Consider the following 115,343-nt stretch of genomic DNA (forward strand, 5'->3'; position numbering starts at 1 on the left):
CATGAGCATAGTTGTTGGCATCTTCGATAAAATCCTCGACAGAGACCTTCTTTGCCTTGGGTTTGATCTTTTGGCGTTTGAGATCAGTTAAGCTCATAAGAGTTTTCCGGCGGAATGGCTAACAGCTCGTCGGCGATATTGCGAATTTCCTCGGCGGCTTTTCCATCGGGCTCAATTTCGATGACCGAGGAGCCTTTTTCTTCGCTGTCATCATAAATGTTACGGCTGAAGGTCACTGAATCCAGCACCCTGAGACCGAATGAGTTGACCACATCCTTGGCTTCAAGAATGCGTTTGAACTGTGAGGGCAGGGCCGGGCATTGGGTCAGTACAATTGTCGCCACCATCTTGGGATTGACCATCTTACAGGTGCTGAGCATATCTTCCATATGGGGCAAGGTCTTCAAATCGCGCCGCTTGGGCCTCAAGGGGATCACCACATAGCTGGCAACCGACATGGCGGCGCGCATTGCCAGGTTGTCCTGACCGCCACAGTCGACTATCACATAGTCGAAACGTTCATCGAGACTCAGGAGATCGTTGCGGATCTTGCCGTAGAGCTGAATACAGTTGATGGCCGGCAGGGAAGGGTCATTGTTACGGGCCTGGATCCAGTCGGATGTGGTGCGCTGTGGGTCACAGTCGACCATCAGTACATTGGCCTGATATTTCTGGGTAATGTGTACAGCCAAATTCTGGGCCAGGCAGCTCTTGCCACTACCACCTTTCTCCCCACCTACGAGCAGTATCATGAATTTTCTCCCCGTGTCCTCGGTACTTATGTTGAATTAAAGTATAGAACACCCCGGATACTGCGTCGGAGTCTAGATAAGTTGCATAGCGATGTGAAAACTCTTTGGATGACTCTCGCTGCAACGGCACACCTGTCCTTTTACAGTGTTTTGGGCATCGGTTCCGGCATGGAAGGTCACGGATACCAGTTCTCCCAAGGCAAAAGGCTGACTGTATTCAAACAAAATTCCCCGTCTGGACAGATCGATACAGACACCATCGTCAATGTGCTCATTGCCCGCTTTATCCAACCAATGAAGCCTGATCCGCTCCGCCTCCAGATCGACTCGCAGTGATCTGCGTCTTTCGATAAAGTCATCCAGATTTTCATCCATGTCGGTCCCCTTTAATTCAATGGATAGTCGGCAGTTTCCCATGCATTATCTAAGTTAGAGTCACTCGTTGCCGTGTATGCATCCAAGGCCAAGGTCGAACTACCCTGATAAACCTTTCTTGCCCTATTTGCCACCACAGCTTTTATTTTTGCTGAGTGAGTCAACTCTCATGTGCAATGGTATAAGTGTTTTAAAAATAGCATAGATTTGTCGGTAACTGCGGCCGGTTATCTCGAGCCGATAAAAAAGAACCCGGCGTTTGCCGGGCTCATTGAATTCAGTTGTCATACTCTTGATTCTTGGGGTAGGGCATCTTCAACTGCCCCCAGCGGATCACTATTACGGTTGCCGCCAGTACCAGGGTCGAGATTGAAATGGCTACTATGCGCCAATCCTCCATCGACTTCATATCCAAAATTAAGTAACGGGCCAAAGCTACAATCGCGATATAGAGTGGCATACGTACAGGCAACTTGCCGGACTCGGCATAATTGGCCACCATTGCCAACACTTCCAGATAGATAAACAGCAACAGCAGATCGGCAAGGGCCACAGCCCCCATTTTGAAGATATGCACTATCTCCTGGCCAATGGCGACGACTGTGGCAATGGCAATAACAATCAACACCAGATGTTCGACGGCTTTAAGGCTCTTAGAGCCGTATTTGCGATACAGTTCCATGAAAACTCCCTGAAATCATTTCCTAAATAGTATCAGCAAATTTTCTGCCTGCCGCGAAATCTGTGTGATAGCTTTCACAGAACCTTTAACCGGGGCGGCCATCCAGCCTCGCTCGGCAAAGGATTGGTGCGTAAAGCAAAACAAAAGTGGCAAATGCCATCAGCCAGCAGATAATCGCGCCCATCAGCAAGATTTGGCTTACCTGGGGCACAATAGCTGCCGTAACCCGCAATATTGCAGCCAGTAATATCAAGCCAAAGGCGGGTATCATGGGCCAGGCAATCTGCAGCGGTCTGCCGGAATGCCCCAAAGATACCCTCGCCATCATAGCCAGGATCATTCCACCCATACCGCCAACGGTCAGGGCATGAAACCCCAACATCATCTGACCGCTGACACCGATAATCAGCAGCCCGATCGGAATACACAGGTAACTCAAATGCAGTGACCACAGCAGTGGTACCTTGAGACTGGCGCGCCAGCCCCAACGAGCCCAGCGCAGCAGTAGCGCAGCACCTGCCAGCAAGGCCAATGCTTGTGTTAGCCAAGGGTAGGGTAAAAATAGACTGATAAGCATCAGGGGTAAGGAGGCGAAGCTGAGCGCTTCGAGTAAAGGGTTTGGCGCCTTGCGGTTAAAGTCGGTGGCGCGCTCGGTAAAGAAGGGGATCACCCTGCCACCCAGCAGGGCCACCAGGAGGACGACCAGCAGCGCTGCGGCTTGCAGTGCTTTTTGTGCCAATCCGGGCTGTTCAAGGCCGAGATAAGAGAGGAGGTTGGCACCGAAGAGCAATAGCAGCAGCGGCACAAACACCAGGTTGCGCCACTGTTTGACCCGAATAACGGCTAAACCGAGCAACAGCGCCGTGACTGGGAAGAAGGCCAGATCCAGCAGCATGACCAAAGTAAAAGGGGCTATGCCGGCATCGAGCAAGAGTAGTCTGGGAGCCAGCCATAGACACCAGAGCAGCAGCAATGGCCAGCCTCTTATACCTGGAACCCCTGTCCAGTTTTGAACTGCTGTTAACAAAAAGCCCGCGATAACAGCGCCTGTGAAGCCGAACAGCATTTCGTGACCATGCCACCACAGAGGGTTGGCGTGGGGCGTCAGTGGTACTTGACCACTGAGTAACGCTCCCCAAAGCAAGAGTGACAACAAGCCGAACAGGCTGGCGCCGAGAAAAAAAGGTCTGAAGCTCAAACGGAAGAGCGCTAGCGGAAACTGCTTGTTGGCCGGTTCATCGATGTTGAGGATGCCACCCTGAGTGTTGCGAGTGCCGGATTTGCTCATAGTCTTGCCTTAAATACCCAAACAAAATACTCAGGTATTTTAAGATGTAATATAAATGCAGGTAAATATATCCAAAGAGTTATCTGTATGAGAGACTGAGCGAAGATCCCCATCCTTGGGTATTCCGGCTTGGCTTAGCCAGAGCCTTATTGATTTAATCCTGTTTGATTCAATCTGATTTACTCGAACGGATTGAAGTCCGCTCTATCTTCTTGGCGTTCAGTCGTAAAAAAACCGCCATAAGGCGGTTTTTTTACCAACAGACTTCAGCACTTAGCAGCCTATTGCGATGTTTGCTTAAGCACTTGTCTGATAACTTACTTCAGAGCGTCGCTCAACAGGGGACGGAAGCGTTTGACCAGCAGGCTGGTGGCTTTAGGCGCACCGGCAACGATATGGCCAGAGAGCAAGTAGTTGTGACCACCACTGAAGTCGGTAACTGTACCACCGGCTTCACGAACAATCAGATCGCCGGCAGCGATATCCCAAGGCTTGAGGCCCAGTTCGAAGAAGGCGTCTACACGACCGGCAGCCACATAGGCCAGATCCAGCGCAGCTGAGCCGGCGCGGCGCAAGTCGGCACACAGAGAGAAAGTCTCGCCAAACAGCTTCATATAAGTTTCAGTATGCTGACGGGCCTTGAAAGGGAAGCCAGTGGCAACCAGACTAGCGCCCAGATCGCTGACATTGTTTACACGGATACGGAAATCATTCAGCTTGGCCCCTTTACCACGTACGGCGCTGAACAGTTCATCGCGAACAGGATCATAAACAACGGCAACTTCAGTCTTGCCTTTGTACTGCATGGCGATGGAAACGGCGAAGTGAGGTACACCATTAACAAAGTTATTGGTGCCGTCCAGAGGATCAACAATCCACAGATAATCTTGGTTGGTGCCGCGGTTTTCGCCATTTTCCTCACCCACTATGCTGTGGTCGGGATAGGACTTGCGGATCTGATAGATAATTGCTGCTTCTGCTTCCTTGTCTACACTGGTCACAAAATCGTTGACACCTTTGGCATCGACTTCAATACGGTCGAGTTCGGTGTAGGCACGCATAATAGTTTGGCCCGCAGCGCGAGCAGCGCGCACGGCAATAGTCAGCATCGGATGCATTGCAATCCCCTGGATGTTAAAGAACGGACAAAAATTCGGCGCAGATTATACCCTAGTTGTCAGTTATATCAAATGGCGATTTTTCTATAAGCAAAAAAATGTGCCTGTGGTACCATCCGCCTCCTGATTTTTTATTTTTGAAGTTGTTCCATGCTCTCCAATATTCGTGTCGTCCTGGTAGGTACCACGCATCCCGGAAATATAGGTTCTGTGGCCAGGGCCATGAAAACAATGGGATTATCCAACCTTTATCTGGCGGAGCCCAAAGTTGAGCCAGATGGCCAGTCCATTGCGCTTGCCGCCGGTGCCTCCGACATTCTCAAACATCTGGTCAAGGTCGATAGCCTGGAAGAGGCGATTAAAGACTGCAGCTTGGTGATTGCCACCAGTGCCCGCAGCCGCACTCTCGACTGGCCCGTGCTCGAACCCCGTGAAGCGGGCAGTAAATTGGCGCTTGAGAGCAGTCAGGGCCCGGTCGCCATTGTCTTTGGCCGTGAAAGCCATGGCCTGAGCAACGAAGAGTTGCAGAAATGCCACTATCATGTGTGTATCCCCGCCAACCCGGAATACAGCTCACTCAACCTGGCCCAGGCGGTGCAGCTTATCTGTTATGAAACCCGGGTGGCTTGGCTGGAGAAGCATCAACAAGCCGAGCAGGAGCTGGTTGAGTATCCCAGCAGTGAAGATCATGAGCGTTTCTTTGAACATCTGGAACGGACACTGCAAAAAACCGGCTTTATTATCAAGAATCATCCGGGACAGGTGATGATCAAGCTGCGGCGCCTGTTCACCCGTGCCAGAATCGAAACGCAGGAGATGAACATACTGCGCGGGATCCTGACATCGGTAGAGAAAAAGGTCGACAGCAAAGAAGAGTAATCCGAGGAATCAAGATGGGTGTGATAGCCAGACTGAAAGAGGACATAGGGTCCATTTACCATAGGGATCCTGCGGCGCGCGGTGCGCTGGAAATATTGCTCAATTACCCGGGTATGCAGGCCATTTGGCTGCACCGTATCAGTCATAAGCTGTGGAAGGCCAATTGGTGTTTTCTGGCGCGCTGTTTGTCCACCTTTTCCCGTTGGCTTACCGGGGTGGAAATACACCCGGGCGCAACCATAGGTCGGCGCTTCTTCATCGACCACGGCATGGGAGTTGTTATAGGGGAAACCGCCGAGATTGGCGATGATTGTACCCTTTATCACGGAGTGACCTTGGGAGGCACCACCTGGCAAGCCGGTAAACGTCATCCAACCCTTGGCAATAACGTGGTCATAGGAGCGGGGGCCAAGGTGCTGGGCCCCATTACCATGCATGATGGTGCCCGGGTTGGTTCCAACTCTGTGGTGGTCAAAGACGTGCCCAAGGACACTACTGTTGTGGGTATTCCTGGCCGGGCTGTCACAGTGGCGTCGGCTCAGTCCAAGGAAACCAGCGAGCGTCGCAGCGCCATGGCCAAGAAATATGGTTTTGACGCCTACGCCGTGTCACCCGACAACCCCGACCCTGTTGCCAATGCCATAGGCCAGATGCTGGACCATATGCATCTGATGGACTCCAAAGTACAGGAAGTCTGTCAGGCGGTTCAGAAAATGGGTGGCAGTGTTTGCACCGAGCGCCTGCCTGAGTTGGATGTGGGCGAGTTCAGCGAGGCCGAAACCGCTGCGGCGGAAAAGCGCCAGCAGGCAATGGATGAGTTTGATCCCATAATCTGATACTTAATGGCTATTTTGTGGGCTTTTGCCATTGAATAATCGCGGCGAAAAAGGTTAAATACCCCACCAAGCAGACAGGGTATTCAACCTGATTTATGAACCACTAATACCCGAGTAAACAAGTAGGATTTATACTTGACTAAATTGCTCGGGTATGTTGAAATTCCCACATACCTGTTTGGGAGCCGTGGTCGTTTTATGAAACTTACATCTAAGGGTCGCTACGCAGTGACAGCCATGCTGGACGTGGCCATACATTCGGCGCAGGGGCCGGTACCGCTGGCAGATATTTCCGAGCGCCAGGGGATTTCCCTTTCTTACCTAGAACAACTCTTTGCCAAACTGAGAAAACAAGGCTTGGTCGCCAGTGTGCGCGGTCCCGGTGGTGGTTACCGCCTCGGACTGGAAGCCAATGATATCTCGGTGGGCATGGTGGTACATGCGGTAGATGAATCTGTCGATGCCACCCGTTGTCAGGGACAGGGGAATTGCCAGAGTGGCACCCGATGTCTGACGCATTCGCTCTGGGGTGACCTGAGCAAACAGATTTCTGACTTTTTAAATGGCATCAGCCTTGCTGCACTGATGCAGAAACGGGATGTACAGTTCATCTCGGTAAAGCAAGATAAGATGCAGCAGGAGCAGAGAGTCAGCGCTTGAGCTGATCCTCTGGTGGATATAAAAACGAATAATGTACGTTGTATGTAGCCTCGGCCGAGACTGCGAAGTACGGAGTGTGTAATGAAGCTTCCTATCTATTTGGATTATGCCGCAACAACGCCTGTAGACCCCCGGGTTGCAGACAAAATGGTACAGTACATGACAATGGACGGTGTATTCGGTAACCCCGCATCCCGTTCACACCGCTACGGCTGGCAGGCCGAAGAAGCAGTGGATATTGCCCGCAACCAGGTCGCGGAGCTGATCAATGCCGATCCCCGTGAAATCGTGTTCACCTCCGGCGCCACTGAATCTGACAACCTGGCTATCAAAGGTGTTGCCCACTTCTACCAGAAGAAGGGTAAGCACATCATCACCAGCAAGACAGAACATAAGGCCGTACTGGATACCTGCCGTCAGCTGGAGCGTGAAGGTTTCGAGGTCACTTACCTGGAACCTGCGGCCAACGGTATTATTCCCATGGAGCGCCTGGAAGCGGCTATGCGCGACGACACCATTCTTGTCAGCATCATGCATGTCAACAACGAGATTGGCGTGATCCACGATATTGATGCCATCGGCGAACTGTGCCGTAGCAAAGGCATCATCTTCCATGTGGATGCTGCCCAGAGTGCCGGTAAGCTGCCTATCGATATTCAAAAGACCAAGGTCGACCTCATGTCTATCTCGGGTCACAAGATGTATGGTCCCAAAGGCATAGGTGCCCTGTATGTGCGCCGTAAGCCTCGTATTCGTCTGGAAGCCCAGATGCACGGCGGTGGTCATGAGCGTGGTATGCGCAGCGGCACCCTGGCGACTCACCAAATTGTGGGTATGGGCGAAGCGGCAGCCATTGCCAAAGCCGATATGGAAAAAGATAACGAACGTATTCGCTATCTGCGCGACAAGCTGTGGAACGGTATCAAAGATATCGAAGAAACCTATCTCAATGGCGATATGGAGCAACGTGCCTGCGGCAGCTTGAACGTCAGCTTTAACTATGTGGAAGGCGAGTCGCTGATGATGGCGCTCAAGGACTTGGCCGTATCTTCCGGCTCGGCCTGTACTTCTGCCAGTCTGGAGCCCAGCTATGTGCTGCGTGCTCTGGGGCTGAACGACGAGATGGCGCACAGCTCAATTCGTTTCTCCATCGGTCGTTTCACTTCCGAAGAAGAGATCGACTACGCAATCGAAACCATTAAAAACTCTATTGGCAAACTGAGAGAAATGTCACCACTTTGGGAAATGTTCAAAGATGGTGTGGACCTCAACCAGGTGCAGTGGGCACACCACTGATCCCCGCGGATAGATGAATTTGGAGCAGTATCATGGCTTACAGTGAAAAAGTGATAGATCATTACGAGAACCCGCGTAACGTAGGTTCTTTCGACAAGAACGACCCATCCGTAGTGACCGGCATGGTGGGTGCGCCTGCCTGTGGTGACGTGATGAAACTGCAGCTCAAGATTGACGACCAGGGCATCATTGAAGACGCTCGCTTCAAGACTTATGGCTGTGGCAGCGCCATCGCATCAAGCTCTTTGGTGACCGAATGGGTTAAAGGCAAGTCCATCGAGGAAGCGGCTGCCATCAAGAACACGGATATTGCAGAAGAGCTGGCTCTGCCACCTGTGAAGATCCACTGTTCGATTCTGGCCGAAGACGCCATCAAGGCGGCTCTGGAAGAGTACAAGTCCAAGCAAGCTAAATAACGCCAGGAGTTAAGATGGCTATTACTATGACGCCTGCCGCCGCCGAGCGTGTCCGTGCCTTTCTGAGCAACAGAGGAAAAGGCATAGGTTTGCGCTTGGGGCTTAAGACTTCAGGCTGTAGCGGGATGGCTTACGTTCTGGAATTTGTCGACGAACTCAACGAAGATGATGAGGTTTACAACATAGATGGTGTCAACATCATCATAGATGCCAAAAGCTTCATCTATCTTCAGGGGATCGAGCTGGACTTTGTCAAGGAAGGACTCAACGAAGGCTTTAAATTCAATAACCCTAACGCCAAAGGTGAGTGTGGTTGCGGTGAGAGCTTCACGGTTTGAGTTTCACCGTTGCCTGAGAGTATATGAATTATTTCGAGCTGTTTGATTTAACTCCCTCCTTTGATGTGGACACCGCCGAGCTGGCCAGTCGCTATCGCGATCTGCAGCGGGCGGTGCATCCCGACAAGTTCGCCAACGCCAGTGAACAGCAAAAACTGCTGGCCATTTCCCGCACTGCCCAGATAAACGACGCCTTTCAGACCCTGAAAGATCCTATCCGTCGGGCCGAACATATGTTGGCGCTCAAAGGTGTGGATATCAGTCACGAGACCACCACGGTTAAAGACACCGCCTTTTTGATGCAGCAGATGGAATGGCGTGAAGCGCTGGAAGAGATAGGCCAGAGCGGCGATGCCCAGAGCGATATCGATGAGCTCGATGTTTCATTTGCGGCTTACCGTAAGCAGGTGACAGAGCTGCTGCGTAACCAACTTCACAGTTCCAAAGAGGCCGACGCAATAGCCGCGGCAGATCAAGTCCGCAAGTTGAAGTTTATGGCAAAATTGCAGGATGAACTGCAGCGGGCCCAGGATGCGCTGTTCGACTGACGTCGCCTTCGGCCTTCAAGCATATTCCTACGGTTGGCTCAATTTTTGATTGGGCCAACTTTTTAAACACAAGATGGAAGACTATGGCACTTTTGCAGATTGCTGAACCCGGCCAAATGGCCGCTCCTCACCAACACAGATTGGCCGCAGGGATAGACTTGGGTACTACCAACTCCCTGGTTGCTGCGGTTCGCAGCGGCGAGGCGAGCACGCTGGCCGACGAGCAAGGCCGGCATTCATTACCATCTGTGGTGCACTATGGCGAGCAGGGTGTTCGTGTGGGTCACGATGCCCTGGCCGATTCGGCCAAGGATCCTGAAAACACCATAGTGTCGGTGAAGCGTTTCATGGGCCGCTCTTTGGCCGATGTGCAAAGCGGTGAGCAAGCTTTCCCCTATCAGTTTGAAGCCAGTGAAAACGGTCTGCCTCTGTTTGTGACCTGCGCCGGTAAGATGAATCCGGTTCAGGTGTCTGCAGAGGTATTGCGCCCCCTGATTGCCCGCGCCGAGTCTACCCTGGGCGGGCCTTTGGAAGGCGTGGTTATCACAGTGCCTGCTTATTTTGATGATGCCCAGCGTCAGGGAACCAAAGATGCGGCAGCTTTGCTCGGTATCAAGGTGTTACGCCTGCTCAACGAGCCAACTGCGGCCGCCATCGCCTATGGCCTGGACTCGGGACAGGAAGGCGTCATTGCCGTCTATGACTTGGGCGGCGGTACCTTTGATATCTCTATTTTGCGCCTCAACCGCGGCGTGTTTGAGGTACTTGCAACCGGTGGCGATTCGCGCCTGGGTGGTGACGACTTTGATGAGCTGCTGCAAGGCCTGCTGCGTGAACGCATGGCGCTGGAGTCGCTTTCAAGCCAGGAAGCGCGGCAGTTGCTGATGGAAGCCCGGCGGGTAAAAGAAGCGTTGACCGATAGCGACAGCACTATTGCTAAGCTGACACTGAAAGATGGCAGTGAGTGTGAAGCCGAGGTGAGTCGCAGTGAGTTTGACCAGTTGATCAACACGCTGGTGAAGAAAACCATTCAGGGTTGCCGCAAGGCCCTACGTGATGCCGGAGTGGATACTGACGAGGTGCTGGAAACCGTGATGGTTGGCGGCTCTACCCGGGTGCCTCTGGTGCGGGAAATGGTCGGTGACTTCTTTGGCAAGACGCCGCTGACTTCAATCGACCCTGATCGCGTGGTCGCCATAGGCGCTGCGGTACAGGCCGATATCCTGGTGGGTAACAAGCCTGACTCGGATTTGCTGCTGCTGGATGTGATCCCGTTGTCGCTCGGCATTGAAACCATGGGCGGTTTGGTGGAGAAGGTGATTCCGCGTAACACCACCATTCCGGTTGCCAGAGCCCAGGAATTTACCACCTTCAAAGACGGTCAGAGCGCCATGGCGTTTCATGTGGTGCAAGGGGAACGTGAACTGGTGGCCGATTGCCGCTCTCTGGCGCGCTTTACCCTCAAGGGCATTCCACCATTGGCCGCAGGCGCCGCGCATATTCGGGTGACCTTCCAGGTAGATGCCGATGGCTTGCTCAGTGTCACCGCCATGGAGAAGTCTACCGGAGTGCAATCCAGCATCCAGGTTAAACCTTCCTTCGGTTTGAGTGATACTGAAATTGCTGGAATGCTCAAAGATTCGATGCAGAATGCCAAAGAGGATATTGAGCTGAGAATGCTCACCGAGCAGCGAGTGGAAGCGGCCAGGGTACTGGAATCGCTGCACTCGGCGCTGGCGAAAGATGGCGAGCTGCTCAGCCAGGAGGAGCGCACTCTGGTTGACCGCGCCATGGCTGACTTGAGTGAAACCGCTGCCAATGGCGATGTTGATGCCATCAAGGCGGCGATAGAAGCGGTGGATGCGCAGACCCAGGAGTTTGCCGCCAGACGCATGGACAATTCGATTCGGGCCGCACTGAAGGGTCAGTCGGTCGATAACATATAGGTGAGACTATGCCACAGATAGTATTTTTGCCCCATGAAGAACTGTGTCCTGAAGGCGCCGTGGTGGAGGCAGAGGTGGGTGAATCCATTTTGGATGTCGCGCTGAAAAACGGCATCAACATAGAGCATGCCTGCGAGAAATCCTGTGCCTGTACCACCTGCCATGTGATAGTGCGTGAAGGTTTCGATGAGCTTGAACCCAGCGATGATCTGGAAGACGACATGCTGGACAAAGCTTGGGGCCTGGAGCCTGAAAGTCGTCTGTCCTGTCAGGCCAAGGTGGTTGAAGGTGATATGGTTGTTGAAATCCCTAAATACACAGTCAACATGGTCAGTGAAGGTTAAGTGCTGACATCTTTTGAAAACCGGCCCCAAGTGGCCGGTTTTTTATTGCTATGCTTGGCGTGCAGAGATTGATTTCCAACACGGCAGGCGTATGATGCGCTGTCTTTTTCACTCTTAGGGACACTGACCTGGATGCAGATTGCAATTTTGTCACAGAACAAAACCTTATATTCCACACGCCGTTTGGTGGAGGCCGCCCAGGAACGGGGTTATCAGGTGCAGGTGATCAATCCGCTGGAATGCTATATGAATATCAGTATGCAGCAGTCCAGTATTCATATCGGGGGCGTCGAGTTGCCGTCCTTCGATGCGGTGATCCCGAGAATAGGTGCCGGCATTACTTTCTACGGCACGGCTGTGGTGCGTCAGTTTGAGATGATGGCTACCTATACACTCAATAGCTCCATGGGGATCTCCCGCTCAAGGGATAAGCTGCGCTCCATGCAGTTACTGTCCCGCAAAGGCATAGGATTGCCAGTGACAGGTTTTGCCAATAAGCCCAGCGATATTCCGGATCTTATCGACATGGTCGGTGGCGCTCCCTTGGTGATTAAACTCTTGGAGGGCACTCAGGGGATAGGTGTGGTGCTGGCTGAAACCCGTAAGGCGGCCGAGAGTGTGATTGAGGCCTTTATGGGCCTCAAGGCCAACATCATGGTACAGGAATATATCAAGGAGGCCCAAGGGGCCGATATCCGCTGTTTTGTGCTCGGCGACAAGGTCATTGCCGCCATGAAACGCCAGGCTCTGCCGGGAGAGTTTCGCTCCAATCTGCATCGGGGCGGCACGGCAACCTTGGTGAAGTTGTCTCCGGAAGAGCGTTCAATCGCGGTGCGCGCCGCCAAAACCATGGGGTTGAATGTTGCCGGCGTGGATATTTTACGCTCCAACCATGGACCCGTGGTGATGGAGGTCAATTCATCACCCGGACTCGAAGGGATTGAAGCCGCCACCGGCAAAGATGTTGCCGGCGCCATCATAGAGTTTATTGCCAAGCAGAGGCGTAAGGGCAAGACACCAAGCGAAGCCTGATCTTGGTCTCAATCAAGGCTATTAAGGCTTCAACTGCGGCGCTATACTCAAAGTCAGTACTTATCTGAAGCAGGAGTAACCATGGGACTCAAGTGGATAGATTCATTGGACTTGGCTTTGGAGTTGCTGGAGGCACATCCTGATGTGGATCCAGAGCAACTGCATTTTCCTGAGCTTTACGAGTGGATATTGGCGTTGGAAGCCTTCGATGATGACCCTAAACGCTGCAGCGAGAAAATTCTCGAAGCCGTGCAGCAATGCTGGATCGAGGAAAAGTAACCCCCTCTGGCGGAAAACTGATCCAGGTCAAATTATCACCATCACGAGTCAACTATATTAACTTGGTTAATAAATTGTTGTGCTGGTTTCGGAGGTTTGTCATGTCACGTTTCTTCGCCTGTAGTTTTGGATTATTTGCTCCGGCCGTGCTGGCACATTCGGGGCATGGTGGTGTTGGCTTGTTTCATCATTTTCCTCAGTTTATGCCTTTGTTATTACTTTTGGTTTGTCTCTGCGGCGGTTACCTTTGGCTCAAGCGTCGGCATTGAGTCTTTGTGTACCTCCTCCCGGTAGATTTTGCCAGGCGCTTTGCGAGATAGGATTAGGATCTGGCGCATTTATTTCGTATAATCCGCGCGAAATTTAAAAACTCGCTGATTAAGGAAGCTAGTCATGGCGATCGAACGTACTTTTTCTATCATTAAGCCTGATGCGGTAGCCAAGAACCACATTGGTGCTATCTACAACCGTTTTGAAACTGCCGGCCTGAAAATTGTTGCCGCCAAAATGGTTCACTTGACCAAAGAACAAGCCGAAGGTTTCTACGCTGAGCACAGCGAGCGTCCTTTCTTTGGTGCTCTGGTTTCTTTCATGACTTCTGGTCCTATCATGGTTCAGGTTCTGGAAGGTGAAAACGCCGTTCTGGCCAACCGTGAAATCATGGGTGCGACCAATCCTGCTGAAGCTGCCCGTGGAACTCTGCGTGCTGACTTTGCTGACAGCATCGATGAGAACGCTGTTCACGGCTCTGATGCTCTGGCATCAGCCGAGCGCGAAATCGCATACTTCTTTGCTGCTGATGAGCTGTGCCCTCGCACTCGTTAATTAACAGCAAATAGACAAAAAGGAGCCGAATGGCTCCTTTTTTGTTTGATTTTTGTGTGCAGTAGAAATTCTACCTACATCACATTTTTCATCAAAAGCGTTGCATTAACAGTGGGTTGAAAAGTAAGCGTTGTAAATAAAATGTTTTGATACCTAATGATACATCTTGGCTGTAGCCGGCATTTGTTCTGTAAAAATATCATTAGTTTTTGATTGATAAGGTGCTTGAGTTTTACAAATTAAACCAGGTGTCAACAATTCGTTATCATTTAAGTGATTGATAATGTTGCTGTTATTGGTATGTTTCTCGTTTGGGGGGCTGAGTATTACATAGAATAAGAACACGGTGTTCCCTCCCTGCCACCGTGCTTGAAAAAGGAATGAGAATATGTCAACGCAGACTGCAGTCGCTAAGGCCATCCGCTTTAGTCTGTTTGCTTTTGTTTCCACATCAATCCCTACAATGGTTTATGCCGCCGATGATGCTCAGGCTACAGAACAAGTAGAACGTATTGAAGTTACTGGCTCCCGTATCAAACGCACAGATATGGAGAATGCTTCTCCTGTTGTTGTGATGAGTGCTGCCGATATTGAGAAAGGTGGCTTTAACTCGGTTCAGGATGTACTGGGTAACCTGTCGCAGAACTCAGGCGGCTCCATGACCCAACAGGAAGTACATGGTTTTACCCCTGCCGCTTCCTCTGTCAACCTTCGTGGCGTGGGCGCCGGTCGGGTACTGACCCTGATCAATGGTAAGCGGGTGCCCAAGTATCCCTTTGGTGCCGGTGGTACCGACAGCTTCGTGGATACTGCCAATATTCCTTTGGGTGCGATCGAGCGTATCGAGATCCTGACTACAGGTGCCTCGGCTATTTACGGCTCTGACGCCATGGGTGGTGTTATCAACATCATTCTCAAGAAAGATGTCGAACAGACAACTTTCAAGTACCGTTTCTCCGACACGGATGAAGGTGGTCTGCGCAACAATCAGTTCTCTTTCATGACAGGTGTCAGCAGTGATACGGCTAACCTGACTTTCTTTGCCGAATATGAAGACAGAACGGCACTGAAAGGGACAGATCGCCCAGAGTGGGGTACAGATATTGTCGACGGTCAGCCATACTCAGGTTACAGCTCTTACGGTGCCAACCTGGTACAGGACCTCGGCAACAACAAAACTTCGCTGACCAAGACCTTGTCACCGGCAGAATGTGAGGCCCGTGGCTATGTGGTGATGGAAAATGGCCGCTGTGGTTTTGACCGCTCCAAGCAGCGTGATTTCCTGCCGGAGCAGAAGCGCTACTCGACCATGATCAACCTCACCAAGGAGCTGAATGCGGATCATCAGTTGTATTCCCGCATCGATTACACTCATTCCTCGACCTTTACCGAGATTGAGTCTGCGACAGTGGGCACTGATTTCATGTTCAATGTAGCCGGCGATAAAGTCACCATTGCCAATAAGGACAAGGGGCTGTCCCAAACTTTTGACAAGGACACTGCATTCGGTGGTGACTTTGCCAATGCTGCAGACGGCGACTACTACTACACCCGCCGTATGAGTGAGCTGGGGCCACGTACCTCTGACTTTGAAACCAATAACTTCTCTTTCATCATAGGTTCCAAGGGGTTCCTGACCGACAGTATCGAGTATGATACTTCCTGGTCTATTGCGCGTCAGACAGTGGAATCCCGCAGCAACGGTTCTCCAACTTACCAGAGCACCTTCGACTACCTGACCTCTGGCGACAGCGGCAAGTCTCTGCTGGATGTGATCTCTCCTGAAGATGCGGCACTGCTGAACTACGAAGGTAACAAGAAGGGACAATCTACTCTGTCCAGCTTTAGTGCCGGTATCAATGGTGATGCGTTCGAACTTGCCGGAGGCACTGCTGCCTACGCTGTGGGTATCGAATACAGCAAGGAGTGGTTCTACGATAAGTCTGACAGCTTCACCTCCAACGGTGGCGTCATAGGCAAGGGGGGCAGCAGCGCCGAAGGTGAACGTGAGCAGTATGCTGCCTATGCCGAGTTGGCCTTGCCATTGCTGGATCAGTTGACCATGACACTGGCCGGACGTTATGACTACTATGATGATGAGTCTGATGTTGGTGGCCAGTTTACTCCGCAAGTGTCACTGGAATACCGTCCAATCGACAGCCTGATGCTGCGTGCTTTGTATGCCGAGACTTTCCGCGCACCGGATATGCAGCGTTTGTTTGGCGATCCTACCACTGGCTACAGTACAGTTATCGACACTCCGCGCTGTGAAGCCTATGGTGAATGTGACAAGATTGAGTCTTTGCCGATTGCCATCGGTGCCAACCCAGAGTTGGAAGCCGAAGAGGGTAAAAACTACAACCTGGGTCTGGTCTGGGACTATGAAGGTATCAACCTGACGGTGGACTACTGGATGGTTGAAATCGACAATCTGGTGAATGACCCGAGTGCGCAGTATATTCTGGATCACGCCGATGCCTTTGCCGACAAGATTGAACGTGACAGCAATGGCAAGTTGCTGAAAGTGAACACTCAGGCGATGAATATGTCTTCTCGTGAGACTGCCGGTATCGATTTCTCTCTGGGCTATCGCTATGAAACCGAGAGCTATGGTGAATTCAGCAGCCGCCTGGAAGGGACTTACCTGACCCGTTGGAAGGAAAAGCTGACTCCGGATTCAGAGGAGCTGGACCTTATCGATGGTGAGGGATCTGCGCCTCAGCTGCGTGCCAACTTGAACCTGGGATGGTCTTACAACGACTTCTCCACCAACATTCTGTTCAAGTATATCGACAGCATGAATGGTGAGCGGATGGATTACTTTGTCAGCGAAGGTCTGGACAGCACTTATCCGGTGAAAATCGATAGCCATGTCGAGGTTAACCTGGCTGCCAGTTACTTCATCTACGACAATCTGAAGGTTTCTGCCGGTATCAACAACCTGTTTGATTCAGGACCGGAGATCGATTACACCCAGTCCAGCTGGCCTCATTACCCACGAGCCTACTATAACGTTATTGGACGTGAATATTATGCAGGGGTAGAGTTTACTTTCTAATAGTATTCAAACCTTGAAAACCGGCTTAATAAGCCGGTTTTTTTATGCCTAAAATAAACAAAGGGAAAATGATATTGGATACATATTGATTCAGGTGTTTGCTAAATGTTTATTCTGGTTCTTTGTGACTTTTTGCTACGAGATTATTGTTTATTGAATATTAAAATACAGGTAATTTTAAACTTAATAAAAACATTGTTTTCAATATGTATCACCTATGTGTTTTTGTTTTAATAGTTTGATTTATGGGTGTTTTTAAGTTTCATTGGCAGTTTCGCTCTATTTGTTTGTATCAATTGGTTACCCATTGGTTGTTTTTGTGTTTTGTTTGTTGACCGTATTGTTTTATTTGTGGAGTATCTTTGTGAGTGTTGCAATTTATTTGCAATGTTTAAAACAAAAATAATCAGATATTTCTTGCAGAAAGAAACATCAGGGAGACAAGTATGAGTTCCATCAGTTTAACTGCAAAGGCAGTTCGTCGCGGTTTACTTGCTGCGGCAGTTACGGGAATAGCTTTCAGCGGATATGCAACCGCTGAAGAAGCAAAAGAAGGCAAAGTCGAGCGTATTGAAGTAACTGGTTCACGTATCAAACAAGTGGATATGGAAACCGCTTCACCTGTTACTGTTATCACAGCAGCCGATCTTAAGGTTACCGGGGAAACCTCGGTTGCCGATGTATTGAATAACTCCAGTATCAACAGCTTTGGTTCCTGGCGTGGCATGTCCGGCTATGGTGCCGGTGCCAGTGCCACCAGTGATGTGGATTTACGTGGTCTGGGTTCTCAGGCAACCTTGATCCTGCTCGATGGTCGCCGTATGCCGGGTACCAGCTCAAGCTCAGGAACCGTTGCCGATACTTCCAGCATCCCAATGGCGATTGTTGAGCGAATCGAAATTCTGCGTGACGGCGCCTCTGCAGTTTACGGCTCGGATGCGGTTGCCGGGGTAATTAACATCATTACCAAGAAAGACTTTGAAGGGGTTGAGCTGAACTACACCGGTGAATCACCTGATGTGGAAGGCGGCGATTCTTCACGTTTCTCTGTCGCGGCCGGTTTTAGCACAGATAAGGGCAATATCACCCTGACGTTCGAGCATTACGATACTACCTCTGTGTACGATAAAGATGTTTGGCGCTTTGATGATCCTAGCTGGAACGGCATCAGCTCCTACAGTGTGATCCCAAGAGCTACCTATATTGGCGCCGATGGTAAATCAGCCAATTATACCAATAGCGAGCTTTGCTCCCAGGCACCGAATGTTATTGATGGTACCGACGGCGCCAATGCCGGAACCTGTTACTATGACTTTGGTAAGGTGACCAAGCTGTTTGGTAATGTGAACCGCAACAGTATTCTGTCTAACTTCAATTACCAGCTGACTGACGACATACAGTTCCGTGGCCGCGCTTCTGCCAGTCTGAGTGAAACCAATACCCGTTACGCGGGCACCCCGGTATCAACCAACGCCCCAACCATGGCTGCGGACAACCCAATGAACCCATTGGGCACAGATATCACTGAAATCCGTATGCGTTCGGTACAGATTGGTGAGCGTGACACTACCACTGAAACCAACTCAATCGACTTCCTGGCCGGGTTGGTAGGTTATTGGGATGTGGGTAACGGTATCGATTGGGAAATCAATGCCCAGCATACACGTTCAACCACTGACTCATTCAACTACAACCTGATCAACGACAATATCGTTCAGGACCTGATCGACACAGGCAACTATGATGTCTTCAACACCACAGGCATGAGCTATGAAGATTGGGATGCGCAGATGGCCGATCTCTATGGTCAAGCGGCCCATACCGGTGTGTATCAGGCGCAATTTAACAGCACCCAATTTGATGGTCTGTTGTCCGGTATGCTGTATGAAGGCAACGGTATTACTTTGGCCGCTGTTGTCGGTGCCGAGTATGAGATGATTGAGTTTGTGCAGCTGAGTGACCCGCAATCTGCTGCCGGTATTATCTCCGGTGGTTCGGGTGGCGACGATGTTGATGCAACCCGGGATCGCAGTTCTGGCTATTTGGAACTGCAATCTTCGCTGCCATACAATGTGGATCTGTCCGCTGCAGTTCGTTATGAGCGCTATGAGCAGGAAGGTAACATAGCTTCCGGCTTTGCATCTTCAACCTTCGATTCAGTTGTGCCCAAGTTCTCTGCGAGCTGGCGTCCGGTTGACTCTCTGTTGCTGCGTGCCAGCTGGGGTGAGTCTTTCCGTGCCCCTAATATGGGTGAGATGTTCTCCGGTGAAGCGCTGAGTTTTGAACGTACCCTGGATACTGTCTGGTGTAGTGCCAACCCCGGGGCCGATGAAAACTACTGTAGCCCAAGTAACCAATATAAGACCTTCTATGGCGGTAACCCGGATCTGAAGGCGGAAGAGGGGGAATCCTTGACCCTGGGCTTCGTCTGGAACGTGACTGACGATTGGAGTATTGAAACCTCTTACTATGACATCAGCTACGACAGCAAGATTGAAGTGGTCGATGTTGCGGATCTGATCCGTGAAGAAGAAGCCAATGGTGGTTCGCCTTATATCATTCGTGGCAGCGATGGCAAGATTGAGACCATTCACAGCCAGTATCGTAACTTGAGCGCGCTGGAAACTTCCGGGATTGACTTTGTCACCAGCTACAACCAGGAAACTGATTTCGGTGATTTCCGTCTGAAGTTGGAAATGACTCATGTACTGGAATATAAGACCAAGGCCGATGCCGAGTCTGACTTCTTCGATGAAGCAGGTCTGCAGGACAAGCCTGAATGGCGTGGCAGTGCGTCAATCAACTGGAGTCGTGATAACTGGAGTGCAGCTTGGACTACCTACTATATAGGTGGCCAGGATTCAGGAGCTGTTGAATACAACAACGAGTACCTAATCAACGTACCAAGCTACTTCAAGCACAACGTCCAGGTAAGCTACGCCCACGACTGGAATGGTTCCATCACCTTGGGTGTGAATAACGCCTTCGATGAGGAAGCACCAACCTGGTACAACTATGCTGACTATCGTGATGTCAACACAGGTCTGTACGACGTACTGGGTCGCACCTGGTTTGTAACCATTAATCAGAAGTTCTGATAAAACGCCGATTCTCCCTTACGGCTCAGCCCCGCCATTTTGGCGGGGCTTTTTTGTATAGAGCCCCTCAACTAGGCTGGGGGTTCCGTTTATCCGAATAAAAGCTTGTCTGTCAGGAGCCGAGGACATACGCGCAAAGAAAGAGCGGAGTTTTACGATAGTCATAAAAAAAGCAACCCTTGAGGTTGCCTTCATCGCTCTTGATTGATCAATCAGTGATTCAATCGCAATTCTTGTCTGTGTTCGTGTTTATATTGCTCATGGCAACGTTCACAACGCTGCTCGGTCGGATCTCTGTCGAGCCGATATGCTTCGATTTCAGCCTCACAGTCTGCACAAAGACCATAAAGCCCTAAATCCAGTTGGCAGAGGGCGGCATCCAGTCTCAATAGTCTGTGGTAGAGAGGATGTTTGCAAAGATCGGCCTGAGTCATGGTTTCAATCAGATCACTGAGTGACATCTGGGGATCCCAGTGGGGTCCGAGCACCATTATCTCTTTCCTGAGATCGATTTCTAACGCCGACAATGCTTGTCTGATATGGGAGCTGCTCACTGATAATTGCCTGTAAAGATTGAGTCTACGGTCATTTAGTCTAAACAGCCGGGTCAATGTCACTATGATAAAGATCAAATCTGGGTGACATTTTCTGTCGTTAAGGCGCTAATTTGTCAGAATTGCTCACATCTTGTCATCTATTTCGCGATGAGCTCGGCTGAGAGTGGCCACTATGTCGTCGGTTTGCTTGTGTACCCTGAGTTCCCTGAACAGGGTATCGGCCTGTGGATACTGGCGATTGAGGTAGCTGAACCACTGTTTGATCCGTGCCGGGTAGTAGCAACTCTTGCGGCCGCTGAGCTCTTTCTGGCTGTAACTCATCAGCAGTGCCAGGGTCTGTTGCCAGCTGTATTGCATGGCGCCGTTTTTGATGTGATCCGCCAAATTGGGCAGAGAGATGGCGCCGCGACCCACCATGATACTGTCGCAACCCGTTACTTCCATGCAGCGCAGGGCATCTTCCCGGTTCCAAATCTCGCCGTTGGCGATCACGGGAATGGCCAGTTTTTCACGTATCTCAGTGATATATTCCCAATAGGCGGGTGGACGGTAACCGTCTTTTTTACTGCGGGCATGGACAGCCAACTCAGCGGCGCCGGCTTCATAAATCGCCAGCGCGTTTTCCATAAACAGGCTCTTGTCTTCGAACCCCAGGCGAATTTTGGCGGTCACCGCATGAGGTTCAGGAACCGCCTGCCGCATGGCTTTGACTATCTTATGGATCTGCTCCGGATACTGGAGTAACACGGCACCGCCTTTGCTGCGGTTGACCATCTTGGCCGGACAACCAAAGTTGGCATCTACCCCTTGGGAGCCGAGTTCTATTGCCCTCAAGGCGTTTTCAGCCATCCAACCAGGTTCCTGTCCTAAAAGTTGTACCCTGACCGGCGTACCACTGAGAGTCATGCCGCCCTGCAGCAGTTCGGGGCAGAGGCGATGGAAGACTTTTTCAGGCAAAAGTTGATCCACCACACGTACAAACTCTGTGACCATCAGATCATAAGGATTAATTGCAGAGAGCAGTTCCCGCATCAGATTGTCAACAACCCCCTCCATAGGGGCGAGAATAATACGCACGTGTTTAAGGCCTGGCTGAAATAGAAAGTGGCGCATTCTACCTTAAATCCCATCCGGCACCAATCGACAGCTTAAAAGGCACAGGCTTATTCGAGAGATCTAACTGTTAACAGCTTGATCTTATCGGCATTTGCTATTTTACTCATGTATCCCTACATGGGGTTTTAGGTAAAAACTGTGATCCGTGGTTGAAAATGTGAAATAGATTCTGCTGTCCCCGGGTCTGATATTGCAAGCCGGCAATTGAGGCCGGTCACTCGTAACAACTCTATGAGCAACAGGCAGGAAAGACAATGAAGACAGTCAAGACAACTACAGTAGCAGCCGCTTTGGGTATGGTTATCGCAGGTTCCACCGTCGCGGCAGAGGCCCAGGCCAGTGCTTTCGGTTTTCAGGCAATGGAAGCCGGTTATCAATTGGTTGGTAATGAAGGCAAATGCGGCGAAGGTAAATGTGGTGATAAGAAAGCCAAAGAAGCCGAGCACAAGGGCCGTGAGGGTAAATGCGGCGAAGGCAAGTGTGGCGAAGGGATGAAGAAAGCTGCCGAAGGCAAATGTGGTGAGGGCATGAATAAGGCCGCCGAGGGCAAGTGTGGTGAAGGCATGAAAAAAGCCGCAGAAGGAAAGTGCGGTGAAGGCAAGTGTGGCGAAGGAATGAAGCATTCCGCCGAGGGTAAAGCCAAAGCCGAAGCCAATAAGGTCAAGGAAGGCAAGTGTGGTGAAGCCAAGTGCGGTAGTAACCACTGAAGCTGAATAGTGCAGGGCGCATTGCGCCCTGTCTGAAACCACAAAGGCGGTAATTATTTATGAATAACTGTGTCGGTTTGGGGCTTAGGCGGGAGATGCTGGCCGAGTTTTGTCAGGCAGCACCCAAGGAGGCCGATTTTTTCGAGGTCGCGCCGGAAAATTGGATGCGCCTGGGGGGTAAGTTTGGAAAGCAGTTTCGACAACTGACCGAGAAGCATTCATTTTACTGTCATGGGCTCAGTCTTTCTATCGGTAGCCCAGCTCCGCTGGATCTGGCGTTTATCAAGGAGATTAAGCGCTTTCTCGATTTGCACCAGATAGATGTCTATTCAGAACACTTAAGCTATTGCTCTGCCGATGGGCATATGTACGATCTTATGCCTATCCCTTTTACTTATGAGGCTGTACGGCATGTCAGTGCCAGGGTCAAACAGGTTGAGGCGATTCTGGAGCGGCCACTTATTCTGGAAAATGTGTCCTTTTATGCTGCTCCGGGTGCCGAGATGACAGAGCAAGAGTTTGTCTGCGCCGTGCTGGAAGAGGCTGACTGTCGTCTGCTGCTGGATGTCAACAACATCTATGTCAACTCGGTTAATCATGGCTATGATCCTGCAGCTTTTCTGGCGGCCATGCCCAGTGAGCGCATCGCTTACCTGCATATTGCCGGTCACTATCAGCAGGATGAAGATCTGATTATCGATACCCATGGCGCCGATATTATCGACCCTGTCTGGCAACTGCTGGCAGAGTGCTATAGGTTGCACGGGGTGCATCCCACCTTGCTGGAGCGGGACTTTAATATTCCCGAAACCCAAGTCTTGTGTCAGGAGTTGAAGCAGATAGACACGCTGCAACACCGGGCCTTGGGTGCATTTGCACAAGAGAGGAGAGCTTGATGGCCTTGGCCCAATTACAACAGGCTTTTGTTGCCTATTTGCGGCGGGATGATATGCCTTTGCCGGCCGGCACCGATGAACGGCACATGCGGGTATATCGCGAGCTTTTTTTCAATAATGTCAATGGCTTTGTTTCCAATGCCTATCCGGTTCTTAAGTCGTTGCATACAGAGGCGCAGTGGTTGGCGTTGGTAAAGGATTTCTTTGCCCGCCATGATTGTCAAAGCCCGTTGTTTATCGATATTGCCGCCGAGTTTCTCGACTATCTGTGTCGGGAACAGGCAAGCGCTTTGGATGCCATGCCTTTTATGCTGGAGCTGGCACATTATGAACTCTTGGAACTGCAGGTATCTGTGGCAGTGGACAGTTCGGCGCCTTGGCTGGAGCCGACCGAGCTCCAGGCACTGGAGCAACTGGCTGCAAAACTGCAATTGGCCGTCACCGCCAGAGTGGCGCAATATCAGTTCGAAGTTGACCGAATTAGCCCAGATTTCCGCCCGGATTCGGTGGCGGCCACCCCAGTATTTTTCTGTGTCTATCGTGACCGGGAAGAGGAGGTGCGCTTTTTAAGGCTCAATCCCATGACGGCGCAGCTGTTGGCCAAACTGCAGCAAACGCCGCTGAGTTTTACCCGGTTACTTGCTTGGCTGGCAGAGACATTTCCCCAGTTTCCAGAGCCGCAGCTTTGTCAGGGTGCGCTCACTACTTTGGCGGAGCTGGCGGTCTTGGGCATTATTCGTAAGCAACCCACAACCGCCATCCAAGCCACAACACCTTGTCAGGCATGAGTTTATTTTAGTTGTACTTGCCTTGGGCTGACCCTTTGGCTGACATTGATGCCTGAGTACGGCCTGAATGCAAGGGAGTGGCTAATCCCATTGAAAAAACATGGTTTTTATCGGCGTGAGAAAGGGCTAGAATAGCGCGGTTTTGTGATTGAGATCACTCCCACACTGGCCCTAGAAGTAGAGGAGCTGTCATGAGTCAGCCGTTTAAAGACCCATTCAATATTTTGTATTTTCTTGGTTTTATTCTGGTAATGCTGTTACCTACACTGCCTGCCAGTCTGTCTTGGCTGAAACACGCGGGATTGATCTGAAGCAGCAAGATCCAGCTTTTGCTACAATGGCCACCCTCAGCGGTGGCTTTTGTTTAGGGGCGACCGGTTTTCCAGAGGAAATTGGATGGTTATCAAAAGAGGCTTCTTTTTAATCTCGGGTATCTTGAGCCTGGCTATGGGATTACTCGGCATCGTCTTGCCTGTGCTGCCCACGGTTCCCTTTATTTTGTTGGCCGCTTTTTGTTTTGCCCGCTCCAGCGAAAGGCTACACGATTGGCTGCACAGTCATCCTTGGTTTGCCCAGCCTCTTGCCGATTGGCATTCCCGTAAAGCGATGCGTAAAGGATTAAAGCGAAGGGCTTTTTTGGTCAGTGGCGCCAGTTTTGCCCTCAGCATTGCCTTGGTGCCACTTTGGTGGGTGAAACTCTTACTTGCCGTTTGCTGTGTCTGTCTGTTGTTGTTCCTGTGGCAGATCCCCGAGCTGGAAGATAGTGAGTGATCCTGTAGACAAAAACGTCGACTTGTCGTGATTTTGTCATTCAGTTGGGGTAGCCTTGGCGCGCCTTGAAACCACCAGGGAAATTTAATGAGTTTCAACATTTTGCTTGTTGATGATAATAACATCAGCCAACAGGCTTTGGCCGAACTGTTCCAGAGCCAAGGTTGGCACTGTACGTTGGCCACCAATGGCATGCAGGGGCTGGCGTGCGCCGAGCGGCAAAACTTCGATGCCGTGATTAGTGGCTTTTTCATGCCTTTGCTCGACGGGCCGCACTTCATCCCGCTACTCAGGCAACTCGACGGTTATGCCAACCTGCCTGTCGTGGTGCTAAGTACTCACAGCCAAGAGGAAGTGGCCGCCAGTATGGATATGTCCCAGGTTAATGGCTTTTGGAGAAAACCATTGAACTGTGACACAAAGCAACAACTCCTGGATCACTTATCGACAGAGATTGTTGCATGGCGGATTAAAGCGGCTTAAGCTTTAGCCGGATTTTTGAAATGCAGTCCACCTCAGTGTGGACTTTTTTGTTGTAAAGAGCCGGGCCCAGTGTCTGGAAATGAAGTATTGAGACTATGGCAATGAACTCCGACAGCTTAAGCCTGATTAAGCAAAGCATTAAAACCATTCCGGATTATCCTAAAGCCGGGATCCTGTTCCGCGACGTAACCAGTCTGCTTGAAGACCCGGTTGCCTACCAGTTAAGCATTCGGTTGCTGGTGGATCATTATAAAGATCATGGTTTTACCAAGGTTGTCGGTACCGAAGCCCGTGGTTTCCTCTTTGGTGCCCCTCTGGCGCTGGAGTTGGGTGTGGGCTTTATTCCCGTGCGTAAGCCCGGCAAGTTGCCAAGAGAAACCATAGCCGAAAGCTATGAGCTGGAATATGGCCACGACACCCTGGAAATGCATGTTGATGCCATAGTGCCGGGTGACAAGGTACTGGTTATCGATGACTTGCTGGCAACCGGTGGCACCATTGAAGCCACAGTTAAGCTTATCCGTCGCTTAGGCGGCGAGGTGAAGGACGCCGCATTTGTGATCTCCCTGCCGGACCTGGGCGGTGAACAGCGCCTGACCGAGCAAGGGCTCGAACTGGTTAAGCTGTGCGAGTTTGACGGCGAATAAAAGCTCAGCCCTGCTGCTTTGCGGGTCGTCTCGGTAGCGTGAAGTCATACCTCATGTTATTGTTTTACGATCCGCGGAGCTTGCTCCCGCAAAGATACTTTTATGGATTTTGGGGAGTTTCATGTCCTATCAGGTACTAGCCAGAAAATGGCGACCTGCCAGTTTTGATCAGGTAGTCGGCCAATCTCATGTCTTGCATGCATTGACCAATGCCCTGAGTCAGCAACGACTGCACCATGCCTATCTGTTTACCGGTACCCGCGGCGTCGGCAAGACCAGTTTGGCGCGCCTGTTTGCCAAAGGGCTCAACTGCGAAACAGGGATCACCGCTAAGCCATGTGGCCAATGCAGTGCCTGTCAGGAAATTGCCCAGGGGCGTTTTGTCGACCTTATCGAAGTCGATGCGGCTTCCCGTACCAAGGTAGATGATACCCGCGAACTGCTGGATAATGTTCAGTATCGCCCAACCCGGGGGCGTTTCAAGGTTTACCTGATAGACGAAGTTCATATGCTGTCCCGCAGCAGTTTCAATGCGCTGCTCAAGACACTGGAAGAACCCCCAGAGCACGTCAAATTCCTGCTGGCCACCACAGATCCGCAAAAGCTGCCGGTGACTGTACTGTCCCGCTGCCTGCAATTTAACCTAAAGAGTCTGGATCAGACGGAGATGGCCGGCCAGTTGCAGCATATTTTGCAAAGCGAAGGTCTTAAGTTTGAAACTTCTGCGCTGACGCTCCTGGCGCGAGCCGCCAACGGCAGTATGCGAGATGCCCTGAGCCTGACAGATCAGGCTATCGCCTTTGGAGCCGGGCAAGTGATGCTGGAGCAGGTACAAACCATGCTCGGCGCCATAGATGAGCGCCAGGTGCTGGCGCTGTTTGATGCGCTCCTCACAGGCGACATCGCCAAAATGATGCAGGAAGTGGCCAAGGTGCTGGCATTTGGCGCCGATGCTGCCGAAGTGCTGCGCAGCTTGCTGGAGCTCTTGCATCAGATAACCCTGAGTCAGTTTGCGCCGGCGGCGGCCAATCTGTCGCTGTTTGGTCCCAGAATTAACCACTATGGTGAAAACCTCACCCCCGAGCAGGTGCAGCTCTATTACCAGTTGCTGCTCAGCGGTCGCAAGGAGCTGCCTTATGCACCGGATCCCAAGTCAGGGCTGGAGATGGCGTTACTCAGAGCCGTTGCCTTTGTGCCGGAAACGCCGCCCAAACGTTGGCAAAGGGGGGAAGTCGCCGATCTGTCTGCCTTGGATAACAGCAGCAGTGCCGCTGCGCCTGCGGCGGTCGGGGCGCTGAATCAACCCCTGGCAAGCAATAACGCCGATGAGATAAAACCTCAAGCCGCCTCTGCTCAATCTATTACAAGCCAGGCTGTTGAAGCGCAAGCCGAAAAGACGCAAGCTGCCAAGATGCCAACACAGGTAAGCCCGGCGGCTGAGACGCAGGCGAGCAATATTGACTCACAGATGGCTGCCGATGAGGGCGAAGATGCAGACGAACAGGCCTTATTGGCCGAACAGGCGCTGCTGTTATCCCAGGCCGGTAGCATGGGGTTCCGGAATGAGGCCTCTGAGCCTGCTAAAGTGGCCGAGTCTCTGCCGGCACGGCAACCTGCTGCAGCTCAACCTCACAAGCCTGTGTCACAAGCTGAAACCTCGACTATTGGTGATGAGCAGCAATCTCAGGATGACTTCTATACTGCCATGGGCTATTCACTGCAAGGTGAAGGGCAGGATAGCAGCCTGGATTTTTATCAGCAGCAGATGTCGATGGACAGCCAAATGCCATCCGCTGCTGACAAGAGTACCTCCGAGGCATCGCTATCAAATAAGCCATCAAGCGAGCCAGTGCCTGCCGATGCCAACATAGACTCGGGCAGCGATGACATCTTGGGTGATGATCTGCTCGATCAGGTGCTTGCCACCCGGGATTTGCTGCTCAGTGATATAGAGGCCGCCAGCCCCAAGGACGGTGAAGAAAAAAAGCCCTTGCTGGAGCGCCGCAGCGCGGCTGCAGCACCTGAGTCCGATGCAGTAGCGGCCACTCAGTCAGAAGCGGCAGCAGAGCCAGGAAACAGCCCTGAGCTGAGCAAAAGCCCTGAGCGGGTAGACAGCCCTGAACCAAGCAATAGCCCCGAGCCCTCCCAAGCAGAAACACAAACTCCTGTTGCCGGGGAGGTGCCCTCCAAATCTGGCCCAAATCATGTTGCGGCGCTCAAGGAGGACAGGCCACCATGGGAAGATGCCCCAGAGGGTGCGGTTGAAGCGGGTCGCGAGGCAATGCAAGACAGTGAAACGGTTCAAAACGTGGCTTTCCTACAAGCCGAACCAGAGTCTGTGCCTGAACCACAACCACAACCACAACCACAACCACAACCACAACCACAACCACAACATACCGCGCAGCAGACGGCACAGGAAGCTGCACCACAGGCGGTAGACGAGCCGGGACATGAGCCGAAAAATGAGCTTGAGCTGGGATCTGGCCAAAGCACTACAGTAAATACTGTAAACACAGGAGCTCGGCCTGCATCCGAGCCGGGCCAAGCACCAGGCCCGGAGTCCGCCGAGGCCTTCGCCCATGCTCCACCCAGCGGTCATCCACAGGATCTCTATTGGTATAAATTGATGTCCTCGCTCGAAATAGGCGGCCGGGTAAGGCAACTGGCGGTGAACTCAGTCTGTGAGCGCATAGCTGAACCGCTGCCCTTGCTGCTCAAGCCGGATCAGAAGCACTTGGCGGCAGATTCGGCTATTAAACAGCTCGAAGAGGCGCTTTCCAAACTGTTTGGGAAACCTTGCCGCACAGAGATTGTCGTAGGAGTAGATGACCAAAGGGAAACGCCGTTGGAAATTCGTCATCGTTTTCATCAGGAGCTCCTGAGCGGGGCTCATGCTTCATTGATGAATGATGAAAACATTCAATGGCTTGTCAGTCATATGGGGGCCGAACTGGATCAGGATACTCTCGGATATCCCCCTGAGCTGCTCAGTCAACGGGCTAATTTGATTGCAGACAAGGCGCCCTAGGGCCCGGTGGATGTTACCCGCTTCATAAGATTGCCGCTCAAAGCGACTCTTGGATTGCCAAGCGGGTTTATTTCAGTAAGATTAGCCAACTTTGACCTGTTACTCACAACTTGAATTGAAGAGATAAAGCTATGTTTGGAAAAGGCGGTATGGGCAACCTGATGAAGCAAGCCCAGATGATGCAAGAAAAAATGGCCAAAATGCAGGAAGAGATTGCCCGCATGGAAGTCACTGGTGAGTCAGGCGCAGGATTGGTGAAAGTCACCATGACCGGCAGCCACAATGTTCGCAAAGTCGAGATAGATCCCAGCTTGCTGGAAGACGACAAAGAGATGCTGGAAGATCTGATCGCCGCGGCATGCAACGATGCGGCTCGCCGTGTTGAAGAGAACCAAAAGTCCAAGATGGCCGAAGTGACAGGTGGCATGCAACTGCCTCCTGGCATGAAGATGCCATTCTGAGTCGGAATAACAGATGAAATTCAGCCCACTGGTGGATGAATTGATCCAGTCGCTGCGCTGTCTGCCAGGTGTCGGCCCTAAATCGGCACAGCGGATGGCGTTTCAACTGCTTGAGCGCGAGCGTAAAGCCGGGCTCAAGTTGGCTGAAGCGTTGGAGCGAGCCATGAAGGAGGTGGGGCATTGTCAGTCCTGCCGCACCTTCACCGAGGAAACGCTGTGTCCCATCTGCGCCAGTCCTCGGCGCGGCAACGCCGATACCATCTGCGTGGTTGAAACGCCGGCCGATGTGTTGGCTATCGAAGCCGGTGGGCATTTCAGTGGCCGTTATTTTGTGTTGCTGGGGCATCTGTCGCCGCTCGATGGTGTCGGACCCGAAGAGTTGGGGCTGGCGCTGCTGGAAGAGCATCTGGCCAAAGGCGAGATTGCCGAGCTGATCCTGGCCACGAACCCGACGGTTGAAGGTGATGCCACGGCGCATTTTATTGCCGATATCGCCCATCGCTACCAAGTCAAGGTGAGCCGAATCGCTCACGGAGTTCCGGTAGGCGGTGAGCTGGAATATGTCGACAGCACAACCTTGGCATTGTCGTTTAATGGGCGAATGCCGCTCTGAAACTTGGGTTAATGTGCCTTCTGTGAATACCGGCCCCGCTTATGCGGGGCTATTTTTTAACTGTTCCAGGTGTGCCTGCCTTTGGGAGAATAGTTTGCCGTCCATGGGTAATCCGAGTCATTTAGGGCTGGTAGTTGCCAACCTCGGGTTTAAACACTTTCACTATACGGTTCCAACTATTGATGGCATTGATAGCTATGGTCAAATCTGTCATCGCCTGAGGGCCGAAACAATCCAGCACCTGTTGGTACTCTTCATCGCTGATGCTTAAACCGGCGGTCAGTTTCTCGGCCCAACCGAGGGCGACACCTTCTTCGTAGCTATAGATGGGCATGTCCCGCCAGGCATTGAGGCCAAAAATTCGTTCGGCCTTTTCGCCGTACTTCAGTGCGTCTTTACTGTGCATATCAATACAAAAGGCGCACTGATTGATCTGTGAAACTCTGAGTTTGACCAGCTCCCAGATAGTCACTGACATGGTTTCCGATGCATTGAATTGTTGGTGGAAGTAGCTTTCCTGTTGGTAAAGAATCTTCATTGCCTGTGGTGCGGCGTTCGCGTAATCGAGTCGTTTCATCATGATATCTCCTGAGATAGGGTCTCAGACGATAACCAGGCAAAGAGCGCAAAGATTGGATATTTCCGACATGGATGGAAATCGTCAATCGGCATCCAGGCGATATTTTGGGCCATGTGAGGGCTATTTTTTCGACGGCTGTTATCGGTCTGTGTCCTTCCGCCCTTGAATTTAAAAATCGCATCCCCATTTAGTTAAGCAACTCAAGTTGGTTTAACCTATTGCGATAAACAAGGGAAGCTATTCATGTCACATCAAGAAACTCATGGTTTTCAAACTGAAGTCAAACAACTTTTGCATTTGATGATCCACTCTTTGTACTCCAACAAAGAGATTTTCTTGCGTGAATTGGTATCCAATGCTGCCGATGCCGCCGACAAACTGCGTTATCTGGCGCTTACCAACGATGCGCTTTATGAAGGTGATGGCGAGCTCAGGGTACGTATCAGTACCGATAAGGAAAAGGGCACTATTACCATTGAAGACAATGGTATTGGTATGACCCGTGACGGCGTTATCGAGCATCTGGGTACCATTGCCAAGTCAGGCACTTCAGAATTCTTCAAAAACCTCTCCGGCGATGCCGCTAAAGACTCGCAGCTGATTGGTCAGTTCGGTGTGGGTTTCTACTCGGCCTTTATTGTGGCCGACAAGGTAACGGTGAGAACCCGCGCTGCCGGCCACAAGGCCGATGAAGGCGTGCAATGGCAGTCTGCAGGTGAAGGCGACTTTACCGTTGAGAACATAGTCAAAGAGAGCCGCGGTACCGAGATTACTCTGCATCTGCGCGAAGAGGAAAAAGAGTTTGCCGACGACTGGCGTTTGCGCTCTATCATCACCAAGTACTCAGATCATATCTCCATTCCGGTAGAGATGTGGCAGGAAGGTTCGCCCGAGTCTGAAGGCCCGGATGGTGAAAAAGTACCTGCGACCGAAGGTCAATGGCAAGTGATGAACAAGGCCACCGCGCTTTGGACCCGCAACAAGTCTGAGATTTCCGATGAGGAATATCAGGAGTTTTACAAGCATATCTCCCATGATTTCAGCGATCCTCTGCTGTGGAGTCACAACCGGGTCGAAGGTAAGCAGGAATACACCAGCTTGCTTTACATTCCTTCCAAGGCGCCTTGGGACCTTTGGAACCGGGATCGCAAGCAGGGTCTGCAACTCTTTGTTCAGCGTGTATTTATCATGGATGACGCCGAGCAGTTTATGCCCTCTTACCTGCGTTTCGTCAAAGGCCTTATCGACTCAAACGACCTGCCGTTGAACGTCTCCCGTGAGATACTGCAGGACAACAAGGTGACCCAAACCATGCGCACGGCCATCACCAAGCGGGTGCTGGGCATGCTGGAGAAACTGGCAAAAGACGATAGTGACAAGTACCAGCAGTTCTGGGCCGAGTTCGGCCAGGTACTGAAAGAGGGCCCGGCAGAGGATTGGAGCAACCGCGAGCGTGTGGCCGGCTTGCTGCGTTTTGCCTCGACCCACAATGACACTGCGGCACAAACGGTATCGCTGGACGACTATATTGGCCGGATGAAAGAAGGTCAGAGCAAGATTTACTATATTGTTGCCGACAGCTATGAGGCGGCGGCCCACAGTCCGCACCTGGAACTGCTGCGTAAGAAGGGCATCGAAGTGCTGTTGATGTCTGATCGCATTGACGAGTGGCTCATCAACCATCTGACCGAGTACAAGGAAAAGGCGTTGCACTCTGTGACCCGCGGCGAGTTGGATCTCGGTGAGCTGGAAGATGAAAATGAAAAGGCCGAACAGGAAAAACTGGCGGCTGAGTCCGAGTCTTTGCTCAAGCGTATCAAAGAAGCACTGGGTGATAAGGTGAAGGATGTGCGGGTGACCACGCGTTTGACCGATACCCCAGCCTGTGTGGTGGCCGGTGAAGGTGAGATGTCGAGCCAGATGATCAAGCTGATGCAGGCCGCCGGCCAACAGGTGCCGGAAGTCAAACCGACATTTGAGCTGAACCCGACGCACCCGCTGGTGGCCAGGCTCAATGAAGAGGCAGACGAAAGCCGCTTTAATGACTGGAGTAACCTGTTGTTGCAACAGGCAATGTTGTCAGAAAAGGGCAGCCTGGCCGACCCATCTGAGTTTATCCGCTTGATGAACCAGATGCTGCTTGCCAATCTTAAGTAAGCCAATCAAAAAAGGGCCTTTATGGCCCTTTTTTACTCGGGAATAGCCCGACCATCCAACAAGGATTGCTATGGAAACACGTATCGAACTGACCCGCGACAATATTCAACAGGTGGTGGAAGCCTCGAAACAACAGTTGGTCGCGTTGGTCTTCTGGGCACAGCAGAGCCCGGAGAGTCTGGGGCTGCTCGGCACCATGGAAGCATTGGCAAGCCGTTATCAGGGGCAACTGCTGCTGGCGGCCGTTAACTGTGAAACCGAGATGGAAATTGCCTCCTATTTCCAAATCCAGAGCCTGCCGACCACTTTGTTCCTCAGTCAGGGCCAGCCGGTTGACGGATTTGCCGGGGTGCAGGACGAGTCGCAAATTCAGGCCATGCTGGATAAACATCTGCCCGCCGCCTGGGAGTTGCAACTTGCTGACGCCAGAGAATTACTCGCAGGAGGCGATGCCGCTGCAGCCCTGGTGCTGCTGAAGGAGGCCTATGGCGAGCACAACGGCGCCGAGGTGGCCTTGCCCTATGCCGATGCATGCCTGTTAAGCGGTGATATTGCCGGTGCCAAGAGCTTGCTTGCCGGCATCAAGCTTGAAGATCAGGATGCATACTACGCCAGTTTACAAGCCAAACTCAAATTGGCGGAAGAGGCTGCTGATACGCCGGAAATCCGCTCTTTGCAACAAGCGCTTGAAGCGGCTCCGGGTGACCTGAGTTTACTTGGCAAGCTGGCAACGGCACTGCATCAGGCGCACCGGGATGAAGAGGCTCTTGAGCTGCTTTTTGCGCAACTGCAGCAAGATCTCAACGCCGGCAATGGTGAGTTGAAACAACAGTTTCTGACGATACTTTCAGCCCTTGGCCAGGGGAATGCACTGGCGAGCGGCTATCGTCGCAAGCTCTACAGTTTACTCTACTGATAGAGTCAAGCTTGACAGCCCAAGCCTCTGCCTGAGCGGTTTTGACCATTTTCAACAGGTCAGAGCTGTCAGGTTTTTTTGGCGTTTCTGTGGCTAAAGTCGAAGCCAAAAGCCTTCTCATGGGCGGTCAGATGTGCGAAGATCGCCGCCCTAACAAGAATATCAATGCGAAAAGAGGACTCTTGATATGCGCATTATCCTATTGGGCGCCCCTGGTGCCGGTAAAGGTACCCAGGCTCAGTTCATCATGGAAAAGTATGGCATTCCACAGATCTCAACCGGCGATATGCTGCGTGCTGCCGTCAAGGCCGGTACGCCTTTGGGACTGGAAGCCAAGAAGGTGATGGACGCCGGACAATTGGTTTCAGATGAGCTGATCATAGGTCTGGTCAAAGAGCGCATTACTCAGGACGATTGCGCCAAGGGTTTCCTGCTGGACGGTTTCCCGCGCACCATTCCACAGGCTGATGCCATGGTGGCCAACGGTATCCATGTCGATCATGTGATTGAGATCGATGTGCCGGACGAAGAAATCGTCAAGCGTATGAGCGGTCGTCGGGTGCACCCTGGTTCTGGCCGGGTTTACCATGTAGTCTTTAATCCGCCTAAAGAAGAAGGCAAGGATGACGTCACTGGTGAAGAGCTGGTTATCCGTCCCGATGATGAAGAGAGCACAGTACGTAAGCGCCTTGGCATCTACCACGAACAAACCAAACCTCTGGTGGATTACTATGGTGCCATGGCTGCCAAGGGTGATACCAAGTACAGCAAGTTCGATGGTACCCAGAGCGTTGTTTCCGTCAGCGAAGCCATTGTGAAGGCACTGGGCTGATTAATTATCAGAACCGGTTCTCATAATCGAAAAAAGCCCGCAGCTGCGGGCTTTTTTTATGGTTTTAGCGATGTTAACTTGGCGCCATCTTTCTCGGAACAGGAATAATACAGTGCAGGATACCCGTCCTCCATTCGGTGTGCTTTTAGTTAACCTGGGAACTCCCTCTGCGCCAACCAAAGCGGCGGTGCGTGCTTTTTTGAAGCAGTTCCTCAGTGATCAACGTGTGGTGGATCTGTCTCCCTGGCTGTGGCAACCCCTGTTGCAAGGGATTATTCTCAATACCCGCCCGGGCAAAGTCGCCAAGTTGTATCAGTCTATCTGGCAAGCAGAAGGCTCGCCATTAATGGTGGTCAGTAAACAGCAGAGACAAGCCCTGGCGGAATTGCTTCGGGAGCAAACTGGTTGCCATATTCCTGTGGAGCTGGGTATGAGCTATGGCAGCCCGTCCTTGAATGATGGCCTGACGGCGCTGAAAAATGCCGGTGTGGACAGGGTGCTGGTGTTGCCTCTCTATCCTCAATATTCCTGCTCCACTGTGGCCAGTGTGTTTGATGGTGTTGCCGCTGCGTTGAAAATGGAGCGTAATCTGCCTGAGCTGAGGTTTGTGCGGGATTACCACGACAAGCCAGGTTATATTCAGGCCCTGGCAGGCAGCGTCCGTAGCCATTGGCAGCGAGAAGGGCGGGGACAAAGGCTGCTTATGTCGTTTCATGGGGTGCCTGAGCGCTACATCAAGGAGGGCGATCCTTATCGCAGTCAATGCGAAACCACGGCCAAGTTGCTGGCCGCCGAACTTGGCCTGGGTGAAGGCGAATGGCAGCTGTGCTTTCAATCCCGTTTCGGCAAAGAGCCTTGGTTAACCCCTTATACCGATGAGCTGCTCGAATCTTTGCCGGGGCAGGGAATCACAGCGGTCGATATCATGAGTCCCGCCTTCGCCGCCGACTGTCTGGAAACACTGGAAGAGATAGCCCAAGGAGGCCGCGAGAGCTTCCTTGAAGCCGGTGGGAAACAATATCAATTTATCCCTTGTCTCAATGCACAATCGGCTCATATGCGTTTTCTTGCTGATTTGGTGAAGTTTCACACTGAAAACTGGCATTAAGCCGGCGAGCGCGCACTGGTGCGGCGGTGGATTTGTGATAGAATCTGCCGCCATTCGGTGTGGTCGCTGGCAGCCCAGTCAGCCTGGCCTAAGATCATTATCAGGAAAGTCTGTACTCAAGCAGTGCAGCTACTCAGGGACGAAGACAACGAGAGCCCAATATGAAATTTCCCGGTCAGCGTAAATCCAAACACTATTTCCCGGTCAAAACCCGTGATCCTCTGCTGGCGCAGTTGACTCAACAGCCGCAACCTTTCAGTACCTGGATTTCAGGTATAGATCAAACTCTGGTGGATATCGAAGCCAAGGTCGAAGATGAACTGCTGCAGCGTTACGGCTTACCCAAAGGCAACTCGACTCTGATTGATGATGCCAGTGCCCACCAGTTGTATCATGAGCTCAAAAGCCGTGAGTTGGTCAGCGATGAGTTTGCCGGCGGTACTATCGGCAATACCATTCACAATTACTCAATTCTCGCCGATGACAGATCTGTGCTCTTTGGCGTGATGAGCAAGAATATTGAAGTAGGCAGTTATGCCTACCGCTATCTCTGCAACACCTCGTCCAAGGTAGATCTTAACTACCTGCAACCGGTTGAAGGCCCTATAGGTCGCTGTTTTACCCTGATCTCCGATGGCGGTGAGCGCACTTTTGCCATCAGCAAAGGCTCAATGGACAAGTTAAGCCCGGAGTTTATCGATAAAGAAGTGATTCAGGGCAGTTCTGCTTTGGTGTTGACTGCCTACCTGATGCGAGCCAGCGATGGTGATCAGATTGGTGAAGCGGCGTTGACCGCCATTCGCTACGCCCAGGAAGCCGAAGTGCCGGTAGTACTGACCTTGGGAACCCGTTTCCTGATTGCCGAAGATCCCAAGTGGTGGCAGGAGTTTATTCGCCAGCACGTTACTGTGCTGGCGATGAATGAAGATGAAGGTGAGGCGCTGACCGGATTTGCCGATCCTTTGCTGGCCAGTGAAGCGGCACTTGAATGGTGTGACATGGTACTGACCACAGCGGGTGCTTCAGGACTTTACACCGCCGGTTATACCAACGATGCCGAGAAACGCGAGACGGCTCATACTCTGCTTCCCGGTGCTATTCCTGAGTTCAACCGTTATGAGTTCTCCCGCCCGAAACTGAAAAAAGACTGTGACAAGCCCATCAAGGTGTATGCCCATATTTCGCCTTACATGGGCGGGCCGGAGAAAATTCACAATACCAATGGCGCCGGTGATGGTGCCCTGTCTGCCCTCTTGCATGACTTGGCGGCCAATACTTTCCATAAGACCAACGTGCCGGGCTCCAGCAAGCATAAACGCGATGGTTTGTGTTACTCCTCATTCTCGCAAATCTGTAAGTACGCCAACCGGGTGGCTTATGAAGTGCTGGCGCAGCACAGCCCACGCCTCTCCAGAGGTTTGCCTGAGCGGGAAGACAGCTTGGAAGAAGCCTACTGGGAGCGTTAAGCTCGTTTCCACAAGTAGATTAAAAGACAAATAGATTAAAAGAAGAGGGCGCTCAAATGAGCGCCCTCTTTGTATTTCCACTCTTTTTGTTTTTGATATCTGAAAGCCAAGCAGCAAGGGCTAACTTGGCTTTGATACCCAAATCCGGATTATCCCTTACATGGGAGTGTGGTGTTCCTTGTGAAAGCTGACATTGTTTTTGCCGGCTTTAGGGTCATTGAAGGTCTCTTCATTGAACTCATTTTCCGACTTGGCAATTACCACGGTTGCGACGGTATCACCTGTGACGTTAACCGCGGTGCGCACCATATCCAGCAATCTATCTACGCCAATAATCAGTGCTATACCATCTACCGGCAGGCCCACTTGATTGAGCACCATGGCCAGCATCACCAGACCCACTCCGGGTACCCCGGCTGTGCCGATAGAGGCCAGGGTGGCAGTGACAACCACAGTGATATAGTCGGTAATCGTCAGGTCGATACCGTAAACCTGAGCAATAAACACAGTCGCCACCCCCTGCATGATGGCGGTGCCATCCATGTTGATGGTTGCGCCCAAGGGTAAGGTGAACGAGGCTATCTTGTTATCAACGCCCAGGCGATGCTCGGCCGTTTCGATAGTGACCGGCAGGGTAGCGTTGGAACTGGCGGTACTGAAGGCAAATAGCTGCACGTCGCGCATTTTACGGATAAAGGTGAGGGGATTCAGCCCTGACAGCAGATTGAGCAGCACTGGGTAGGTGACAAAGGCATGCACCAGCAGTACGCCCAGTACCACAAAGAAGTATGCAACTACGCTGCTGAAGGTCTCCATACCGAGAGTCAATGCCAGTTTACCCATAAGGGCAAATACGCCATAGGGGGCCAGATGCATGATCAGGGTTACCACCTTCATGATCACCTCATTGAGGTCCTCAAACAGGGCGGCAACCCGCTTGCCCTTGTCGCCCACATGAGAGATGGCGAAACCAAAGATCACGGCAAAGATGATGATCTGCAGCATATTGCCTTCGCTCATCGCCTGCATCGGATTGGTGGGCACTATGTTGATTAACACTTCTGCCAGGCTGGGGGCATCTTTGGCCTCAAAACTGTTACCTGCGGTAGGCATACTGCTATGTCCAGGATGCAGTAATACCGCCGCCATAATCGACAGTGTCAGGGCAACGGCTGTGGTAAACAGATAGAAAGCCAAGGTTTTACCCCCAAGGCGTCCCAGTTTTGAAGGCTCACTGAGTGAGCTGGTACCGCAGACGAGAGAGATAAATACCAGTGGCACCACCAGCATTTTCAAGCTGGAGATAAAGATGGTACCGACAACGTTGAGAAAACCTTCGGTGATGTAATCCTCAACAAAGATGAAGTAGGGGTCTTGCCGAACTTGTTCTGAGTTCAGGTCACCATCGGGGAAAAAATGTCTCAGAAGAAGGCCGAATAAAATACCGGCCGCCATCCCGATAAGGATCTTGCCGGTCAGGCCTATTTTCTTGGTTGGAGTGAATGCCATAAATCTTCCTGTTTAATTCTTGTACTTTTGTTATTTGGCGCACTAAAGCCTAGCAAGAAAGCTCTCTCGAGGAAATGATACGTGAGTTAAAGTTTTTGGCAAATAATGAGTCGTATAGCGCATTTGTGCTGGAAATGTTTAAGGAAAATTGTGTAATGTTGCTCTATAAGTAATACACAAGCAGATTGTTCGTATTTATTGAGTAACAGGGAGTCTGACAATGAGGTCAGCGTTTAAGTTTTGCTTCACTTTATTATGTAGTTTTCTTTTATTTGCCTGTGGCGGTGGGGGCAGTATTTCAGATACCGGGGATGGCTCGACGCCGCCAACGGGAACAACAACCGTCACTCTGAATATTTCAGATCCCAATATTTCCGCAGAAAACCCTGCGACCTTGACTGCGACTGTCAGCAATAGCTTAACGGGAGCGTTGGCGGGGCAACTGGTGACTTTTACCCTAAGTAACGAAAACCTGGGCACCTTCAACCCAGCCATAGGCACAGCCCTGACTGATGCAGATGGCAAAGCCGTGATTTCGCTGGCAACGTCCAACATTGCCGGTGCCGGTACCGTTAGCGCTGCAATCAGCTCAGGAGAGTCTGCCTCGGTCGGTTTCACTATGAAAGGTGATGGCGGTCAAGCCGGAGGTGGCGCGCAAGTCACCTTAACTCTTACTGACGTTGATGGTAATACGACAGACAGCATTACCAGCACATCTCCCGGTATTCTTGTTGCCACAGTAACCGGCCTGTCAAAACCGGCCATAGTGACATTCGATGCCTCTTTGGGCGATCTCCCGATAAAAACTGCGATTACGGATGCCAACGGTAAGGCCAGCGTCAGTATTTATGCAGGAAGTACTCCAGGCGCCAGTTCTGCCACCGCCTCGTTGGCAACCGGTGAAAAGGCTGAGCATGTCTTTGTGATCGGTGCTTCAGATGTACAGATGGGGAGTGGTGATCCTTTTGTTTCCGGAAAAGCAGCAGTGAGTGCAGCGACTCTATCGGCGGGGGGTACCGCTACGATTTCGGTAATGTTGCAAGATAGCCAAGGTAAGCCGTTTACTGAACCTGTCGATGTGAGTTTTTCATCAACCTGTTCCAAAAAGACCTCTCCTGAAGCCGTAATTAGTAGCCCTGTAACGGCCATTAATGGCCTGGCGACCAGTACTTATCTGGCCAAAGGATGTGTCGGTGACGATAACATCACGGTTTCTGCCGATGTTGGTGGCAAAAATCTGTCTGCTACCGGGGTTGTGAAAATATTGGCAGCCGACGCCGGAAGCATAGTGTTTGTTGATGCTTCCCCTGAGAATATCGGTATCAAGGGTACAGGTTCGGATGAGTCCTCTATTATTCGCTTTAAGGTGTTGGATACCAATGGTAATGCTGTTGCCAACAAGGCCGTCAGTTTCAGCCTTAATACCGATGTAGGTGGTTTGAGTCTCAACCCGGCAACGGCGACAACAAATAACGAAGGGATAGTACAGACTGTCGTAAATTCGGGCACGGTAGCAACTACCGTTCGGGTGACGGCTGACATAGATGGGACCTCTCCGCTGATCTCCAGTCAGTCCAGTGTCTTGGTTATCTCTACCGGTAAACCGGATCAGGACTCCTTCTCGCTTTCGGCTGAAACCCTCAATGCCGAGGGATGGGATGTAGATGGCACGGCAGTGAAAGTAACTGCTCGTCTGGCCGATGCTTTCAATAACCCGGTTCCGGACGGCACGGCGGTTTACTTTACAACAGAGGGGGGCGCAATTACTCCTTCGTGTACCACCACAGGTGGTGTTTGCTCAGTGACTTGGACCAGCCAGAACGCTCGCCCTGAAGGCCAATTACTGGTCGATAACAGCGGCTCCCGTAACCCCATTGCGGAGCTTTCTGCAACCGGTGGCAACTTCTATGGCCAAAAGTATGGTGGCCGCGCAACCATCACAGCTACAGCCAACGGTGAGGAGTCTTTCCCGGATACCAATGGTAACGGCCGTTTTGACGCATCTGAAGTCGCTGCATTCCAAGGTACTGATGTCAGTGGCCAACCTTATGATCTGGCAGAGGCCTTTGTTGATCACAATGAAGATGGATTGTTCAATCCTCAGCAAGCCGGTGGTGAAATTGGCGGTGAGAATGAGGAACTGATCGACTTCGACAGCGATGGCGTATTTGACTCGGCCGATGGCAAATACAATGGTGTATTGTGCTCTATCCCCGCCCATGACGCTTGTGCCGATGGTATTAGTCATTCTCAATCCATCAACGTTCGTTCCAGCTTGGTGATGGTAATGTCTGGCAGCACGGCTTATGCCACCGACCCAGCCGACATCCGCATCATTGATCGTGACGGCGATAATCTGGGAGGTGACATTGATATCAACGGTAAATCGAGTGCGACAGTCCAGTTCACTATTTCTGACCTGCATAATCAGCAAATGCCATCCGGAAGCGTGGTGACCTTTACGACATCTGCCGGTTCGGTAGCCAGCTCAGGAAGCTATACTTGGCCCAGCTCCAATCACAACGGTGGCCGTCAATTCAGCGTAACCTTGAAGGGGGCAGATGAACCAGATTCAGGTTCCTTCATTGTTAAGGTCAAAACTCCCGGTGGTGCAGAAACCGAAGTCGTTAACTTGAAGGTCAATATTTATTGATAAAATCAAGTGACCCAAAAGGCGCCATCGGCGCCTTTTTTATCAAGAGTGTTTGTACATATCGATTGGTCTATAACGACTTGAAATACGCGCTATCTACAAAAAGACCACTCATTTGAGTGGTCTTTTCATTAAGAAGTTGCCTATCTCTGAAACTGATAGACACTACCGAGCTTCATTATCTGGGTCAGTTCATCCAGTGCGGTGCGAGACTCGACTATCAATTGTGGGTCGGCCAAGTCTGCGGGTAACAAGCGGTCGCGGTAGTGTTTGTCCACCCAGGCGTTGAGGCGAGTAAACAGGCTATCGTCGAGCAGTACATGCTGATTGATGGCTGCCAACTCGGCATCATTCATGGCGACCCTCAGGCGAAGGCAAGCCGGGCCACCACCGTTTTGCATGCTTTGTTTAACATCAAAGTATTCAACTTTCTGAATCGGAGTATCCAGAGTCAGCAGTTCATCGAGGTAGGCTTTTACCGCAGGGTTCTCTGCACAATCGGTTGGCGCTATGATGACCATCTTGCCATCACTCATACTCAAAAGTTGAGTGTTGAACAGGTAGGATTTTACCGCATCCTGAATACTGACTTTGGCGGTCGGTACTTCAATGAAATGGAGATCACCTTCCAGCTTGGCCCGGATCTCGGCCAGCTTGGCCTTGGTATCAACAAAGGCTTGCTCGTGATGGAAAAGCACATTGCGGTTACCGACAGCAATTACATCATTGTGGAATACGCCTTGATCTATCACCTCAGGATTTTGTTGAATAAAGACAGTGTTGTCTTCATCGAGACGATGTAAACGGGCGATAGCCTGTGAGGCTTCCAGCGTTTGTCTGGCGGGAAACTTCTTCGGCTTTATGGCCTGAGGGTTGGTAGCTTCCTGGCCGTAAACAAAGACTTCGACTCCGGCATGACCATATTCCTGACACAGGCGGGTATGATTGGCAGCGCCTTCATCACCAAAACTGCTGTGTTCCGGCAGGTGCTGGTGGTGTACAAAATAGCGACTGTCACTGAAAATGGCCTTGAGAATGTTGCCTGTGGTTTGCGGTTCGATTGAGCGATGCAATTTATCCACCAGGTTGGCCGGGGTAAAGTGCACACGGCCATCATGGGTATCGGCGCTCGGGGATACGGTTGCCGCATTGGCGGTCCACATGCTGGAGGCGCTGCAACAGGCTCTCAGAACCGCCGGTGCCTGCTCGGCGGCCTTCTGCAGTACTTCTTTATCGGTACCGCTAAAACCTATCCTTCGCAGCGTATGCAGATCGGGGCGTTCTTGCGGTGCCAGCATGCCCTGGATCATCCCCATGTCGGCCAGCGCCTTGGCTTTTTGCAATCCCTGCTTGGCCGCAGCCTTGGGGTTGGCTGCCTGGGCGGCATTGTTCAGGGAGGCGACATTGCCGAACGACAGGCCAGCATAGTTGTGGGTGGGTCCCACCAATCCGTCAAAATTCGCTTCAAAATGCTTCATTGCTTGTCCTTTTGGGGTATTTGAGGTTGTTATAGGGGCCCAATCCAGGCCCTGGACTGGCCCCAGTATACTTGAGCTCCTAGGCTTAACAAGTCGCCCCACAGGGTGGCAAAAGTGCTTTTTCATCACAAATGCATAACTATTACTTGCTTGCAGTGAAATAATGAAATATTAGTTTTTAATTACGCAATATTATTTTGTACAAATTTTTAACCCTGCTTAAAAATTGAGTCGCCGGTACACATAAAAGAGGGATTAACTTGAAAGTCCGAGGACAACCCTCTATATATGGTGCCAATTTTCACCGTTCTGAGATCGTTTGGCGCAAATCACACTATGGGTAAATCGCTAGTTATTGTCGAATCGCCGGCCAAAGCCAAGACTATCAACAAATATCTTGGTAAAGAATTCATCGTTAAGTCGAGTGTGGGTCACATACGTGACTTGCCGACTTCCTCCTCCGCCGACGCCAACGGCAAGGCAAAAAGCGCAGCCGAAGTGCGTAAGATGTCGCCTGAAGAAAAGGCCAAGTACAAGAAGGTGAAAGAGAAAAAGGCTCTGGTTGCCCGTATGGGGGTTGATCCTGAGCACGGCTGGAAAGCCAACTACCAAATTCTGCCTGGTAAGGAGAAGGTGGTAAAAGAACTGCAAGCGCTGGCCGATTCCGCCGATGAAATCTATCTCGCGACGGATTTGGATAGAGAAGGGGAAGCGATTGCCTGGCATCTGCAGCAGGTGATAGGCGGCGACAATTCCCGTTATAAGCGGGTGGTGTTCAACGAGATCACCAAGAGTGCCATCCAGGATGCTTTCAGCAAACCCAGCGATCTCGACAACAATATGGTCAACGCTCAGCAGGCTCGACGTTTCCTCGATCGGGTAGTGGGCTTTATGGTTTCGCCGCTGCTGTGGAAAAAGGTTGCCAGAGGCCTCTCTGCCGGACGGGTTCAGTCGGTAGCAGTGCGTTTGGTGGTTGAGCGGGAAGCTGAAATTAAAGCCTTCGTGCCTGAAGAGTTCTGGGATCTGCACGCCCAGTTGGCGACCGCTACCGATGATGCTCTGACCATGCAAGTGGTCAAGCAAAACGGCAAGGCATTTGAGCCGGTCAATCAAGCCCAGGCGCTGGCTGCTGTGGCAGCACTGCAATCGGCCAGTTATGAGGTGATCGGCCGCGAAGACAAGGCCACTCAAAGCAAGCCCAGCGCTCCCTTTATTACCTCGACACTGCAGCAGGCCGCCAGTACCCGTCTCGGTTTTGGGGTGAAGAAGACCATGATGATGGCCCAGCGTCTCTATGAGGCGGGTCATATCACTTATATGCGTACCGACTCTACCAATCTGAGCCAGGAAGCGCTGGATAACGTCAGAGCCATGATTGCCAAAGAGTTCGGCGACAAGTACCTGCCGGATGCGCCTATTCGTTATGGCAGCAAAGAGGGCGCGCAAGAGGCTCACGAAGCGATTCGACCTTCAGATGTCTCTGTACACGCTGCGTCACTGACAGACATGGAGCGTGACGCTCAGCGGCTCTATGAGCTTATCTGGCGCCAGTTTGTTGCCTGTCAGATGACTCCGGCTCAATATGATGCCACCCGACTCACGGTCAAGGCCGGTGAATTTGAGCTGAAGGCCAGTGGTCGCACCCTGAAATTCGATGGTTGGACCCGGGTACAATCTGCGGTCAAACGCAAGAATGAAGATGAAGTCACCCTGCCATATCTGGCGGAGGGCGATAAACTGGATCTGAAACAACTGGATCCCAAACAGCACTTTACCAAGCCACCGGCGCGCTACAGCGAAGCCTCTCTGGTTAAAGAATTGGAAAAGCGCGGCATAGGTCGCCCTTCCACTTATGCCACTATTATTTCCACCATCCAGGATCGGGGCTATGTGAAGGTGGAAAACCGCCGTTTCTACGCCGAAAAGATGGGGGAAATTGTCAGTGAACGTCTGGTGGAAAACTTTGCCAACCTGATGAACTATGACTTTACCGCCGGAATGGAGCAGACCCTGGATAACGTTGCTCAGGGGCAACTCGACTGGAAACAGGTGCTTGATGGCTTCTACAAAGACTTCACCAAGCAGTTGCAACATGCCGAGCTGCCACCGGAAGAGGGTGGTATGCGCCCCAACCAGATGGTGCTGACAGACATAGCCTGTCCTACTTGTGGGCGCCCCATGGGGATCCGTACAGGCACTACAGGCGTGTTCCTGGGATGTTCCGGCTACGAATTGCCCCCGAAAGAGCGCTGCAAGACCACGCTGAACCTGACTCCGGGTGAAGAAGCGATCAGCGAGAGCGAAGATGCCGAAACCGAGGCGCTCAGGGCCAAGCATCGCTGTGGCATCTGTGGCACCGCCATGGACAGCTACCTGTTGGATGAAACCCGCAAGTTGCATGTTTGCGGTAACAATCCTGCCTGTCCTGGATATGAAGTCGAGAAGGGACAGTTCAAACTCAAGGGTTACGAAGGCCCGGTCATTGAATGTGACCGTTGCGGCAGCGATATGGAGCTGAAGAACGGCCGTTTCGGTAAGTATTTTGGCTGCACCAACAGCGAGTGCAAGAATACCCGTAAACTGCTCAAGAATGGCGAAGTGGCGCCACCCAAGGAAGATCCTATTCCATTGCCCGAGCTCAAGTGCAGCAAGTCAGACGCTCATTTCGTCTTGCGTGATGGTGCCTCGGGTATCTTCCTGGCCGCCAGCACGTTCCCGAGATCCCGTGAAACTCGGGCACCACTGGTCTCCGAGCTGGTGGAGTACCGCGAGTTGCTGTGGCCCAAATATCAGTTCCTGGCCGATGCGCCGGTGAAAGATGATGAAGGTAATCCGACTCTGGTGAAGTTCAGCCGCAAGACTAAAGAGCAGTACGTGGCCAGCGAAGTTGATGGTAAGGCAACCGGCTGGGTCGCCCACTATCGCGATGGCAAGTGGTTTGCTGAAAACAGCAAGAAAAAGAAAGCCAAGAGCTAAGCTCAACTGAATACTTGAGCCAATAACGCCCTGCAATTGCAGGGCGTTATTGTTTGTGAAAGTGTAAGTTGACCCTAAACGGGCTGTATCGGCAGCCTGGATTATTCGGAATAAATTAATCGAGATAGAATTGGCTGAGAGAACTTTGGGGATGAGTTACTTGGCTGGCAGAGTTCACTTGGCTAGGCAAAACCGACAGCAGCAACAAAAAGCACCCAAGAGGTGCTTTTTGTTGGAGTTTACCGGTAGTAGCTTAAGCTCAAGTTGACGGCTTACCACTTCTTCTTAGGCTGGAACAACACATCGATATCATCTTCATCATTTTTCTGTTTGGGGGCGCTGGGCTGAGCCATCTTTTGCGCGCCCATGATTTCATCGAGCAGTTGCTTGGCTTCATCCACTTTTCGGGCAATAAAGGGATCATTCGGAGTTTGTGCCTTGATGGTATGCAGGGTACTGAGTGCCTTGGTGACCATCTGCCTCGATGAGCCGTATTGTTTCATGTAACTGGCGGCGCGGGCGCGTGACAGCATGCTCTCCACATTGATCCTGAGTTGCAGGCTGTCAATGCGTCCTTCTTCAGCGGCAAATACTGTGGGATCGACTTTGCCCTTGTTATGCTCGGCGCGCAAAATCGCCTTGAGCTTTTTCAAGGTCTGTACCAGCACCAATACCTGACGATCGTTGTCAGGCAGGCGAAAGTTTTCAATGGCCGGTGTTTGAGGGCCGCTGCTTTGCAGATTGTTGATCAGTGCCTCAAGATCAGTCAGCCGCCGCTCATAATCCCCTTTCTGATTGGCTTTGCTCAGGGTAACGGCGATTCTTGCCGCATCCTGAATACGCTTGTAGAGCACCAAAACCATTTGTGAAGAGCAAGGGAACATGCCGGTATTGGAGAGGACTTCTTCGGTTTCGTCCAAAATAGCCCGTTGGCGAGCCAGCTCGGTACGACGTTCGGCCTCGGCTCGCTCTTTTTGTTGCTGAATAACATTGATGCCGATCACCAGCAGAAGAAGCGCGCCAATCAGCACCAGTACAAGAGTAAATGCCATAGCCTTTCCGTAAATTTTATAATTCTGTTAATGCTACAATAAATCAATAAACTAGCCTAGTTATCTTAGTCCAGCATGAGGTATCTGTCCTGAAGATAGTTCGCATTCGTGGCTATATTCCTGTTTGATTTAGTTATTGCTTTATACTATAACCATTGATTATAGATGTCCGGCATTACAACATTCAAATTCTGCTCCTGAATGGAGCAGAAATTCAAGGATCTAAAGATGAAACTGCAACAGCTCAGATATATTGCAGAAGTGGTCAATCACAACCTCAATGTTTCCGCTACCGCCGAAAACCTTTATACCTCTCAGCCAGGGATCAGTAAGCAGGTACGCATGTTGGAAGATGAACTGGGGATCCAGATCTTCGGTCGCAGCGGTAAACACTTGACCCATGTGACACCGGCCGGCGAGCAGGTCATCAAAATCGCCAATGATATTCTCGGTAAAGTCGAAAGTATCAAGAAAGTGGCCGAAGAGTACACCAAGCCGGATCAGGGGGAACTGAATATTGCCACCACAGATACTCAGGCCCGCTATGCTTTGCCGCAAATTATCCGCCAGTTTATTGAACGTTATCCCAAGGTAAATCTGCATATGCATCAGGGCACGCCATCGCAGATAAGTGAAGCGGCTGCTCGCGGGGACGCCGATTTTGCCATCGCCACCGAGGCGATGCATCTCTATTCCGACCTGATTATGTTGCCTTGTTACCACTGGAATCGTTCTGTGGTGGTATCCAGAGATCACCCTCTGGCCAGCCGCAGTCAGATCAGCATTGAAGAGCTGGCGCGCTTCCCCTTGGTCACTTATGTGTTCGGTTTTGATAAAGCCTCAGAAATTGAGCGTGGTTTCCATGGTGCCGGACTTGAGCCCAGAGTCGTCTTCAGCGCCACCAGTGCCGATGTGCTCAAGACTTATGTCAGATTGGGTCTCGGGGTTGGTGTGATAGCTTCCATGGCGATTGATCCTGTTATCGACAAGGATCTGGTGGCTATAGACGCCAGTCATCTGTTTGCCCACAGTACCACCAAGATAGGCTTTAGAAAGGGCAGCTTCCTGCGTAGTTATATGTATGACTTTATTGAACGATTTGCGCCGCACCTGACAAGGGATGTGGTGGAAAAGGCGGTTGCATTGCGTGATGCGCAGTTGATAGAGCAGATGTTCGCCGATGTCGAACTGCCGCTGCGCTGAGACCACTGCTTAACAGAACCGTCCACAAGTTGGGCGGTTTTTTATGCAGTTACAAGGTTGGAGAAGTAACTGCGATCATTGCACCTTGGGGATTATTTGACGTTCTCACTAAGCTCTTGGGTAAATTTCAGGAGCCGCTTCACAGTCTGTTGATCTGAATCAAAATAATGGTAATGATATTTATTATCATTTAAGTCTGTCGTTCAACGGACTTTCCGATGATTTTCACTCCTTCCATGACGGGGATCGCCAGCCCATCCCCCTTGCAGTTTGCTTTTAGCCCAAAACGTGCGCCCCATTCCCATGGCGGAGTCAGAGTTGAAGCTCAGCTTGATGCCGGCCAATGGCACGAGCTTTGGCAGCAAACCTCGACCAGCAGCCAGCGTGCTCTTTATCTGCACATCCCTTTTTGCCGAAAACGCTGTAGTTTCTGTAACTTTTTTGAAAATGGCGCCAAGCCGCAAAGAATAGCCGATTATGTTGAAGCCTTGAGCGCTGAGCTGCGCCGCGCCGGCCAAAATCCACTGGTGCAAAGCAGGCCTTTCCAGGCCGTCTACATAGGTGGCGGCACGCCGAGCGACATGACGGCCAGCCAAATCGCACTTCTGCTGCGTTCACTGACTGATTTCCCCTTGAGTGATGATGCGGAAATCACCCTGGAGGGGCGTCTCAACGGTTTTGGCGACGATAAATGGCAGGCGGCACTCAATGGTGGGGTTAATCGCTTTTCATTCGGGGTGCAGAGCTTTGATACCCAGGTGCGCCTTGCCGCGGGGCGTCTGGACTCAAGGGAAAAGGTCATAGAGCGTCTACAGCAACTCAGCCGCCGAAATGATGCACCTGTTATTGCCGATCTTATCTTTGGCTTGCCCTGGCAAGATGAGCGGGTGTGGCAGCAGGATATTGCCGATGTGATTGAAAGCGGCATTCACGGAGTGGATCTGTATCAGCTGATAACCTTGAGTGGCAGCCGTATTCAGCGCCAGCAGCAGAGTGAGGCTGAAGCGCCGCGTGCTGACAGTGCTACTCGCGCGCGGATGTACGCTTATGGTGCCAAGACTCTTGAGGCTGGCGCCTGGCAAGCTTTGTCCTGTAACCATTGGCGCAGAGATGTCAGAGAACGCAGCCGCTATAACCATATGGCCAAAGCCGGCGCCGAGATCATTCCCTTTGGTGCCGGTGCCGGCGGTAACATTCTCGGGTATGGCATCATGTATGGCCGTGAGCTTTCGGCCTGGCAGCAGGCGCTGAAGCTAGGGATCCGGCCACCGGCCCATATTACAGCGCCTGTGCCCAAAGGATTTGCCGGCACGATTAAGGGCGCTCTGGACTCAGGCTCCCTGGCATTTTCTCTCCTGCCTGACAGTCTGGTCGGTCACTTGATGCCGCTGTTTTTACGTTGGCAAAGCCATGGTTTGGCCGAGCTCAGTCAAACGGCCTTGGAGTTGTCTATGGCGGGGCGTTTTTGGAATGTCAGTATGCAGTCGGGCTTGTTTGAATACCTTGAGCGCAACCCGCCGGCGGAATATCCATCTGTTACACAGGAACGGGAAAATTGTGCTTAAGGTCTGCAAGCTATCAGAAAAAGAGGGTTACGGGCATAGGAAATCCTGTAAACAGGGGAGGCAGTAATGAGGCGTTGCCTGAGCAACGCCTCATATGAGCTTTGGTGAACGAATCTACTCTTGCTATCCCCTGAGTCAGCGCAGGGCGGCACCAATCAACATTCGACGATATTAACCGCCAGGCCGCCTTTGGCGGTTTCCTTGTACTTGCTGCGCATATCTTTGCCGGTATCCATCATGGTCTTGATCACCTTATCCAGGGAAACCTTATGATTACCGTCGCCGCGCAGCGCCATACGTGAAGCGTTGATCGCCTTGACGGCGCCCATGGCATTACGCTCGATACAGGGAACCTGTACCAGGCCGCCGACAGGATCGCAGGTCAACCCCAGATTGTGTTCCATACCGATTTCCGCCGCGTTTTCGACATGCTCGACCGTACCACCCATGATCTCGGTCAGTGCGGCTGCTGCCATGGAACAAGCCACGCCGACTTCGCCCTGACAACCAACCTCGGCTCCGGAAATGGAGGCGTTTTTCTTGTACAGAATACCTATGGCCGCGGCCGTCAATAGAAAGCGGCTACAGACATCTTCATCCACTTCCTGAACAAAGGTGTCGTAGTAGCAGAGCACGGCGGGGATGATACCGGCGGCGCCATTGGTCGGGGCCGTTACCACCCGATCGCCGGCGGCATTTTGCTCATTCACCGACAGGGCAAACAAGTCCACCCAATCCATGGCATTGAGGGGATCTATGTTGTTGCGGCCCTCAGCCTTGAGACGGCGATACAGCGCCGGGGCGCGGCGGCGCAGCTTGAGACCGCCGGGCAAAATACCTTCTTTCTGATAGCCTTTCTCCACGCAGGCCTTCATGGTTTGCCAGATATGCCACAGTTTGGCTTTGACTTCACTCTCTGGGGCTATGCTGAGCTCATTGGCCATCATCAGCGAAGAGATGCTCAGGCCATTGTCGCAGCACAGCTCCAAGAGTTCGCTGGCGGTATTGAAATCGTAAGGAGCCTGGGCAATGGGAGTCGCCGGAGAGGCGTTACGCTGCTGAATTTCATCCTCATCGAGAATAAAACCGCCGCCGACCGAATAGTAAGTGCGTTGATACAAACACTCTCCGGCCTTGAGGGCGTAGAGTGTCATGGCGTTGGCGTGTGCCGGCAGTGTCTTGCGTCTGTGGTAGGTGATGCCATCTTCGCGGGTAAACTTAACCTTACGGCCATCGCTGAGTGTCAGTGTCTGGCTGTCGGCCACCTCTGCCAGAATCGTCTCTATGCTGTCGGTATCGACGGTTTCCGGATCTTCCCCCATCAATCCCAGGATCACCGCCTTGCCGGTACCGTGGCCCTTGCCCGTTTGTCCAAGAGAGCCAAAAAGCTCGGCCTGCAGTTCGTCGACCTGTCCAAGTAAGTCATCTGCAGCCAGTTGTTCGATAAAGATTTTGCCCGCTTTCATCGGACCCACGGTATGGGAACTGGAGGGCCCTATACCTATCTTGAACATATCGAATACGCTAATCATTTGGTTAACCCTGTTGCTGTTTCGTTGTTATTTTAGTCATTGGGAGGCGCATTGCTCGCGCATACGCGGGTTTCGGAGTAACCTTGACCCAGAGTTACTCTGCCCATAGGGCAAGTATCCCATACTTTTGGCCTGGAATATCATTAGTTATTTTTATCAAGCTATGGTCGGATTAGCCTTGCTAACAATGGGATTGACCCTAGTCGCGCTATCCTGGCAGCCATACCTGTATCGGGGCTAACACCATTTCGTACCTTTTTCAGTCGCTTTCATGCGCGGTACCCTGTTGGAGATGTTTATGAGTCACTTAATGCTGGATCTTGCCTCTGTCGAGCTGACGCCAGAGGAGGCCTCTGTCCTGCAGCACCCGGCCGTTGGCGGCCTAATCCTTTTCAGCCGTAATTACCAAGACAGAGAGCAACTGATAGCCCTGATCCGTGCGGTTCGCAGTGTGCGTCCCGAACTGCTGATCGCCGTCGACCATGAAGGGGGCAGGGTACAGCGTTTTCGAAAGGGGTTTACCGAAATCCCAGCCATGGGCGATATATTGCCGGCCGCCGCAGGCTCGCTGGAGCTGGCGACAACCTGGGCCAAAGAGCTGGGCTTCCTGATGGCCGTTGAGCTCTTGGCTTGTGACATAGATTTAAGCTTTGCCCCTGTGCTCGATCTCAATGGTATCAGTCAGGTGATAGGCACTCGCAGTTTCGCCTCAAAGCCCGAGCAGGTCACGGCTCTGGCAGCGGCCTTTATTGAAGGCATGACTGAGGCCGGTATGGCCGCGGTGGGCAAACATTTTCCCGGCCACGGCAGCGTCGAGGCCGATTCCCATATTGCCCAGCCGGTCGACCCGCGCAGTTACCAAGAGATTGCCGAGTGTGACATGCAGCCTTTTTCACAGCTGATCGCCAGAGAGATGCTCCAAGGCATTATGCCGGCTCATGTCATTTATCCCGAAGTAGACCCTAACCCAGCCGGTTTTTCATCTTTTTGGCTCAAACAGGAGCTGCGCGGCAAATTGGCCTTTAACGGGGTGATTTTTTCGGACGATCTCGGCATGAAAGGGGCGGCGGTAGCCGGAGACTATCAGGCCAGGGCCAGAGCGGCACTGGATGCCGGCTGTAACATGGTATTGGTATGCAATGACCCTGAGGGTGCCAGAAGTCTTCTGGGGGACTTCCCTTGGCCAGAGAGCAATTCTTTCCCGGCTGCAACATTAAGGGCCGACCCCGTAAAGGTAATGCGTGCATTACAGGATGAAGTACGCTGGGACCGGGCCCGCGAGCTGGCGGCCAGAATTTCATCCACAAAAAATTGATTTGGCACAATATAGGTGCAAACTAACTTGGTTAGTTTGAAACCTGTATAACCATGACTGGAAATGAGACTTGAGGAAACAAAATGATTTTGTATTTTCACGGATTTGATGCCACCAGCCCGGGTAATCATGAAAAAGTCAGGCAGTTACAGTTTATTGATGATGATGTGCGTCTCATCAGCTACAGCACCCAGCATCCCAGACACGACATGCAGCATCTGCTGAATGAGGTCAGTAAACAGCTTAAACTCACCGATGACCCCCATCCATTGATCATAGGTGTGGGGCTGGGTGCCTATTGGGCCGAGCGAATCGCTTTTCTGTCCGGGCTCAAGGCGGTATTGGTCAACCCCAATCTGTGGCCGGAGGAAAATATGCCCGGCAAGATAGACAGGCCGGAAGAGTATGCCGATATTGCCAGCAAATGCGTGACCGATTTTCGCAGTAAGAACCGTAACCGTGCCCTGTGCCTGCTGTCGACCGAGGATGAGGTCTTGGATAGCACCCGCAGTCATGCCTTGCTCAGCCGCTATTATGAAGTGATTTGGGACAAACAACAGAGTCATAAGTTTGCTTCGCTGGCGAGCCATTTGACTCAGATAAAAGCCTTCAAGCAAACAGAGGGGGTTGAACGGGTAGGATAAATATCCACTCATACGGTAAATTGAGTGCTTTTTGTGATCCAAGTCACGAGAGTGCCTCCGGGTTGTTTTTCAGTTTGTTTCGCTGGTTGCATCGGGCCATTGACTGTGTAAAGTTACCAACCATGGCGAGTTTGATACAGAATGTTACATTCGGTTATTCATACAGTGCCAGACCTTTTGCGTATGTCGCCCGATGCAGCTAACACTCTTTTGTTAGCTGTTTTTTTTGCTTTTTTGTTAATCAACTGCTTGATTTATAAGCATGGCAACACAAGGCCACCAAGACAAGTCTACAAGGAGACGCCCATGAAGCGGGTGCTGCTGACTGTGAAAGGCAAGGTGCAGGGAGTCTGTTTCAGACGCTTTACCCAGCAAAAGGCTCAGTCACTTGGGGTGACAGGCTATGTGCGCAACAAAGAAGACGGTTCGGTGGAGGTGTTGGCGCAGGGCGCCTTCCCGGCGGTCGACCACTTGATTGCCTGGTGCGAGCAAGGGCCACCTCAGGCACGGGTCGATGGGGTGTATGTAGAGGAAGACGAGGCAGATGAGATCTACCTCGACTTCTCTATCAGTGATTGATCAGAGCTCTTCGCCACCATCGGCTTGAGTTTGGCTGCCCGGCTGGGCCATACGCCTTACCTGTAGGATCATCCCCATTCTGGGATGATCGAAGTAGTGTATTTCCCCGCTGCGAATACGGCGATTCTGTTCCATGGGAATGCTGTAAAGAAAGGGGGTTTGCAGTTCAGGTTCGCCTTCTTGGGTGGCCAGAGATTTAAAGCCGGCCTCCCTCAAATTAAAGCGGGTTTCCACATAGAGATAATGGCTGAGATAGATATTCAAAAGTCCATCGAACTCCCACACCGCCTTGGGCGTTTTGGGGACCATCAAGCTCCCAAGCGCTGCGTATTCCTCACTGCCCATTTGATTTGGTTCACTTAGGCCATTGCCTATTGCCTGCCCAGGCAGTTTGTCTTCCGACAAGCCATTCAAAGAGGAGCTTGAAGTCGTGTCCAACGGGCTCTGGGGTAAACCTGACTGCCTGAACTGCGAGCCAAAGTTACGGCCACCAAAGAGATGCATCGCCTCTGCTCTATGGCGGGGTTTCATCTGTTGCTGCCAGGTGAGGTGCAAAAGCCCTTTCAAACCGCTCTGCCGCTTGAGGGCATTGATAACACCGCCAAATTGGGCCCGACTCTCACTGAGCAGCAAGGCGCCGGGTTGGCTGGCTGTGCTGCTGTCTCTGGGACTGATATTCACAGGCAACTGCTTGGGCATACGGATTTCCGCTTGCTGCTGTTGGCAAGGCAAACCTGCGGCATCCGCTTGAGTCGTGTTATCGGTCTGGGCCAGAGATATCACTTGGCCTGCCTGAAGGGGACGGCCGCGCTGTGAGTCAAAGGTATCTTTATTGAGAGCCTTATTTGCTGCGCTGTCTGCGGATTGAGATTGCCATTGCGGATCACAGTCTCCCACAGCCATGCTGCTTGAGCTGATTTCGGTGGCGACCTGGGGAGTGATCAAGTCTATGGTCTTGTTCAGCTTGAGCTCCAGCGGCGTATCCGGCCACTTTTCCGTGCTTGGCCCGGGGCGCTCAAACAGGTATACCTCGACTTCGTACCAAGGGTATTGTGCCGCCTGCAATACAGGCGAAAGTGTCAGCCCCAGAGCCAGGGTTGCCAGCATATTTCGATACACTATTTTTCTCCCACAGTGTGTTGTGCCAGTTGTTGCAGCAGTAGACCCACCATCTCCAGGCGTTCTTTACTGCTTTCGGCCGCCAGGGTGAACTTTAACTTATTCGGTCCATCCATTCGATAGATTTGTGGCTGGGATTGCAACAGGCCAATGATAAAGCCGGGATCGATAATATGATCGTCACCGAACTCTACACTGCCGCCGCGGGCGTGAAAATCGAGTTTCTTCAGCCCGAGCGCGGTGGCCTGATGCTTGTACAGTGTCAGTTGCATCAGGTTACGGGTGGCTTCAGGCAACAAACCGAAACGGTCAATCAGTTCTACCTTGAGCTCATCGAGCGCCGCTTCCGTAGTGCAGTTGGCTATCCGTTTGTAGAGCGACAGGCGAATATTGACATCGCCCACATAGTCTTCCGGCAACAGCGCCGGGATCCTCAGCTCGATTTCGCACTGCTGGTTGAGCATCTGCGCCAGGGATGGCTCCTTGCCCTGTTTCAGCGCCTTGACCGCCGACTCCAGCATCTCCATATAGAGGCTGAAGCCTATCTTGGAGATATGGCCGCTCTGTTCATCCCCCAGCAATTCACCGGCACCGCGGATCTCCAGATCCTGAGTCGCCAGCATAAAGCCGGCGCCAAGATCTTCCAGAGCGTCAATCGCTTCCAGACGCTTGCGGGCATCTGAGGTCATGCGTTTCGGATGCGGGGTCATCAGATAGGCATAAGCCTGGTGATGGGAGCGGCCAACCCGACCCCTGAGCTGATGCAGCTGCGCCAACCCGAAGGTGTCGGCCCTCTCTATGATGATGGTGTTGGCGCTCGGCACATCGATACCGGTTTCAATAATGGTGGTACACACCAACACGTTGTAGCGTCTGTGGTAAAAATCGGACATTACCCGCTCCAGCTCGCGCTCACGCATCTGGCCGTGGGCCACTACCACTCTGGCATCGGGCAACAGCTCGCGCAGCTCCTCGGCGCGTTTCTCTATGCTCTCCACATTGTTGTGCAGGTAATAGACCTGGCCGCCACGGAGGATCTCCCGCTCTATGGCCTCACGGACACTGGCCTTGTCGTATTCGCGCACGAAAGTTTTCACCGCCAGGCGTTTGGCCGGCGGGGTGGCGATAATCGACAGATCCCGCATGCCGGACATGGCCATATTCAGGGTGCGGGGAATAGGGGTCGCCGTGAGGGTGAGAATGTCCACATTGGCCCTGAGCGCCTTGATCTTCTCTTTCTGCCGTACCCCGAACCTGTGCTCCTCATCTATGATAAGCAGGCCGAGGGCGTCAAATTTCACCTCGCTGTTGAGCAGCTTATGGGTGCCGATAACAATATCCACCTTGCCGTTTGCCAGATCGGCAATCACCTGTTGCTGCTCTTTGGCGGTGCGAAAACGGGACATGACTTCAATCTGCACCGGCCAGTCGGCGAACCTGTCCTTGAAGTTTTCATAGTGCTGCTGAGCCAGCAGAGTCGTGGGCACCAACACCACCACCTGCTTGCCGGCGTTGACGGCAACAAAGGCGGCGCGCATGGCCACTTCTGTCTTGCCAAAGCCCACGTCACCACAGATCAGACGGTCCATAGCCACCGGTGACTGCATATCAGCGAGAACGGCGGCGATGGAGGTTTCCTGATCCACTGTCTCTTCGAACGGGAAACCCTGGGCGAACAGGGCGTATTCGGCCTCATCCAGTTCACAGGCCTCGCCGGGGCGGGCCTGACGGCGAGCGTAAACATCCAGCAGCTCGGCGGCCACATCACGAATGCGCTCTATCGCCTTCTTCTTGGCCTTGGCCCAGCTCTCGTTGCCCAACTTGTTGAGGTTGGGGGATTCATCCGGTGCCACGGCGTAGCGGCTGATGAGGTGGAGTGACGACACAGGCACATAGAGTTTGTCGCCACCGGCGTATTCCAGCTTGAGGTACTCGGCTACCACGCCGCCGGTATCCAGGGTTTCCAGCCCCTGATAGAGGGCGACCCCGTGCTCCAGGTGCACTATGGGTTGGCCGACCGTGAGCTCGGCGAGGTTTTTAATCAGGGCATCGCTGCTGATCTGGCGCTGTTTTTCCCGCCGTCTCTGCTGGGAGATCCGCTGACCGAAGAGTTCGGTCTCGCAAATAATGCTCAGCTTGGGCTCATGGAGTATGCAGCCCTTGGCAAGGGGGGAGACGATTAACCCCAGCGGCGCATCCGAGTCGATAAACGCCTTGAGATGCGGGAACAGTACCGGGCGCAACTCTATCTTGGCCAGAAGCTCCATCAGCGCCTCGCGGCGGCCTTCGGATTCGGCGCTGAGCAGGACTCTGCCTGCCGAGGCAATATAATCGGCCAATGCTTGCAAGGGTTGCTTCAGCTTATGGTTGACCGAGATATCCGGCAGCGCGCTTACTGCAGCCAATTGCTGCTGTTTTTGGGCATCCACCTGGCTCAGTTGCAGTCTTGGCCAGCGCTTGAAGGCGGCAAACAGCTGCTCGGTCAACAGATATAGGTCTGCCGGAGCCAGCAGGGGCCGCAGCGGATCGACCCGCCTGTCTTCATAGCGATTGCGCACCTGAGTCAGGTGGGTGTCGGCGGCTTGCTGCAGGTCGCCCAGCGTCAGCAGTTGCACATCGCCGGCAAAATAGTCAAATAGTGTCGCGGTTTCATCAAAGAACAAGGGCAGGTAGTTTTCGATACCGGCGGGCATCAAATGGCGGCTCACCTGCTGATAGATGGACTCGGGCTCTTTAACCAATACTTCAAAATAGCGCCGATAACGCTGGCGGAAGCCTTCTATGGCCCGTTCATCTGTGGGGAACTCCTTGGCCGGCAGCATCCGTACCTGCGACAGGGGGTCCTTGGATAGCTGGGTTTCAGGATCGAAATGGCGAATCGATTCCACTTCATCATCGAACAGTTCAATTCGCAGCGGCTCGGCTGAGCCCATGGGAAAGATATCCAGAATCGAGCCGCGAATGGCAAATTCGCCATGTTCATAAACCTGGCCGACCAGATGGTAACCGGCGCTGACCAAGTGCTCGCGCATCTGTTGCAGGCTGTAGTTGTCGCCCTTATTCAGCAACATCACATTGGCCGACAGGAAAGACTTGGGCGGCAGTCGTACCATCAGGGTGTTGATAGGCACTATTACCAGGGCGCGCTTGGCACTTGGCAACCTTGACAGGGTTTCCAGCCGCTGGGAGATTAGATCCTGATGCGGCGAAAAGCTGTCGTAGGGCAGGGTCTCCCGGTCGGGAAACAACCACACTGGCAGGGTATCACCCAGAAGGTATTTGAGTTCGGCTTCCAGTGTCAGGGCGGTTGGCGTATCAGCAGTTACCAACAGGCTGACACCTTGATGTTGGCGGGCGAGGTTGGCCAAGGTCAGCGCGCGCTCCACGCCTTCGCCGAGGCCGAGATGGCGGATCTCGCCGGCCTTTGGGGCACCCTCAGGCGCCAGTACAGAAAACTTATTCATTGAAGATGTGATAACAGATTCATTCTGAATGGATTGCGCACCATTGTAGAGATTTAGGATGGCTCGTGCCAGTTGGGATCCTGACTGGCCCTACGCCGCTTGAGCTGCTTTTGTTGCACGCTGAGACTGGCCTTGACCAAGAGTTCGATATCGGCATCCTGGATCACCCGATAGTCGAGATCGGCCAGAAACTGGCCTTCATGGCTTGGGTCGGCGCGGCATTCCCGCACCGAGGCGATGCACTGCAAGGACAGGATTTCATCGCGAATAAACAGGGTCAGCTTGCAAAATGTACCGGCGTCCAGTGCCTGGGGTAACTGCACCCGCACGCCGCTGCCGCCAAATTGCACCCCGGGGCAGTGTTGGCCTTCGCGGCTCTCCTGCTCCAATACGTGCTGTAACACCAGATCTATCTTACGGGACTGGAGTTTGAGGTAGTCGACTATCGCCCGGCCCTCATCGCCGAGTTGCCTCAGCTGCATCAAACAGCCGGCTTCCTGCGCCTTGACCTCGCTCATCAGTTTCAAGCCGGTGGATTGCATCGCCAGCAGTTGGCTCTCGGTCGGCAAGGGAGCGTCCTTGGGCCAGAGGCTGAGATAGACATCGAAGGCGTGGGGCACGCTGAAGTATGGATTGGATTCAGGAAACAAGGTCCCGCCTCTTGTATTTACCCGGTCAATCCACCTATTATCGTGCCCACTTCATTGATTTAGCAAGCGCAGCGCACAGGACATGCTATCCCTCTCATGAATCCGGGACTCTCATTTTACATAGGTTATCGTTACTGGCGTGCCCGCAAGGCCAACGCTTTTGCTTCCTTTATTACCTTCTTCGCCGTCAGCGGGATTTTTCTCGGGGTGGCAGCATTGATTATTGTCAGCTCTGTGATGAACGGCCTGGAAGGCCAGCTCAAGACCCGAATCCTGGGGGCTATCCCACAACTGACGGTACATACAGACCACTCTTTTGACGACTGGCAGAGCTTTAAAGGCGATTTGCAACAATTGCCCGGCGTGCTTGGGCTGGCGCCCTCGGCGACCACCCAGGCGATGGCCCAGTCGGCCGACAATATCAGTGCGGTGCAGCTCTATGGCATCTACCCGGAGGCCGAGAAAAATCTTTCGGTTGTAGCCAAACACGCCTATCTGGATGCCTTTGATTCGCTCCGCAGCGGCAGCTACCGGGTGTTGTTGGGCTCAGAGCTGGCACGGCGGCTCAATGTTGCCACCGGTGACAAGCTGCGTCTGCTCAGCGGTGATGGTGTGGTGTACTCGCCGCTTGGGCCTGTTCCCAGCCAGCGAATTTTTGAAGTGGCGGGTATTTTTGAGATGGGTTCTCAGGTCGATGCCGGGGTGGCTTTTCTGCACTATGAAGATGCCCGCCGCTTGATGCGTCAGTCGCCAAAGCAAATTCAGGATCTCAGGCTGTTTCTGAGCGACCCCTTCAGCGCCCCGGCGCTGGCACCCAAGGTTGAACATTTGTTCGAAGATAAGGGAGTCGAGGTAAGCGTCAGCGACTGGCGTGACAGTTATGGCCATCTCTTCGCCGCGGTGAAGATGGAAAAGAACATGATGTCTTTGATGTTAAGCCTGATTGTCGCAGTGGCCGCCTTCAATATCGTCTCGGCGTTGGTGATGATGGTGGTGGATAAAACTGCCGATGTCGCCGTGCTCAAGACCCAGGGGCTGGGCAGGCTGGACATCATGACCATTTTTATCTCCCAAGGCTCTCTCAATGCCCTGATAGGCTTGGCGCTGGGCCTAGGGGTTGGCATAGTGGCCACCCTCAACATCAATCCGCTGCTGTCGACCTTGGGGATCGCCGTATTGGGCGCCGGGCAGAGGTTACCTGTGCAGCTGGAACCGCAGCAACTGGTGCTTATCGCCATCGGCACTCTGCTGATGACCCTGGCCGCCACCTTGTACCCGGCTATTCGGGCCGCCCGGGTAGAACCTGCGACTGCACTTAGATATGAATAAGAGAATCAATACCATGCAACAAGCCGCGCTCCTTGAAGCCAAAGCCGTCAGCAAGAGTTATCAGGAAGGCAAGCTCAGCACCAAGGTGCTCGAGCAGGTCGACCTCAAGGTGTATCCGGGGGAGCAGTTGGCGATTGTCGGCAGTTCGGGCTCGGGCAAGAGTACCTTACTGCATATTCTTGGCACCTTGGATAGGCCTTCTGCCGGTCAGGTGTTGCTCGAAGGCGAGGACTTATACAAGGCCTCGGCTTCCCGCCAGGCACAGCTGCGCAATCAGGCGATGGGCTTTATCTACCAGTTTCATCATCTGTTACCCGAATTCAACGCTCTGGAAAACGTGGCCATGCCGGGGCTGATTGCCGGTCGACCCAAGGCGGAAGTGCGAGCGCAGGCCAGGGCCTTGCTCGAAAGAGTGGGGCTGGGACATAGATTGGATCACACCCCGGCGGAGCTTTCCGGCGGTGAGCGCCAGCGGGTGGCCATTGCCAGGGCCTTGATCAACGGCCCAAAAGTGGTACTTGCCGATGAACCTACGGGTAACCTGGATGCCCACAGCGGCGAGGCTGTCTATGAGCTTATCCGCGAGCTGGCCTCGCAACTGGGCACGGCTTTTGTGGTGGTAACCCATGATCATCAACTGGCGGCAAGGATGGATAGGCAGCTGCAGATGGTCGATGGTCGTTTGTCGGCGCCGGAGGCGGGCCAATGACGGCGCATCCCGCCTTGCTGCCCCTGGTCATCGGCTGGCGCTTTTACCGTGCCCGCCAGAGCAGCAGTTTTATCAGTTTTATCTCTTTTGCCTCCACCGCAGGTATCGCCCTCGGGGTCGCCGTGCTTATTCTGGTGCTGTCGGCGATGAACGGCTTTGAGAGCGAGCTGGAGCAGCGCCTGCTCGGGGTTGTGCCCCAGGGGGAGTTGAGCCAGGTCCGTGAACCTATTCATGACTGGCGTCAGATAGTGTCGGACGCCGAGCAAATCGACGGCATCAGCGCCGCCGCTCCGCTGGTACGTATGCAGGGGTTGGTGCAAAAACCGGGCGGTTTTGTCGGCTTGTCTGTGGTGGGGATTAACCCCGAGGCCGAAGCGCGGGTTTCGACCCTGAGTCAGTATCTGACACAGGAAAGCTGGCAGAGCCTTGAGGGCGACAGCAATCATATCGTGCTGGGCCAGGGGATGCTGGACAAACTGGGACTTAAGGTGGGTGATCGCCTGACCCTCTATCTGCCATCACCCCATGGCAAGGGCAGTGGTCAACTGGCGCAGGCTCGCAGTCATTCACTGTTGATAAGCGGCAGCTTTCGTCTCGGCGGCGAGCTTGAATACACCACGGCTTATGTGCCCATGGCCTATGCCCAGCGCCTGCTTGGGCTTGGAGACGAGGTGACCGGGGTGAGAATCAAGGTTGAGCGGGTATTTGAAGCGCCGCGGCTGATTCGCGAGCTGGGTTATGCCCAGAGCCAGACTTTGTATCTCAACGACTGGACCCGCACCCAGGGCCACCTCTACCAGGACATTCAGCTGGTGCGCACCGTCATGTATCTGGTGCTGGCATTGGTAATAGGTGTGGCCTGTTTCAACATAGTCTCCACCCTGGTAATGGCGGTGCGTGACAAGGCTTCGGAAATCGCCATCTTGATGACCATGGGACTTAAGCGCGGCGCCGTGATGCAGGTATTTATTGTCCAGGGTGCGCTCAATGGTGTGCTCGGCTGCGCCATAGGAACCTTGCTGGGGGTACTGCTGGCCAAGAATCTCTCGGCCATCGCCAAGGGGATTGAGCAGTTGACCGGGCATAAGTTGCTCTCGGGGGATATCTATTTTATCGATTTTTTGCCATCCAGGCTCGAGTTGGCGGACGTACTGGTCGTGGTGGCTATGGCGCTGCTGATGAGTCTGCTGGCTACCTTGTATCCGGCGTTCAGGGCCAGTCGAATAGCCCCGGCCACCGCCCTGGCCGGGCGCTGATAAGCGACAGGCACATCCTAAATAGCAAGAACCCGGCCATCGCCGGGTTCTTGGTTTTGGTTGGCTGAACATGCTTTGGGTTGCCAAGTTTGGTCAGCGCTAAGACTAGGTATCCCTGAATTGTGCCGCTCCAGTGATGTTACTGCCAGCAGCAATTACTTGCGTCGTTTTTGCCACTGCAGATAGATGGAGTACTGCCAGGCACTCTTGATCACAAAATATCCCGTCAGGGCGCTGACCACACCCAACACCAAGCAGCCGAGCAGGAAAGGTGGGCCTATGGTACTGATGGAGGATTCTATCCAGGCCCAACTGGCTTCGAAGGTAAACTGCTGCGGCGGGTGATTGAGCAGCTTGGCGCCTATTAAGTAGGCCAGGTAAAACATGGGCGGCATAGTCACAGGGTTGGTAATCCAAACCAAGGCGACCGACACCGGCAGATTGACGTGGAAGTAGATTGCCAGCGCGGCGGCCAACACCATTTGGAACGGCATCGGCATCCAGGCAACAAACAGGCCTATGGCGAAGGCGCCGGGGGCAGAGCGGCGATTCAGTGCCCAGAGGTTGGGTTTGTTCAGCAGACTGCCGAAGATCTTGAGGTGTTTATGATTCCTCAGTTTCTCCGGATCGGGCATGAATCTCTGAATGATCTTTTTTGGCATAGGCTTGGATTGCTGTCTTAAATTACTCAATGATGAATCAATGCTTATCGGGCTTTTGCATCGCTGTACTCTCGGCCATGCTTTGGCCTTGGATACCGCCCTTATTCTCATTGCCAATTATTGCAGTGCTGCTGGTCTTGTGCCTCAGAGTCTTGAGCGGGAGCTGGGTTCCCAAGGGAAGTGCTTTGCTCTATGGTGCTTTGGGCGGCGTGCTGTGGGTCAGTGTTTACTGTCAGTTAGTTATTGATATTAAAAGCCTTACTGACTCATCATCCAGCTCTGAAACGTCTGTTACTCAGACACTGCGGGGCGAAATCATATCACTAGTTTCTGCAAACGGCGACTGGATCCGTATGGATATTCGGCCAATTGATGATAATTCTCCAACCCTGTTGGCACCCCTGGCCTCCATGTGGCGTTTGAGCTGGCAGGGGGATGCATTGCCGTCACCGCAATTGGGTGAGGTGTGGCAGTTTGAAGTCAAACCCAGAACCTTCGCCGCCGTGCTTAATCAGGGCGGCTTCAATCGTCAGCGCTATCTGCTCGGCGAGCGAATAGCTGCCAGAGGCCAGGTGATATCAGGTGAGCGGCTGTTGCCATCAACTGGGCTCAGGGCCCGATTGGTCACAGAGTTAACTCCAATATTGGCCGAAATCGATGGCGGCGATCTGCTGCTGGCGCTGACCTTGGGTGAGCGGTCACTCTTTTCCAAGGCGCGCTGGCAAGAGCTGCGCCAGTCCGGCAATGCCCACCTGGTGGCGATTTCTGGGTTGCATCTTTCGGTGGTCGCTTTCTGGTGTTATCTGCTGAGTTTTGGAGCGCTCAAACGTTGGGCACCCACCTATGGGCGGCGCAATTTGGTGTTGGCATCTTTGGCGGCGTTGCTGATGGCACTCTTTTATGCCTATCTGGCGGGCTTTGCCATTGCCACCCAAAGAGCCTTGCTGATGCTGTTTTTGCTGGTGCTCTCTTCATTAATGATGCGCTATGCCTCGGCCTGGGATCGGCTGCTGTGGGCGCTGGCCTGTGTGCTCTTGATTGACCCCTTGGCCAGTCTCAGCGGCGGCTTTTGGTTGTCATTCTCGGCACTGGCGTTAATTTTGCTGAGCCTTAACCATCAAGTTCATAATCCTAACGCTCTGGAGCAGGAGCAAGTGCTGACCCACTGGCCTGCCAAGCTCAAGCGCTGGGCCTTGGCATTTTGGGCGATACAGTGGCGCCTTTGTCTGGGGCTGTCGTTACTGCAGGCGGTACTCTTTGGCGCCGTGACAGTTCACAGCCTGTGGCTCAACTTGCTGCTGGTGCCTTGGTTCAGTTTACTGGTGATCCCTCTGGCGCTACTGGCACTGCTGCTGTGGTCGATTTTTTCCGCTCTCGGCATGGATGCAGTGGCACTCATGCCTTGGCAATTGGCGTCTCTCAGTCTCTGGCCGGTGCAAAAATTATGGCAGTTCAATAGTCAGCTTCCCGGCGGCTGGCTCATGTTGCCGCAGGCTCTCAGCGCCGCGGCGCTGTTGCTGTTTCCGGCATGGCTTTGTTGGCGTTTACTGCCCAAGGGGCGGGGAGTGGCCATGCTGCTGATATTGCCCTTTGTACTGCAGCTCGGGCTATGGCTTGGACTGCTCAAATCCAAGGGCTGGCAGTTACATATGTTGGATGTGGGGCAGGGGCTGGCTGTGGTGGTACAAAAGGGGCCTAATGCATTGCTCTATGATACAGGTGCGGCTTTTGGCGAGCGTTTCAGCTACGCAGAGCGGGTGATAGTGCCTTTCCTTGGCGCCAAAGGCGTGACCAAGCTCGATTTCCTTATTGTCAGCCATGGCGATAATGACCACGCCGGTGGTACCCAAGTGCTGATGCAGGCCTTTGACCAGGCAGGGTTGATAACCGATGTCCCTGAGCTCAAGAGCAGTCATCCAAAGCGTTGGCACAGGGGCTGCCGTCCGGGGATGTTCGAGTGGCAAGGGATAGAGCTGAACTTTCTCGGCCCCGAGCAGGCAGAGCCAGGCAACAACGGTTCCTGCGTGCTGCAACTCTTCGATGGACATCATAGGGTGCTGCTGCCGGGGGACATAGAGCTGGCCGCCGAGGTTGCCTTATTGCACAAAAAAGGCTCACTTGAGAGCGATATTTTACTGGCGCCCCATCATGGCAGCCGCACTTCATCTCACCCTGAGTTTATCGGTGCTGTGGCGCCGAAATGGGTGTTGTTTGCTGCCGGATATGGCAATCGTTGGGGGTTTCCCAAAGAGGAGATACGTTTGAGATATCACGCCTTTGGGGCCCAAGCCTTGATTTCCGGCGAGCTGGGGCAGGTGAGTATCCACTTTGATAGCCAAGGTTATACAGTGCACAGTTACCGCGAGGATCTGGCGCCATTTTGGTATAACCGCTTGTTTGGGTTTGGTATGGCAGGGAATCCAGAGTAGAATGGCGACTTTGTCATAAATATAGTTTCGCTGATGAGCACATCTCAACAACGTGAAGTCTGGACGGTTTTCAGACGTTTGCTGTCCTACCTCAAGCCTCTCAAAGGGGTATTTATCATCTCGATTCTGGCGTTGATCACCTATGGGGTTGTGGACGCTACTTTTATCGCTTTTGTGAAACCTTTTATTGATGAAGGGTTTGCCAATAATTCGGTCGTTGCCGGCGTGGAGCTGGGCACCTCCAAAGGGTTTAATGCCAGCTCGGATGTGTTGACCATGGCCCCCTTCGTGGTAGTGGGGCTGTTCAGTCTTAGGGGATTGGCCAACTTTGTCTCTACCTATGGCATCTCTTATATCAGTGCCAAGCTTATTCAGGATATGCGTCAGCAGGTGTTTGAACACATACTGTCGCTGCCTGTCAGCTATATGGACAAGGAAAACACGGGTTCCTTGATCTCCAAAGTAACCTTTGACACAGAGCAAATTGCCAGAGCCTCCGGCAGCGCGCTGATCACTCTGGTGAGAGACAGTGTCACTGTCATCGGCATGCTGGGGTTGATGTTCTATTACTCCTGGAAGCTGTCGCTTTGCATTCTGATCATTGGTCCTTTCATCGGGGTGGTGATTGCCGTTGTCAGTCGCCGCTTCCGTAAGGTATCGCGGCAGATCCAGGGCGCCATGGGGTCAGTGACTGCAGTGACTGAGCAGATGATCAAGGGCCACAAGAACGTGTTGTCTTTCGGCGGTCAGAAGACTGAGGCTGAGCGTTTTGCCAAAGTTAACGATCAAAACCGCTATCAGAACATGAAGTTGGCAGCGGCCCAGGCCATCAGCCAACCGCTTATTATGATCATAGGTTCCTTTGCATTGGCCTTTGTACTCTATGCTGCCAGCTTTGACAGCCTGAAGGATGAACTGACCGCGGGTACCTTTGCCACTATCCTGGGTGCCATGCTCGCCATGCTGCAGCCCATCAAGAACCTCACCCGGGTTAACGCCGAGTTTCAACGCGGTATTGCTGCCTGTACCACAGTGTTTGAGTTGCTGGATACTCCGGGGGAGTCCGATAGCGGCACTCACACAGTAGAGCGGGTTGAGGGTAATCTGCGTTTCGATAACGTCAGCTTTGGTTATCCGGGGCAGGAGCGTCTGGCGCTTGAGAATATCGACTTTGAAGTGCATCAGGGGCAGACTCTGGCGCTGGTGGGTCGCTCAGGCTCGGGTAAGTCGACCATCGCCAGTCTGGTGACCCGTTTTTACACAGGGCTGAAACAGGGGGAGATCACCCTGGATGATGTCAGTATTTACGACTATTCACTCAAGTGTCTGCGTAGCCAGGTCGCTTTGGTGTCGCAACAGGTCACTCTTTTCAACGACACCATAGCCAATAATATCGCCTATGCCTATCCAGGTGAGGCGACTCGCGAACAGATAGAAAACGCCGCCAAATTGGCCTATGCGATGGAGTTTATCGAAACCTTGCCCCAAGGACTGGATACCGAGATAGGTGAAAACGGCGTGATGTTGTCCGGAGGTCAACGCCAGCGGATCGCCATTGCCAGAGCCATCCTCAGGGATGCCCCTGTGTTGATCCTCGATGAAGCGACCTCGGCACTGGATACCGAATCAGAGAAGGCGATTCAAAAGGGGCTGGATAACCTGCGCCGCAATCGTACCTCGATAGTTATTGCCCACAGGCTGTCGACCATTGAAAGTGCCGATCAGATTTTGGTGGTCGATCAGGGCAAGATCCTCGAGCGCGGCACGCATCAGAGCTTGCTGGAAAAGGATGGGACGTACGCCAAGTTGTACCAGATGCAATTCGGAGGTTAAGTGGAAGCTCTGCTTAACCGTATCTGGTATCAGAAGCATTGGGCAAGGTGGTTGCTTTGGCCGCTTTCCTGGTTGTTTGCCTTGCTCAGTGGCCTGAGACGCCTGGGGTTTAAACTTGGACTCAAGGCCTCGCAAGCTTTGCCCGTACCCGTGATCATTGTCGGCAACATTACCGTCGGCGGCAGTGGCAAGACGCCTACCGTTATCTATCTGATTGAGTTGCTCAGGCACTATGGTTACCACCCCGGGGTAATAAGCCGTGGTTATGGCAGTGGTCAAACCGAGCCGAGACTTGTGCCCCAAGGCGCCAATCCAACGGATTTTGGTGATGAGCCGGCGATGATAGTGGCCCGCACTCAAGTGCCTATGGCTGTGGGAGTAGATCGTATAGCCACCGCCGAGTTGCTGCTGGCGTCCGCTGAGGTGGATATTATTATCAGCGATGATGGTTTGCAGCATTATCGACTGGCGCGGGATATTGAAGTGGTGGTGCTCGATGCCAGCCGCCGCTTGGGTAATGGCATGTTATTGCCAGCAGGTCCCTTGAGAGAGGGTGAATGGCGCTTGGAGAGTGCCGATTTCGTTATTCACAACGGCGCAGCCAGCGATACCGTCAGAGAGTTTGGTATGCAGCTCATTCCCGGTGCAGTACTGAGTGTCGCAGGGGAAAACCAGACTCAGGCCCCCACAGCGCCTATGGCGGTAAAAGCCATGGCCGGTATCGGTAATCCGGAACGTTTTTTTGAAACTCTCTCTCAGATGGGGTTCAAGCTCGAAGCCCAAGAGGTCTTTGCCGATCATCAGGCCTACAGTCTGAAGGCCTTGACGCCGCTTGGTGATGAACTGCCGCTGCTGATGACAGAAAAAGATGCGATCAAGTGTCGCGAATTTGCAAAACAACACTGGTGGTATTTGGCCGTCAATGCCAAGCTATCACCCCAATTCGATGCCCAATTGCTGACTCGGGTGCGAGAGGCAATGGCAAGCAAACAAAAGGCAAACCAAAAAGGACAGTCTGATGGCGTTTGATAAGAAACTATTGGAAATCGTAGCCTGCCCCATATGTAAAGGCAGACTGGAGTATGACAAGCAGGCACAGCAACTCATCTGTAAGGCAGATAGGCTGGCTTATCCTATCAATGATGGGATCCCTGTGCTGCTGGCTGACAAGGCCGAGCCTTGGCAGGAAAAGCAATAACAGCCCCTGTCCGATCCCCCCAATCCGCAACAGCGGATTGGGGTCTACATTTCTACTTCCCTCCCTGGCATCGTCTCCCTCTTTTGTATTAGTTGTTGTGTTTGGAAATTGTTAATTTCATTCATCAATTGTTTTTATCATTAAGCCTCTGTGGTATTAGTCTCTGAAAATGCGTTAAATAGCAGGGTTTTAGCCTAAGTGAATTTGCTTTAATCGCCATTCCCTAAGATACTAATAAGAATTTTCTGTGAACCACCACCAATTCTTGGAAGGGAGTCCTGTCCATGGAGCAACCTAAATTCAATCAATATGTTCTGCGGGTGCTGGAAGCTCATCCCGGGGAGCGTATTTGCTCGTTTGAATATGAGGGTAAAAAATACTGGCTCAAACAGGCAGAGACTCTTCAGGGGGCCATGCGGGTGTTGAAACCCAATCCTCAACTGGCGCTGGAAAAAGAGAAACAGACTCTGGAACATCTGGCCAGCCGCTCAGCTCCTGTGCCGCGCATTGTTCAGGCCGATAAGGGTTACTTTGTCGTGGAAGATGCCGGTGTGACAGTCAAAGACTGGTTGGCACTCAAATCCCAGGATCAGCAAGGCATGCAGCAGATCCTCAATGACAGCGCCGCTGCTCTGGCGGGTTTGCACAGTATGGGCTTGGCCCACGGCCGTCCGGCACTAAGGGATATCAGTTGGCAACAGGGACAGGTGACCTTTATCGACTTTGAAGCCAATCAAAAGGGTAAAGACATGCTGATGCAGCAGATAAGGGATCTGCTGGTGTACATTCACAGCTTATACCGCTACATGGGGCCGGCCAACGAGGCGATTGCCCAAGCGATAGCCAGTTATCGCCAAGCCGGTGGTGAAGCTATCTGGCATGAGACCAGAAGTTTCCTGGTCAGTTGGCAGTGGCTCTATCTGTTGCTGAGGCCGTTTCGCGATATAGGCGGCCGTGATCTCAAGCCCATCTATTGGGTGTTGTGGCATTTTCGCAATATTCCTGCCTGAACTTTGCCGAGTCAATAAACGCCTACAACTGAGAGGGCAGTTATTCCTGGGTTAATCCCTGATACAGGGTCTTGACCCAGCGCTCCTTGGGGATGAACTGCCAGCCCCATTCCCGCCATGCTTGTGGCAGTTCCATTGCCTGCATTTGCTCGAGAGTCATGCCGCGCTGCTTGCCCTCTTTCATCCAATTGATGCAGTCATCCAGCATATGTTTGAACCTCAGGAGATCGGCCTTGTTGGCCAGTTCACCATGACCTGGGATAACCAAGGTATCCTGATCTATGAGTTCAAGCACGGCTGCTACATTGTCTCTGTAGCCGATGACTGAGCCGCCGTGGTCGAGATCGATAAAGGGAAACCTGTCTTTAAAGAAGAGATCGCCCATATGCACCAGTTTGCGATCCTGCCATAGCACCAGGGTGTCACCATCCGTATGCCCTGGGCCCAGATGAATAAGTTCCAACACCTGGTTGTTGAAGTGAATTTTCAGTCCCTTGTCATAGGTGATAACCGGTAGCGCCTTCTTTGGGATTGCTTTCTCATTCAACCGCTTGAGCACATTCTCGTGGGCAAGAATGTTGGCGTTTTGGCCAAAGTACAGATTGCCCCCGGTATGATCGCCATGAAAATGGGTATTGATGACAAAAGCCGGGTGGCCCGGCTTGAGACCCTGTAATGCCGCAGAAATCTTCTCTGCCAGCGGCGCAAACTGGTCGTCTATGATGAGCAGTCCATCCTCCCCGGCACTGACACCTATGTTGCCGCCGGCGCCGGTCAACATGTAGCGACCTGGCAGCAGTTCATGAGTGGTTATCTTGACCTTGGCATAGGGATTCTCGGCATAGGAATTATTTTCCGCCGCGGCAGCCAAGCTGACAAGTGTAAACAGCACGAGTGATGTAAAGCGTTTAAGCAAACCTGGCATGAGAGCTCCAAATAGTTGAGTGCTGGGATAAAGCTAGTTCGCTATTGATGTCCGGGCAATAAAAAAGCTGCAATGGCAGCTTTTTTATCTGTTCAGCGGTGTTTTTGGGCTCAGGTCCAGGGCAGCAGGCGCTGACTGAGTTTGAGCGATTGCCCGAGCCTGATGGCCGCATTATGACGCAGGCGGAAGAAGGCCTGGTAACACAGGGGCACCAAATAGAGACTGGTCAGGGTGGAGAAACTCAAGCCGCCTATGATGGCAATCGCCATAGGTGAGTATGGCGGGCCACCGCCGCCTATCTGAGTGTCTCCCAGCGCCAGCGGAAGCAGGCCCAGCACTGTGGTCCCAACCGTCATCAATACCGGCCGTAAACGGGTGACACAGACAGAGGCGATGACCTCGGACAACTGCTCCAGTGGCGGCGTCATCTGATTGATTTGATCCACCAGCACTATGCCGTTGTTGACCACTATCCCCATCAGGATCAGTATGCCTATCATGGCCATCACGGACATAGGCGTGCCGCTCAGCCACAGGGCCCAGAATACCCCTGTGATGGAGAAGAGTATGCTGGTAATGATGGCGCTCGGCAGCAGCAGCGACTCAAACAAAGCCGCCATCACTATATAGATCATGGCAATCGCCAACACCATGTTGATCAGCATGACTGACTCTTCCTCGTCCTGACGTTGAAAGCCGCCTCTGAGTGAGTAGTCATAACCATGGGGGAAGTTGACATGCTTGAGCGCCGCCATGATCTGTTTCTGCGCCTCTTCCATACTGAGATCTTCAAGGTTAGCGCCTATGGATAGTGCCGTCTGGCGATCATAGTGACGAATGACATCGAATCTGGGGACAATTTCCACCTTGGCCAGACTCTCGAGCGAATAGACCTTGTTGTCCTGTCGCACTATGGGCAATTGTTTTAGCCGCTCCAGCGACTGACGCCAGTCGCGTTCAAAGGCCAGTTCGATTCTGAGCTCACCACTGGGATCGTGGCGAAATGAACGCAGCGCCGCGCCCCGCAGTGCCAAGGAGATACTGCCGGCAATATCCTTGATGCTCAGTCCCAGGCGGGCGGCCAGCTCTCTGTCTATCTGTACTATCACCTCCTGCTGGGCACCGTTGAGCTCTGAGCGCACATCATGCAGGCCCTCTATGTTGGAGAGCAAAGGGATCACCTGTTCACTGAGGCGAATCAGCTCTGAGGTGGATCGCCCGGTCAGTGTGACTCTGACGCCGGACTCATCGCTGCCCCAGCCAAACTGAGGCTTGGCAATGGAGAACTTGGGAAATCCTTCGCGGATCCGCTTTTTCAGCTCGGCGACATCTTCCTCCAGATCCGGCTTCAGCAGTATGGTGGAAGAGGCATCCTCGGGAGAGTAATAGCTGTAGACGGCATCTATGTGGAACTCTTCCTTATGGGCATAGAGGTAGTCTTCCATCTGGCTGACCATGGCCTCGGTGACCGCCAGGCTGTGACGTCCTTCCAACTGGTAGTTGATGTAGAAGCGCTCCTTGCTTTGGCTGTCCTGACTGTCCTGTTTCACCAACGACAGCGGCAGGGCGGTTGACAGTAACATCAGCAGTGCCAGGCAAGTAGCGGTTTTCGGGTGCTGCAGTATCCAGTTGAGACTGGTGTGGTAAGACTTCTGCAGCCGCGATTCTTTCTCGACCCGCTCAAACCTGAGTTGCAGTTTTGACAGCATCAAGGGGATCAGTGTCTTGGCCACCAACAGCGAGGCTGCCAGCGAAATGCAGATGGCGATGGCAACATGTTCGAGGAAGATAGTCAGCTCCACTTTAACCCCGAAAATATTCGGCAGGAACACTATCGCCGTGGTCAGGGTGCCGGCCAGCACCGCCAGCGCCACCTTGTCGACCCCGTTGAGGATTGCCCGATCGCCAGTGTTGTTGGGGCTGTCATCAGTATTGTTATCGACAGCGCCATGTTGCTGCTCCTGCAACACACTCTCTGTGACCACCACGGCATTATCAATCAGCATACCTATCGCCAGCAACAGCCCCATCATAGAGAGGATATTGAGGCTGTAGCCGAGAAAGTACATGCCGGCCAATGTCATACAGATGGAGATGGGCACGGAAGAAACCACCACCAGGGTCATGCGCAGGTTACGCAGGAACAGGTACAGCACGGCAAAGGAGAGCAGGGCGCCCAGCAGGCCGGACATCAACAAGTCCTTGAGCGACGATTTCACTCCATGGGCCTGATCTTCCATGATAAACAGCTTGATCCCCTGAAATTGCTTATCCTCTCTTGCGGCCTCAATCACTTTAAGCACCCTGGTCGAAACCTCCACCAGATTGGCACCGGATTCCTTGAACACATCCAGGCCGACGGCATATTTCTTATCCAGATGGCGGCCCTCGGTGGCTTCAGGCAGGGCGAAATTGACTTCGCTGATATCGCCCAGGGTCAAACCCGGCAGTAATACCAGCGCCTTGATCTCTTCGAGATTACGGAACTCGCCCTTGGGAGACACCTGATAGACCCGGCCGTTGTCCCTCAGGTTGCCGCCGCTTATCACAAAGTTTTCTGCCGCCAGACGCTTGTGAATGGCGGGAACACTCATGCCACTGGCAGCCAGGCGCTGGGCATCGAGACGTATCTCTATCTGTTTTTGCTCCACGCCATAGAGGGTGACCTTGGAGACGCCTTCCACCCGCTCCAGTGGCCGTTTGAGCTGTTTTTCCAGCAGATCGAAGGCGCCGGAGAGTTCCCGCTCACTGGAGATCCTGATATTCAGCATAGGCATGTCGGCGGTGGAGAACTGCATGATAAACACCCGCTCCACGTCGGTTGGCAGCAGATGGCGCACCGCATCCACCTTCTCCCGCGCCTCCAGGCTGCGGGCGGCGACGTTTTCACCCCACTTCATTCTCACTTCTATCTCGCTGCCATCCTGGCTGGAACGTGAGCGCAGCTCATCGAGTCCCCCCATGGTGGCGAGTGACTCTTCCAGGACATTGGTGATGTCGCGTTCCACTTCCGCCGGAGAGGAGCCTTTGTAAGGCACCTGGATAAAGATTCGCGGTATCTCTATCCCGGGGAACATCTCCAGCGGCAGCAAGCGGCTGGCGGCCAGACCAAAGAGCAGAATGGCCACAAAGAACATGCTGGTGGTCACCGGGCGCTTGAGCGCCAGTTTGGTCAGGTTCATGCGCCTTCTCCCATGGTGGCCGGCTCGGCGTACTGTTTGCGGTCGAACAGGGCATAGAGCACAGGAATAACCACCAGAGTCAGCAGAGTCGACAGGCTGAGGCCGAAAATGACAGTGATCGCCATGGGGGCACGCACTTCACTGCCGTCCCCTAAGCCTATTGCCATGGGCAGCAGCCCCAGATTAGTGGTCAGTGTGGTCATCAGTATGGGTCTTAAACGCGATGCTGCCGCTTGCTTGATGGCGTCGAGACGTTGTTTGCCGCTTTGCCTGAGCTGATTGATCCTGTCTACCAATACTATGGCGTTATTGACCACTATCCCGGCCAGCATGATAAGGCCGATAAAGACGATGACAGACAACTGGGTGCCGGTTATTGCCAGGCCGTAGATACTGCCGCTCAGTGCCATGGGTACAGCCATCAGGATAAGCAAGGGGTGCAGCAATGACTCAAACTGACTGGCCATCACCAGATAAACCAGGAATACCGCCAAGATCAGCGCTATCTTCAACGACTGGAACGAATGCTCCATCTCTTCATTCTGACCGCCGAATCGGCTCTGCACCGAGGCGGGCAGCGTCAGTTGGCTGAGAATACGCTTGGCACTGGCCACCGCCTGATTGAGATCGCCATAGGCCAGATTGGCCGACACTATGGCTACCCGCTGCTGGCTGATGCGATTGATTGCCGAAGGTCCCAGAGTCAACGAGACATCGGCCACGGCGCTCAAGGGGATGGGCTGCGGGCTGGATGGGTTGATCAGCATGGCATCGATATCGCTTATCTGATTGCGTTCATCCAACTCGCTGCGCACTAGAATATCTATCTTGCGCTCCCTGAGAGTGTATTTGCTGGCTACGGTACCGCCAACCCGCTGGGCTATGCTGGTGGCCACGGTTGGTGCATCCAGGCCAAGGGCGGCCATTCTGGCGTGATCAAAACGGATACTCAGCTCCGGCTGACCGTCACGCAGGCTGCTGCTGACATCGACAAAGCGGGGATCGCCCTCCAGCGCCTTAACCAGTGAAGCGGCCGAGGTTTTCAACTGTTCCAGTTCATAGCCGGACAACTCTATCTCCAGCGGAGTCTTGAAGCTGAACAGCTCGGGATATTGGATCTGCGCTTCCAGCTCGGGAATAGTGCGCAAAGTGCTGCGCAGTTTGGCGGCAACTTGGTCAAACGCGCGGTGATCGGCCAGCACCACCTGCAGACGCCCCCAGTTTTCACCGCCGCGCCGGGTATCCGAGGTCATAAGACCGCCGCTGCCGGCCTGGCTGTATGCGTGTTTCACTTCCTCTCTGTCTTTGATAGCCAGCGCCAGACGCTGCAATACGGCATCGGTTTGGCTCACCTCACTGCCGGGAGGCAGCAGGATTTCCACATAGAATTCGCCTTGATTCATCGGTGGGATCAGCTCCATTCCCAGGCGGCTCATCAAGACGCCAGAGATGGCGGTGACCGCAATGGCCAGCGCCAGAGTGATGCCACGGAACTTGAGCGCCAGGTTCAGCAGCGGCCGATAGCCATCGGCCAGCCAGCCGTAGCAAAGGTTAAACAGTCTGGACAGCGGCTTCATCACCAGGGATACCAGCCACACCAGCAGCCGGGTGACGATTAATACCAGCGTCAGCAGCAATCTTGGCAGATAGCTGAGCAGCAACAGGAAAGGGAAGGTAAACACAGTGGCGCTGTAATGCTTGAGCTTGCCAAGCTTACCCGCCGGAGGTTGCGGTTTGTCCCGCTTGACCAGTTCCGGCAACATTGTGAAGCCTTCGCGGGAAGCCAGCATAGGAATTGAGGTGAGGGCAACCAGCAAAGAGGCCAGCAGGGCGAAAGTAACGGTCAGGGCCTGATCGGCAAACAGGGCTCCGGCAATGCCGTCGACAAATACCAAGGGCACAAATACCGCCAGCGTGGTCAGGGTAGAGGCAAAAATCGCCCCGGCCACCTCTTTGGTTCCTGTGATGGCGGCCTGACGGCGATCCATCCCCTGAGCCTTGCACCTGTCGATGTTTTCCAGCACCACGATGGCGTTATCCACCAACAGCCCCACCGCCAGCGCGATACCGCCGAGCGACATGATGTTAAGACTGATATTGGCAAAATACATCATGTTAAAGGTGGCTATCACAGAGAAGGGGATAGAGATGGAGATGATCAGGGTAGGGATGATGTCTCGAAGGAACAGGTAGATCATCAGCATCGCGAGCAGACTGCCGATAAGGGCTGATGAAGTCACTTCACTGACGGCGCTTTCGATAAACTCCGACTGATCGTAAATTATCTCGGGCACTGGCGTGGCGCTGTCTTTGGCCTCAGAGCGCATCTGTTGCAACTGGCTCTTAAGCTTATTGGCTACGGCTACTGTATTGGCATCGCCCTCCTTATAGATGGCGAGCTCAATGGACTCCTTGCCGCCGATGCGAGTAATATCGCTGCGCTCTTTAAAGGCATCCGTCACCTCGGCTATCTCGCCAAGACGTACCAGGGTATTGCCCTTTTGATAGACAATCACATTGGCCAGCTCATCGAGGGAGTGGAACTGGTTAACGGTGCGCACCAGATATTCGCGGTCGCCCTGGATCACCTTACCGGCAGAAAGGTTGACGTTTTCTTCACTGATACGGTTGCGAATGGCTTCGCTGCTGAGATCCAGCTGCGCCAGTTTCTCTTGATTGAGCAGAATATGCACTTCCTGCTCCAGCCCGCCGGAAAGGCGCACGGCAGCGACTCCGGAAAGCGACTCGAGATCCCGCTTAAGCTCCTCTTCGGCATAAGTCCGCAGCCGCTTGAGCTCGGCTTCTGTGGCCTTGGGGGCCGGCAGTGCCAGGCGCATGATGGGATCGAGATTGGGGTTAAAGCGCAGCAACAAAGGCTTTTTCACATCCAGTGGCAGCTCTATGGTGTCGAGCTTTTCCCGCACATCGAGACTGGCCATATCCATCTCTGTGCCCCATTCAAATTCGAGCACCACATCGGACATACCGGAGCGGGAAATCGAACTTATCTGCCTCAGCCCTTTAACAATACCGACCGCTTCCTCGATAGGTTTGGAGATAAGCTGCTCCACCTCCACGGGTGCAGCTCCCTCGTATAGGGTACGTATGGTGAGTGTGGGGTAGCTCAAGTCAGGCAACAGCTTTACCGCCAGACGGGAGAAACCCACCATGCCGAACAGGATAACGGCCAGCATAAACATCCAGACGGTCACCGGACGCTTGACCGAAGTGGTAATAATAGACATAAGAGGTGGTCCTTGTGACAGTTAGTTGGCCTTGGCCAGATCCAGCGGAGCTATCACTTCCACCAATGATTGATCCTTGAGATTGTGTTGACCGCGAACCACCACCTGTTCACCCGGACTTATGCCCTCGGTGATTTCCACTTTATCGTCCTGGCGGTAACCCAGTTTGACCTCGCGGCGCTGCGCCTTGCCCTCTTCGATCACATAGAGCGCCTTGCGATCATCCTGATTGATGACGGCGTTATAGGGCACCACTATCACATTATCGTGGGTGTCGTATCTGAGTTCGACCCGGGTAAACATCCCGGCCTTGAGACTGGCATCCTGATTGGGGATCGAAAGAGTTACCTTGAAAGTACCGCTGGTAGCTTCCACCACAGGGCTTATTCTGAGTACCTTGGCCGCCACTTGCTGCTGGCGGGAACTGATGACTTCGGCTTCCTGGCCTATGCGCAAACTGCTCAGTTGCTGCTCCGGCAGATTGACTATGCCGTAGAGCTCATCCTGATTGACCAGGTAGAACAGCTCTTCAAACTCCTTGGCCATATTGCCCTGTTTGACAAAACGTTTGGCGACGACGCCATCTATGGGAGAGCGGATTTGGCTTTCTTCCACCTGCAGTTTGGCCAAGTCCCGACGCGCCTTGGCGGCTTGCAGGTTGAATTCCAGTTTGGCCATGGCATCGGCACTGACAAACTCACGGTTATTCATTTTCTTCAGCCGGTTGAGCTCCTGCTCGATGATTTGCACCTCGGCTTCGGCCTTATCCAGTTCATAACGTTGGCGACGGGAGTCTATCACCGCCAGCAACTGCCCCTTGGTGACTCTGTCACCTTCCTCGACTTGCAGAGCCTCTATCAACCCGGCAATACGGCTGACCACATGAGCTTCTTGTGGCGCTTCCAGTGTGGCTGTGGTGGCGTAGAAGGAGGAAACCTGGCCTTGAGTGACTATGCTGGTCTCGACCGGAATGGCAAAGGCTTGTTGTTCTTCTTCCTGCTGCTGTTCGCTGCAGCCGCTGGCCAAAGACCCAAGCAGCAAAACAGTGCTCAGGGTGTAGGTGAGGTTACGCTTCATGTGAAAGTCCTTATCTTGATCTTTGTTGCGATAAAGCAAAACCAATGCCAATTTTTAATTTCCTTTTAAAACAATGACTAATGATATTTTGGTGTCTACCTTATTGAGGTGTTTGATGCCGATGTAGCAAAAAAGTTTATTTTGTGATGATTTTTACCAATGTTGCTCAGTATAGCGTCTGCGCAAGCGGCTGAGTTGAGGCCTGGGAAGTGACCGCACTGCGCTGAGCTGATGGTGTAATACAGTTCACGGCAAGCGAGGGAATCACTCATTCGCTAAAGGCGGCGCTATTGAGGCTTGGTAACATGAAGCGGGCACTAAGGGTTGGTGACATTAAGAGTTAGTGGCATTAAGAGTTGTACTGGATGCGGCTTTAGCGGGTGAACCGGCTTTTGAGAGGTGAGACAACAGCAAGTGAGCTTAAGATATAGTGGGTTAGGCGAAGGCCAATTTGCAGAACAAGGCTAGCAGCTGGCTGTCGAAAGCGAAGCCTGGCTGGTTTCCCCTTGATCACGCGACATGCTTGAACACAAAAAAGGCGCCCAAGGCGCCTTTTTTCAATGAGTTAGACTTAGCGTTGTCAGACTCAGCGTTTGTCCAGTTCCACGAAGTCGCGGGATGTGGCACCTGTGTAGAGCTGACGTGGACGGCTGATCTTGTGACCAGGCTGATCCAGCATCTCTTTCCAGTGAGCAATCCAGCCAACGGTGCGGGCCAGGGCAAAGATAACGGTAAACATGGAGGTTGGAATACCAATCGCCTTCATGATGATACCTGAGTAGAAGTCGACGTTTGGATAGAGCTTCTTGGAGATGAAGTACTCATCTTCCAGTGCGATACGCTCAAGTTCCATGGCGACATCCAGCAGAGGGTCGTTAACCTTGAGTTCAGCCAGCACTTCGTGACAGGTTTCACGCATCACTTTGGCGCGTGGGTCAAAGTTCTTGTAAACCCTGTGACCGAAGCCCATCAGACGGAAAGGATCATCCTTGTCTTTGGCGCGTTCGATAAACTCAGGGATGCGATCCACAGTGCCGATTTCTTCCAGCATACGCAGACAAGCTTCGTTGGCACCACCATGGGCAGGTCCCCACAGCGAAGCGATACCGGCAGCGATACAGGCAAATGGGTTGGCACCCGAAGAGCCCGCCAGACGCACGGTAGAGGTTGAAGCGTTCTGTTCATGGTCGGCGTGCAGGATAAAGATGCGATCCATGGCACGTTCAACTATCGGGTTCACCTTGTACTCTTCACAAGGTACCGCGAACATCATCGACAGGAAGTTACCGGCATAGCTCAGATCGTTGCGTGGGTACACGAACGGCTGACCTATGGAGTACTTGTAGCACATGGCGGCAATGGTCGGCATCTTGGAAACCAGGCGGAAGGCTGCAATTTCACGATGACGGGCATCGTTGACATCCAGAGAGTCCTGATAGAAAGAAGACAGGGCGCCTGTTACGCCACAAAGCATGGCCATTGGGTGAGCGTCACGACGGAAGCCTCTGAAGAAGAAGGCCAACTGCTCATGCACCATAGTGTGAGTTTTAACTGTGTAGGCAAACTTCTCATACTCTGCCTTGGTTGGCAGCTCGCCGTACAACAGCAGGTAACAGAGATCCAGATAGTCGGATTCTGTCGCCAGTTGATCTATCGGATAGCCACGGTGCAACAATACGCCCTGTGCGCCATCGATATAGGTAATTGCAGATTCACAGGAGGCCGTCGCGAGAAATCCTGGATCAAAGGTAAAGTAGCCTTTACTGCCGAGTTTACTGATGTCGATTACGTCGAAACCAGCAGTTCCTTGTTTCACTGGCAGTTCAATCGAGTCGTTCCCTGGTAATTCCAATTTGGCTTTTAAATCAGCCATACCCCGTTCTCCTTACTTCATTCTTATGTGAGTGCGGCATGTCAAACGGCCATTACTTTACAGCCAATCTAGATCACATTTCAATTTAAATAAGCGTTTAAATTCGTTAGACCATGGTATAGGTAAGACCAATTTCCCTGATAACACCAGCACTTATCCTGAAAAAAGCTCAAAAAAACAAAATTTGGATAATGTGATGTTTGTATTTGACATTTACGGCGAGTATACTTGCTCCGGCTCGCAAGAGCTGCAAACGGCGGGCTTGGTTAGCATATCACTAATTAACTAATTTTGTGTGTTGTCAACAAGTTAGCTTTTTGTTTCAACTTTCTTTTGTGAAACCCTTCTCTGTGACTTCAGTCACGGAACTGTGTAAGAGCAAAATCGGTTCACATAACAAAAAAAATGCTCAATGGAGCTGAGTGAGCAGAACGTGAAAAAGCAAAGACCTGTCCATTTAGATCTGCAGACCATTCGCTTCCCGGCGACTGCAATTGTGTCCATTCTGCACCGGGTTTCCGGTGTCATCATGCTGTTCGCTGTTGGTATACTCCTGTGGTTGCTGAATGCCTCGCTGGCATCGGCCGAGAGTTTCCAAGGCGTACAATCTCTGTTAGACAACTTCGTGGTGAAGTTTATCCTGTGGGGCATTCTGACCGCACTGGCTTACCACTTGCTGGGCGGCTTGCGTCACCTGGTAATGGATACCGGTCGTTGGGAAGAGTTACCTTCGGGTAAAGCATCGGCCAAGGCAGTATTTGTCCTGACCGCAGTGTTTTCTGTATTAGCGGGGATCTGGGTATGGTAACCAATGCAGCGAGTTTTGGACGCAGTGGTGTTCATGACTTCATCCTATTACGCGCAAGCGCCGTTATTCTGGCCGTTTACACTATATTCCTGGTCGGATTCGCAGCTTGCAGTTCACCTCTCACCTACGACGTCTGGCATGGGCTGTTTGCTTCACTGCCGATGAAGGTCTTTACTCTGTTGGCGCTGATTGCGCTGCTGATCCACGCCTGGATCGGTATCTGGCAGGTACTGACAGACTACGTCAAAAACGTAGCACTGCGTGGGGTTTTACAGTTTGTCTTTGTCGTGACCGCCTTTGCTTATCTGGCGTCAGGCATAGTAATAGTGTGGGGTGTTTAAGTGGCTATTCCAGTACGCGAGTTTGACGCTGTCGTGATTGGTGCCGGTGGTGCCGGCATGCGCGCAGCACTGCAGATTTCCCAAGAAGGCAAGAGCTGTGCGCTCCTGTCCAAGGTTTTTCCTACACGTTCTCACACGGTTTCGGCTCAGGGCGGGATCACTGTTGCTCTGGGTAATGCCCACGAGGACAACTGGGAACACCATATGTACGACACGGTAAAAGGTTCCGACTTCATCGGCGACCAGGATGCCATCGAGTACATGTGTCAGACCGGCCCCGAAGCGGTTATCGAGCTGGAGCAGATGGGTCTACCATTCTCACGCTTTGAAAACGGCACTATTTATCAGCGTCCTTTCGGCGGTCAATCCAAGAATTTCGGTGGTGAGCAGGCGGCCCGTACCGCGGCTGCAGCTGACCGTACCGGCCACGCTCTGCTGCACTGCTTGTACCAGCAGAACGTCAAGAACAAGACTCAGGTATTCTCCGAGTGGTATGCCCTGGATCTGGTTAAAAACGAAGACGGTGCCATTGTAGGTTGTACTGCAATCGAAATTGAAACCGGTGAAATCGTTTACTTCAAAGCCAAGGCCACTGTATTGGCTACCGGCGGTGCCGGTCGTATCTTTGCCTCTACCACCAATGCCCACATCAACACAGGTGATGGCGTTGGTATGGCTGCCCGTGCCGGGGTTCAGCTGCAGGACATGGAAATGTGGCAGTTCCACCCAACCGGGATTGCCGGTGCCGGTGTTCTGGTGACTGAAGGTTGTCGTGGTGAGGGCGGTTATCTGCTCAATAAGGACGGCGAACGCTTCATGGAGCGCTATGCGCCCAACGCCAAAGACCTGGCATCCCGCGACGTGGTTGCCCGCTCCATGATGACAGAAATTCGTGAAGGCCGCGGTTGTGAAGGTCCTATGGGCCCACACCTGAAGCTGAAACTGGACCATCTGGGCAAAGAAACCCTGGAAGCGCGTCTGCCTGGCGTATGCGAACTGTCCCGTACCTTTGCTCACATAGATCCCGCCGATGGCCCAATTCCGGTTATCCCGACCTGTCACTATATGATGGGTGGTCTGCCAACCAAGGTATCCGGTCAGGTGATCCACAAGAACGCCGATGGTACTGAAGAAGATATCACGGGCCTGTTCGCCGTGGGCGAAATCGCCTGCGTATCGGTTCACGGTGCCAACCGTCTGGGTGGTAACTCACTGCTCGACTTGGTGGTGTTCGGTCGTGCGGCCGGTCAGCATCTGGGTAAAGCGCTGGATGAAACGGCAGATCCCAAGGCTGCGACTGAAGCCGACATACAGAAGTCTCTTGAGCGCCTGAATCGTTGGGAAAGCAATAAAGACGGTGAAGATCCAGCGGTTATCCGTAAAGATCTGCAGATGTGCATGCAGCTGAACTTCTCGGTATTCCGTAGCGGTGATGCCATGGCCGAAGGCCTCAAAGAATTGCAGAAAATTCGTGAGCGTCTGGCCAATGCCAAGCTGTCTGACAATTCCAGAGAGTTTAACACTCAGCGTATCGAGTGTCTGGAATTGGATAACCTGATGGCGACAGCAATCGCTTCTGCTTACGCAGCCAACTTCCGTACCGAGAGCCGTGGTGCTCACAGCCGTGAAGACTTCCCTGAGCGTGATGACGCCAACTGGCTGTGCCACAGCCTGTTTGACCCTGTCAACGAAACCATGTCCACCCGTGAAGTGAACATGGCGCCCAAGACACGTGAAGCCTTCCCGCCTAAGAAGCGTACCTACTAAGGAGTTGCGAAGATGAAATTGGATATTGCAGTTTATCGCTACAATCCTGATGTAGATACCAAGCCCTACATGCAGGATTACAGCCTGGAAGTGGCTGAAGGTTCAGATATGATGGTGCTGGATGCCTTGCTCAAGCTTAAAGAGCAGGATCCAAGCCTGTCTTTCCGCCGCTCTTGTCGTGAAGGGGTTTGTGGCTCTGACGGCATGAACATGAATGGCAAAAACGGTCTGGCCTGTATCACGCCAGTGTCTACCTTCAAAGGCAAGAAGATTGAAATCCGTCCTCTGCCCGGTATGCCTGTGGTGCGTGACCTGGTGGTTGACCTGAGTCAGTTTTACAAGCAATACGAGAAGATCAAGCCGTACCTCATCAATGATGAGAAGAAGCCGGCCCGTGAACATCTGCAATCACCGGAGGAGCGTGCTCACCTGGATGGCCTGTATGAATGTATCATGTGTGCCTGTTGTTCTACGGCTTGCCCATCATTCTGGTGGAACCCGGACAAATTTGTTGGCCCCAGTGGTCTGCTGCATGCCTATCGCTTCCTGATAGACAGCCGTGATACTGCGACCGAGGAGCGTCTGAGCGAGCTGGATGATGCATACAGCGTCTTCCGTTGCCACGGCATCATGAACTGTGTGGATGTTTGTCCGAAAGGCTTGAACCCAACCAAGGCCATCGGACACATCAAGTCCATGTTGCTGAAGCGGGCTGTATAAATGCAAGACGACGAGCTTAATCCAATAACTACATAGGCTCGTAGGGAGTCACTTTCTCTGGGCAGGAAGTGGCTCTTTTGTGTGTAAAGGACTACAAAAGGCCGTAACATCCGGATGTCCCAGGGGCGGCTGAGACCCTGCCAAGGCAGGGAAAATATGGCTAAGCACGTGTATCAAGTTTGAAAGGATAAGAAATGCACCAAGGCAGCATGAAAGCCTGGCTCGAATCATCTCACTTGAGTGGGGCGAACTCGACCTACGTTGAAGAGATGTATGAAGCCTACCAAGAAGACCCCACCTCGGTATCTGATGACTGGCGTGCGGTGTTTGAGCAACTCCCTCCCGTGAACGGTGCCTCTGCTGATGTACCCGAAGCTTCTCACTCCAAGATCCGTGACTATTTTCGTTCTCTTGCACAGGAAGGTCGCAGCAAAGGTACCAGCCGTGTGTCCGATCCTGATGTGGACGCCAAGCAGGTAAAAGTTCTGCAATTGATCAACGCCTACCGTTTCCGTGGCCACCAGAATGCCAATCTGGACCCACTGGAGCTGTGGAAGCGCGACACAGTTGCTGAATTGGATCCGGCTTTCCACGGCCTGAGCGGCGAGGATATGGAGCGGGAGTTCAACACAGGTTCTTTTGCTTATGGCGGTGACACCCTGAAACTGGGTGAGCTGGTGAAGGCGCTCAAGGCGACTTACTGCGGCTCTATCGGCGCCGAATATATGCATATCACCGACACCGAGGAGAAACGTTGGATCCAGCAACGTCTCGAACCTTCACTGGGTAAGGGCAGCTATGATAAGGCCGTCAAGACCCGGATCCTTGAAGGATTGAATGCCGCCGAAGGCATGGAAAAATATTTGGGTGCCAAGTTCCCCGGCGCCAAGCGCTTCTCCCTCGAAGGGGGCGACTCGCTGGTGCCTATGATGCGCGAAATTATCTATCGCGCCGGTGAAGCGGGTACCAAAGAGATAGTCGTGGGTATGGCTCACCGTGGCCGTCTTAACGTTCTGGTTAACATTCTGGGCAAGCGTCCTGCCGAACTCTTTGACGAGTTTGCCGGCAAGCATCATGAGACGCTGGGTTCAGGGGACGTTAAGTACCATCAGGGCTTCTCTTCCGATTTTGAAACGCCCGGTGGCAATGTCCACCTGGCTTTGGCGTTTAACCCTTCACACCTGGAAATCGTTAACCCGGTAGTAATGGGTTCGGTACGCGCCAGACTGGATCGTCGCGGCAGCGAAGATGGCCTGCAGGTCATGCCTATCACCATCCATGGTGACTCGGCCATTGCCGGACAGGGCATAGTGCAGGAGACATTCAATATGTCTCAGACCCGTGGCTTTAAAGTCGGCGGCTCTATCCGCATTGTGGTGAACAACCAGGTGGGCTTTACCACCTCCAACCACCAGGATGTGCGCTCAACCGAATACTGTACCGATATCGCCAAGATGGTGCAGGCGCCGATTTTCCACGTCAACTCTGACGATCCAGAAGCTGTGGCTTTCGTATCTCAGCTGGCGGTGGATTATCGCAACACCTTTAAGCGTGACGTCGTTATCGACCTGGTGTGCTACCGTCGCCATGGTCACAACGAGGCCGATGAGCCAAGCGCGACTCAGCCACTGATGTACGCCAAGATCAAGAAGCACCCAACGCCACGTAAGATCTACGCCGACAAGTTGATTGCCGAAAACAGCATTGCGGCCGACGATGTCACCGCCATGATCAACAGCTATCGTGACGCGCTGGATCAAGGGGATTGTGTGGTCAAAGAGTGGCGTCCAATGACGCTGCACACTGTGGACTGGACTCCTTATCTCAACCGCGAGTGGGATGAGTCTTTTGAATCCGGTATGACCCGCGAACGTCTGCAGAATCTGGCCGACAAGATAAGTTATGTGCCGGAGAGCCATAAGCTGCACTCCCGCGTGGCCAAGATATATAACGACCGCGTCGCTATGGCCAAAGGCGAGAAGCTGATGGACTGGGGCTTTGCCGAGACTCTGGCCTATGCCAGCATCCTCGAAGACAAGCAAAGAGTCAGGATCACCGGCCAGGACTCGGGTCGTGGTACCTTCTTCCATCGCCACGCCGTGCTGCACAACCAGAACGATGCCACTACTTACCTGCCGCTGCGCCATGTGGCCGAAGAGCAGGGCCCTATCGACATCACTGACTCTGTGTTGTCTGAAGCCTCAGTGCTGGCGTTCGAGTACGGTTATGCCACTGCTGAGCCAGGCGGCCTGACTATCTGGGAAGCCCAGTTCGGTGACTTTGCCAACTGTGCCCAGGTGGTTATTGACCAGTTCCTGTCATCCGGTGAGCAGAAGTGGGGCCGTCTGTGCGGTTTGACCATGTTACTGCCTCACGGCTATGAAGGTCAGGGTCCGGAGCACTCCAGTGCTCGTCTGGAGCGCTTCCTGCAGCTGTGTGCCAACCACAATATGCAGGTGTGTGTGCCTTCGACTCCGGCTCAGGTCTACCACATGCTGCGTCGTCAGGTGGTGCGTCCAATGCGTCGTCCGCTGGTGGTAATGTCTCCCAAGTCGCTGCTGCGTCACCCGCTGGCAGTGTCTTCCATGGATGAGCTGGCCAATGGTCAATTCCAGAACGTTATCGGTGAAATCGATACATTGGATGCCGCCAAGGTCGATCGCGTGGTGTTCTGTAGCGGTAAGGTTTACTACGAGCTGCTGGAACGTCGCCGTAAAGAGAATATCGATAACGTCGCTTTGGTGCGGGTCGAGCAGTTGTATCCCTTCCCACACGAAGAGATGGCAACAGCACTGAAAGACTATCAGCATGTGACCGACTTTGTTTGGTGTCAGGAAGAGCCTCAGAACCAAGGTGCCTGGTATTGCAGCCAGCATCACTTCTGGGCAGCCATTCCCAAAGGTGCCCAGCTCAGCTACGCTGGCCGTGACGCCTCTGCAGCGCCGGCCTGTGGCTACCCTGAGTTGCATACGCATCAGCAGGAATCACTGATCACTAGCGCATTAAAACTGAAGTAATAGAAATTTATACAAAAAGGAAAGCTTTCCATGAGTATCGAAATCAAGGTACCTGTACTGCCCGAATCTGTTGCCGACGCGACTATCGCCACTTGGCACGTTAAGCCTGGTGAGCCGGTTTCCCGTGATCAGAACCTGGTTGATATTGAAACAGATAAAGTGGTGTTGGAAGTTGTAGCACCCGAAGATGGCCAGATCAGCGAACTGCTGTTCCAGGAAGGGGATACCGTCCTGGCAGAGCAGGTTATCGCCAACTTCGTCGCCGGCGCGGTTGCCGGCCAGGAAGTGAGCAAAGAGCAGGCTGAAGCCGCTGCGCCAAAGGCTGAAGAAGCCGCGGCAGAAGGCAACGATGCCCTGAGCCCATCAGTACGCCGCCTGATAGCCGAACACAATCTGGATGCCGCTAAAATCAAGGGCACAGGTGTGGGTGGCCGTATCACCAAAGAAGATGTGGAAGCCTTCGTTAAGTCAGGCTCTGCCAAGCCAGCTGCAGCTGCTGCCACAGCACCTGTGACCCTGGCGGGCGATCGCAGCGAGAAGCGCGTACCTATGACGCGTCTTCGCAAGACTATCGCCACTCGTCTGCTGGAAGCCAAGAACTCCACCGCCATGCTGACCACCTTCAACGAGGTCAACATGAAGCCTATCATGGACATCCGCAAGAAGTATCAGGAAGTCTTTGAGAAGAAACACGGCATCCGTCTTGGCTTTATGTCTTTCTATGTGAAAGCCGTAACCGAAGCGCTGAAGCGTTATCCAGAAGTCAACGCTTCTATCGATGGCAGCGACATCCTGTACCACAACTACTTCGATGTCAGCATCGCCGTTTCAACGCCTCGCGGCCTGGTAACGCCTGTGCTGCGCGACACAGATACCATGAGCCTGGCCGATATTGAAAAAGCGGTTCGCGAACTGGCTATCAAGGGCCGTGACGGCAAGCTGACAGTGGAAGATATGACAGGTGGTAACTTCACTGTGACTAACGGCGGAGTGTTTGGCTCCTTGATGTCGACGCCTATTCTTAACCTGCCACAAAGCGCAATCCTTGGCATGCATGCCATCAAGGACCGCCCAATGGCAGTCAATGGTCAGGTGGAAATCCTGCCCATGATGTACCTTGCTCTCTCATATGACCATCGCATCATTGATGGTCGTGAGTCAGTTGGCTTCCTGGTAACCATTAAGGATCTGCTGGAAGACCCAACTCGTCTGCTGCTGGACTTGTAAGCGCCGCCAGACAATAACCTCGTGACTGGCCCCTCGGGGCCGGTTGGATTTAAAACGTAGTATACGGATAGATCATCATGAATTTGCATGAGTATCAGGCAAAAGCCCTATTTGCCGAATATGGTTTACCAGTGTCAGAAGGCTATGCTTGTGACACAGCTCAGGAAGCTGTTGAAGCAGCCGGTCGCATTGGCGGAAACATGTGGGTAGTCAAGTGCCAGGTGCACGCTGGCGGCCGCGGTAAGGCAGGTGGCGTTAAAGTTACTGGCGACAAAGAAGAGATCAGAGCCTTTGCCGAACATTGGCTGGGCAAGAATCTGGTCACTTATCAGACTGATGAAAAAGGTCAGCCGGTTGCCAAGATCCTGGTTGAAAGCTGCACTGATATCGCCAACGAACTCTATCTGGGTGCCGTTGTCGACCGTGGCACTCGCCGCGTCGTGTTTATGGCTTCTACCGAAGGTGGTGTGGAAATCGAAAAGGTGGCCGAAGAGACCCCTGAGCTGATCCACAAAGCCATTATCGACCCTATCACAGGTCCTCAGCCTTACCAGGCGCGTGACCTTGGCTTCAAGCTGGGTCTGAACCCAACTCAAATCAAGCAGTTCACCAAGATCTTTATGGGTCTGGCGACCATGTTCCTGGAGCATGACTTTGCCCTGCTGGAGATCAACCCTCTGGTGATCACCACCGAAGGCAACCTGCACTGTCTGGACGGCAAGATTGGCGTAGATGGTAACGCTCTGTTCCGTCAGCCAAAGATCAAAGACATGCACGATCCTTCACAGGATGACCCACGTGAAGCCCACGCCGCCAAGTTCGAACTGAACTATGTGGCTCTGGACGGTAACGTAGGTTGCATGGTCAACGGTGCCGGTCTGGCCATGGGTACCATGGATATCGTTAACCTGCACGGTGGCAAGCCAGCCAACTTCCTCGACGTAGGTGGCGGCGCGACCAAAGAACGTGTTGCCGAAGCCTTCAAGATCATTCTGTCTGACAGCAATGTGAAGGCCGTTCTGGTGAACATCTTCGGTGGTATCGTACGTTGTGACATGATCGCCGAAGGTATTATCGGTGCAGTGAAAGAAGTCGGTGTGAAAGTGCCTGTGGTTGTGCGTCTGGAAGGTACCAACGCCGAGCTGGGCTCTAAAGTTCTGGCCGAATCAGGTTTGGATATCATTGCTGCGACAAGTCTGACCGACGCTGCTCAGCAAGTAGTTAAAGCTGCGGAGGGCAAATAATGTCTGTTTTAATCAACAAAGATACCAAGGTTATCTGCCAGGGTTTTACCGGCGGTCAGGGTACTTTCCATTCTGAGCAGGCGATTGCCTATGGTACTCAGATGGTCGGCGGTGTGTCTCCAGGTAAAGGCGGTACCACTCACTTAGGCTTGCCAGTATTCAACACTGTGAAAGACGCTGTTGCCGCTACCGGCGCCACTGCATCTGTTATCTATGTACCTGCGCCTTTCTGTAAAGACGCTATCCTGGAAGCCATAGATGGCGGTATCGAGCTGATCGTATGTATCACCGAAGGTATCCCAACTCTGGATATGCTGCAGGTAAAAGTGAAGCTGGAAGAAACCGGCGTGCGCATGATTGGCCCTAACTGCCCGGGTGTTATCACCCCCGGCGAATGTAAAATAGGCATCATGCCGGGTCACATCCACAAGCCGGGTAAGGTGGGTATCGTTTCCCGCAGCGGTACTCTGACTTACGAAGCCGTTAAGCAGACTACTGACGAAGGTTTCGGCCAGTCTACCTGTGTCGGCATTGGTGGTGACCCAATCCCTGGTACCAACTTCATCGACGTACTGGAAATGTTCCAGAACGATCCTCAGACAGAGGCCATAGTGATGATAGGTGAAATCGGCGGTACCGCCGAAGAAGAAGCGGCGGCTTACATCAAGGCCAACGTCACCAAGCCTGTGGTCTCTTACATTGCCGGTGTGACTGCACCAGCAGGTAAGCGTATGGGCCATGCCGGCGCCATCATTGCCGGTGGTAAGGGGACAGCCGCTGACAAGTTCGCCGCTCTGGAAGCCGCGGGCGTGACTACCGTACGCTCGCTGGCCGAAATCGGCAGCGCGCTGCGTGAGAAGACCGGCTGGTAAGCACAGTCGTTAAGCTCACAAAAGGCGCCGCAAGGCGCCTTTTTTGTTGGCTGCTGTGATGAAGCTCAGATGCCCCCGGCTGGATATTTGATTGGGAAAAGGTTAGATTGGGGCTAGGCTATCCCTTCGGGGAGTCTTGGTGCATTAATGCGCTAAAAAATTAAAAAATTCAAATTGTTATCAATCATCTTTCTCTGGGTTGTGGGTTTGTTGTTATCAGGAGCCGGGTAATGGGTTGCGCCAGAGCAGCCACTGGCGCGGGTATCCGGATAAACCCAGAGGGTTTGATGCAGTGTTAACACAGACTTCAGCGCCGTATTGGTTCGCCCGATGCGGCGCTGAAGTGCAATTCGGGGGCGAAAGACCTCGAGATAGTTGATTCAAGCTGAATGAGTCTGAAACGCCTGTCAGGCGATTTTCAGCGATTGGGTATTGGTGTCAACCCTCAATGGGGGAAGGGATGACCCGATGTGGGGCCGCTCAGGCGGCTTTTCTGAAAAGTAGAGGATTGCTGTGAGTACACAACCTAATATCGTAATTTCTGAAGTGGATCTGGAGCGCCTGGAGCGTTTACTGGATTCATTGCCGGCCAATGCCTTTCCCGGCCATCAAGCGCTTGAGGCTGAGCTGGAGCGGGCGGAAATCAGGCCATCCAAGGAGATGCCGGACAATGTGGTGACCATGAACTCTGAAGTTCGTTTTCGTATGTCTTCCTCCAATGAAGAGTTCACCTTGCGTCTGGTTTACCCAAAAGATGCCGATGGCAGTGCCGGTAAAATTTCAATTCTGGCTCCGGTTGGCGGCGCCTTGTTGGGCTTGGCCCAGGGTGATGAAATTGAATGGCCGGGCCCGGGTGGTGGCACAGTGAAAGTGCGGATTGAAGAGATTATCTATCAACCGGAGCGCTCAGGTGATTTTCACCGCTGAGCACCGGAGCCGGTAAGGCTCTTGAACGGATACGGGAGTGATATACAACTAAGTCACTCAGAATGCACCAACGACAGGGAATGGAGATAAAGATGAAGCAGTACTTTGTCCACAATGGTTTTTCTGCCGGCAGCGGTAAATTACCGGCGGATCCACAGTTGATCAGTGAACAGGACGCCGACAAACTGATGCAGTTTGCCGGTTTGGAGCCCAAGCACGTAGGGAATTTGACCCCACCGGCGCAGTTTGCCGAAGAGGGGGACTGGTTGTTCAGGCTTTTCGCCAATAACCGTTTTCTTTGCTATGCGGATCCAACACTTTTCAGCCATGCCTGCCCAAGGAAGAAGGGCGAGCCTCTGGCTTTAAACTGGTAACTCCAAGGTTACCGGCAATAAAAAACCAGCGCTTGGCGCTGGTTTTTTTAATTATCACTCTTGGCCGTGATCGCACTTGTCGTTGGTGCAGACGCCATAGAGGTAGAGGCTGTGATTGGTGAGCTTGATATTGTGACGCATGGCGATTTCATGCTGACGACGCTCGATAAGATCATCGGAAAACTCGATCACTTTGCCACAGCTCAGGCATACCAGGTGATCATGATGATGTTGGGTGGAGAGTTCAAACACGGCTTTGCCGCTTTCGAAGTGGTGACGGCTGACAATGCCGGCATCATCAAACTGGTTCAGTACCCGATAAACGGTAGCCAGACCTATCTCTTCGCCGATATCCAGCAATTTCTTATATAAATCTTCGGCACTGATATGCTGGTTCTCCGGTTCTTGCATCAGCTCCAGGATTTTGACTCGTGGCAGGGTGATTTTCAAACCCGCTTTCTTCAGCGCTTGATTTCCATCTGTCATGGCTAATCTCTTGATTGCAGAACCCTTGGTATTACACATAGGTTCGTCCGTGGATAATAGACCCCATTATATGTGTACTGTTCTAAAACTTAAACCTCTGATCCGGCTTTTGGTACTTCTGTGGGGTAACTTGACTATAATCGGCATAAATTTGAATAAAAACAAGCAATTTAAGCATACTTTTTGTATGGTTATACCAAGGCATAATTGCAGTGTTTGGTTATCGTTGGCAGGATGACAGAAAAACAAAAAGGACACTAGATGCATCGTCGAATCGTGGTTTTAACCGGCGCCGGGATCTCTGCCGAGTCCGGATTACGTACCTTCAGGGATCAAGATGGCCTGTGGGAAGAGCATCATATTGAAGATGTGGCGACTCCTGAAGGCTATGAGCGTGACCCTGAATTGGTCGAGCGCTTCTACAATGGCCGCTGGCAACAATTGCATGCGGGCAATATAGAACCCAACGCCGCCCATACGGCGCTCTCTCGCCTTGAGCAGGAGTTTGAGGGGGAACTGCTTATTGTCACCCAAAACATAGACGATCTGCACGAGAGAGCCGGTTCCAGGCGCTTGCTGCATATGCACGGTGAACTTTCCAAGGGGCGTTGTCCGCGCTCGCGGCAAACCTTTACCCTGCACGAACCCTTCGGGCCGGAGAATACCTGCACCTGCTGTATTCCGGCGCAGCGTTTGCGGCCTCATGTGGTTTGGTTCGGTGAAATGCCCCTGGGAATGGATAGAATTCACGATGCTTTGGATCACTGCGATCTCTTTATTGCCATTGGCACTTCAGGCACTGTCTATCCCGCTGCCGGTTTTGTCGACAGCGCCAATCATCATGGTGCGCTTACCGTCGAGGTCAATCTGATGCCGGCAGACAGACACAGCCAGTTTCAAATTCACCTGCAAGGCAAGGCCAGTGAGATGGTACCGGCACTGGTGGAGCGTATCCTTGCCGGTCAGTCTATCTGCAATCAAACCGGCCAGAACTGATGCCTGAGCCCAAAACAGGTGCCAGCCTGCTTGAGCCGCCTGTCGGTATTTCAAGCGCGGGTAATATCCAAGAGATTAAGGGGGTTATTGACCCCGGGGCTATTGATGGCAACAGGCGCTTGGCGATCATTATGCGCGGTCTGCCGGGCAGCGGCAAATCTTACTGGGTTCGGCAGTTTATCCAGGAACTACCAGCGAGGATTGCCCAGAATGTCACTGAGAGAGGCCTGTGTTCAACCGACAGCTTCTTTTACCAAAATAACCGCTACTGCTTCGACATTGCCCGTTTGCCGGAATTTCATCAGCTCAACCTGAGCCGCTTCATCGAGGCGTTGGCATCTGGCGTGCCTGTGGTTATCTGCGACAATACCAACATGGCACTGTGGGAGTTCGCGGCCTATCAGGCGGCAGCAAAGGCCTTGAATTACCGGGTGCATATTCAACAGATTGGTGATGTGCGCAGCAAAATTCACCAGCGTGAATGTGCCAAGCGAAACAAACATGGCGTAAGTCTTAACTCCATTCAACGAATGGCCAGTCAATTTCAAAGAAATTAAAAATAACTTTTGCAAGTAAATTAAAATATCTGATTTCATAAATTGCAATATATCGGTATAAGATGAGTATGATTAAAGAAATTCCGAGTTGATATATTTCTTTAATAAAGCCAGTAATTCACCTATTAATATTTTTAAGTTTATTTTAATAATTGCAATCGTATTAAAATGTTTCATAGTCACATCTTGTGTCTTTGCTCACTCTTTTGTTTTATTTTTAGTCATATTATCTGCTCGGGTCAGAATAGACCCGTTAATCATTATTATAACTTTCGTTTGAGTTTCGGGAGTCGGATTGTTCCTCTTAAAAATAAAGAGTGAGCAAGCGGTATTCCTTTGCTCAGACAGGAGAGAAAGATGACCATACTTAAAAAGAAAAGAGTTGCGCTGATGGTGATGGCGATACTGTTGGCCGGTTGCAGTGATGGTGAAGATGGCCGTGATGGAGCGCCAGGCGAACCGGGAACCCCCGGAGAACCTGGGAAACCGGGGACGAATCCTCCAGTGACCCAATCGGTCGAAACCCAAGTTAAAGTGATTAATTACACTTTGGGCGAGGGTAAGGTTAGCTACGAATTTGAAGTAACAGATGAAAATGGCGACTTAATTAATGAACTGACAGATGTTCAGGCAAAAGTGGCTGCTTTGACTGCTAAAGGTTTTATTCTCAATCGGGATGAAAATCCTATTAATGGGGTTGAGGACAATGTTCATATCGGCGGTGCAGTAACTCAGGCAACAGAAGGTGCAACGCTGACTCAAGTAGATGATGGTCATTATATTTTTGAAGCCCCAATGGCAGGTGTTAATGCCGCCACTGAAGGCATTGTTTGGCTGCGTGTCGGCGGTAATGATGCCATTGCCCGTTCAAAGGCGTTGGTCGTCAATAAGCCGGAAGGTCAATTCAGTACCACAACAGAAGCCTGTTATGCCTGTCACGTGGATTATTCACTCAGTCCTCGTCGTCACGCCAGCTACGTGGCTGAAGGCATGGACGGTGAAGTGGATTTTGTGGCAGGTTGCTTGGTCTGTCACGGCTCAGTCAGTCGCGCAGCGACCAATGATGAAGGATTCTCCATCGGTGGCTATGCCACCAATACCTTGTCCAAGATAGGTCACATCAATCACAGGGAGTTCAGCAAGGATTTCAGCGTGCTCAACTGCAGCAGTTGCCATACTGATGCGCCCATCAACAGTAACTTTACCGGCCCTGGTTGTATCGATTGTCATGGTAAAGAAGGGACACCGGCCGGAGACATGGTGCCTTCAAATGGTCTGGACTTCCGTGAACTGCATGAACAGAAAGCCGGGATCACCAAGTTGCAAGCGCTGCGCCTTGGTTACACAGTGGCGCTTTCTACCCCTGAATCCGATGGTGCCGGTGGTTGGTGTTCTACCATCAGTGTCAAGGATAAAGAGGGTAATCTGGTCAATATCGGCAACAACTATAATGCCGATTATGCCACCGCAGGTTATGTTGCCGCCAAGCCGATAGTCTATGCCGGCGCATACTTGCATGCCTATGACAACCATGGCTTGGTGGGCCGCCCGGGCGCCCGTAACTCAGAAACCAAGACGGACAATGCCGATGGTACCCGCACTGTGTGTTATGCGGCGGCCAACATAGCCGCAGGTTATGAGAATGCCGGTTATATGTTCTCGGCGCGGGTGACTTTCTCCAGCGAAGGTTGGCAGTACTATGATGGCAAGGTACGTGGTCAGACAGGTGATCGCATTCGTGCCAATGGTTATGACGGCTCCATGGGGGTCTCCTTCACAGCTTACTCAGATGTGATCAGTCCGGCCGATGGCAGCAAGATCTCCGGCTTTGATCGGCGTCAGGTGGTGGCTGACAGCAGCTGTATCACCTGCCATAACGATGTGACTGCCTTCCACAAGAACGGTGAGTTCGATAACGGTGGTAAGGGTTGTATCGCTTGTCACGGCAACGGAATGGCCCGCACCAGCGCCGATTATGGTGCCGGCTTCGGTCCCATGATCCACAGCTGGCACTGGGGTAAGGGGGCTACCGTCGGTGAAGTGGCTCAGGATGCCGATGGTAACTGGAGTCAGACAGGAAAAGCCAACGGCGCCGCAGCGATTGCACCGGCCAGCAGTTGTGTAGCCTGTCACCAGGATGGCCTGTCGCTGGCCGCTGTGCCCAACCAGTATATTCTGGAGCCCGGCAGCAAGATGACCAGCCCGGTCACCGCAAACTGTTATGCCTGCCACACCAGTGATTCGGCCAAGGCGCATATGAGCCAAAACGGCGGTGATATCAGCGTGGATATCCCGGCTGTTGAGTGGTTCAAGCAGCCAAGTGCCGAATCCTGTGCGACTTGCCATGACACCGGCAGAACCTTTGGTATCGATAAGTACCATAAGTTCTAAAAGGGTTTTATTGAGTAAACATTCCCTGCAAGGCTTGGTTTACCTCAAGACAAAGCGGCTCATTTGAGCCGCTTTTTTTGCTGTCCTGAGTAGAGTTGAGGTGTTCTAGGCTCAGCCGTGGCTGACGAAGGCGCTGTCATCTTGATTTTGCTTGCTCGTCAGCGCTGCTACTTCCAGCATAGCCCGGCTCAGGCTGCTCAGCTCTTCTGCGCTGATACCATAGGGCGGCATGATATAGATGAGTTTGCCAAAGGGGCGGATCCACACGCCGCGGGCAACAAATTCGGCCTGCAGCGCCGCGGTATTGACCTGTCTGTGCATCTCCAGTACGCCAACGGCGCCAAGCACCCGTACCGCTTTGACTCCCGGCAGGGCCGCTGCTGGTGCCAGTTCCTGTTTAAGCTGAGTTTCAATGGCCTTGACCTGAGCTTGCCACTCACCGCTTGCCAGCAGGGCCAGGCTGGCGCGGGCGGCGCTACAGGCCAGAGGATTGGCCATAAAGGTTGGCCCATGCATAAATACGCCGGCAGGGGAGTTGTCTATGCCCGCCGCCACTTTATCGCTGCACAGCGTCGCCGCCAGACTGATATAGCCGCCGGTGAGCGCCTTGCCGACACACATGATGTCCGGTGCTATGTCGGCATGTTCGCAGGCAAACAGCTTACCTGTGCGGCCAAAACCTGTGGCGATTTCATCCAGGATCAGCAGCACATCGTACTTGTCGCACAGGGCTCTTGCCGCCTTGAGATAGTCGGCGCTGTAAAACCACATGCCACCGGCACCTTGCATTATGGGCTCGAGGATCAGCGCGGCGGTTTGCGTGCCGTGCTCGGCCAGCATGGCCTCGAGTCCGGCGATGTCATCTGCTTTAGCGGCTTCACCAAAGGGTGTGCTCGGCGCCGGGGCAAACAGTTGCCGGGCCACATTGTCACCAAACATGGTGTGCATGCCGCCCTCCGGGTCGCAGACGCTCATGGCGGCGAACGTGTCGCCATGGTAGCCCTGCTTGACCGTCATGATGCGGTTTTTCTCAGTCTTGTTTTGTCCTTGCCAGTACTGCAGCGCCATTTTCAGCGCCACTTCCACCGCAATGGAGCCTGAGTCAGCCAGAAACACCTTGGTCAGCGGCTCCGGGGTGATATTGATGAGCTGGCGACACAGTTCGATGGCGCTCTCATGGGTGATCCCTCCGAACATCACATGACTCAGGCGTTTGAGTTGCTCTTCCATGGCGCCGAGAATTGCCGGGTGGCTGTAACCATGAACGCAGGCCCACCAGGAGCTGGTGCCGTCGATAAGCTCACGACCATCCTCCAGCGTCAGGCGTACGCCCTCGGCGGCTTTGACCCCATAAACGGGTAGGGTGTGGCTCATGGAAGTGTAGGGATGCCAGATGTGCTGACGGTCAAAACAATAATCTATGCTCATATATTAACCAAAGGTAAACCTGTGCAACTGGTTGGCGTTGACAGTGAGGGTGTCGCGGGTATGCTAACGAAAATAATTCAGGCCTTCAAGCAGCCAACTGAACCCGGAACCCCGAAGGATTAATCGGCAAAATCGGCTTCAGCAACAAATAGATCAGACTCAGGTAACACAGAATATGTCCAATACAGAGCTGCGCCATGACTGGCGCCGCGAAGAGGTTGAAGCCCTCTTTGCCCTGCCTATGAATGATTTGTTGTTTCGTGCCCACAGCGTGCACAGAACCCATTTCAATCCCAATGAAGTTCAGGTCAGTCGTCTGTTGTCAATCAAGACGGGGGCCTGTCCGGAAGACTGCAAATATTGCCCCCAGAGCGCTCGCTACGACACAGGCTTGGAAAAAGAGCGTCTGCTGGAGATGGAAAAGGTACTGACAGAGGCCAGAAGTGCCAAGGCCGCCGGTGCGACCCGCTTCTGCATGGGAGCCGCCTGGCGTAACCCGCATGAGCGCGATATGCCTTATCTCAAGCAGATGGTGCAGGAGGTTAAATCCCTGGGGATGGAAACCTGTATGACCCTGGGTATGCTCAGCGAAAACCAGGCCAACGAGCTGGCCGAAGCCGGGCTGGATTACTACAACCATAACTTGGATACCTCGCCGGAATACTATGGTGACATCATCACCACCCGCACCTATCAGCAGCGGTTGGACACCCTGGCCAATGTGCGCGCCGCCGGTATGAAGGTGTGCTCCGGCGGGATTGTCGGCATGGGCGAGCAGGCCACCGACAGGGCGGGTTTGCTGCAGCAGTTGGCTAATATGGAGCAACATCCCGACTCTGTGCCTATCAATATGTTGGTCAAGGTGGCCGGTACGCCGCTGGACAGCCTGGACGACCTGGATCCACTGGAGTTTGTGCGCACCATAGCCGTGGCCAGAATCATGATGCCTTTGTCACGGGTACGCTTGTCGGCCGGGCGTGAAAGTATGACAGATGAGCTGCAGGCCATGTGTTTCTTTGCCGGCGCCAACTCGATTTTCTATGGGTGCAAGCTGTTGACCACCGCCAACCCGGAAGAAAATGACGATATGAGCCTGTTCCGCCGTCTGGGATTGACCCCGGAGCAGGGCAAGGCCGCCACGGTCGAGGAAGAGGGCGCCGAAATAGCCCGCGCCGCGGCCAAGGCAGAGGCTATCAATAACAAGGCTCAGGGACAGTTTTACGACGCCGGAGCCCTGTAACTTGACCTCATTGCTGGACAAAATGGCCCGCCGCCGTGAGGAGCTTGAGCGCGGCGGCTTGCTCAGGCAAAGATGCTGCTTCGCTGCAGCGCCCGGCCGTGAGCGACTATTACATCCTGTTGCCCAAGCCCAAGCCCAAGCCACAGGCAAACCATTGCTGGATTTTGCCGCCAATGATTATCTGGGCCTGGCCCGTCATCCCAAGGTCATCTCTGCGCTTGCCAAAGGCGCAGAGATCTATGGCTGCGGCAGCGGCGCTTCACCTCTGGTTTCGGGTTACAGCGAGGCGCATCTCAAGCTGGAACAAGGTCTGTGCCGGGCGCTCGGTGCAGAAGCGGCGTTACTGTTCAGCTGTGGTTTTGCCGCCAACACTGCGCTGATGAAAACCCTGTTTAGCGCCGAAGATACAGTGATTGCCGACAAATTGGTGCACGCCTCCATGATAGATGGCCTGCGCGACTCAAAGGCCAAAATACGGCGTTTTGCCCATAACGATATGGCGGCTGCCACAGCGCTTTTGGCCCGGCATCCCGGCAGCGCAGTGCTCACTGAAACCGTGTTCAGCATGGATGGCGACAGGGCGCCGCTCGGTAAATTGAGCCACTTGTGCCAAGAACACGGCAGCCCGCTTATTCTCGATGATGCCCACGGCTTCGGCCTATTTGAGTCTTCATCCCTGCCGGTATTTGCCCGTTTGGTGACCTTTGGCAAGGCGCTCGGTGGTCAGGGCGCGGCGATTGTGGGCTCGCAGGAATTGATAGACTATCTGGTGGCCAATGCCCGTGAATATATCTATTCCACCGCGCTATCACCGGCCTGCTGTATGGGGGTGCTCGAGGCTCTGGAGCTGATCCAGCAAGAGCGCTTGCTTGAGCGCCTCAACGCCAATATCGCTTTGTTTCGCCGCAGCTGCCAAGTGGCGGGGATCTCCTTGATGCCATCTGAGTCGCCAATTCAACCTCTGTTGGTGGGTGAGAGTGGCAAGTGTATGGCGCTGGCGGCAAGGCTTCTGGAACGCGGCTTCCTGGTGGGGGCGATTCGGCCCCCCACAGTCCCTAAAGGCGGTGCGAGACTGCGTATTACTCTGAGCGCCGAGCACAGGGAGCAGGATATACTGGCCTTGGTCTCGACACTGGCGGAGCTGATGGCATGAGCAACATCAGTCATGAGCCTCTGGCTAGTCACGCAGGCCTGGTGCAATCCGTGCCGCTTGGTGACGTCGCCGGGCGCTTTTCCAAGGCGGCAAGCGCTTATGAGCGCCACAATAGGGTGCAGCGTCTGACGGCCGAAGCCTTGCTTGACTGGGACGATTGCCCACACTCAGGCAAACTGCTGGATATAGGTGCAGGTCCGGGCACGGCTTTTGCCACGCTCTGGCCCCAAAGCGTGACCGCCCTGGATATCGCCAGCGGAATGCTCAAGCAGCTGAAGGGAAATTTCCCCGATTATCAGGTTGTTTGTGGCAATGCCGAGCAGCTTCCCTTTGGCGACGACAGTTTTGATGCGGTTTATTCCAATCTGGCGCTGCAGTGGTGCGGCGATATTCCGGCCGCCTTGGCAGAGATTTTTCGGGTCATGCGCCCGGGCGGTTCGGCGCGCCTAGCCATAGTGGCCCGGGGCAGTTTGCCCGAATTACAGACGCTGGGGCTGCGAGTCAAAGCGTTTGCAGCCGAACATAAGTTGGAGCAAGCGCTGGCGCAGCATCCCTGGCAGAGCTTGCACACGCAAAGCCGCACCTTTCAGTGCCATTTTGCCAATCTCAGGGAATTGCTTTACTCCATCAAGGGGGTCGGCGCTTCAGTCGGCGCCGACAAAAACTCAGGTGCCGGGCTCAAGGGAAAGGGTTTTTGGCATACACTTAACGGGCAGGCCGAAGTCCTTAGAACGGACAAGGGAATGCCGCTGACATACAGGATAGTAATGGTTCAGGCCCGAAAATAACCATTGATGTTTTAGCTGTAGGGGTAGTTCAGCGATGATTTTTTTTGTAACAGGTACAGATACCGACAGTGGCAAGACTCAGGTCGGGGCCGCGCTGCTGCATAAGGCACGAGTCGAGCATGGCTTGAAAACCTTGGGGGTAAAACCCCTGGCCTCGGGTTGCCATAACACCCCTTACGGGCTGAGAAACCCGGACGCCCTGGCCCTGATGGATGAGTCCACTCTGAAACTGCAGTACGACAAGGTGAATCCTTTCAGTTTTGAGCCGGCGATTGCCCCTCATATTGCTGCCGCCGATCTCGGCCTGGATATCAGCCCCGAGGCGGTACTGGCAGCGCTGGATTTTACCCAATATGCCATGGCCGATTTCTGCCTGATAGAAGGGGCCGGTGGTTGGCGTTTGCCTTTGGGGGAGGGGCGTTTCTTATCGGAAGCGGTGCAGGGACTGGCTCTGCCCGTGATTCTGGTGGTGGGAATGAAGCTTGGCTGCCTTAATCATGCCGTGTTGACCCAGGAAGTGATCCGCGCCGATGGGCTTGAAATCGCCGGTTGGGTGGCCAATCGCGCCGAAGCCGATATGAGTCGCTTCGATGAAAACCTGGCCAGCCTTAAAGACTTGATGCAGGCGCCGCTGTTGGGAGTGGTGCCGCATCTGGCTCATCCCAGTGCCGAGGCCATGTCTCAGCACCTAGATTTGAGCCCTTTGCTGGCCAAAGTGCCCGGTTGAGCCCTGGAGTTAAAAAGAAGCAAGGCCACGTAGGGCCGAGGTTTTTTAGCTCAATAGATTGGAAAGATCACTGCCTACAGGCACGGGGATCTCCTGTTCTACACCGCTGAACAGATAAGCTTCCTTATCTCCCAAAAGACTCAGTTTATTGTCCTGCAGCAACAGGGCGCTGCCTTCTTGGATGGCCAGTACCGGCGTCTTGGGATCGACACAGGTAAACTCAAGCAAGCGCTGGGCGCGGGTTTCACCATTGTGACCCGGCGCCTTGTAGTTGCTGTAATGCGGATTGATTTGCAGTGGCAGCAGGCCAAGGGCACTGAATGATGGCGGCTCTATAATAGGCATATCATTGGTGGTACGTATGCTGAGGCCGGCAATATTTGAACCTGCACTCCAGCCAATATAGGGTTTGCCGGCGGCGACTTCCTCTTTGATCAGATGCAGCAGATCGTAGCGGTACAACTCATGCAACAGGTGGAAGGTATTGCCACCACCAACCAGAATGCCGTCAGCATCGCGAATAGCCTGCTTGGGATCGCCATGTTGATGGATAGAGGAGATATCCAGCCTCAATGGTGCCAGGCCATTAACCACAGCTTCCAGATAGTTGTCATAGCTCATGCTGACACCGGCATAAGGGATAAATATCCACTTGCGGGCCTTTTCTGTCATAGGCTCAATATAGGGCAGGGCATGTTCCAGGTAAGGGGTGTCGCCAGCGCGGGAGCTGCTGAGCAGCAGGGTATTTATCGTCATAATAGTCGCTGTCCTTCAGATTGATTTGCGTTGCTTGATGGTAACAAAAAGCCTTTACACTCAACAATCGCCGCCGGTGTTTTTGGTCGCCTTAAAAAGCTGCACTCGGGCAATTGATTAAGTTTGATTTAATCAAGCCTGCCTAGACTGCTTCCTCTGCGTAACCGGGGCGTTTGGGCGGGAAAGCTAAACAATAATTTACCTTTTCCCACTTGAATTCCCGCCAAGTGGACATATTATGTCTGCAATGACGCAATTCCGGTACAAGGGTACCTTACAGGAGCTGATATGAAGCGTGTATTTCTATTGATTTTGACTAACCTTGCCATCCTGTTGGTGGCATCGATCGTCATGTCTATTTTGGGTGTCAATACTCAAACCATGGGTGGCTTGCTGGTGTTTGCGGCGATCTTTGGTTTTGGTGGCGCCTTTATCAGCTTGGCGATTTCCAAGTGGATGGCCAAGAAGACTATGGGCTGTGAGGTGATCACTCAGCCCCGAGATAACACAGAGCGTTGGTTGCTCGAGACCGTAGCCCGTCAGGCACAGCAGGCCGGGATCAAGATGCCGGAAGTGGCCATCTACCAATCGCCTGAACTGAACGCCTTTGCTACAGGCCCAAGCAAAAACAACTCTCTGGTGGCAGTGAGTACAGGTCTGCTTTACGGCATGAGTGCCGATGAAGTGGAAGCCGTACTGGCGCACGAAGTCAGCCATGTGGCCAACGGTGACATGGTGACTCTGACCCTGATCCAGGGCGTGGTGAACACCTTTGTTATCTTTGCTGCCCGTGTGGTTGCCGGTATCATCAACAACTTTGTTGCCAGCAACGATGAAGAGGGTGAAGGCCTGGGCACCATAGCTTATATGGCTGTGGTATTTGTGCTGGATATGCTGTTTGGTATTCTGGCGTCCATGGTGGTGGCTTACTTCTCCCGCATCCGTGAGTTCCGCGCCGACGAAGGTGCCGCTCGCCTTGCCGGCAAGAACAAGATGATTGCGGCGCTTGAACGTCTGCGCACCGGGCCGGAAACCGGTGCCATGCCGGCCAATATGTCGGCCTTCGGTATCAATGGCAAGCGCTCAATGACCGAACTCTTTATGAGTCACCCACCGCTTGAAAAGCGTATCGAAGCGCTGAGAAACCGCGGATAATTTAGCAGTACTTTCTCTTAAGGAGGCCGGTTGGCCTCCTTTTTTTATGCTGTTGAAACGCTTATTGATACAGATGCTTATGTGTAAATTAAATGTAAAATTCCGTAATTAACCGATGGTTACATGATTCAGCGCACATTTTGCTTTTGCGCAAGTTGTTAAAGTGGCGGCGACTCAGAATTAGTTTGCCAATTGGCAAAAGCTTGGCTAAGTTAATCCAAGTCGTGCTATTTACTGATAGTGAGACAAAGGTCATACCTGACATAAGAACCTTTGCTCGACTGTCATCATCGGAGGATATTATTGTGAGCAAGAAACTCTTGAGTGTGTTGTTCGGTGCCGGTTTGGCCGCACTGGCCATGTCACCATCTGCTTTTGCAGAAGATCAGAAGCTGTCAGATTTCCACGCGGATATGGGTGGCTGTGAAAGCTGTCATGCCGATGGTTCACCTTCAGCTGACGGCGCCTATGAATTTGAACAGTGTCAGAGCTGTCACGGTTCGCTGGCAGAAATGGATGCGGTACACAAGCCACACGATGGTGCCTTGATGTGTGCTGATTGCCATGCTCCCCACGACATGAACGTAGGTCAAAAGCCTACCTGCGATAGCTGTCACGATGATGGCCGTACTTCAGATAGCGTACTGAAGTAAGAAGCGCATATCGCACGAATGACAACGCCGGCTTGATGCCGGCGTTATTGTTTTCGGCTGGTGCCTATCTCTGGCTCTGTGTGGTGAGCCAATATCTCAATCAGTCTTTATCCACCGGCGTTGTTGGCAGATATTTATTGCCGGAAAACATAGCAGAAATAATACCGGGCTGACGCTTACGCTCGGCGTGGATCACCGCGGCTATGTGCAGCAATACCAAGAGAAGCAACAGATATACGCTGTAGACATGTACTTTCCCCGCCAAGCCCTTGGCGCCCTTAATCGCTGCAGCCTTGTCTGGATTAACGCCTGTGTCATCATAGGGTTTGAGGCTGGCAGGCTCAACACCATCGGCGGCGATATATTCCTGAACCATGCCGCCCAGCGGTGGATAGAAGATGTCAGTACCGGCTCGCACCAAACCTGTCACCATGATCAGCGTCAGCAAACCCAATAAGGCGATGACCGCCAGTTTGCCCGCCGGATTATGGCCGAGATATTGTGGGTTTTCGCCTTTCTTGAGTGCTGCACGATAGCCTGCCAATTCCCCTTTTTTGGGGAGTAGTTTACCAAGACGCGCCTTGATAGGGCCGAATAATCCCCACAGTAATCTGAATGCCAGGTTGATGGCAAAGGCATAACCTATCCATACGTGCAGTGTCTTCAGGCCGATTTTGGCGTCGAGACCACTGATCCCGAAGTCAGATTTGAACATCATTACCCCGCCGATGATCACCAGCAGCAGCACCAAAAGCAGGTTTATCCAATGAAAAAGGCGAGTGGGAAGATCCCATGCCTTATAGCGAGACAGGCGCACTTCGCCCGCAGTATTTGTTTCCATGTTTGATCCCCCAGATCTGTTTTACCCCTTTATGTTAACGCCTGTAGCGGCGCTTGTTCAGTTAACTCTTATTCATTTTGAGTTTTTGGTAAGGAATCTGTACTTCCATTTCAAGCAGTTGTCTGCTTTGATACTCATGTTGCAGTAATGTAAATTTTTTATTTTTTAGCTGAGGGCAGCCTATGTTCAATGTGATGCACTGGCTGGTGGTTTCCAGATCCGCGCTGTTGACCGAGCTGATGGATAGCCGTTGGCCGCAGGAGTTTCTGGTACGCTTGTCCTGCTTATCTCCCGATAGATGGCACACAGATGCCTTGGGAACTGATGTCGACATGTTGTTGCTGGATTTGGCCACTGTGGAACCGGCCTTGGGCTATAAGATTCTTAAACAGGCCACCAGGAATCGCGGTTGCAAAGTGGTGTTACTGCATTATCCCAGAAGGGTGGAGTATGAATGCCTGTTGTTGCCGTCTGTGGTCAAGGCGGTTTTCTATCCCGAGGCGACCTTGGCACAGTTGGGCCGTGGCCTGGATATTGTGCAGAAGGGTGGCTGCGACATTCCTTTTGAGTTGCAATCTCGGCTGGCCAAGGGAGAGCTTAGTGGCGATGTACTGACTTTCAGGGAGCGGGAGGTGCTGCAGGCGCTACTGGCCGGGCTCAGTAATCAACAGATTGCCACTTCCCTTTATGTCAGTGAAAGTACGGTCAAGACCCATCTCTATCGGGTGTTTCGCAAACTGAATTTAAGCAACCGAGCCCAGGTGATGGCCTGGGCCCAGCGTCACTTGATGGCCGATGTGGCCGAGAGTCAAGGCTCAGGCAGTTAGGGAAGGTGCGAATAAGTCCTCGCGGCCTTCTCTTTTGTAAAGAGTGGCTTACACAGCAATTGGCGTTCAAGGCATCTGACTGAAGGCATGCCGGGGCCTGTCGAAGTCGGATAACGTAGAGAGCCGGTTGCTGTGAAAGCCCCAAAGGGCGTGGCTTACAGGCTTGCCTGCTGTGTTATGCTTCTTGCAAAGGACTAGGGCCATTTGCTGCGAACCACGCCTTGCATCCAGGCCTGTAAGCCTACGCAGAGCACGCATGGGACTTGTTCGCACCTTCCTTAACCCAGCCAGGCCTTGGCTTTGGCTGGATCGGTGAGCTTGAGTGACACAGTATCTATTGCCGCCGGGTTGATAGGCAGTTGGCCTGTCATCAGTTCATCACGGCGGAAGAAGTGCAGCTCCAGACTATCGCCGGGCTCATATTGTTGCAGTTCATTTTCAAATTGAGCGCCGACCTGCAGACCATTGGCGGCAATCAGCAGATCCTGAGCCGCGAGCCCGGCGCTGTGAGCCGCGCTGCCATTGGTCACACTCACAATCCTTAACCCCAGGACTTCAGCCTTGTAGCGGGCTCCGAAGCCGATTTTTTGCCCCTCAACATCCCCGCCGCCCTGATCCTGAGCGCCTTGGGCACTGCGAAGTTGCATCTCGATTCCGAATTGCGCCAGCAGGGGCGCCAGTGGCAACTCTTGGGTATTATCCAGAAAGGCAAATTCTGCGCTGGCATCCCGGCCAAGCAGCTCCTCGTAGAGGCGGCGATGGGAGTCATCTTCAGTGCCTATACCCTGACTGCCAAAGGCCTGCCACAGCTTCTGCATCAGGTTATCCAGTGTGTATTCTCCCTGGGTTTCCAGTCTCAGAGTCAAGTCCAGATACAGGGCAAACAAAGCTCCCTTGGTGTAATAGCTGACGATGGCGTTGGCGGCGTTTTCATCCTGTTTGTAGAACTTGGTCCAGGCATTGAAGCTCGAATCTGTCAGGCTCTGCAACTGCCTGCCCGGCATGCGATACACCCGGGTCATGGTCTGGGATAGCATCTCCAGATATTGCTCATTGGAAACCCTGTTGGCTCTGAGTGTCATCAGGTCATCATAGTAGGAAGTGATACCTTCATAAGCCCACAGTTGACGGGTGTAGCTCTCGGCCTCCAGCGCATAGGGAATAAAGCTGGCAGGCTTAATGCGTTTGACGTTCCAGCTGTGGAAGTATTCGTGACTGCAGAGCGACAGATAAGTGCGGTAATCCTTGTTGACCGGCATCTCCATACTCAGCGGCAGATCCTTACGGGAGCAGTGCAGGGCGGTGGAGGCTCTGTGTTCCAGTCCTCCAAAGCCATTGCCCAATACCTGGGTCATAAACAGATAGCGCTCAAACGGCGCTTCACCGAAGAGGCGGATCTGGCTCTCGCAAATAGCCTTGAGATCGTCAAGCAGTCTGGGCATGTGGCAGCGGTGACGCCCGGTCAGTATCACATCATGGCGCACGCCACAGGCCTCAAAGCTGCCGTGGGTAAAGGTGCCCATCTCCACCGGATGGTCGATAAGCTCATCATAGTTGGCGGCGCTGAAACGGCCGAACTGCCACTCTTCACCCTCGATTCGACTCAGGGTTGTTGCCAGCTGCCAGTTGGCCTCCTCCTCCGGAGGCAGAATTTCCAGCTCCAGCGGCTCAAGCTCTTTGCCGGCCACCGCCAAAAAGACGCTGCTGCCGTTGAAAAAGCCGTGGGTCTGATCCAGGTGGGCGCTGCGCACCGACATATCCCAGGCATAAACCGAGTAGCGCAGTTGCAGCGATTCGGCATTGGAATCTATCAGCCAGCGCTGCTTGTCAAGCTGAGTAATGCTGAGCGGACGCTCCAGCTCATCAAAGGCTTTAATATCTATGATATTGCGACAAAAATCGCGAACCATGTAGCTGCCCGGGATCCAGGATGGCAACCAAAGTTCCTGTTTCGGAGCCGGTGCCTGAATGGTGATTTTGACCTCGAACAGGTGAGCGTGGGGATCTATGGGGCAAATCTGATAACTGATCATCTGATATCCGTATGAATCGTTGGCGAGTGCCGGGAGCCAAATTGAGTGCTATCCGGCTGAGCATGGCGACAATGCTGCCAAAAAAGCCAGGCTGCGGCAATTGCTGCCGAGTTTTAAATGGCTTGAGGTTCAAATCGCCGTGGCCAATTACATCTCCGGGCCGAATGGTATTATACTGCCAAGAACACAGAGGTTTGGCCCTTGGGCCGAGCCTGAACCGACACACCGGAGAGTGGCAAAATGGCCGAAGAAACCATATTCAGCAAAATTATCCGCCGTGAAATTCCCACGGACATTCTGTATCAGGACGAACTGGTAACCGCCTTTCGGGATATCAATCCCAAGGCGCCCACCCATGTACTGATAGTGCCCAATCATCTGATCCCCACAGTCAATGACGCCAAGGCTTCGGATGAGCAGGCCATAGGCCGTATGGTGACTGTGGCTGCCAAGCTGGCCGCCGAGGCCGGGATCGCCGAGGACGGTTATCGTTTAATCATTAACTGTAATGAACATGGCGGCCAGGAAGTGTTCCATATCCACATGCATCTGCTTGGCGGTAAAGCCTTGGGGCCTATGGTGAGTTCAGCGTCATGAAAGTGAATCCGGAGTTTTTCCCGCTGACGACTCTGGCTACCCGTTTCGTCAACCAGTTGGCCCAGTGCCGCCGTCTCGGGCTCAAGGTGCATGAGGCCAGTGAGCACCATGTACTGATAGAATTGCCTTACAGCACCGAGCTGGTGGGTTACCCTGAAACCGGGGTTATTCATGGTGGGGTTATCACCACATTGATGGATACTGCCAGTGGTTGCGCCGTGGTTTGTGCCATCAAGGACAAATATGGTTCGCTGGAGATCTCGCCAACTCTGGATCTGCGGGTCGACTATATGAAGCCTGCCGAGCCCCACAAGCCGGTGTATGGTTTTGCCGAGTGTTATAAGTTGTCATCCAGCGTCGCGTTCACCCGGGCCATCGCCTATCAGGACAGCATAGACGACCCCATCGCCCATGCGGTTGGCTCCTTTATGCGGATAAGCCCTGAAATGATAGGGGATACTTTCCGCAAGGCACTGATGGGTGAGGAGACGAAATGACAGATCCCAAGGCATCCATGGATGTAAAAAGCATAGTTGCTAAAGTGACAGAAACCAATGATTTCAGTCACTTGCTTGAGCATGTTCCCTATGCTCGCTTTATCGGCATGCAGGTGGACAGGTTTGGCGATGAACTGGTGTTTCGTCTGCCGGCCAAAGATGACAACATAGGTAACCCGGTACTGCCGGCCATTCACGGTGGCGTGATAGCCGGGTTTATGGAGATGTCGGCCATCATCCAGCTTATGGTGTTTATGCAAACCAGTAAGGTGCCCAAGGTGGTTGATTTTTCCATCGACTACTTACGCGCCGGTTATCATAAGGACAGCTTCGCCGAGTGCCGAATAACCCGTCAGGGGCGGCGAGTGGCCAATGTCAATATCGACTGCTGGCAAACCAACCGCAAACAGTTGATTGCAACGGCCAGGGCGCACTTTTTGATTGATTGAGAATAAGGGATTGGCAGATGAAAAAAGTCTTGGTAATAGCAGCAACCGTGCTGGCTCTGGCAGGCTGCGCCAACCATACGGCCGGGGTGTATGCCAGCTCGACCGGTGAAAGCCGCGCAGACAACAGCAGCTTTGCCCGCTCTGTGAGTGTGGGTGATCTTATGGCCAGAGGCGAGGGCGGCTTGCTCAGAGGCACAGCCACCATCAGCAGCAAGGTCGCTACCGATATGCGCATTCAGTACAAGTTCACCTGGTATGATGCCAGCGGCTATACCCTGGATGATGAAGGTGTGTCCTGGAAGTCGGTTAAGCTGCATGGTAAACAGCAGTTGCAGGTGAGCGCCGTGGCGCCGAATCCGACCGCCAGCCGTTTTGAGATCTATGTGCGCGAGGCCTTTTCAAACTAAAAGTTGAAACCTCGGCACCACTGCCGCCCGAGCCATTATTCCCGTTGAATGCTCAACACTCGGGAGTATTGGGGTGGGCGGTTTTTTTATGCCCTCGGGTACAATTTGGCAACCTGGCTCACTTTTGTTGGTAACTCGTGTATACTGGCCCGCGCCAAGGGGTGTTTACCGCATTGCGGTTGACTGAGATGTCGTATGACGAACCCTTAGAACCTGATCCGGCTAGTACCGGCGTAGGAATGGGCCACAATTCGTGCACTTTCAACTCGCTTTCTTATTGCCGGATCTCAAACTGTGAATATTTGAGGTCCTATGTCCAAGTTTACCGTACCTACTCTGCTTGCCAGCACCATTCAGATGCTGCTGTGGGCACCCGTTCATGCCGCCGATAATCCCGGCGTTGAAAAGCAAGATGAGCAACAAGCCATGGAAGTAATAGTCGTCAGCGGCGACTTTCGTGGCCTGACGCTGGAGAAGATGCCCTCCAGTGTGACTGTTATCGATGAGCAGCGCATTGAAGATCAAGGCGCCGAGCATTTCGAAGACATGCTGGGTAACGTGGCCAATTTCAACTGGTCAGGTGCCAGCTCCCGGCCAAGATACTTCCAGATCCGCGGCGTAGGTGAGCAGGAGCAATACCAGGGAGCCCCCAACTCCTCTGTGGGCTTTATTATCGATGATATCGATCTCTCCGGGCTGGGCAGCGTTTCCAGCCTGTACGACCTGCAGCAGTTTGAAGTGCTGCGCGGCCCACAGGGCACCCGCTATGGCGCCAATGCCCTGGCCGGTCTTATCTATCTCAAGAGCAATGATCCCACAGACGTGTTCGAGCACGGCGCCGAAGTCTCGCTCGGTAATGATAATCTGCAAACCTTCAGCGGCTTCAGCTCCGGCCCAGTGACTGATTCCGGCAAGTTGCTCTATCGTGTGGCGCTGCAGCAACACAAGCAGAACGGTTATCGCGACAACCTGTATCTGGGCCGTGACGATACCAATGAGCGCGATGAATTCAGCGGTCGTATCAAGCTGCGCTGGTACGCCACCGACAAGTTGCAGGCGGACTTCACTCTACTGCACGCCGATTTTGACAATGGTTATGATGCCTGGACCCTGGACAATAACGGCTTCGATACCATTACCGATGCGCCGGGCGTCGACAAGCAGCGCACCACGGGATCCAGTCTCAAGCTGAGTTATACCGGCTTCGAGGCTTTTGAGCTGGTGTCCCTGTCAAGCTATGCCGCAACAGATCATCACCACGGTTACGACGGTGACTGGGCCAACCCGGATTACTGGGCCGGGAAAGAGTGCGGCGGCGCACCCTGTGAGTACGATTACACCTGGGATAAACGCGGTGAGCGGCGCACTCTATCACAGGAGTTCAGATTCAGCTCCAACGAGGCCGGGCGGATTTTCGGCGGCAGCACAGACTGGCTGGCCGGGCTCTATTTTATGGATCTCGATGAGGACAATGATCTCTACTCTGAATACAACGGCGGGCCGGATGAAGTGCTGACTTCCCGCTACAGCGCCAGTAACTATGCGGTGTTTACCCAGTTGGACTCAGATCTGGGGGCGGGCTACAGCCTGTCTATCGGTGCTCGGATCGAGCGACGTGAGAGTGACTACAGCGACAGCAATGGTGATGCCTTTAGCCCATCGGAAAACATGTGGGGCGGCCATATCGCCCTGTCCAAGGCGCTGGCTGAACATCATGAAGCCTATGTTCGGATAGCCAGGGGCTACAAGGCCGGTGGTTTCAATATGACGCTGCCCCAGGAGCTGGCCGACAAGAAAGAGTTCGATACCGAAATCCTCTATAACTATGAACTGGGGCTGAAATCCAGCTGGGCCGATGGCTTGTTGGATACTCGTCTGGCACTGTTCTTTATGGACAGGGAAGATCAGCAGGTAGCGGCCTCGCTGCAGGATCCTGTCGATCCCCAGCGCTTTATTCTGTTCACCGAAAACGCCGGCAGCTCCAATAACTATGGCGCCGAGCTGGAAGCCAACTGGTATCCCACAGATTCACTGCAGTTCTACACCAGCCTTGGATATCTGCAGACAGAATACGGTGATTACCTGTATCAGGATAAATATGGCAACCCTGTGGATCTCAGCGGCCGGGAACTGGCCCACTCGCCGAGATGGACCTATAGTCTCGGCATGACCTGGCGCAATGACATGGGCTGGTTTACCAACCTCAACAGCAGTGGCAAGAGTGCGTTCTACTACTCAGACAGCAATGACTCCCGATCTGAAGACTATCAAGTGGTCAACGCCAAGCTGGGCTATGAGGCCGACAAGTGGTCGGTTTACCTCTGGGGCCGCAACCTGTTCGATGAAAAATACGGCGTGCGCGGTTTCTACTTCGGCAATGAGCCGGATCAGGACTGGGCCGAGAAGCAATATATCCGCTACGGAGACCCACGCCAGGTTGGTGTGACCTTCAAGGTCAAATTTATCTGATGGCATAAGCCGTTGTCGGCCGGGGCGTGTTGCAGCGCCCCGGTTCATTACAGGAGATGTAAAATGAAGTTAACTGCCGAAATCAGCATGTATCCGCTCCACGATGAGTATCTGGAGCCTATTCAATGGTTTATCAAGCGCCTAGACAGTTATGCCAACATAGAGAGAACCACCAATGCCATGGCGACTCAGGTGTGCGGAGATTATGCCGAGGTGATGGCCATGCTGGCCACTGAGATGCAGGCAGCGCACGAGAAATTTGGCAAGGCGGTGTTTGTCTGTAAATTTATCGGCGGTGAGCTGAACTTGGGCCACAGGGAATAACCCATGAGTGAATTCTGGCACTGGCTCGCCGAGGCCGGCTCTCAGGCCCAGGGCATGGGCGCCTGGGAAGCGGTAGCCGTGGTATTGGCCTTAGCCTATCTGCTGCTGGCCATGAAAGCCAATATCTGGTGTTGGGCGGCAGCCTTTGCCAGCACCGCCATCTATACTGTGCTGTTCTGGAAAGTCGCGCTGCTGATGGAGTCAGTGCTCAACGTCTATTACATGGCGATGGCGCTGTACGGATACTGGCTCTGGCGCCGGGGTGGGGAAAACCATCAAGGAGTGGCCGTGACCTCCTGGCCCTGGCAGCGGCACCTGGTACTGATTTTGTTGACTGGGTTGGTGTCTCTGTTTGTCGGTCATATGATGGCAACTTTCACTCAGGCAGCCTTTCCCTACCTGGATGCGGCAACCAGCTGTTTTGCTGTGATGACGACTTTTCTGGTGGCGCGTAAAGTGCTGGAAAACTGGCTCTATTGGGTGGTTATCGATCTGGTGTCCATCTATCTCTATTTAAGCAAGGGCTTGATGTTGACCTCACTCTTGTTTGTGCTCTACGTGGGGATGGCGGTAGCCGGATACTTTATCTGGCGCGCCAGAGCCCAGGAGTCCCGCGGTCGCGACTCCTCACAGCTTGAAAGCGGCGCGGCATGAAAGGCAAACCGCTGACAGCACTTGAAGCCAGTCTGGGTGAAGGTTTGAGCTGTGAGCTCAATGCCGCCCTCAAGCGGCTACAGTTGTGGCCGCTTGAGGGGGCCAAGCCGCTCACCCTTGGGCTAAGCAACCAAAACTGGCTCTTGCAGGCAGGTAGCGAGTCAATGGTGCTGAGAGTCAATTCCCCGGGCTCAGACCGTATCTGCGACAGAAACAACGAACTGGCATGTTGGCGGGTTGCTGAGAAGGCGAACCTGGCACCAGGGCTGATTTGGGTCAGCGCTGACAAGGGTTTATATCTGAGCCGCTTTATCGAACAAGCGCCGCAAGCCAACTGGCAGCAGTTACTCGCATCCAAAGGCGCGACCGAGATCGCAAGCGCGGCTCAAAAAGCCTATGCAAACTCAAAGAACCTCTCTGGCCTGCTTGAGCGCAAACATGATTCTAAACATGAATCTAAACATGAGTTTAAACATGAGCCTAAACATGAATTTGGCTCAGGCGCTGTATTGGGAGCCAAGCAAGGCAAATCACCTCAGGCCTTACTGCTGGAGTTGCTGCTGGGGCTGAGGGCCTTGCCGGCCCCCAAGCTCGAAATCAGTGTTGCCGAGCAGTGGCGCATCTATCTGGAGCGGCTCGATGGCATGGCTCTGAGCCGGGTGCAGCCTTCAAGCTGGCAACAGCGGCTCATGCAACTTCACTCGGCCCAAGGGTTATTCGAGCAGTGCAACACTCGGCTGGAGGCCTGTCTGCTGAGGCCTCAGTATTGTCACAGGGATCTCAATCCTCATAACCTGTTGCTGGCCGAGGATGGACTCAAGTGCGTCGATTTCGAATACGCCTGCGCTTCCCACCCGCTGTTTGAGTTGGCCGGGGTGCTGTCATCCCATCAACTGAGCGCCGAGGGGCAACAGTGGCTCATCTATCACTATCTTGAGCAGCATCCGCATTTAACCGGCGATGCCCACCTGGCCGTGGCTGCAGCCGTCGATGTCTACTGGCTGTTTGCCTGCTGCTGGGCCTTGCAGATGGCCTGGGATAATCAGCAGCAGTCTTATCTCGACTGGTTTGATGACTTCTGGCATCTTGTAAAGCATCAATGAGTCAGGCAGGGAAGCTGTCGCCTGGCCTAAGCCAACTTAAAGTATTTAATGGATGAAACGCATTGTTATTGCCCTGGCGCTGCTAATTGCGCTCAGTGCCTGCTCCACCAAGGTCAGCTATTATTTCCTCGATTGGGCCATAGAGTGGCAGCTGGAAGATTATGTCACTCTTGACCGGCAACAGGAGCAGGCGTTTGACGCCATTCTCGACCCTTTTCTCGCCTGGCATCGCAGCCAGGAGTTACCCAGATACAGTGCCCAGTTAAAAACGCTGCAAACCGAGCTTGCCGATGGCACTTTAACGCCGCAGAGTTGGCGCCGTCATGTGGATATGGCAAGAGATCACTGGTTTCGGCTGTTTGCCCAGGTGTTTGACGATCTTTTGCCCCTTATCGCTTCTTTGAGTGACAAGCAGGTCGCCCAGGTGATTGCCAAACTGGAGGCCGATGAGCAGGAGCTGGTGGATGAATACAAGGACAAGAACCAGGAACAACTGATTAAAGATGCGGATGAACGGCTGGAGGAGCTGTTTGCCGATTGGCTGGGGCGTTTGAATGAGCAGCAAAAGGCCCTGATCCATGAGCACAACAGCCGCCGACTGGCGACCTTGGATATGTGGCTCGAGTATCGTCACGAGTGGCTCCGGCAGTTCAAACAAGCCTTGCTGCAACGCAGTGATTCTGACTTGTTGGCGCAGCGCTTGCGGCTGCTGATGACATCGCCCGATGAGCTCAAGTCAGACGTCCACAAGCAGAAATTGGCGCAGAACACGGAAAACTTCGGCATGCTGTTGTTGCAACTGCACCAGAGCCTGAGTGAGCGCCAGCAAAAGCACTTCAAGCGTAAGCTGGGCAACTTGATTGACGATCTGGATGAACTGAGTCAGGCATCGCCTTGAGTTGGCACAGCCCTGAGCTTATGAGGCAGACATAGCCCTGAGCTTATGGGATCGTAAAGCGAGTCTTTGAGTTGTAGAACGGGCATGGGGCTTGTTCGCACCTTTCTAAACTAAAGACTGAAATAAAATCGCTTATTGCCGGGTCAACTGCAGCATGACAGGAATACTCCCCGAATAAGGACGCTTTCATGCAAGCCATCATTCAAACCTATGCGGCATTTTTGAAATCACTGCGCCAATTCGATGGCCTGGCACCTTTGGCATTGCGGCTCTATCTGGCGCCAGTGCTGGTGCAGGCCGGTTACAATAAACTCAGCCACTTCAGCGACACAGCGGCCTGGTTCGGTAATCCGGACTGGGGGCTGGGCTTGCCCATGCCTGAAGTGATGGTGGCGCTGGCGGCCGGGACCGAATTTTTTGGTGGCTTGTTGCTTCTGCTCGGGTTGGCCACTCGGCTGGTGGCTATCCCCATGAGTATTACCATGTTGGTGGCGGCCTTCAGTGTGCACTGGTCCAACGGCTGGCTGGCGATTGCCGATCCCTCATCCTGGCTCGCAAACGACAGGGTGATGGCTTCGGTGGAGAAGCTTGAGCGGGCCAAGGGGATACTGCAGGAGCACGGCAATTACGACTGGCTTACCAGTTCGGGTAACCTGGTGATCCTCAACAACGGCATTGAGTTTGCGGCCACCTATTTCATTATGCTGTTGGTATTGCTGTTTATGGGCGGCGGCCGTTACACCAGTGTGGACTATTTTATTGGCCGTAAATGGCTGCCCAAAACCGCTAACCTCGGCTGATTGTTGCTTAAAACAAGTCGTCCGGCTTTTTTGCCTCTGGCGATCCGGGGCGGATTTGGTATCCTGTGAAGTCATTGATATCTCAGCTGAGGATCGCGCATTGGACGCACTTACTCTTCTTCTTACCCGTCAATCATGTCCACGACTGCAGGCTCCGGCGCCGAATGAGGCGCAACTGAAAATTATCCTGGATGCTGCGGCCAGAGTACCGGATCACGGTGGCCTGGCGCCCTGGGAGTTTATTATTGCTACCGGCGAAGGGCTCAATCGCCTGGCGGATATTTTTGTGGCGGCCGCAACAGCAGATGGTGCCGACGAGGGCTTTATCAACAAGGCTGCCGGTATGCCGCTCAGGGCGCCTATGGTGATCACTGTGGTTGCCAAGACCAAAGATCATCCCAAGGTCCCTGAGTTGGAGCAGCAATTGGCAGCCGGCTGCGCCGTGATGGCG

At 53.1% G+C, this 115,343-nt stretch carries 101 protein-coding genes and 1 riboswitch (2 of these 102 only partly in view); of the genes, 74 read left to right on the plus strand and 27 right to left on the minus strand.

The genetic code is table 11. The features are described from left to right. The 6 genes from HCX89_RS05540 to suhB form a co-directional block, all read right to left on the minus strand. Positions 1 to 97: the 5' portion of a hypothetical protein gene (locus tag HCX89_RS05540; protein WP_025011483.1), read on the minus strand. The gene continues 254 nt to the left of window position 1, outside the view; 97 of the gene's 351 nt are visible here — the first part of the coding sequence; it begins with the start codon at positions 95 to 97; its stop codon lies off the left edge, out of view. After that, positions 84 to 752, minus strand: a complete 669-nt coding sequence (locus tag HCX89_RS05545; protein WP_025011484.1) for an AAA family ATPase — start codon at positions 750 to 752, stop codon at positions 84 to 86. The genes HCX89_RS05540 and HCX89_RS05545 overlap by 14 nt, the downstream gene beginning before the upstream one ends. 72 nt (positions 753 to 824) lie before the next feature. Next, the gene (locus HCX89_RS05550) at positions 825 to 1,127 is read right to left on the minus strand and encodes a PilZ domain-containing protein (RefSeq protein WP_025011485.1); all 303 of its coding nucleotides are present in this window, start codon (positions 1,125 to 1,127) and stop codon (positions 825 to 827) included. Positions 1,128 to 1,404: 277 nt separating this feature from the next. Next, positions 1,405 to 1,809, minus strand: a complete 405-nt coding sequence (locus HCX89_RS05555; protein WP_028781034.1) for a phosphate-starvation-inducible protein PsiE — start codon at positions 1,807 to 1,809, stop codon at positions 1,405 to 1,407. 85 nt (positions 1,810 to 1,894) lie between these two features. Continuing rightward, a complete protein-coding gene (locus tag HCX89_RS05560) occupies positions 1,895 to 3,061 on the minus strand; it encodes an NnrS family protein (RefSeq protein ID WP_167715432.1) in 1,167 nt (388 codons plus the stop codon). 353 nt (positions 3,062 to 3,414) lie between these two features. Further along, a complete protein-coding gene (gene suhB / locus HCX89_RS05565; RefSeq protein WP_144166664.1) occupies positions 3,415 to 4,215 on the minus strand; it encodes an inositol-1-monophosphatase in 801 nt (266 codons plus the stop codon). 150 nt (positions 4,216 to 4,365) lie between these two features. Between suhB and trmJ the strand changes: the two genes are divergently transcribed. From trmJ to HCX89_RS05635, 14 genes are all read left to right on the plus strand, one after another. Further along, positions 4,366 to 5,094, plus strand: a complete 729-nt coding sequence (gene trmJ, locus HCX89_RS05570) for a tRNA (cytosine(32)/uridine(32)-2'-O)-methyltransferase TrmJ (protein ID WP_025889458.1) — start codon at positions 4,366 to 4,368, stop codon at positions 5,092 to 5,094. 14 nt (positions 5,095 to 5,108) lie between these two features. Beyond that, a complete protein-coding gene (gene cysE / locus HCX89_RS05575) occupies positions 5,109 to 5,930 on the plus strand; it encodes a serine O-acetyltransferase (protein ID WP_025011488.1) in 822 nt (273 codons plus the stop codon). Between the two features lie 198 nt (positions 5,931 to 6,128). Continuing rightward, positions 6,129 to 6,590, plus strand: a complete 462-nt coding sequence (iscR, locus tag HCX89_RS05580) for a Fe-S cluster assembly transcriptional regulator IscR (RefSeq protein ID WP_025011489.1) — start codon at positions 6,129 to 6,131, stop codon at positions 6,588 to 6,590. Positions 6,591 to 6,671: 81 nt separating this feature from the next. Continuing rightward, positions 6,672 to 7,886, plus strand: coding sequence for an IscS subfamily cysteine desulfurase (locus HCX89_RS05585; RefSeq protein ID WP_025011490.1), 1,215 nt, complete (start codon positions 6,672 to 6,674; stop codon positions 7,884 to 7,886). Between the two features lie 32 nt (positions 7,887 to 7,918). After that, complete coding sequence (iscU, locus tag HCX89_RS05590) at positions 7,919 to 8,302, plus strand: Fe-S cluster assembly scaffold IscU (protein WP_025011491.1); 384 nt, start codon at positions 7,919 to 7,921, stop codon at positions 8,300 to 8,302. Between the two features lie 14 nt (positions 8,303 to 8,316). Beyond that, on the plus strand, positions 8,317 to 8,640 hold the full coding sequence (iscA, locus tag HCX89_RS05595; protein WP_025011492.1) for an iron-sulfur cluster assembly protein IscA: 324 nt from the start codon (positions 8,317 to 8,319) through the stop codon (positions 8,638 to 8,640). A gap of 23 nt (positions 8,641 to 8,663) precedes the next feature. Beyond that, complete coding sequence (hscB, locus tag HCX89_RS05600; protein WP_025011493.1) at positions 8,664 to 9,188, plus strand: co-chaperone HscB; 525 nt, start codon at positions 8,664 to 8,666, stop codon at positions 9,186 to 9,188. 83 nt (positions 9,189 to 9,271) lie between these two features. Next, entirely contained in the window at positions 9,272 to 11,134 is a 1,863-nt protein-coding gene (hscA, locus tag HCX89_RS05605) for a Fe-S protein assembly chaperone HscA (protein WP_167715334.1), read from the plus strand. An 8-nt stretch (positions 11,135 to 11,142) separates the two neighbouring features. Next, the gene (fdx, locus tag HCX89_RS05610; RefSeq protein ID WP_025011494.1) at positions 11,143 to 11,478 is read left to right on the plus strand and encodes an ISC system 2Fe-2S type ferredoxin; all 336 of its coding nucleotides are present in this window, start codon (positions 11,143 to 11,145) and stop codon (positions 11,476 to 11,478) included. A gap of 132 nt (positions 11,479 to 11,610) precedes the next feature. Then, a complete protein-coding gene (gene rimK / locus HCX89_RS05615; protein WP_025011495.1) occupies positions 11,611 to 12,510 on the plus strand; it encodes a 30S ribosomal protein S6--L-glutamate ligase in 900 nt (299 codons plus the stop codon). A gap of 81 nt (positions 12,511 to 12,591) precedes the next feature. Next, positions 12,592 to 12,789: a Fe-S cluster assembly protein IscX gene (gene iscX / locus HCX89_RS05620; protein WP_025011496.1), complete on the plus strand. Its 198-nt coding sequence runs from the start codon at positions 12,592 to 12,594 to the stop codon at positions 12,787 to 12,789. Positions 12,790 to 13,182: 393 nt separating this feature from the next. Further along, positions 13,183 to 13,614, plus strand: a complete 432-nt coding sequence (gene ndk, locus HCX89_RS05625) for a nucleoside-diphosphate kinase (RefSeq protein ID WP_025011497.1) — start codon at positions 13,183 to 13,185, stop codon at positions 13,612 to 13,614. A 388-nt stretch (positions 13,615 to 14,002) separates the two neighbouring features. Next, complete coding sequence (locus tag HCX89_RS05630) at positions 14,003 to 16,672, plus strand: TonB-dependent receptor (protein WP_025889464.1); 2,670 nt, start codon at positions 14,003 to 14,005, stop codon at positions 16,670 to 16,672. 446 nt (positions 16,673 to 17,118) lie between these two features. Further along, positions 17,119 to 19,770, plus strand: a complete 2,652-nt coding sequence (locus HCX89_RS05635; RefSeq protein WP_167715335.1) for a TonB-dependent receptor — start codon at positions 17,119 to 17,121, stop codon at positions 19,768 to 19,770. 212 nt (positions 19,771 to 19,982) lie between these two features. Here the strand turns inward: HCX89_RS05635 and HCX89_RS05640 are convergent, their stop codons facing one another. Together HCX89_RS05640 and HCX89_RS05645 are read right to left on the minus strand one after the other, a co-directional pair. Beyond that, entirely contained in the window at positions 19,983 to 20,324 is a 342-nt protein-coding gene (locus tag HCX89_RS05640; protein WP_025890162.1) for a TraR/DksA C4-type zinc finger protein, read from the minus strand. A gap of 126 nt (positions 20,325 to 20,450) precedes the next feature. After that, positions 20,451 to 21,404, minus strand: coding sequence for a tRNA-dihydrouridine synthase (locus HCX89_RS05645; RefSeq protein ID WP_167715434.1), 954 nt, complete (start codon positions 21,402 to 21,404; stop codon positions 20,451 to 20,453). Between the two features lie 293 nt (positions 21,405 to 21,697). Here HCX89_RS05645 and HCX89_RS05650 point away from each other — a divergent pair, with 293 nt between their 5' ends. The 9 genes from HCX89_RS05650 to recR all read left to right on the plus strand — a co-directional run bounded on the left by HCX89_RS05650 (position 21,698) and on the right by recR (position 29,840). Next, complete coding sequence (locus HCX89_RS05650; RefSeq protein ID WP_025011501.1) at positions 21,698 to 22,150, plus strand: hypothetical protein; 453 nt, start codon at positions 21,698 to 21,700, stop codon at positions 22,148 to 22,150. 59 nt (positions 22,151 to 22,209) lie between these two features. After that, entirely contained in the window at positions 22,210 to 23,046 is an 837-nt protein-coding gene (locus HCX89_RS05655) for a DUF692 domain-containing protein (RefSeq protein ID WP_028781029.1), read from the plus strand. Further along, positions 23,046 to 23,834, plus strand: coding sequence for a DUF2063 domain-containing protein (locus tag HCX89_RS05660; RefSeq protein ID WP_071239182.1), 789 nt, complete (start codon positions 23,046 to 23,048; stop codon positions 23,832 to 23,834). The genes HCX89_RS05655 and HCX89_RS05660 overlap by 1 nt, the downstream gene beginning before the upstream one ends. Positions 23,835 to 24,230: 396 nt before the next feature. Next, a complete protein-coding gene (locus tag HCX89_RS05665; protein ID WP_025888748.1) occupies positions 24,231 to 24,605 on the plus strand; it encodes a YbaN family protein in 375 nt (124 codons plus the stop codon). 87 nt (positions 24,606 to 24,692) lie between these two features. Continuing rightward, positions 24,693 to 25,088 (plus strand): response regulator, encoded by a 396-nt coding sequence (locus tag HCX89_RS05670; RefSeq protein ID WP_025011503.1) that lies wholly within the window; start codon positions 24,693 to 24,695, stop codon positions 25,086 to 25,088. 95 nt (positions 25,089 to 25,183) lie between these two features. Further along, complete coding sequence (gene apt / locus HCX89_RS05675) at positions 25,184 to 25,735, plus strand: adenine phosphoribosyltransferase (RefSeq protein ID WP_025011504.1); 552 nt, start codon at positions 25,184 to 25,186, stop codon at positions 25,733 to 25,735. A gap of 121 nt (positions 25,736 to 25,856) precedes the next feature. Further along, a complete protein-coding gene (dnaX, locus tag HCX89_RS05680) occupies positions 25,857 to 28,766 on the plus strand; it encodes a DNA polymerase III subunit gamma/tau (RefSeq protein WP_167715337.1) in 2,910 nt (969 codons plus the stop codon). Between the two features lie 131 nt (positions 28,767 to 28,897). Then, positions 28,898 to 29,227, plus strand: a complete 330-nt coding sequence (locus HCX89_RS05685; RefSeq protein ID WP_025011505.1) for a YbaB/EbfC family nucleoid-associated protein — start codon at positions 28,898 to 28,900, stop codon at positions 29,225 to 29,227. Between the two features lie 13 nt (positions 29,228 to 29,240). Continuing rightward, entirely contained in the window at positions 29,241 to 29,840 is a 600-nt protein-coding gene (gene recR, locus HCX89_RS05690; RefSeq protein WP_025011506.1) for a recombination mediator RecR, read from the plus strand. A gap of 121 nt (positions 29,841 to 29,961) precedes the next feature. Here recR and HCX89_RS05695 read toward each other — a convergent pair whose 3' ends face one another. Further along, positions 29,962 to 30,420 carry a carboxymuconolactone decarboxylase family protein gene (locus HCX89_RS05695; RefSeq protein ID WP_025888747.1) on the minus strand — a complete coding sequence of 153 codons (459 nt, stop codon included), beginning with the start codon at positions 30,418 to 30,420 and terminating at the stop codon, positions 29,962 to 29,964. Between the two features lie 243 nt (positions 30,421 to 30,663). On the opposite strand from HCX89_RS05695, the gene htpG reads away from it, so the two are divergent. From htpG to HCX89_RS05720, 5 genes are all read left to right on the plus strand, one after another. Further along, a complete protein-coding gene (htpG, locus tag HCX89_RS05700; protein ID WP_167715339.1) occupies positions 30,664 to 32,577 on the plus strand; it encodes a molecular chaperone HtpG in 1,914 nt (637 codons plus the stop codon). A 70-nt stretch (positions 32,578 to 32,647) separates the two neighbouring features. After that, entirely contained in the window at positions 32,648 to 33,493 is an 846-nt protein-coding gene (locus tag HCX89_RS05705; RefSeq protein ID WP_028781268.1) for a tetratricopeptide repeat protein, read from the plus strand. A gap of 187 nt (positions 33,494 to 33,680) precedes the next feature. Next, the gene (gene adk / locus HCX89_RS05710; RefSeq protein WP_101059853.1) at positions 33,681 to 34,325 is read left to right on the plus strand and encodes an adenylate kinase; all 645 of its coding nucleotides are present in this window, start codon (positions 33,681 to 33,683) and stop codon (positions 34,323 to 34,325) included. Between the two features lie 70 nt (positions 34,326 to 34,395). Then, positions 34,396 to 35,433, plus strand: a complete 1,038-nt coding sequence (gene hemH / locus HCX89_RS05715) for a ferrochelatase (protein WP_093983172.1) — start codon at positions 34,396 to 34,398, stop codon at positions 35,431 to 35,433. Between the two features lie 161 nt (positions 35,434 to 35,594). Next, on the plus strand, positions 35,595 to 36,899 hold the full coding sequence (locus HCX89_RS05720; RefSeq protein ID WP_025011037.1) for an inosine/guanosine kinase: 1,305 nt from the start codon (positions 35,595 to 35,597) through the stop codon (positions 36,897 to 36,899). Between the two features lie 156 nt (positions 36,900 to 37,055). Here HCX89_RS05720 and HCX89_RS05725 read toward each other — a convergent pair whose 3' ends face one another. Continuing rightward, on the minus strand, positions 37,056 to 38,408 hold the full coding sequence (locus HCX89_RS05725) for a dicarboxylate/amino acid:cation symporter (RefSeq protein ID WP_028781266.1): 1,353 nt from the start codon (positions 38,406 to 38,408) through the stop codon (positions 37,056 to 37,058). Positions 38,409 to 38,628: 220 nt separating this feature from the next. Here HCX89_RS05725 and HCX89_RS05730 point away from each other — a divergent pair, with 220 nt between their 5' ends. Next, on the plus strand, positions 38,629 to 41,061 hold the full coding sequence (locus tag HCX89_RS05730) for a hypothetical protein (RefSeq protein WP_028781265.1): 2,433 nt from the start codon (positions 38,629 to 38,631) through the stop codon (positions 41,059 to 41,061). A gap of 143 nt (positions 41,062 to 41,204) precedes the next feature. Here HCX89_RS05730 and astB read toward each other — a convergent pair whose 3' ends face one another. Beyond that, positions 41,205 to 42,539 (minus strand): N-succinylarginine dihydrolase, encoded by a 1,335-nt coding sequence (gene astB, locus HCX89_RS05735; RefSeq protein ID WP_167715340.1) that lies wholly within the window; start codon positions 42,537 to 42,539, stop codon positions 41,205 to 41,207. A 336-nt stretch (positions 42,540 to 42,875) separates the two neighbouring features. On the opposite strand from astB, the gene topA reads away from it, so the two are divergent. Next, on the plus strand, positions 42,876 to 45,515 hold the full coding sequence (gene topA, locus HCX89_RS05740) for a type I DNA topoisomerase (protein WP_025011036.1): 2,640 nt from the start codon (positions 42,876 to 42,878) through the stop codon (positions 45,513 to 45,515). A gap of 272 nt (positions 45,516 to 45,787) precedes the next feature. On the opposite strand, the gene HCX89_RS05745 is transcribed toward topA, so the two are convergent. Then, positions 45,788 to 46,567, minus strand: a complete 780-nt coding sequence (locus HCX89_RS05745; protein ID WP_025011035.1) for a hypothetical protein — start codon at positions 46,565 to 46,567, stop codon at positions 45,788 to 45,790. 228 nt (positions 46,568 to 46,795) lie between these two features. Here HCX89_RS05745 and cysB point away from each other — a divergent pair, with 228 nt between their 5' ends. Together cysB and hutW are read left to right on the plus strand one after the other, a co-directional pair. After that, entirely contained in the window at positions 46,796 to 47,770 is a 975-nt protein-coding gene (gene cysB / locus HCX89_RS05750) for an HTH-type transcriptional regulator CysB (protein ID WP_025011034.1), read from the plus strand. Between the two features lie 218 nt (positions 47,771 to 47,988). Continuing rightward, a complete protein-coding gene (hutW, locus tag HCX89_RS05755) occupies positions 47,989 to 49,335 on the plus strand; it encodes a heme anaerobic degradation radical SAM methyltransferase ChuW/HutW (RefSeq protein ID WP_071237561.1) in 1,347 nt (448 codons plus the stop codon). A gap of 155 nt (positions 49,336 to 49,490) precedes the next feature. Here hutW and HCX89_RS05760 read toward each other — a convergent pair whose 3' ends face one another. Further along, positions 49,491 to 50,867, minus strand: coding sequence for an L-serine ammonia-lyase (locus HCX89_RS05760; RefSeq protein WP_025011033.1), 1,377 nt, complete (start codon positions 50,865 to 50,867; stop codon positions 49,491 to 49,493). 298 nt (positions 50,868 to 51,165) lie between these two features. Here HCX89_RS05760 and nagZ point away from each other — a divergent pair, with 298 nt between their 5' ends. The 3 genes from nagZ (at position 51,166) to HCX89_RS05775 (ending at position 53,405) form a co-directional block, all read left to right on the plus strand. Then, positions 51,166 to 52,182, plus strand: a complete 1,017-nt coding sequence (nagZ, locus tag HCX89_RS05765) for a beta-N-acetylhexosaminidase (protein ID WP_167715342.1) — start codon at positions 51,166 to 51,168, stop codon at positions 52,180 to 52,182. An 83-nt stretch (positions 52,183 to 52,265) separates the two neighbouring features. Further along, positions 52,266 to 52,826 (plus strand): alpha/beta hydrolase YcfP, encoded by a 561-nt coding sequence (gene ycfP / locus HCX89_RS05770; RefSeq protein ID WP_028780489.1) that lies wholly within the window; start codon positions 52,266 to 52,268, stop codon positions 52,824 to 52,826. 306 nt (positions 52,827 to 53,132) lie between these two features. Then, the gene (locus HCX89_RS05775; protein WP_025011030.1) at positions 53,133 to 53,405 is read left to right on the plus strand and encodes an acylphosphatase; all 273 of its coding nucleotides are present in this window, start codon (positions 53,133 to 53,135) and stop codon (positions 53,403 to 53,405) included. Here HCX89_RS05775 and HCX89_RS05780 read toward each other — a convergent pair whose 3' ends face one another. Genes HCX89_RS05780 through HCX89_RS22830 form a run of 3 tightly spaced genes read right to left on the minus strand, consistent with a single transcriptional unit; the run spans position 53,406 to position 58,638 of the window. Further along, positions 53,406 to 54,524, minus strand: a complete 1,119-nt coding sequence (locus HCX89_RS05780; protein ID WP_167715344.1) for a CsiV family protein — start codon at positions 54,522 to 54,524, stop codon at positions 53,406 to 53,408. Next, positions 54,524 to 57,988, minus strand: coding sequence for a transcription-repair coupling factor (mfd, locus tag HCX89_RS05785; RefSeq protein ID WP_167715345.1), 3,465 nt, complete (start codon positions 57,986 to 57,988; stop codon positions 54,524 to 54,526). The genes HCX89_RS05780 and mfd overlap by 1 nt, the downstream gene beginning before the upstream one ends. Before the next feature lie 53 nt (positions 57,989 to 58,041). Next, entirely contained in the window at positions 58,042 to 58,638 is a 597-nt protein-coding gene (locus HCX89_RS22830) for a hypothetical protein (protein WP_254428355.1), read from the minus strand. Between the two features lie 96 nt (positions 58,639 to 58,734). On the opposite strand from HCX89_RS22830, the gene HCX89_RS05800 reads away from it, so the two are divergent. From HCX89_RS05800 to lolE, 3 genes are read left to right on the plus strand one after another with little or no spacing between them, the layout of a single operon-like run. Next, a complete protein-coding gene (locus tag HCX89_RS05800; RefSeq protein ID WP_071477435.1) occupies positions 58,735 to 59,967 on the plus strand; it encodes a lipoprotein-releasing ABC transporter permease subunit in 1,233 nt (410 codons plus the stop codon). Next, positions 59,960 to 60,676: a lipoprotein-releasing ABC transporter ATP-binding protein LolD gene (lolD, locus tag HCX89_RS05805; protein ID WP_025011027.1), complete on the plus strand. Its 717-nt coding sequence runs from the start codon at positions 59,960 to 59,962 to the stop codon at positions 60,674 to 60,676. Before HCX89_RS05800 ends, lolD begins: the two co-directional genes overlap by 8 nt. Then, the gene (gene lolE, locus HCX89_RS05810; RefSeq protein ID WP_167715349.1) at positions 60,673 to 61,932 is read left to right on the plus strand and encodes a lipoprotein-releasing ABC transporter permease subunit LolE; all 1,260 of its coding nucleotides are present in this window, start codon (positions 60,673 to 60,675) and stop codon (positions 61,930 to 61,932) included. Before lolD ends, lolE begins: the two co-directional genes overlap by 4 nt. Before the next feature lie 155 nt (positions 61,933 to 62,087). On the opposite strand, the gene HCX89_RS05815 is transcribed toward lolE, so the two are convergent. Beyond that, complete coding sequence (locus HCX89_RS05815; RefSeq protein WP_025011025.1) at positions 62,088 to 62,594, minus strand: DUF2062 domain-containing protein; 507 nt, start codon at positions 62,592 to 62,594, stop codon at positions 62,088 to 62,090. 77 nt (positions 62,595 to 62,671) lie between these two features. Here HCX89_RS05815 and HCX89_RS05820 point away from each other — a divergent pair, with 77 nt between their 5' ends. The 5 genes from HCX89_RS05820 (at position 62,672) to HCX89_RS05840 (ending at position 69,064) form a co-directional block, all read left to right on the plus strand. Further along, positions 62,672 to 65,023 (plus strand): DNA internalization-related competence protein ComEC/Rec2, encoded by a 2,352-nt coding sequence (locus HCX89_RS05820; RefSeq protein ID WP_107005362.1) that lies wholly within the window; start codon positions 62,672 to 62,674, stop codon positions 65,021 to 65,023. Positions 65,024 to 65,056: 33 nt separating this feature from the next. Continuing rightward, positions 65,057 to 66,856 carry a lipid A export permease/ATP-binding protein MsbA gene (msbA, locus tag HCX89_RS05825; protein ID WP_107005363.1) on the plus strand — a complete coding sequence of 600 codons (1,800 nt, stop codon included), beginning with the start codon at positions 65,057 to 65,059 and terminating at the stop codon, positions 66,854 to 66,856. Further along, positions 66,857 to 67,885 carry a tetraacyldisaccharide 4'-kinase gene (gene lpxK / locus HCX89_RS05830; protein WP_167715351.1) on the plus strand — a complete coding sequence of 343 codons (1,029 nt, stop codon included), beginning with the start codon at positions 66,857 to 66,859 and terminating at the stop codon, positions 67,883 to 67,885. After that, on the plus strand, positions 67,875 to 68,054 hold the full coding sequence (locus tag HCX89_RS05835) for a Trm112 family protein (protein WP_025011023.1): 180 nt from the start codon (positions 67,875 to 67,877) through the stop codon (positions 68,052 to 68,054). Before lpxK ends, HCX89_RS05835 begins: the two co-directional genes overlap by 11 nt. Before the next feature lie 284 nt (positions 68,055 to 68,338). Continuing rightward, on the plus strand, positions 68,339 to 69,064 hold the full coding sequence (locus HCX89_RS05840; RefSeq protein ID WP_025888719.1) for a phosphotransferase: 726 nt from the start codon (positions 68,339 to 68,341) through the stop codon (positions 69,062 to 69,064). Positions 69,065 to 69,104: 40 nt separating this feature from the next. On the opposite strand, the gene HCX89_RS05845 is transcribed toward HCX89_RS05840, so the two are convergent. The 5 genes from HCX89_RS05845 to HCX89_RS05865 form a co-directional block, all read right to left on the minus strand. Beyond that, on the minus strand, positions 69,105 to 69,989 hold the full coding sequence (locus tag HCX89_RS05845) for an MBL fold metallo-hydrolase (protein ID WP_167715352.1): 885 nt from the start codon (positions 69,987 to 69,989) through the stop codon (positions 69,105 to 69,107). A 110-nt stretch (positions 69,990 to 70,099) separates the two neighbouring features. After that, positions 70,100 to 73,171, minus strand: a complete 3,072-nt coding sequence (locus HCX89_RS05850; protein ID WP_167715354.1) for an efflux RND transporter permease subunit — start codon at positions 73,169 to 73,171, stop codon at positions 70,100 to 70,102. Then, positions 73,168 to 76,416, minus strand: a complete 3,249-nt coding sequence (locus tag HCX89_RS05855) for an efflux RND transporter permease subunit (protein ID WP_167715356.1) — start codon at positions 76,414 to 76,416, stop codon at positions 73,168 to 73,170. Before HCX89_RS05855 ends, HCX89_RS05850 begins: the two co-directional genes overlap by 4 nt. A 21-nt stretch (positions 76,417 to 76,437) precedes the next feature. Then, positions 76,438 to 77,493, minus strand: coding sequence for an efflux RND transporter periplasmic adaptor subunit (locus HCX89_RS05860; RefSeq protein WP_045282719.1), 1,056 nt, complete (start codon positions 77,491 to 77,493; stop codon positions 76,438 to 76,440). A gap of 586 nt (positions 77,494 to 78,079) precedes the next feature. Further along, positions 78,080 to 79,366: a citrate synthase gene (locus HCX89_RS05865; RefSeq protein ID WP_025011018.1), complete on the minus strand. Its 1,287-nt coding sequence runs from the start codon at positions 79,364 to 79,366 to the stop codon at positions 78,080 to 78,082. 412 nt (positions 79,367 to 79,778) lie between these two features. Here HCX89_RS05865 and sdhC point away from each other — a divergent pair, with 412 nt between their 5' ends. From sdhC to HCX89_RS05915, 10 genes are all read left to right on the plus strand, one after another. Continuing rightward, complete coding sequence (sdhC, locus tag HCX89_RS05870) at positions 79,779 to 80,174, plus strand: succinate dehydrogenase cytochrome b556 subunit (RefSeq protein WP_025011017.1); 396 nt, start codon at positions 79,779 to 79,781, stop codon at positions 80,172 to 80,174. Continuing rightward, positions 80,168 to 80,515, plus strand: a complete 348-nt coding sequence (gene sdhD, locus HCX89_RS05875; RefSeq protein ID WP_025011016.1) for a succinate dehydrogenase, hydrophobic membrane anchor protein — start codon at positions 80,168 to 80,170, stop codon at positions 80,513 to 80,515. The genes sdhC and sdhD overlap by 7 nt, the downstream gene beginning before the upstream one ends. Continuing rightward, positions 80,516 to 82,282, plus strand: a complete 1,767-nt coding sequence (gene sdhA / locus HCX89_RS05880; protein ID WP_044734768.1) for a succinate dehydrogenase flavoprotein subunit — start codon at positions 80,516 to 80,518, stop codon at positions 82,280 to 82,282. It abuts the gene before it with no gap. A 12-nt stretch (positions 82,283 to 82,294) separates the two neighbouring features. After that, positions 82,295 to 83,002: a succinate dehydrogenase iron-sulfur subunit gene (locus HCX89_RS05885; protein WP_025011014.1), complete on the plus strand. Its 708-nt coding sequence runs from the start codon at positions 82,295 to 82,297 to the stop codon at positions 83,000 to 83,002. Between the two features lie 194 nt (positions 83,003 to 83,196). Beyond that, positions 83,197 to 86,019, plus strand: coding sequence for a 2-oxoglutarate dehydrogenase E1 component (gene sucA / locus HCX89_RS05890; RefSeq protein WP_025011013.1), 2,823 nt, complete (start codon positions 83,197 to 83,199; stop codon positions 86,017 to 86,019). A 30-nt stretch (positions 86,020 to 86,049) separates the two neighbouring features. Then, positions 86,050 to 87,246, plus strand: coding sequence for a 2-oxoglutarate dehydrogenase complex dihydrolipoyllysine-residue succinyltransferase (gene odhB / locus HCX89_RS05895; RefSeq protein ID WP_025011012.1), 1,197 nt, complete (start codon positions 86,050 to 86,052; stop codon positions 87,244 to 87,246). Between the two features lie 77 nt (positions 87,247 to 87,323). Then, positions 87,324 to 88,490: an ADP-forming succinate--CoA ligase subunit beta gene (gene sucC / locus HCX89_RS05900; protein WP_025888715.1), complete on the plus strand. Its 1,167-nt coding sequence runs from the start codon at positions 87,324 to 87,326 to the stop codon at positions 88,488 to 88,490. Continuing rightward, positions 88,490 to 89,362 (plus strand): succinate--CoA ligase subunit alpha, encoded by an 873-nt coding sequence (sucD, locus tag HCX89_RS05905; RefSeq protein WP_025011011.1) that lies wholly within the window; start codon positions 88,490 to 88,492, stop codon positions 89,360 to 89,362. Before sucC ends, sucD begins: the two co-directional genes overlap by 1 nt. Positions 89,363 to 89,875: 513 nt before the next feature. Continuing rightward, the gene (gene rnk, locus HCX89_RS05910; protein ID WP_025011010.1) at positions 89,876 to 90,289 is read left to right on the plus strand and encodes a nucleoside diphosphate kinase regulator; all 414 of its coding nucleotides are present in this window, start codon (positions 89,876 to 89,878) and stop codon (positions 90,287 to 90,289) included. Between the two features lie 92 nt (positions 90,290 to 90,381). After that, entirely contained in the window at positions 90,382 to 90,663 is a 282-nt protein-coding gene (locus HCX89_RS05915) for a hypothetical protein (protein ID WP_025890086.1), read from the plus strand. A gap of 54 nt (positions 90,664 to 90,717) precedes the next feature. Here the strand turns inward: HCX89_RS05915 and fur are convergent, their stop codons facing one another. Then, positions 90,718 to 91,149, minus strand: a complete 432-nt coding sequence (gene fur, locus HCX89_RS05920; RefSeq protein ID WP_025011008.1) for a ferric iron uptake transcriptional regulator — start codon at positions 91,147 to 91,149, stop codon at positions 90,718 to 90,720. A gap of 261 nt (positions 91,150 to 91,410) precedes the next feature. On the opposite strand from fur, the gene cobB reads away from it, so the two are divergent. The 3 genes from cobB (at position 91,411) to HCX89_RS05935 (ending at position 95,093) form a co-directional block, all read left to right on the plus strand. Beyond that, positions 91,411 to 92,145, plus strand: a complete 735-nt coding sequence (cobB, locus tag HCX89_RS05925; protein ID WP_025890087.1) for a Sir2 family NAD+-dependent deacetylase — start codon at positions 91,411 to 91,413, stop codon at positions 92,143 to 92,145. A gap of 131 nt (positions 92,146 to 92,276) precedes the next feature. After that, positions 92,277 to 92,702 carry an AAA family ATPase gene (locus HCX89_RS05930; protein WP_243880763.1) on the plus strand — a complete coding sequence of 142 codons (426 nt, stop codon included), beginning with the start codon at positions 92,277 to 92,279 and terminating at the stop codon, positions 92,700 to 92,702. A gap of 357 nt (positions 92,703 to 93,059) precedes the next feature. Further along, positions 93,060 to 95,093 carry a cytochrome c3 family protein gene (locus tag HCX89_RS05935; RefSeq protein ID WP_167715358.1) on the plus strand — a complete coding sequence of 678 codons (2,034 nt, stop codon included), beginning with the start codon at positions 93,060 to 93,062 and terminating at the stop codon, positions 95,091 to 95,093. A 111-nt stretch (positions 95,094 to 95,204) separates the two neighbouring features. Here HCX89_RS05935 and bioA read toward each other — a convergent pair whose 3' ends face one another. Beyond that, entirely contained in the window at positions 95,205 to 96,521 is a 1,317-nt protein-coding gene (gene bioA, locus HCX89_RS05940) for an adenosylmethionine--8-amino-7-oxononanoate transaminase (protein ID WP_167715360.1), read from the minus strand. A gap of 175 nt (positions 96,522 to 96,696) precedes the next feature. Between bioA and bioB the strand changes: the two genes are divergently transcribed. Genes bioB through bioD form a run of 4 tightly spaced genes read left to right on the plus strand, consistent with a single transcriptional unit; the run spans position 96,697 to position 100,429 of the window. After that, positions 96,697 to 97,761: a biotin synthase BioB gene (bioB, locus tag HCX89_RS05945; protein ID WP_167715362.1), complete on the plus strand. Its 1,065-nt coding sequence runs from the start codon at positions 96,697 to 96,699 to the stop codon at positions 97,759 to 97,761. Position 97,762: 1 nt separating this feature from the next. Next, entirely contained in the window at positions 97,763 to 98,914 is a 1,152-nt protein-coding gene (locus HCX89_RS05950) for an 8-amino-7-oxononanoate synthase (protein WP_254428356.1), read from the plus strand. After that, positions 98,911 to 99,702 carry a methyltransferase domain-containing protein gene (locus HCX89_RS05955; protein WP_107110636.1) on the plus strand — a complete coding sequence of 264 codons (792 nt, stop codon included), beginning with the start codon at positions 98,911 to 98,913 and terminating at the stop codon, positions 99,700 to 99,702. The genes HCX89_RS05950 and HCX89_RS05955 overlap by 4 nt, the downstream gene beginning before the upstream one ends. A gap of 37 nt (positions 99,703 to 99,739) precedes the next feature. Next, positions 99,740 to 100,429, plus strand: a complete 690-nt coding sequence (gene bioD, locus HCX89_RS05960) for a dethiobiotin synthase (protein ID WP_025890091.1) — start codon at positions 99,740 to 99,742, stop codon at positions 100,427 to 100,429. A gap of 45 nt (positions 100,430 to 100,474) precedes the next feature. Here the strand turns inward: bioD and pepE are convergent, their stop codons facing one another. Next, on the minus strand, positions 100,475 to 101,185 hold the full coding sequence (gene pepE / locus HCX89_RS05965; protein ID WP_025011004.1) for a dipeptidase PepE: 711 nt from the start codon (positions 101,183 to 101,185) through the stop codon (positions 100,475 to 100,477). A 288-nt stretch (positions 101,186 to 101,473) separates the two neighbouring features. On the opposite strand from pepE, the gene htpX reads away from it, so the two are divergent. Then, positions 101,474 to 102,340, plus strand: a complete 867-nt coding sequence (gene htpX / locus HCX89_RS05970; protein WP_025011003.1) for a protease HtpX — start codon at positions 101,474 to 101,476, stop codon at positions 102,338 to 102,340. Between the two features lie 305 nt (positions 102,341 to 102,645). Then, entirely contained in the window at positions 102,646 to 102,993 is a 348-nt protein-coding gene (locus HCX89_RS05975) for a cytochrome c3 family protein (RefSeq protein WP_025011002.1), read from the plus strand. 100 nt (positions 102,994 to 103,093) lie between these two features. Here the strand turns inward: HCX89_RS05975 and HCX89_RS05980 are convergent, their stop codons facing one another. Next, positions 103,094 to 103,834: a cytochrome b/b6 domain-containing protein gene (locus tag HCX89_RS05980; RefSeq protein WP_025011001.1), complete on the minus strand. Its 741-nt coding sequence runs from the start codon at positions 103,832 to 103,834 to the stop codon at positions 103,094 to 103,096. A 182-nt stretch (positions 103,835 to 104,016) separates the two neighbouring features. Here HCX89_RS05980 and HCX89_RS05985 point away from each other — a divergent pair, with 182 nt between their 5' ends. Beyond that, entirely contained in the window at positions 104,017 to 104,661 is a 645-nt protein-coding gene (locus HCX89_RS05985) for a helix-turn-helix transcriptional regulator (protein ID WP_025011000.1), read from the plus strand. Positions 104,662 to 104,939: 278 nt separating this feature from the next. On the opposite strand, the gene HCX89_RS05990 is transcribed toward HCX89_RS05985, so the two are convergent. Next, the gene (locus HCX89_RS05990; RefSeq protein ID WP_025010999.1) at positions 104,940 to 106,694 is read right to left on the minus strand and encodes a M61 family metallopeptidase; all 1,755 of its coding nucleotides are present in this window, start codon (positions 106,692 to 106,694) and stop codon (positions 104,940 to 104,942) included. Between the two features lie 240 nt (positions 106,695 to 106,934). Here HCX89_RS05990 and hinT point away from each other — a divergent pair, with 240 nt between their 5' ends. The 11 genes from hinT to HCX89_RS06045 all read left to right on the plus strand — a co-directional run. Beyond that, positions 106,935 to 107,291 (plus strand): purine nucleoside phosphoramidase, encoded by a 357-nt coding sequence (hinT, locus tag HCX89_RS05995; RefSeq protein WP_025010998.1) that lies wholly within the window; start codon positions 106,935 to 106,937, stop codon positions 107,289 to 107,291. Further along, positions 107,288 to 107,788: a PaaI family thioesterase gene (locus HCX89_RS06000; RefSeq protein WP_028780462.1), complete on the plus strand. Its 501-nt coding sequence runs from the start codon at positions 107,288 to 107,290 to the stop codon at positions 107,786 to 107,788. Before hinT ends, HCX89_RS06000 begins: the two co-directional genes overlap by 4 nt. Beyond that, entirely contained in the window at positions 107,785 to 108,237 is a 453-nt protein-coding gene (locus HCX89_RS06005) for a PaaI family thioesterase (RefSeq protein ID WP_025010997.1), read from the plus strand. Before HCX89_RS06000 ends, HCX89_RS06005 begins: the two co-directional genes overlap by 4 nt. Before the next feature lie 17 nt (positions 108,238 to 108,254). Continuing rightward, positions 108,255 to 108,644 carry a YcfL family protein gene (locus tag HCX89_RS06010; protein WP_062793618.1) on the plus strand — a complete coding sequence of 130 codons (390 nt, stop codon included), beginning with the start codon at positions 108,255 to 108,257 and terminating at the stop codon, positions 108,642 to 108,644. Between the two features lie 147 nt (positions 108,645 to 108,791). Continuing rightward, positions 108,792 to 108,901, plus strand: a riboswitch (TPP riboswitch). A 55-nt stretch (positions 108,902 to 108,956) separates the two neighbouring features. Then, positions 108,957 to 111,113, plus strand: a complete 2,157-nt coding sequence (locus tag HCX89_RS06015) for a TonB-dependent receptor (protein ID WP_167715364.1) — start codon at positions 108,957 to 108,959, stop codon at positions 111,111 to 111,113. Between the two features lie 63 nt (positions 111,114 to 111,176). Beyond that, positions 111,177 to 111,437: a hypothetical protein gene (locus HCX89_RS06020; protein WP_025011199.1), complete on the plus strand. Its 261-nt coding sequence runs from the start codon at positions 111,177 to 111,179 to the stop codon at positions 111,435 to 111,437. A 3-nt stretch (positions 111,438 to 111,440) separates the two neighbouring features. Continuing rightward, positions 111,441 to 112,091, plus strand: a complete 651-nt coding sequence (gene pnuC, locus HCX89_RS06025; protein WP_025011200.1) for a nicotinamide riboside transporter PnuC — start codon at positions 111,441 to 111,443, stop codon at positions 112,089 to 112,091. Continuing rightward, complete coding sequence (locus HCX89_RS06030; RefSeq protein ID WP_167715366.1) at positions 112,088 to 113,194, plus strand: phosphotransferase; 1,107 nt, start codon at positions 112,088 to 112,090, stop codon at positions 113,192 to 113,194. The genes pnuC and HCX89_RS06030 overlap by 4 nt, the downstream gene beginning before the upstream one ends. 52 nt (positions 113,195 to 113,246) lie before the next feature. Then, positions 113,247 to 114,092, plus strand: a complete 846-nt coding sequence (locus tag HCX89_RS06035) for a DUF6279 family lipoprotein (protein ID WP_107352949.1) — start codon at positions 113,247 to 113,249, stop codon at positions 114,090 to 114,092. Between the two features lie 188 nt (positions 114,093 to 114,280). Next, the gene (locus HCX89_RS06040; protein ID WP_051472781.1) at positions 114,281 to 114,892 is read left to right on the plus strand and encodes a DoxX family protein; all 612 of its coding nucleotides are present in this window, start codon (positions 114,281 to 114,283) and stop codon (positions 114,890 to 114,892) included. A gap of 100 nt (positions 114,893 to 114,992) precedes the next feature. Then, positions 114,993 to 115,343, plus strand: the 5' portion of a protein-coding gene (locus HCX89_RS06045) for an NAD(P)H nitroreductase (protein ID WP_062793391.1). It continues 198 nt past the right edge of the window; 351 of the gene's 549 nt are visible here — the first part of the coding sequence; it begins with the start codon at positions 114,993 to 114,995; the stop codon falls past the right edge of the window.

Source organism: Shewanella sp. Iso12 (genome assembly GCF_012030025.1).
Classification (GTDB): Bacteria; Pseudomonadota; Gammaproteobacteria; order Enterobacterales; family Shewanellaceae; genus Shewanella; species Shewanella algae.

Excerpts from the sequence above, each read along its gene's own strand:
- HCX89_RS05760 (WP_025011033.1), bottom strand. The coding sequence starts at position 50,867 with ATGATTAGCGTATTCGATATGTTCAAGATAGGTATAGGGCCCTCCAGT.
- HCX89_RS05545 (WP_025011484.1), bottom strand. The coding sequence starts at position 752 with ATGATACTGCTCGTAGGTGGGGAGAAAGGTGGTAGTGGCAAGAGCTGC.
- HCX89_RS05985 (WP_025011000.1), top strand. The coding sequence starts at position 104,017 with ATGTTCAATGTGATGCACTGGCTGGTGGTTTCCAGATCCGCGCTGTTG.
- HCX89_RS05655 (WP_028781029.1), top strand. The coding sequence starts at position 22,210 with ATGAATAACTGTGTCGGTTTGGGGCTTAGGCGGGAGATGCTGGCCGAG.
- HCX89_RS05990 (WP_025010999.1), bottom strand. The coding sequence starts at position 106,694 with ATGATCAGTTATCAGATTTGCCCCATAGATCCCCACGCTCACCTGTTC.
- cysB (WP_025011034.1), top strand. The coding sequence starts at position 46,796 with ATGAAACTGCAACAGCTCAGATATATTGCAGAAGTGGTCAATCACAAC.
- HCX89_RS05630 (WP_025889464.1), top strand. The coding sequence starts at position 14,003 with ATGTCAACGCAGACTGCAGTCGCTAAGGCCATCCGCTTTAGTCTGTTT.
- HCX89_RS06000 (WP_028780462.1), top strand. The coding sequence starts at position 107,288 with ATGAAAGTGAATCCGGAGTTTTTCCCGCTGACGACTCTGGCTACCCGT.
- adk (WP_101059853.1), top strand. The coding sequence starts at position 33,681 with ATGCGCATTATCCTATTGGGCGCCCCTGGTGCCGGTAAAGGTACCCAG.
- HCX89_RS05840 (WP_025888719.1), top strand. The coding sequence starts at position 68,339 with ATGGAGCAACCTAAATTCAATCAATATGTTCTGCGGGTGCTGGAAGCT.
- hinT (WP_025010998.1), top strand. The coding sequence starts at position 106,935 with ATGGCCGAAGAAACCATATTCAGCAAAATTATCCGCCGTGAAATTCCC.
- HCX89_RS05885 (WP_025011014.1), top strand. The coding sequence starts at position 82,295 with ATGAAATTGGATATTGCAGTTTATCGCTACAATCCTGATGTAGATACC.
- nagZ (WP_167715342.1), top strand. The coding sequence starts at position 51,166 with ATGAGTCACTTAATGCTGGATCTTGCCTCTGTCGAGCTGACGCCAGAG.
- HCX89_RS05730 (WP_028781265.1), top strand. The coding sequence starts at position 38,629 with ATGAGGTCAGCGTTTAAGTTTTGCTTCACTTTATTATGTAGTTTTCTT.
- HCX89_RS05705 (WP_028781268.1), top strand. The coding sequence starts at position 32,648 with ATGGAAACACGTATCGAACTGACCCGCGACAATATTCAACAGGTGGTG.
- HCX89_RS05635 (WP_167715335.1), top strand. The coding sequence starts at position 17,119 with ATGAGTTCCATCAGTTTAACTGCAAAGGCAGTTCGTCGCGGTTTACTT.
- HCX89_RS05955 (WP_107110636.1), top strand. The coding sequence starts at position 98,911 with ATGAGCAACATCAGTCATGAGCCTCTGGCTAGTCACGCAGGCCTGGTG.
- HCX89_RS05845 (WP_167715352.1), bottom strand. The coding sequence starts at position 69,989 with ATGCCAGGTTTGCTTAAACGCTTTACATCACTCGTGCTGTTTACACTT.
- ndk (WP_025011497.1), top strand. The coding sequence starts at position 13,183 with ATGGCGATCGAACGTACTTTTTCTATCATTAAGCCTGATGCGGTAGCC.
- pnuC (WP_025011200.1), top strand. The coding sequence starts at position 111,441 with ATGAGTGAATTCTGGCACTGGCTCGCCGAGGCCGGCTCTCAGGCCCAG.
- HCX89_RS05820 (WP_107005362.1), top strand. The coding sequence starts at position 62,672 with ATGCTTTGGCCTTGGATACCGCCCTTATTCTCATTGCCAATTATTGCA.
- suhB (WP_144166664.1), bottom strand. The coding sequence starts at position 4,215 with ATGCATCCGATGCTGACTATTGCCGTGCGCGCTGCTCGCGCTGCGGGC.
- HCX89_RS05835 (WP_025011023.1), top strand. The coding sequence starts at position 67,875 with ATGGCGTTTGATAAGAAACTATTGGAAATCGTAGCCTGCCCCATATGT.
- fdx (WP_025011494.1), top strand. The coding sequence starts at position 11,143 with ATGCCACAGATAGTATTTTTGCCCCATGAAGAACTGTGTCCTGAAGGC.
- apt (WP_025011504.1), top strand. The coding sequence starts at position 25,184 with ATGGCAATGAACTCCGACAGCTTAAGCCTGATTAAGCAAAGCATTAAA.
- HCX89_RS05745 (WP_025011035.1), bottom strand. The coding sequence starts at position 46,567 with ATGGCATTTACTCTTGTACTGGTGCTGATTGGCGCGCTTCTTCTGCTG.
- sucC (WP_025888715.1), top strand. The coding sequence starts at position 87,324 with ATGAATTTGCATGAGTATCAGGCAAAAGCCCTATTTGCCGAATATGGT.
- hscA (WP_167715334.1), top strand. The coding sequence starts at position 9,272 with ATGGCACTTTTGCAGATTGCTGAACCCGGCCAAATGGCCGCTCCTCAC.
- htpX (WP_025011003.1), top strand. The coding sequence starts at position 101,474 with ATGAAGCGTGTATTTCTATTGATTTTGACTAACCTTGCCATCCTGTTG.
- htpG (WP_167715339.1), top strand. The coding sequence starts at position 30,664 with ATGTCACATCAAGAAACTCATGGTTTTCAAACTGAAGTCAAACAACTT.
- iscA (WP_025011492.1), top strand. The coding sequence starts at position 8,317 with ATGGCTATTACTATGACGCCTGCCGCCGCCGAGCGTGTCCGTGCCTTT.
- HCX89_RS06015 (WP_167715364.1), top strand. The coding sequence starts at position 108,957 with ATGTCCAAGTTTACCGTACCTACTCTGCTTGCCAGCACCATTCAGATG.
- bioB (WP_167715362.1), top strand. The coding sequence starts at position 96,697 with ATGTCCAATACAGAGCTGCGCCATGACTGGCGCCGCGAAGAGGTTGAA.
- hscB (WP_025011493.1), top strand. The coding sequence starts at position 8,664 with ATGAATTATTTCGAGCTGTTTGATTTAACTCCCTCCTTTGATGTGGAC.
- HCX89_RS05935 (WP_167715358.1), top strand. The coding sequence starts at position 93,060 with ATGACCATACTTAAAAAGAAAAGAGTTGCGCTGATGGTGATGGCGATA.
- HCX89_RS05850 (WP_167715354.1), bottom strand. The coding sequence starts at position 73,171 with ATGAACCTGACCAAACTGGCGCTCAAGCGCCCGGTGACCACCAGCATG.
- HCX89_RS05725 (WP_028781266.1), bottom strand. The coding sequence starts at position 38,408 with ATGGCATTCACTCCAACCAAGAAAATAGGCCTGACCGGCAAGATCCTT.
- recR (WP_025011506.1), top strand. The coding sequence starts at position 29,241 with ATGAAATTCAGCCCACTGGTGGATGAATTGATCCAGTCGCTGCGCTGT.
- HCX89_RS06005 (WP_025010997.1), top strand. The coding sequence starts at position 107,785 with ATGACAGATCCCAAGGCATCCATGGATGTAAAAAGCATAGTTGCTAAA.
- sucA (WP_025011013.1), top strand. The coding sequence starts at position 83,197 with ATGCACCAAGGCAGCATGAAAGCCTGGCTCGAATCATCTCACTTGAGT.
- HCX89_RS05585 (WP_025011490.1), top strand. The coding sequence starts at position 6,672 with ATGAAGCTTCCTATCTATTTGGATTATGCCGCAACAACGCCTGTAGAC.
- iscU (WP_025011491.1), top strand. The coding sequence starts at position 7,919 with ATGGCTTACAGTGAAAAAGTGATAGATCATTACGAGAACCCGCGTAAC.
- HCX89_RS05915 (WP_025890086.1), top strand. The coding sequence starts at position 90,382 with ATGAAGCAGTACTTTGTCCACAATGGTTTTTCTGCCGGCAGCGGTAAA.
- HCX89_RS05695 (WP_025888747.1), bottom strand. The coding sequence starts at position 30,420 with ATGATGAAACGACTCGATTACGCGAACGCCGCACCACAGGCAATGAAG.
- HCX89_RS05685 (WP_025011505.1), top strand. The coding sequence starts at position 28,898 with ATGTTTGGAAAAGGCGGTATGGGCAACCTGATGAAGCAAGCCCAGATG.
- rimK (WP_025011495.1), top strand. The coding sequence starts at position 11,611 with ATGCAGATTGCAATTTTGTCACAGAACAAAACCTTATATTCCACACGC.
- HCX89_RS05665 (WP_025888748.1), top strand. The coding sequence starts at position 24,231 with ATGGTTATCAAAAGAGGCTTCTTTTTAATCTCGGGTATCTTGAGCCTG.
- mfd (WP_167715345.1), bottom strand. The coding sequence starts at position 57,988 with ATGAATAAGTTTTCTGTACTGGCGCCTGAGGGTGCCCCAAAGGCCGGC.
- dnaX (WP_167715337.1), top strand. The coding sequence starts at position 25,857 with ATGTCCTATCAGGTACTAGCCAGAAAATGGCGACCTGCCAGTTTTGAT.
- iscR (WP_025011489.1), top strand. The coding sequence starts at position 6,129 with ATGAAACTTACATCTAAGGGTCGCTACGCAGTGACAGCCATGCTGGAC.
- HCX89_RS05720 (WP_025011037.1), top strand. The coding sequence starts at position 35,595 with ATGAAATTTCCCGGTCAGCGTAAATCCAAACACTATTTCCCGGTCAAA.
- HCX89_RS06010 (WP_062793618.1), top strand. The coding sequence starts at position 108,255 with ATGAAAAAAGTCTTGGTAATAGCAGCAACCGTGCTGGCTCTGGCAGGC.
- HCX89_RS05980 (WP_025011001.1), bottom strand. The coding sequence starts at position 103,834 with ATGGAAACAAATACTGCGGGCGAAGTGCGCCTGTCTCGCTATAAGGCA.
- sdhC (WP_025011017.1), top strand. The coding sequence starts at position 79,779 with ATGGAGCTGAGTGAGCAGAACGTGAAAAAGCAAAGACCTGTCCATTTA.
- lolE (WP_167715349.1), top strand. The coding sequence starts at position 60,673 with ATGACGGCGCATCCCGCCTTGCTGCCCCTGGTCATCGGCTGGCGCTTT.
- HCX89_RS05650 (WP_025011501.1), top strand. The coding sequence starts at position 21,698 with ATGAAGACAGTCAAGACAACTACAGTAGCAGCCGCTTTGGGTATGGTT.
- msbA (WP_107005363.1), top strand. The coding sequence starts at position 65,057 with ATGAGCACATCTCAACAACGTGAAGTCTGGACGGTTTTCAGACGTTTG.
- HCX89_RS05555 (WP_028781034.1), bottom strand. The coding sequence starts at position 1,809 with ATGGAACTGTATCGCAAATACGGCTCTAAGAGCCTTAAAGCCGTCGAA.
- ycfP (WP_028780489.1), top strand. The coding sequence starts at position 52,266 with ATGATTTTGTATTTTCACGGATTTGATGCCACCAGCCCGGGTAATCAT.
- sucD (WP_025011011.1), top strand. The coding sequence starts at position 88,490 with ATGTCTGTTTTAATCAACAAAGATACCAAGGTTATCTGCCAGGGTTTT.
- HCX89_RS05865 (WP_025011018.1), bottom strand. The coding sequence starts at position 79,366 with ATGGCTGATTTAAAAGCCAAATTGGAATTACCAGGGAACGACTCGATT.
- HCX89_RS05855 (WP_167715356.1), bottom strand. The coding sequence starts at position 76,416 with ATGTCTATTATTACCACTTCGGTCAAGCGTCCGGTGACCGTCTGGATG.
- hemH (WP_093983172.1), top strand. The coding sequence starts at position 34,396 with ATGTTAACTTGGCGCCATCTTTCTCGGAACAGGAATAATACAGTGCAG.
- hutW (WP_071237561.1), top strand. The coding sequence starts at position 47,989 with ATGATTTTCACTCCTTCCATGACGGGGATCGCCAGCCCATCCCCCTTG.
- odhB (WP_025011012.1), top strand. The coding sequence starts at position 86,050 with ATGAGTATCGAAATCAAGGTACCTGTACTGCCCGAATCTGTTGCCGAC.
- HCX89_RS06020 (WP_025011199.1), top strand. The coding sequence starts at position 111,177 with ATGAAGTTAACTGCCGAAATCAGCATGTATCCGCTCCACGATGAGTAT.
- topA (WP_025011036.1), top strand. The coding sequence starts at position 42,876 with ATGGGTAAATCGCTAGTTATTGTCGAATCGCCGGCCAAAGCCAAGACT.
- HCX89_RS05860 (WP_045282719.1), bottom strand. The coding sequence starts at position 77,493 with ATGAAGCGTAACCTCACCTACACCCTGAGCACTGTTTTGCTGCTTGGG.
- HCX89_RS05800 (WP_071477435.1), top strand. The coding sequence starts at position 58,735 with ATGAATCCGGGACTCTCATTTTACATAGGTTATCGTTACTGGCGTGCC.
- HCX89_RS05930 (WP_243880763.1), top strand. The coding sequence starts at position 92,277 with ATGCGCGGTCTGCCGGGCAGCGGCAAATCTTACTGGGTTCGGCAGTTT.
- astB (WP_167715340.1), bottom strand. The coding sequence starts at position 42,539 with ATGAAGCATTTTGAAGCGAATTTTGACGGATTGGTGGGACCCACCCAC.
- HCX89_RS06040 (WP_051472781.1), top strand. The coding sequence starts at position 114,281 with ATGCAAGCCATCATTCAAACCTATGCGGCATTTTTGAAATCACTGCGC.
- HCX89_RS05550 (WP_025011485.1), bottom strand. The coding sequence starts at position 1,127 with ATGGATGAAAATCTGGATGACTTTATCGAAAGACGCAGATCACTGCGA.
- HCX89_RS05670 (WP_025011503.1), top strand. The coding sequence starts at position 24,693 with ATGAGTTTCAACATTTTGCTTGTTGATGATAATAACATCAGCCAACAG.
- trmJ (WP_025889458.1), top strand. The coding sequence starts at position 4,366 with ATGCTCTCCAATATTCGTGTCGTCCTGGTAGGTACCACGCATCCCGGA.
- HCX89_RS05775 (WP_025011030.1), top strand. The coding sequence starts at position 53,133 with ATGAAGCGGGTGCTGCTGACTGTGAAAGGCAAGGTGCAGGGAGTCTGT.
- HCX89_RS05660 (WP_071239182.1), top strand. The coding sequence starts at position 23,046 with ATGGCCTTGGCCCAATTACAACAGGCTTTTGTTGCCTATTTGCGGCGG.
- lolD (WP_025011027.1), top strand. The coding sequence starts at position 59,960 with ATGAATAAGAGAATCAATACCATGCAACAAGCCGCGCTCCTTGAAGCC.
- HCX89_RS06035 (WP_107352949.1), top strand. The coding sequence starts at position 113,247 with ATGAAACGCATTGTTATTGCCCTGGCGCTGCTAATTGCGCTCAGTGCC.
- cysE (WP_025011488.1), top strand. The coding sequence starts at position 5,109 with ATGGGTGTGATAGCCAGACTGAAAGAGGACATAGGGTCCATTTACCAT.
- bioA (WP_167715360.1), bottom strand. The coding sequence starts at position 96,521 with ATGAGCATAGATTATTGTTTTGACCGTCAGCACATCTGGCATCCCTAC.
- fur (WP_025011008.1), bottom strand. The coding sequence starts at position 91,149 with ATGACAGATGGAAATCAAGCGCTGAAGAAAGCGGGTTTGAAAATCACC.
- HCX89_RS06030 (WP_167715366.1), top strand. The coding sequence starts at position 112,088 with ATGAAAGGCAAACCGCTGACAGCACTTGAAGCCAGTCTGGGTGAAGGT.
- HCX89_RS05815 (WP_025011025.1), bottom strand. The coding sequence starts at position 62,594 with ATGCCAAAAAAGATCATTCAGAGATTCATGCCCGATCCGGAGAAACTG.
- pepE (WP_025011004.1), bottom strand. The coding sequence starts at position 101,185 with ATGACGATAAATACCCTGCTGCTCAGCAGCTCCCGCGCTGGCGACACC.
- cobB (WP_025890087.1), top strand. The coding sequence starts at position 91,411 with ATGCATCGTCGAATCGTGGTTTTAACCGGCGCCGGGATCTCTGCCGAG.
- sdhD (WP_025011016.1), top strand. The coding sequence starts at position 80,168 with ATGGTAACCAATGCAGCGAGTTTTGGACGCAGTGGTGTTCATGACTTC.
- iscX (WP_025011496.1), top strand. The coding sequence starts at position 12,592 with ATGGGACTCAAGTGGATAGATTCATTGGACTTGGCTTTGGAGTTGCTG.